The organism is Pedobacter roseus, from assembly GCF_014395225.1.
Lineage (GTDB): Bacteria > Bacteroidota > Bacteroidia > Sphingobacteriales > Sphingobacteriaceae > Pedobacter > Pedobacter roseus.
The window spans coordinates 749,729-865,071 of sequence record NZ_CP060723.1 but is presented as its reverse complement, the minus strand read 5'-3'; the positions used below and the strand labels follow the sequence as shown (position 1 = coordinate 865,071).

The following is a 115,343-nucleotide window of genomic DNA, read 5'->3' as shown; positions in this document are numbered from 1 at the left end:
CCCAAACGGCATAAAACTCGAAAGGCGGAGCAATTTTGTTTTTTACATCTTCTGTAACATTCGAACCGCTTTGTTTAAAAGCTGATTTAAATAATAATGGGTTTACACCTGCGGAAACTGAGTTTTTCTCTAAGAAAGTTACTGCACCGGGATTGTAAAATACAGAAGCCTCATCTAAAGCCAATGCAGAACCTGCACCTGCCATACCAATTTGTTTCTGACCTTGTAAATTAACCTGGAAACCCTGCCCCAAAACCCAAAGTGGGGCAGAAAGTAATACGCTCAATAAAATTTTTTTCATTTATAAATGGTTATATCACAAATATATACTATGCTAACATAGTAAGCAAATATTTGTTTGTAAGAATTTTATGCGTTTTAGGCTTGAGCAGTTGGCCCACCGAAACCCATCGGAAAAGGTGGTTCTTCCTGTGCTTTAATCCGGCCGTTTACCGCCTCGAACTTCTGAATATTGTCTTCTAACGCTGACAATAAGCGTTTTGCATGTTCAGGTGTTAAAATAATTCTTGATTTTACTTTTGCTTTCGGTATTCCGGGCATTACACGAATAAAATCCAATACAAATTCGGTATTAGAGTGGGTAATAATGGCCAGGTTAGAAAAAATTCCTTCTGCAATTTCTTCTGATAACTCTATGTTTAGCTGATTTTCGTTTTGTTGTTCTTCCATAATAGTTCAAAAATAAAAAATTCCGCTGCTTAATGGCGGAATTAAAAATATAAAGTGCTAAATAAATAAACCCGAGCTGCAAACCGTTTCTTTACTTCTCCAAAAAATCAAGTTCAGCAATTGCCAGGGTCTTTTTATTTCCTGCAATAGTCGTTGCCTTTAACTGTACGTACCTTGTTGAAATTACACTCTTAAAATAATAGGTTCTTGGAGTGGGGTCATTAATCAGGTTACCAAATCCAAAAGTTTCAACATCTTTCCAGTTTTTACCGTCATTACTGGTTTGTAATACTCCCTTTTCTAACATTCCTCCGGCAAAATCGGCAGGTGGTGTATAAATAAAGCCTGTTAAATTATGGATATTGCCCATATCAACTGCCAGTTGAAGTTGGCCATCATCATTTGATAACCAATAAGTTTCTTTTTTTGCATCAATAGCCATGGCAGCATTATGATTTGATTTTTCGCTATCATTATTAAATGATTTCCAACCCGTTTTTACGATACCAAACATTTCGCTGGCTACTGGTCCTTTTTCTTTATTGGTGATGGCAATTGCTTTTATTTCCCCTTTGGTAATCTGTACCGGTGCGCTGTATTTCTTTGCTGAAGCATTGGGCGTACTTCCATCGGTGGTATAATAAATTTCAATTCCTTTATTAAGGTTGGCCGTAGCATTTTCACCATGCGGTTTCCAACCAAATTCATGTGTTTTTGGCGAAATGGTGGTTAAACCTTTTATGTCCCTTGCAAACTGCAATTGCGGTGGACGGGTGCGATAGTAATGTGCCGATATAGTAGCAATGGCTGGATTAGCCCTCGAGGATAAAACCGTTAAACGAAGCTTTGAGGTGGTTACCTCAGGGAAACGTAAAATGCGTTTATAGCCAATATTTGTTGCTTCAGCAATTTTTTGCCATTTGTTATCAATCCATGCTTCAACCTGATGTTGCTCTACCCTTTCACTATAATCGGCAATTGCTTCCTGCAAAACAATCCTGTTTATGGTGATGGGCTTAGTAATACTTATTTCTATGCTTTTTTGTTTATTATTCAACAATTGAAAGGTGCTGATATTCTGATCTAATATTGCTTTTGGTCCATTTGCATCAGCAAATAAATTTTTACTATAAGTTTCGCTGATCCGCTTACCCACTTCAGTGAGTACACTTACATCTTCATCAGAAAATTTTCCGTTACGGTTTGGCGGGATATTGAGTAAAAATGTAGAGTTCCCCCCTACCGAGCGTTCAAAAATATCAAAAACATCATCAGCACTGCGTACTTTCTGTTTTTCATCGTCACGGTAAAACCAGCCCTCTCTTATTGATGTATTGGTTTCTGCCTGTTGATAATGTAAGTATTTGGCCTTGTAAAGTTGATCATCACTGCCTAAATCTTTTGCCGTCAGATCGGGGAAATGTGCTGCTGTATCAGGATTTTCGCTAAAAGGCAGCACGTTCCATTCAGTATCGCGTGTACCACCCGCTTCGTTTCCACACCAACGGATATCTTCTTTACCAAAAATTACGGCTTTTGGTGCCAGGGTATGAATGAGTTTTTTCCAGGCCTGATAATTGTATTTCTGACCACCTTTGGTTTTAGGATGTGCACCATCAAACCATACTTCATCAACGGGACCGTATTCAGTTAAAAGTTCAAATAACTGGTTCAGAAAATATTCGTTATAATCGTCAACTTCGAACTTAAATTTAGTTTGATTAGCAAAAGGGCGTCCAGTTACTTCGCGTGGAATGGTCCTGGTGGTTGTTTTACTCAGATTGCCATACAAGCCTGCAGGGTTTTCCATTTGATATAAATCTGCCGGAGATAAATAAATACCTAGTTTTAGTCCAAACTTTTTACAAGATGCGGATAGATTTTTAAGGATATCGCCTTTACCATTTTCAAAGTTTGAAGACATGATGCCATGTTTGGTATACCTGCTTTGCCACAGTACAAAACCATCGTGGTGTTTTACGGTAATGATTACCATTTTCATTCCTGCCGATTTCATGCTCTGGCACCATTGATCGGTATGCAGTTCTTTTAAATCAAAAATCTTTGGGTCTTCTTTTCCATTACCCCACTCCATCCTTGTAAAGGTATTTGGTCCAATATGTATAAATGCAATAAATTCATTTTTTAATGCACTTAACTGATTGGAAGTGGGTACTACATGGCTTGCTTTGGCAATGATGGTGGCTTTACTATCGCCAGGCGTAACCGCAATGGTATTCTGCAATTTTAAGTTACTTTGCGCTACTGCTGTGGCAATAAATGACACCATTAAAACCGATGTAAAAATTAATTTTCTCATTAAGTTGTTTTGTACCTAAAATTACGGCTTGATTACAGCTGAACCATAAAGTATTTTGGCTGTTTATTAAGGTAAATTATCAAAAATCGCTTTTAAGATCACTTATTTTTAAGCAATAAAATTTTTCGGATCACTTTTTCATAAGCATCTGCATATTGCATCATACCAAAATCGTTCGGATGAGTACCATCAATCGTACTATTATCGTTAAAGCCGATTTCTTTTGCTGTTAGGATATAGAGCTCTTTAATTCCTGATTGCTGCAATTTTTGATAGGTATTATTTAAAATCCCGGAGGTCCAGATGTATCTTCCTGTTAATTCGCTATCTAAATTAACCTGTGGTAAACCAGAGCTATGCTCAACCAGCAAAATAGGCGTATTTGGATGCTTTGTTTTTAAACTTTGTACAGCGCTGGTGATGCGTTTTTCAATTTCTGAAGCAGTATAAACTTTTTGGTCGTGTAGATTAGGCTGGCAATCGAGTACAAAAAGCCTGGCATCGGTTTGATTCATTAAATCAATCAATGGGCTTTCTAAGCGGCCATTACCTGAAAAGCCTAAATTTACCACTGGTAGGTTTAATTTCCTGCCCAAAATATTGAGCCAGGCCATTCCTGGCCTGCTTGCACTGGCTCCCTGCATAATAGAGGTCCCGTAAAATACTAAAGGTTTTTTTTCATTGGCTTCTTCTACCTTAAATTCATCATTTACACCCACTCCTATTTTTAACCATTTTGGCATGTTGTAAAGCGGCAGATACAAGCGGAATTTCTTGATTTTTACTGCCGCATCAAAATTTGCATAGCTATAAGTAACCGTATCTCTAAAGCTGTATGCGGCTTTTACCCAATGCCAGTTATTCTGCATATCCTGTGCATATAAATCTAGGCCGCTTACCCCCAGGGTTGGCATGTTATCTAAACTTTTGCCTCCTTTGAGCTGATATTTTACCACAATTTTCTGTGCCGTGGTTTTAAAGTCAAGGTATTCGCCTGCTGTATGTTTAGCCAAATCCCAAACTTCTTTCCGTACCAACTGCTCTGCGGCTGAGGGTAAACGGTTATAGTAATTTGCGCTGTCGGTATTTTGCCAGGCCTTACCTTTTAATGAAGCATTAACACCAGCTTGTGGGTTAAACCATTTCACATCACCTTGCGCATAGCTGGCTTTACAGTATAGCAAAGCAATAAATAATCCGGGCAAAATAACATTTAACCTCATCTCTTATTTATTTAATAGCGGTTTAACACGTTGTAACATTTCATCAGCAGTAACAGTGGATAAGGATTTAATATTAAAATTTTCGAGTGCTTCATTTAACTCGGCAAGTGCTGCTGAATTTTTATTTTTGCTATAAAGCAACTTTAACTGATTAATTTTCTCGAAATCCTGCGCGCCTTCGATCATTTTCTCAAACCTCACAGATGTTAACGGACCCGGATAAACCATATAAGTATCGCCAGCGGGCCAGGCAGTAAAACGGGTATCGGTTAATGGATTTTTTGTCCAGCTGTTATAGGCCCAGCGTAAATAACCATCCATATTTTTATTGGCGGTGTACCAGCCCATCCATACCTGTTCTGCCGGAGAAGAAAAACTGAAAGCATTTGGATAGGGTTCGGTGCAACAGGTGTACCAGGTACTGGTTTTACCTTCTGCATTACGTTTTTTTAGTACATCAGCCGGAAATTCCCATTTGGATGCGATGCAATAATTATCGATATCTTGCTCAATTTCCTGGTGATATTCTCCTGCCAGGGCTAATTTCCAATCTTTATCGACACTTTTTAATAGCTTGATTACGGCTTGCATGGCTTTCATCGGACGTTCGTCCATAGCAATATAGGTCTTCTGGAACCAGTTTTTTGATTTTAAATGTTTCGTAAAATCGGTAAGCATTATTTTCCAAAAGGCATCATAGGCAGGTGTTCCGATAGCTTCGGTAAAAACTGCCTCTTTTTGTGCAGCCTCATCCCAATAACTGAAAGCAATTTTCCAGGGTACCATGCTATAACAATTGATTCGCTGATTGATGCCGGTGGTCAATACAAAGGCAATATATTTATCAAACAGGCTATAATCATAAGTCCAGGTACCATCCTTTTTCTTCGTCCATTTAATTAAACTTGGGTAATCATCATAAGTTTGATGCCCCCAGGGTTCATTTACAATACTCGCAGTAATGGTTTTCTGTCCGGCATTGGCCAACATCTCGTAATAAGGCTTCATTAAGGCAAAATGTTCATCGCTCCACAACTTTACCTGATGCGTATGGGCGATAGCCGCCGGATGTTGCCATAAATCTAAGTCGTATTTCCATTGTGCCGGTGCAGGCAAAGTTTTATCGAGCACCTGAATCTTAATCGGCAGATCATATTCCTTTTCAGCTTTAATTTTGACCGTTCCTGAATAAACCCCTGCTTTCGTAGCCGTAGGAATTTTTATACTCAACCAAACCGGCTGGGTACTCCTTGCATTAACGGCAATGTTATTTGTTTTGGTATCAATGAGGTCGGCCACATAAGATGAATCAAAATCTGAAGCTTTGCGGTAGCCACAGCCATCTTTAAACTCATCTGTAATGACATATTTGATTATGCCTACGGTAATATTTTCTTTTTTAATGTCGTTGCCTTTTTGATCTTTGAGATCAGACAATTGTATACTTAAGTTTGCAACATTATTGTTTGCCCATAGTAACAACTGGGTGTGTATTTTTTCGCCTTTCCAGGCCGAGGCATTCCATGTATTTTGAACTGAAACTTCTGGAGGTACTTCTTTCGCAAACCTTACATTACTGCTGGTGAAGCTAACATTTAACCCTTTAGTGGTGTTTTCCCATTGTTTGTTTAGGGTTTCGCTGCTTGGTCGTTTTGGTTTTTGAAGAGCCAAACTTACATCCTGGGCTGCACTTGTTAAACCTAAGCCCATCATTAATATCACTGATAAAAACTTCATAAACCTAAGTTAATGAAACCGATCAGAATAAGATTAAGCAATTGAAAAGCTGCGCTTACGCAAACGTTTGACGGATTGTAACGATATGGATAGATAAAAATAAGGATTGCTAATCTGAGCAGATAAATAATTAGGCAAACTAAATTACCATTAGTCCCTTATTTTTTTATGAACATTAAAATAATGCCAACAGTAACTGCAATTTGGCCGATCCAAAAAATAAACATCCATTTTATAATATCAGCTTTAGTATTAGCTAATGCTTCTTTTGTATTAGCTATATCCTCCTTTGTTGCTAAGATTTCCTTTTTGTTATCTAATTCAGTTCTTACTTCTTCTTTAACAAAAGAAACTAACTGCTCAGCCTCTTGCTCTCCGAGTTTAGCCTTTAGAATTTGGAAAAGTTGAATTTCTGTAACACTCATGAATATAAATTTACATAAAAATACAAAATTTAAGGCAAAAAAAATCCCGATGTTTCACATCGGGATTAAAATTACTATTAGATTAAAATCTAAGCTTCAACTTCTTCTTGTTTCGAAGCCAATAATTTATCGTATTCTTCCTGAGAACCAACGATGATTCTTTCGTAACCACGTACACCAGTACCTGAAGGGATTAAGTGACCTACGATCACGTTTTCTTTCAAGCCTAACATATTATCGCGTTTACCTGCAATTGCTGCCTCATTTAATACTTTCGTAGTTTCCTGGAACGAAGCCGCAGAAATGAACGATTTAGTACCTAATGATGCACGTGTAATACCTTGTAAGATAGAACTTGCAGTTGCTGGTCTTGCATCTCTAACCGTGATCTGTTTTAAATCTTTACGTTTTAACTGAGAATTTTCGTCTCTTAATTTACGTAACGAAACAATCTGACCTGGTTTGATTTCTGTAGAATCACCTGCATCTTCAACAACTTTCTTGTCGTACATTGCATCGTTCTCATCGGCAAAATCCCAACGGTCAACAGCATTGTTTTCTAAGAAAATAGTATCACCCGGATCTTCAATGTGAACTTTCTGCATCATCTGGTGAACAATTACCTCGAAGTGCTTATCGTTAATTTTTACACCTTGTAAACGGTAAACTTCTTGAATACCATTTACTAAGTATTCCTGAACAGCTGCAGGGCCTTTAATTGATAAGATATCAGCAGGAGAAATTGAACCATCTGATAAAGGCATACCCGCCTTCACAAAGTCATTATCCTGTACAAGGATATGTTTAGACAATGGAACAAGGTATTTTTTAACTTCACCATCTTTTGATTCGATTGTGATCTCACGGTTACCACGTTTAACGCCACCTAAAGTTACCACACCATCAATCTCAGTTACTACCGCTGGGTTAGATGGATTACGTGCTTCAAATAATTCCGTTACACGAGGTAAACCACCCGTAATATCCCTGGTTTTACCAGTTGCACGAGGAATCTTAGCGATAATCTGTCCAGTTTGGATAGTTTCACCTTCATCAACTGAAACGTGGGCTCCTACCGGAATGTTATAACCTTTGATGAATTCACCTTTCTTATCAACAATCTGAACTGAAGGGTTTTTCGTTTTATCGCGTGTATCGATAATTACTTTTTCACGGTGACCAGTTTGCTCATCTGATTCTTCACGGAAGGTAACACCTTCAATAATGGCATCAAATTGTGCTTTACCGGCAAATTCTGATAGAATAACCGCGTTGTACGGATCCCATGAACAGATTTTATCACCTTTTGAAAGTTTATCGCCTTCTTTTACGAATAAGAATGCACCGTAAGGAATGTTGTTGGTTACAATGATACGTCCGGTTCCTGGTTCAACAATTTTGAACTCACCTGAACGACCTAATACTACCTGAACTGTTCCTTCTTCTGTTTGTGTATCAACAGTACGAATATTTTCGAATTCGATTACACCGTCAAACTTAGCTACAATGTTTGATTCTGCAGCAATGTTTGATGCAGTACCACCCACGTGGAAAGTACGAAGTGTTAACTGTGTACCCGGCTCACCGATTGATTGTGCTGCAATTACACCAACTGCCTCACCTCTTTGAACGCGTTTACCAGATGCTAAGTTACGACCGTAACATAGTGCACAAACACCACGTTTGTTCTCGCAAGTTAATACCGAACGAATTTCGATACCTTCTAACGGAGACTCTTCGATCAGTTTAGCAACTTCTTCGTTAATATCTTCACCAGCACTTACTAATAATGTGTTATCCAAAGGATTGTAAACATCATGTAATGAAGTACGGCCTAAAATCCTGTCGTATAATGGCTCAACAATATCTTCCTGATCTTTTAACGCAGTTGTGTACATACCTCTTAAAGTACCACAATCAACAGAGTTAACAATCATATCTTGTGCAACATCATGTAAACGACGGGTTAAGTAACCCGCATCAGCTGTTTTTAACGCCGTATCTGCCAAACCTTTACGCGCACCGTGAGTAGAGATAAAGTACTCTAATACCGATAAACCTTCTTTAAAGTTTGATAAGATCGGGTTTTCAATGATATCACCACCTGAACCGGATTTTTGAGGTTTTGCCATCAAACCACGCATACCGCAAAGCTGACGAATCTGCTCTTTGGATCCACGTGCTCCAGAATCAAGCATCATATACACCGAGTTAAAACCTTGGTTATCGCTTGATAACTGGTTCATTACGAATGTAGTTAACCTGTTATTGATACGTGTCCAGATATCGATGATTTGGTTGTAACGCTCGTTGTTGGTAATGAAACCCATGTTATAGTTGTTTCTTACCTCTTCAACTTCGTTAGCAGCCTGCTCTAATAAAGTATGTTTCTCAACCGGAATGTTAACGTCTTGTAAGTTGAACGATAAACCTCCCTGAAATGCCATACGGAAACCTAATTCTTTGATATCATCCAAGAATTGAGAAGAACGTGCCATACCAGTCATTTTAACTACCTCACCGATAATATCTCTTAACGATTTTTTAGTTAATAACTCGTTGATGTAACCAACTTCTTCAGGAACCATTTGGTTAAACAATACCCTACCAACAGTAGTTTCAGTTAATTTATTAACGATAGAACCGTCATTTTGCTTAACATTTACCCTTACTTTGATAAAAGCATGAAGATCTAATTCTTTCTCGTTATAAGCAATGATTACTTCTTCCGGAGAATAGAAATTTGAATCTTGTCCTTTTACAACCCTTGTTTCATCAGTTCTACGGCCTTTAGTAATGTAATAAAGACCCAAAACCATATCCTGAGATGGTACTGTAATTGGCGTACCGTTTGCAGGGTTTAAGATGTTGTGTGCAGCCAACATTAATACCTGGGCTTCCAAAATTGCTGCGTTACCTAGTGGTAAGTGGACAGCCATCTGGTCACCATCAAAATCGGCGTTGAATGCGGTACAAACTAATGGGTGTAACTGGATTGCTTTTCCTTCAATTAATTTCGGCTGGAAAGCCTGAATACCTAGCCTGTGTAGTGTAGGTGCACGGTTTAATAATACCGGGTGACCTTTTAGTACATTTTCTAAGATATCCCAAACTAACGGATCTTTTCTATCAACAATTTTCTTAGCAGATTTAACTGTTTTTACTACACCACGCTCAATCATTTTACGAATGATAAATGGTTTGTAAAGCTCAGCAGCCATATCTTTAGGAATACCGCACTCGTGTAATTTAAGGCTTGGCCCTACAACAATTACCGAACGAGCTGAATAATCCACACGTTTACCCAATAAGTTCTGACGGAAACGACCTTGTTTACCTTTCAGGATATCTGAAAGTGATTTCAAAGCACGGTTACCTTCAGTTTTTACCGCGTTAACTTTACGTGAGTTATCAAATAACGAATCTACAGCTTCCTGCAACATACGTTTCTCGTTACGTAAAATTACCTCTGGTGCTTTAATCTCGATCAAACGTTTTAAACGGTTGTTACGGATAATTACACGACGGTATAAATCATTTAAATCGGAAGTAGCGAAACGGCCACCTTCTAATGGAACCAACGGACGTAATTCTGGTGGAATAACCGGAACGATTTTAACAATCATCCACTCAGGGCGATTCTCGATACGTGTATTGGCACCACGGAAAGCTTCAACAACCTGAAGACGTTTTAAAGCCTCATTTTTACGTTGTTGAGAAGTTTCGTTAGCAGCCTGGTGACGTAGATCGTAAGATAAAGTATCTAAGTCAATACGTTTTAATAAATCTTCTAATGCTTCAGCACCCATTTTGGCGATGAATTTATTAGGATCTTTATCGTCTAAATATTGATTTTCTTTAGGTAATTTATCTAAGATATCTAAATATTCTTCCTCTGTTAAGAAGTCCATATAGTTGATACCTTCTTCAGCCATTAAACCTGACTGAATAACTACGTAACGCTCATAATAGATAATTAAATCAAGTTTTTTAGTAGGTAAACCTAATAAATAACCGATTTTGTTTGGTAAAGAGCGGAAATACCAGATGTGTGCAACAGGAACCACTAAAGCAATGTGTCCCATACGCTCACGACGTACTTTTTTCTCCGTTACTTCAACACCACAACGGTCGCAAACAATACCTTTATAACGGATACGTTTGTATTTACCGCAATGACATTCGTAATCTTTTACCGGACCAAAAATACGCTCACAGAACAAACCATCACGCTCAGGTTTGTAAGTACGGTAGTTAATGGTTTCTGGTTTCAACACCTCACCGCTTGAGCGTTCCAAAATAATTTCCGGAGACGATAAGCTGATCGTGATGGATGTGAAATTGCTTTTTAATTTATTATCCTTTTTGTAAGACATATCTCTTTCTTTAATGATCGAAGGATTGAGTGATTGAATGATTGAATGAAAGTTACCCATCATTCACTCATTCACTCATTCTTTCATTCAATTAGTCTAACGTAATATCTAAACCTAAACCGCGTAACTCATGTACCAATACGTTAAACGATTCTGGCACACCTGGAGTTGGTAGGTTTTCACCTTTAACAATGGCTTCGTAAGTTTTGGCCCTTCCGATCACATCATCCGATTTAACGGTTAAGATCTCCTGAAGGATATTAGCTGCACCGAATGCCTCTAATGCCCAAACCTCCATCTCACCAAAACGCTGACCACCGAACTGGGCTTTACCACCCAATGGCTGTTGTGTAATTAATGAGTATGGTCCGATTGAACGGGCGTGCATCTTATCATCAACCATGTGACCTAGTTTCAGCATGTAAATAATACCTACTGTTGTAGTCTGATCGAAACGCTCACCTGTTAAACCATTGTATAAGTAGGTTTTTCCTGAAGCAGGAACACCGGCTTTAGCAATCCATTCTTCCACTTCATCATGAGTAGCACCATCAAAAATCGGGGTTGCAAATTTAACACCCAACTCCTGGCCTGCCCAAGCTAAAATGGTTTCGTAGATCTGGCCAAGGTTCATACGTGAAGGTACACCCAGTGGGTTCAACACGATATCAACCGGGCTACCATCAGCTAAGAAAGGCATATCTTCATCACGTACAATACGTGCAACAATACCTTTGTTACCGTGGCGACCCGCCATTTTATCACCTACTTTTAATTTACGTTTTTTAGCAACATAAACTTTTGCCATCTGTACAATTCCCGATGGAAGCTCATCACCTACACTAATCGCGAATTTATCACGTTTGTAAGCACCAAGTTCTTCGTTAACACGGATACCGTAGTTGTGAAGCAACATTTTAATCAACTCGTTTTTATCATCATCAGTAGTCCATTTGTTAGGGCTGATGTGGTTATAATCAAGTTCTGCTAAAATTTTCTGCGTAAATTTAGCGCCCTTAGCAACCAATAATTCTTTGTAAATGTTAAATACACCCTGAGATGTTTTTCCGTTTACGATAGTGAATAATTTGTCTACTAATTCTGCTTTTAATTTCTCAGTGATATTGTTATATCCTTTGTCTAATTTCTCAATTGCCGATTTTTCTTCAGCTTTTGTAGTTTTCTTAGCACGGCTGAATAATTTAGTATCGATTACCACACCCTGGATTGAAGGAGGAGTTTTTAAAGACGCATCTTTAACATCACCTGCTTTATCACCAAAAATTGCACGTAGTAATTTCTCTTCCGGTGAAGGATCAGATTCTCCTTTCGGAGTGATCTTACCAATTAAAATATCACCTTCTTTTACATCAGCACCAATACGGATAATACCATTTTCATCAAGGTCTTTAGTAGCCTCTTCAGAAACGTTAGGGATATCTGGTGTTAATTCCTCTTCTCCACGTTTAGTATCACGTACTTCTAATTCAAACTCTTCAATATGCAATGAAGTGAAAACGTCATCACGAACAATACGCTCGTTGATTACAATCGCATCCTCAAAGTTGAAACCTTGCCAAGGCATGAAAGCCACTTTCAGGTTTCTACCTAATGCCAATTCACCGTTTTGAGTTGCATAACCTTCGCAAAGAACTTGTCCTTTAGTAACTTTCTGACCTTTTCTTACAATTGGCTTTAAGTTGATACAAGTATTCTGGTTGGTTTTTTTGAACTTAATTAAACGATAAGTTTTGCTGTCACCTTCAAATGAAACTAAACGATCATCTTCGTTACGTTCGTATTTAATAGTGATTTCGTTCGCATCTACATATTCTACAATACCATCACCTTCTGCATTGATCAAAGTTCTTGAGTCACGTGCAACGCGACCTTCCAAACCTGTACCAACAATTGGTGCTTCAGGACGTAATAAAGGCACGGCCTGACGTTGCATGTTTGATCCCATCAAAGCCCTGTTCGCATCATCATGTTCTAAGAACGGAATCAACGAAGCAGCAATTGAAGTAATCTGGTTAGGCGCAACGTCCATTAAGTCTAATTTCTCAGGCTCAATAATCGGGAAGTCACCTTCATAACGTGCTTTAACGCGTGGTGTAGTAAAGTTACCTTTATCGTCATACTCTGCATTGGCCTGAGCGATGGTTTTACCATCTTCATCCTCAGCAGATAAATAAATAACGTCTGAATCTACAACTACTTTACCTTCTTCAACACGTTTGTATGGTGTTTCAATGAAACCTAAATTGTTGATTTTTGCATGCACACAAAGTGATGAAATCAAACCAATATTCGGTCCCTCAGGAGTTTCAATAGTACATAAACGACCATAGTGGGTATAGTGAACGTCACGTACCTCGAAACCGGCACGCTCACGTGATAAACCACCTGGACCTAAAGCCGATAAACGGCGTTTGTGAGTAATCTCTGCCAATGGATTCGTTTGATCCATGAACTGAGATAACTGGTTGGTACCAAAGAACGAGTTGATAACAGAAGACAACGTACGGGCGTTGATCAAATCAGTTGGTGTAAACACCTCGTTATCGCGAATGTTCATACGCTCACGGATAGTTCTGGCCATACGGGCTAAACCTACACCGAACTGAGCATACAATTGCTCACCTACCGTACGTACACGACGGTTAGACAAGTGATCGATATCATCTACTTCTTCTTTTGAGTTGATCAATTTGATCAGGTATTTCACAATCGCAATAATATCTGCTTTTGTTAATACTTTAACCTCATCAGGGGTATTCATTTTCAATTTACGGTTGATGCGGTAACGACCAACATCACCTAAATCGTAACGTTTATCCGAGAAGAACAAACGGTCAATGATACCACGTGCAGTTTCCTCATCAGGTGGTTCTGCATTACGCAAAGCACGGTAGATGTTTTCAACAGCCTCTTTTTCAGAGTTTGATGTATCTTTCTGTAATGTATTATATATAATGGTATAATCAGCCTGACTTGCGCCATCTTCTTTTGATAAGATGATGCTTTTTACGCCAGCTTCGATAACCATATCAATGTGTTCGTCTTCTAAAACGGTTTCTCTTTCAAGAATCACTTCATTACGGTCGATTGAAACTACCTCACCAGTATCTTCATCAACAAAATCTTCAACCCATTTTTTCAATACCCTTGCAGCCAGTTTACGACCGATGTATTTCTTTAAACCTGATTTGCTAACTTTTACTTCATCAGCAAGATCAAAAAGTTCCAAGATATCTTTATCAGAATCGTAACCGATAGCACGTAATAAAGTGGTAACCGGGAATTTTTTCTTACGATCGATATAAGCATACATCACGTTATTAACGTCTGTAGCAAACTCGATCCATGAACCTTTGAAAGGAATAACACGTGCTGAATACAATTTGGTTCCGTTAGTGTGACGGCTTTGGCCGAAGAACACTCCTGGAGAACGGTGTAATTGCGAAACGATAACACGTTCTGCTCCGTTGATAACAAATGTACCTTTTGGTGTCATATACGGGATAGTACCTAAGTACACATCCTGGATAATGGTTTCAAAATCTTCATGTTCTACATCATTACAAGAAAGCTTAAGCTTTGCTTTTAATGGAACATTGTAGGTTAATCCACGCTCAATACACTCGTGTATATCATAACGTGGCGGATCAACAAAATAATCAAGAAACTCTAATACGAAGATATTTCTTGAATCTGTTATTGGAAAGTTTTCAGCAAACACTTTAAACAAACCCTCGCTTGAGCGATCGTCTGATGTGGTATCTATCTGGAAAAATTCTCTGAATGATTGCAATTGCACATCCAGAAAATCCGGATAGTCTATAATGTGCTTACTAGTTGCAAAATTTACTCTTTGTTCGACTGTCTTTGCCAATGGACTAAAAGATTTTAGTTTAAGAATAAACTATTTGTTTGGTTTCGTTTCCAAGCATGCTCATTAACCAAACAAAATGAGATGTTTATAAACAGGTAAAGACACCGACATTTTCAGTCGGTGTCTAATACATTTTTAGCTTAGCTAAGTTAAGTGATTACTTAATCTCAACTACTGCTCCAGCTTCTTCTAATTGTTTTTTAAGAGCTTCTGCTTCGTCTTTAGTAACACCAGCTTTTAATTCTTTTGGTGCTCCGTCAACTAAGTCTTTTGCTTCTTTCAAACCAAGGCCAGTTAAGTCTTTAACAAGTTTCACAACTGCTAATTTAGCGCCACCAGCTTCTTTCAAGATTACATCAAATGATGTTTTTTCTGCAGCAGCAGCAGGTGCATCACCACCAGCAGCAGGACCAGCAACTACAGCAGCAGCTGCAGGCTCGATACCATACTCGTCTTTTAAGATTTGAGCTAATTCGTTAACTTCTTTAACGGTTAAGTTTACTAATTGCTCAGCAAACGATTTTAAATCTGCCATTTTATTAAGATTTTAAAAATTTACGTAAAAATAATTTTGTTTTATTGCGAACTTAAGGTGTTCGTTAACCTTCTCTCTCTTGTAGAGTTTTAACAATTCCTGCAATTTTGCCTCCGCTTGATTTAAGCGCAGATATAACATTCTTAGCTGGTGATTGTAATAATCCAACGATATCTCCGATAAGCTCTTCTCTTGATTTCAAGCTTACTAAGTTATTCAATTGGTCATCGCCAACGTATACTGATGAATCTATAAATGCTGCTTTAAGCAATGGTTTATCAGATGTTCTTCTCAAAGCTTTAATCAACTTAGCCGGAGCGTTTGCTGTTTTTGAGAATAATAATGATGATGAACCTTTAAGGGCTTCGTATATCTCAGAAGCATCGCCATCTAAACCTTCAATCGCTTTGCGGATTAAAGAGTTTTTAGCAACTTTCATGATGATATCACCTTCAAAACATTTGCGACGGATGTTATTAATCTGCTCAACAGAAAGGCTAGAGGTATCAGCAATGTAAAAATTGCCATACTCTTGCATTTGTCCTTGTAGTTCTAAAACTACTTCGTTTTTTTCTTCTCTGTTCATGATTAAATCCCCGCTACTGATTTTGTTTCAATTGCAATTCCAGGACTCATTGTAGAAGACACGTGAATGCTTTTAAAATAAGTTCCTTTAGCAGCAGATGGCTTTAATTTAGAAATTACCTGAATGATTTCAAGTGCATTCTCATAAATTTTATCTGCTGGGAATGATACTTTTCCTATCGAGGCGTGTATGATACCCGTTTTGTCTACTTTAAAATCAATCTTACCTGCTTTAACCTCTGTTACAGCTTTACCAACTTCGTTGGTTACTGTACCAGATTTTGGGTTAGGCATTAAGTTCCTTGGACCTAAAACACGGCCCAATTTACCTACCTTAGCCATACAAGCTGGTGTAGTGATAATAATGTCTACATCGGTCCAACCACCTTCAATTTTAGCTACATACTCGTCTAAACCTACGAAGTCTGCGCCAGCTGCTCTTGCTTCTTCTTCCTTATCAGGAGTTACCAAAGCTAAAACACGTACAGTTTTACCTGTTCCGTGTGGTAAAGTAGCAATACCACGTACCATTTGATTCGCTTTACGCGGATCAACACCTAAAGATACATCAATATCAACTGATGCATCGAATTTAGTGGTAGTGATTTCTTTTACCAAAGCAGCAGCAGCCTGTAAAGTATAAGCTTTACCAGCTTCTATCTTAGCATGTGCCTTTTTTTGATTTTTAGTTAATTTCGCCACTGTTGTAAACTGTTTTTTAATTAATTGTTCCAGGGTGCGTCACCAGAAACGGTGATTCCCATACTGCGTGCTGTACCAGCAACCATACTCATTGCAGATTCGATCGTAAATGCATTTAAATCAGGCATTTTATCTTCAGCAATAACTTTAATCTGGTCCCAGGTCACCGATCCAACTTTTTTACGGTTAGGCTCAGCAGAACCACTCTGTAATTTAGTAGCATCTTTTAACTGGATAGCTACCGGAGGGGTTTTGATGATGAAATCGAATGACTTATCAGCATAAACAGTAATTACAACTGGCAATACTTTACCTGCTTTATCTTGGGTACGAGCGTTGTACTGTTTGCAAAACTCCATAATGTTCACCCCTTTAGCACCTAATGCAGGTCCTACTGGTGGCGATGGATTTGCCGCTCCGCCTTTGATCTGTAATTTGATCATTGCACTGACTTCTTTTGCCATTTTGTGTTTTTTGTTTATTTAAAACTCAATGTTAAATATTGGAAGCATGTAACATTTAAATTCCTTAGGGCTCCTATAAAGCTTAAAGGACTGCAAAGATATGGATTAACTTACAGTAAAACAATAGTATCGACAAAAATTAATTATTAATTTTTGAGATCTTGTTGAACGATAATCCATATTGAAAGATAAGTTAAGAACTTATTGATATTTAACGGATAGCAGGCTTGGGTTATTGTTTATATCTTATAAAGATTAGAAATAGCAGCAAATAAGATGTTCATGTTATTTTATAACATTGGTGGTTTAATCACTTTTTTAGGTTGTTTTACAAGTGGCGTGGTCAATATATATTTCTTCAAATCTACAGCTTGCTGAAAATTAAATCGCACCGAATCTCCATCTTGATTAAAATAGTCATTTGGTAAATCGTATGTTGAAGGATAAATTGTAAAATCGGTAATTCCCGTATTGATTTTGTACGTTATTTTTGTGGTGATTCGTCCAAAAAAATAAGCATTTGGCTCTCTTGGCGTTAAATTTGTCCAATAGTTAATAATGTCTTTTTGTTTATCAATCTTATTGATATACCACTTGTCATAATCCAAAAATAAATCAAATGGAATTAGTGTTGTGGTATCGGTTATGGTTTCCTTCCTGATAGAATCCATAAATTTTTTAGTATAAGGCTTATCAAAAAGATTTAACTGAAATTTATTGGAGAACCGGTTATATTGAGGGAAATATTTATGCTCAGCAAGCAAACTAAAGGCCTGTCCAAATACTTCGTTATGGGCAAACTGTAAATACATGTTGTTAATTTTGACCACAGGTTCAAATTCGTAATACCTATTATCCTTATCATCTAAAAGGTACTTTTCTAACTCACTTATATCTTTTAATTTATAATTAACTATAGTATTAGTATCTTTCACCTTGAAAAAGGCAAGTTTATCCTTGCCTGGGAAAACATAAAATGTAAATATAAAATCCGCATTTTCTCCTTTATATTCTCTTCTGATGTTGTCAGTTTTATATCTAATATTTAGTATATAAGCTATTTTCCCCTTATGGTCACTTGTTTTAAAAAAAGTATAGCCTACCACATTACTTTTAGCATAATCCAAATTCAGTATTACAAACTTATTTTTATCATGATATTCGCTTTGGGCAAATGCATTAATAAACATTAGATTTAAAAAACAGAAAAGCTGTAATTTTCTTACTTGGTTGATATTCATCCTTTATTTTATTTAAATGGTTACAATAAAACTGGGGATGATTTTTTGGGAATCTGTGTTAAACAAATTTCTTAAAACAATATACAAATAAATTTAATTACAAAGTATACCTAAAAAATTGGCACAAAAAAAGCCCCGAATAACTTCGGGGCTTTCTAAATATTTTAAGAATTTATTACTCTTTTTCTACCTGCATGTAGTTAAGTTCAAGCGGGGTTTTACGTCCGAAGATTTTAACCATTACTTTCAGTTTTTTCTTCTCTTCGTTTACCTCTTCGATAATACCTGAGAAACCGTTGAAAGGTCCGTCCATTACTTTAATGCCTTCGCCAACATAATAAGGAACATTCATGGTTTCACCCTGTTCGCTCATTTCATCAACCACACCTAAAATGCGGTTAACTTCTGCCTGGCGCATCGGGATCGGGTTACCAGCTTTATCGCCTAAGAAACCGATAACACTGTTAATGCCTTTAATAATGTGCTCTAACTCTCCATCTAATGTAGCTTCGATTAAAACATAACCAGGATAAAAGTTACGTTCTTTGGCAATTTTTTTACCATCTTTCATTTGGTAGTATTTTTCCATAGGGATTAACACCTGCGGAACCAAATGAGAGAAACCTAAACGGCTGATCTCAGCATCAATGTACTGCTTTACCTTCTTCTCTTTACCGCTAACAGCTCTTACAACGTACCACTTTAGATCGCTCATTAGAAAAAATTAATTAGAAAGTGATTTATAAAAAGTATCCAATACAAATGTAGATCCTTTATCCATTGCAAAAATTACCAATGCAATAATCAGGGAAGCTACTAAAACAAGAATTGCAGAACTTTGAAGTTCGCCCCAAGTAGGCCAGGTAACCTTATTGGTCATTTCATCGTACGATTCTTTTATAAACTCAACTACTTTAGCCATATCAAATTATTGAAAGAGTGAATGAGTAAATGAGTGAATGATATTATCTGAAAGCTAGGCTTCAAATTCAATCATTCACTCATTCTGATACTCAATCATTATGTTAAGCACGGGAACAAGGATTCGAACCCTGATCAAAGGTTTTGGAGACCTCTATTCTACCGTTGAACTATTCCCGTGTGTATAAAAAAGAGCTAGCCTAAACCAGCTCTTTTTATATTGTTATAGCTTAAATTAAGCTAAGATTTCAGTTACCTGACCAGCACCTACTGTTCTACCACCCTCACGGATAGCGAAACGTAGACCTTTTTCCATTGCAATCGCGTTAATTAATTTAACTGTGATTGTAACGTTATCACCTGGCATTACCATTTCAGTACCTTCAGCTAGTGAGATTTCACCAGTTACGTCTGTAGTACGGAAATAGAACTGAGGACGATATTTGTTGAAGAATGGAGTGTGACGACCACCTTCTGCTTTTGATAATACATAGATCTCAGCTTTGAAATCAGTGTGAGGAGTTACTGAACCTGGTTTACAGATTACCATACCACGACGGATATCAGTTTTCTCAATACCACGTAACAATAAACCTACGTTATCACCAGCTTCACCATAATCTAAGATCTTACGGAACATCTCAACACCAGTTACTGTAGATTTTAAGTTCTCAGCACCCATACCTAAGATTTCAACCGGATCTCCAGAGTTGATTACACCACGCTCAATACGACCAGTTGCTACAGTACCACGACCAGTGATCGAGAATACATCTTCAACAGGCATTAAGAATGGAAGTTCAGTTAAACGTGGAGGAATTGGAATGTAGCTATCAACAGCATCCATTAATTCCATAATTTTTGCTACCCATTTAGCATCTCCGTTCAAACCACCTAAAGCAGAACCTTGAATAACAGGAATATCATCACCAGGGAAATCGTAGAACGATAATAATTCACGAACTTCCATTTCTACTAATTCTAATAATTCAGGATCATCAACCATATCCACTTTGTTCATGAATACAACCAATGAAGGTACACCAACCTGACGAGCCAATAAGATGTGCTCACGAGTTTGTGGCATTGGACCATCAGTAGCAGCAACAACGATAATAGCACCATCCATTTGAGCCGCACCTGTAACCATGTTTTTAACATAATCCGCGTGACCTGGACAATCTACGTGTGCGTAGTGACGGTTTGCAGTTGAATACTCAACGTGCGCAGTATTAATAGTAATACCTCTTTCTTTTTCCTCAGGAGCTGAGTCAATTGAATCGAATGAACGTGCCTCAGATAAACCTGCATCAGCTAAAACTTTTGTAATAGCTGCTGTTAAAGTTGTTTTACCGTGATCGACGTGACCGATTGTACCGATGTTTAAGTGCGGTTTACTACGGTCAAATTTTTCTTTTGCCATTTTATTTATAACTAATTAGTAGGTTAACTTTTTATTAATTTTATTTATTGTTTTGATGCAATGCAACACAAAAAACCTTGTCTACCCTGCATATTAAACAGATTTAACAAAGCTTTATTATCCTGAGCCAACTATGGGAATTGAACCCATGACCTCTTCCTTACCAAGGAAGTGCTCTACCGCTGAGCTAAGTCGGCTTTTTAGTTTCCAGTTCCAGCCTTTTGTTTTAACTAAATTAAAACCGCAACCAATAACTGCCCACTTTTCTAATTTTATTGGAGCGGAAGACGAGGTTCGAACTCGCGACCTATAGCTTGGAAGGCTATCGCTCTACCAACTGAGCTACTTCCGCTTTTAAAAACTAGTGATTGATTAAATGAAAGAATGAGAGATTTATTCTATCATTAAAACATTTGGTCGTTCATTTAAAGTGTGGGGAGAGAAGGATTCGAACCTTCGAAATCTTGCGATAACAGAGTTACAGTCTGTCCCATTTGGCCGCTCTGGAATCTCCCCATTTTTTACTTCAAAATGCTAACACTTTAAAATAAAAAGAGCCTCCTATCGGAATCGAACCAATGACCTACTGATTACAAGTCAGTTGCTCTACCAGCTGAGCTAAGGAGGCTTTAAATTTTGTGCAATGATACGAAAAATCTTCATTTTTCATACTATTAACGTGTTTTTTTAAAACTTTTATCTTTTTAAAGAACAACCCTTTTATTCTTGGCTTAACACCGTTTCCGAAAGGGAATGCAAATATACACACTTATATTTCACTTCAAAATAAATTTGAAAAAAAATAGTGAAGTTATTTTAATTAGCTGCCATTATACCTATGAAGGAGCTTAATAATCAATCTCTTAAAATCGAATATTTTTTTTCATTTTTTTATCTCAATTACCTTTAAAAACAGCATCAGGATTACCAATAACAAGAAGCGATCGAAAATAACACCTGAATTAATTTTAAGAAAAATTAAAATTTACGCAACAAGCGTGATTTTTTCGGCAAGAATTAGTTGAAAAATTAAATTGATTTATAAAAAATAACAGGAAATTAAATAAAACGGCATTAATGTGGAGCATAAATTTCATCCTATAAGTTAAATTTATTCGAGGTGCGGGAAGAAATTAAAATAAAAAGGGGCGGAACAATTAATTGTCCCGCCCCTTTTGCATTTATATGTTTATGCTTTTATTAATAGTCAGCAGCTTCGCTTTCGCTTAAAATTGCTTTATGCTCACTTAATTTTGCACGCGTTTTATCTTTATGTTTAGTGATCTGTTTCCTTAATGATTCGATGGCCAGATCTGTGGCTTCTTCAAATGATTTACATTGTTCTTTAGCAAACAGGGTACCTCCCGGCACAATAAGTTTTATCTCACTGATCTTATTGGCTTCGTCCTCTACGTTCTCTAACTTTAAATACACTTCGCCGCTAATGATCTGGTCAAAAAACTGATCAAGCTTGTTTGCTTTCTTCTGTATAAAATCTAACAACTTACTGTCTGCACTGAAGTGGATTGATTGAACTCCGATTTTCATTTTTCCTCCTTTTTTTACGCCTTTGGATGGGCTTGTTTATAAATTGTTTTTAATCTTTCGATTGAATTGTGCGTGTAAACCTGGGTTGCCGCTAAACTGGCATGCCCCAAAAGTTCTTTAATCGCATTTAAATCTGCTCCTGCATTTAGCAGGCTTGTGGCATAGCTATGCCGCAACACGTGGGGACTTTTCTTTTCATTGGTTGATACATGGTTTAGGTATGAGGTAACAATACGGTATATCAATTTGGGATATGCCGCTGCACCTGTATTTGTAACGATTAATATAAGTAAATTGTTATTAAAGTTTTGCAACTTTTTTAACTCGATGTAGGTATTTACCTGATTGATAAGCTGTTTATTTATAGGAATAATCCGTTCTTTATTTCTTTTACCCAATACTTTTATCGTTCCTGAATAAACATCGATGTCGGTATCCTTTAATTGCAACAGTTCAGTTAAACGCATGCCGGTTCCAAACAGCAGTTCGATTACCAGATGATCGCGAACGGAGGGGAAACTTTCGTTAAAATACTGTTCCGAATCCAATAAATGATCCATTTTCTGTGCATCAACAAACACAGGAAGCCTTTTAGGGATTTTAGGTGCCTTAATTAAAGCACTGGGGTTTTGATCGATCTTTCCTGAACGGTGTAAAAACTTATAAAAACTTCTTAAAGCAGAGATTTTTCTGTTAATGGTATTTTCTGAATTATCCTTTTCCATCAGCTCCACCAGGTAACTGCGCAAGTGGGTATGTTTTACTTCAAGAAAATCCAGTTCTAATGCCTTAATAAATTCTTCAAACTGATCTAAATCGGTCTGATAAGAAGTGACGGTGTGCTGAGAATAGCGCTTCTCGTGAGTTAAATAGGTGATAAAGCTTTTTAGCAACATTCAATATCTTTTTACGGGGCATTGATATGAAGTTACAAATTGTTTTGATATAAAGAAATCATTAATTAATTGTTTATTGTAAAGTTTTGGATGGCCCAAAAACAAAAAAAGCCCTTAGAAAAATCTAAGGGCTTTAATATAGTTATATAGTGAACAACTATGAAGTTGTATCTAGATTCATATTCTGAATGTAAACAGCATGTTTAATTTCAGTACGGCGAGCAACGGATTTTTTCTCGTATGCTTGGCGACTACGTAGTTCTCTCAATACACCAGTTTTTTCAAACTTTTTCTTGAAACGTTTAAGGGCTTTATCTAATGATTCGCCGTCTTTAATGTTGATAATGATCATAACGCTGAAATACCTCCTCTCGTGGTTTTTAAATTTTCCCGTGTTAACGGGCTGCAAATGTAAGCAAAATATTGAAAACGAGAAAGATTTATAAAAAGATTTTTTATTTAAATCATTAATTGAACTTATGTGTTGTTTAGCTAAATTTATATATACATAATCATATATGACAACAGGTAAAAAAGTAGGTTCAATTATCGCAGTTATAGTTGTTATCGCATTAATCGCAATTTGTTATTACCGTTATTTTTTTGTTTTTGGCGAAGGTGTTAAAGCAGGAGAGCTAAACTATGTAGTAAAAAAAGGCTACGTATTTAAAACTTATGAAGGCAAATTAATCCAGAGCGGAATAAAATCACGACAAACAGGCACACTGCAGAACAACGAATTTGAATTTTCTATCGCTAACGATGAGATTGCTGAAAAAATGATGGCCAACAGTGGTAAGTTTTTCGAATTACACTATAAAGAATATAAACATACCCTACCATGGCGCGGATTTAGCGTTTATGTGGTGGATAGTATTTTAACTACGAAAGATTTACCGCAGTAGGGTTTAGGGTTTAGGGTTTAGGGTTTAGGGTTTAGGGTTTAGGGTTTAGGGTTTAGGGTTTAGGGTAAATTCTTATTTAAAAGATTTGTTTTAAAACCTTACACCATAAACCTTTCGCCTTCTAACCTTTGTTCGGTACCTTAGCGCCTTCCTTTCTTGCTTCGGATAATCCGATGGCTATAGCCTGTTTTCTGGAAGTTACCTTTTTGCCAGAGCCGCTTTTAAGTTTGCCCTCTTTCATTTCGTCAATGGTTTCTTCTACCTTTTCACCAGCCTTTTCTGAATACTTTGCCATATTTTAAGTTCATTAGTTCATTGGTCATTGGTCATTGGTCATTGGTCATTGGTTTAAGAATGGTTAATCGGTTAATTGTTTAAACCGGTTAACTGCTCCAAACGCCAGACGCCGAGCGCCAAACAAATTTTAGTCTTTAGTAAAAACAATTATTTCAGCTGCATGGTTTTGAAAATTCTAAGCAAAAAAAATCCGGAGGCATTTAAACCGTCCGGATTACTCATAATATATTTGGTTTGTTGTTTCTGTGTTGACCAGGCTTTAGTCTTTTAGCTTAAGCTAATATTTCTCTGGCAATTACAATTTTCTGGATTTCGGATGTACCCTCGCCTATTGTACATAATTTACTGTCGCGGTAAAATTTCTCTACGGGGAAATCTTTGGTATATCCATATCCGCCAAATATCTGAACGGCTTCTGTGGCTACCTTTACCGATACTTCTGAGGCAAAATATTTAGCCATGGCCGACTCTTTTGTCATTGGCAAATGCCTGTTCTTTAAATCGGCTGCCTGACGGATCAATAACTCTGCCGCTTCAATTTCAGTTGCCATATCAGCCAATTTAAAACTGATGGCCTGAAAACTTGAAATCGGCTGGCCAAATTGCTGACGTTGTTTCGAATAAGCGACTGCAGCATCAAAGGCACCTTTTGCAATACCTAAAGCCAACGCTGCAATAGAAATCCTTCCGCCATCTAAAACTTTCATGGCTTGTTTAAAGCCTTCGCCAACATTGCCTAATAAGTTAGCTTTTGGTACACGGCAGTTATCAAAAATCATTTCTGTAGTTTCTGATGCACGCATGCCCAATTTATTTTCTTTTTTTCCTGCGGTAAAACCTGGTGTACCGCGCTCTACCACAATGGCCGAAATCCCTTTCGAACTTCCCTGCTCCCCTGTTCTCACCATCACAACTGCAATATCGCCGCTTTTACCGTGGGTAATCCAGTTTTTTGCACCGTTTATAATATAATCATCACCATCTTCAACAGCTGTAGTCATCATGCGCAAGGCGTCCGAACCAGTATTTGCTTCAGTTAAACCCCAGGCACCAATCCATTGGGCCGTTGCCAGCTTAGGTAACCATCTTTGTTTTTGCTCTTCGTTGGCAAAGGCTAAAATGTGGCCTGTACATAAAGAATTGTGTGCGGCTAATGATAAACCGATTGAACCACAAACACGGGCTACTTCTACAATAACATCAACATATTCCTGGTAACCTAAACCCGAACCGCCATATTCTTCTGGTACCAATACGCCCATTAAGCCTAGCTCTCCCAATTGCTTAAAAAGCTCTACCGGAAAATGCTGTGCTTCATCCCATTCCATAATATTTGGACGAATGTTTTTCTCTGCAAAATCGCGGACCATGGCCTTTACATTCTGCTGAGTTTCTGTTTCTGAAAAATCGAAGCTTACGCTCATTAAATTTTATATTTTAAGTTAGTTCGAGGCAATTATAATCAATTATTTCATAGTTAGTTATCAATAATTATTTGCCCAATTACAGAATGAAATGGTATTTGGTTCAATTAGTTTATGGATTAATTTTAAAGCCTGCAATTGATTGAGAAAGTTTTTTATATTTTTTTTCAAAAAAATCTGTTTACAATTAGGAAGGTGGTAATTTTTGATTAATATGGTGGAAATTCCACGAAACGTTCCTATGGAACGAAACGCAATAACCTGGGGTTATCTGCTACCGGGGAATCATCCACGTGGGAGGGCAAACATTCATAATTCTGAAAGCAAGATTGTTATCCGAGTCGGTGTACGACGCAGCAGAGAAATCTGTATACAGTGTTTACTGTCTAAAAAGAAATATAGGGTGCAATTTTATCGATCACCTGCTGGTTTAAAATGGCTATCTTTTTCAGATCAGCTATATTTGAATAGTTGCCATGTTGTTTGCGGTATTGAATAATGGCGTTAATCTGTTTATAAGAAAGGTATGGGTTCCGTTTTAAATCATCAAAAACCGCAGTATTGATATTGATTGTTTTTAAAGGGACATTACTGATCGAAATCTGATCTTTAATTTCAGTGTACTTAACAGAATCTAAACCATAAACTTCCATTAATTGTTCTTTTTTATAAAAACCACCTAAACGCTCACGGTATTTAATGATCCTTTTCGCAAAAGCAGCACCGATTCCTTTTATTTCATCAAGTTTAGCAGAATCAGCCTGATTAATATCCACAATTACAGGCGCTTTTTTAACATATTCTTTCTTTTCGAAAGGGATATATTTTTTTGAGGTATTTAGCTCTCTGTCTGCGATTTTCACATAGGGCAAAATCTTTTTATACATCTCCGGAGAAATCGTGTACATTTTCTGAAGATCCTGAGGTTTATAAAATTTCCCGCCTTTACTGGTATAATTAATAATCGCTTTTGCCTGTTTTGGCGATAAACCTAAAGTCTGCCAGCCATCAGCATCCAGCGTATTTGGATCGAAATTAAAAAGCCTGGCTGTTTTTCCAGGAGAGTAATTTTCAATCCGGTCTCGGAGATTACTGGCATATTTTTCATCTGCAACCGTTATTTTTTGGATCTGCGTTAAAAGACTTGGGTCATCTTTTTCTATTGGGCGGGTATAACCATATATAATAGGTATAGCCTTAAGCACCACAATAATCAATATCAGCAGCAACAATCCGTTGAACTCACCTTTACTAAAACCAAAATATTTATTCAGCCAAATTCTCATTGATGCGATATGACATGTGTATTATAAATATAAATCTTATTTTTGGGATTGCAAAACTGAGCAGGTTTTGCCTATCAACAACCTAAGAATTTTATATGAAGATTATAACAACGTCTGAATTTGCTAAAGCAACGAAGATAGATAAGCTAGGTGTACCGGGTTTGGCAGGTTTGATGATGGAGATCATGAAACTGAATGACATTAATGACGTATTCGCTCAAAATCAACACTTTAAGGGCTTAGAGTTTGTAGATAAAATATTGGAAACCATTGGTGTTTCGATCGAATTTGATGATGACGATTTAAACAGTATCCCTAAAACGGGTCCGTTTATTGCCATTGCAAACCACCCTTATGGTGGTGTAGAAGGTTTGGCATTGGTTAAACTTTTATGTACGGTTAGGCCGGATGCAAAGGTGATGGTAAACTTCATCCTTAAAAAAATACCTAACCTTGATGAGTTTTTTGTTGCGGTTAATCCTTTCGAAAATGTTCAGCACTCATCAAGTATCAGTGGTTTAAAAACAACTTTCGATCTGCTTAGAAATGGAACACCGATCGGTATTTTTCCGGCCGGAGAGGTTTCTACCTTTAAACTGGATGCCCAGCAGGTAACCGACAGGATGTGGCACCCGGTGGTTGGAAAACTGATTGCAAAAGCAAAAGTACCAGTGGTACCAATCTATTTCCATGGCAATAATGGTGTTTTCTTTAATATTTTGAGTTTTATACACCCAACTCTACGTACCGCAAAACTCCCATCTGAGTTTTTAAATAAACATGGCCGCACAATCAAGGTAAGGATCGGCAAGCCGATTGCAATTTCCGAAATCTCTCACATGAACAGCAGTAATAAGTTAATGGACTTTTTAAGGGCCCGTACTTATGCTTTAGGTGTTGGACTGGATACGGAGAAAAAACTTTTCAATCCCTTGAATTTATTCAAGATTAAAAAGAAGCCGGTTGAGGTGATTGAAGAAACTTCGAGAGTTTTAATTAAAGAAGAAGTAGAAAAATTAGAAGATTTTAAAGTTTGGACGGAGAAAAACTATGAAGTTTATATCGTACCAACACTAAAAATTCCAAATATTTTAAGAGAAATTGGTCGTTTACGCGAAATTACTTTCCGCGAGGTTGGTGAGGGAACGAATAAAAAAATCGATCTCGACAATTACGACATTTATTACAACCATTTATTTATCTGGGATAGGGATTTAGAAAATATAGTGGGTGCTTACCGCATTGGTAAAGGTGATGAGATTTTAGAAAGTATGGGCCGCCGTGGTTTCTACCTTTCGGAGCTTTTTAAAATGAAAGATCAGTTTTACCCAATGTTGAGACAAGGGATTGAGCTGGGCAGATCGTGGATTAGAAAAGAATACCAGGGTAAACCACTTCCGTTGTTCCTGCTTTGGAAAGGGATTTTAAAATACCTGATCGATAACCCGCAGTACCGTTACATGTTCGGGCCGGTAAGTATCAGCAACAATTTTTCGAAATTTAGCAAGGCTTTAATTGTTGATTACATTACCAAAAACCATTTCGATTACGAGATGGCGAAATACGTTAAACCCAGAAACAAATTTAAAGCCGATTTATTACCTATCTCAACTGATACCCTTGTTGATAGCAGCGAATCGTTTAAAGATTTAGACAGTATTATTGGCGATATCGAAAATTCACACATTAAAATCCCGGTGTTGTTAAGGCAGTACATGAACCTGAATGCGAAGATTATCTCTTTCAACATCGATCCTAAGTTTTCAGATTGTTTAGATGGTTTCTTAGTGGTAGATACACACAACATTCCACCAGAAATGTTGGAAAAACTTGGCAAGAACCTATAATTAAATCAATAAAAAAACCCAGACATCCATCTGGGTTTTTTATTATCAACTAACCTAAACTTTATAAATACTAACCAAATATTTATGCCACAAAAGTATAGCTAGCTTGTTAAATTGGTATTAATGAAATGTTATTTATAGAATTTCTTAAGCCCCAATTTCTTAACCAATAAATAGCGTTTTGTTCATATTATTCCATTATCTTTAGGTACTCTGTATGAGCTATGACAAACATCCCAATTATAAAAAACAGGATGTTTCCCCTCTCTTATATTTAGCTCAAATAAAAATCATTTATCGAATTGTTTTCGTGATGAAATCAATTTTGAATTAAAATTTATGACAGTCATTTCTAAAGAAAATTTCTCAAAAGCAACGGGGATCTGTAATGTTCCCATCCCTGGTCTGGCCGCTTTTTTAATGCGTTTTTTGAAGATTAATGATTTTAACGGAATTATTAAAGACGCGGATACTTTAGAAGGTGAAAAATTTGCCAACCATATACTGAATGTCTTGGGGGTTACGATTGAGATCAGTGCTGAAGACCATGCAAATATCCCAAAAGATGGTGCATTTATTGCTATTGCCAATCATCCTTATGGTGCGATTGAATCATTGGCTTTACTAAGTACTCTAGCCAATCAGCGACCCGATACGATGTTTATGGGGAATTTTTTATTAAAGAAGATCCCAAACCTCGAGAAATGCATTATTGCGGTAAATCCTTTCGAAAAAGTTCAGGATGCTTCCAGCATCAGCGGATTAAAAACGACATTAAAACTTTTAAAAGATGGTAGTCCTGTAGCAATTTTTCCGGCAGGTGAAGTTTCTTCCTATAAATTCAGGAAAAACCAGATCACAGACCGTGAGTGGCATCCGGTAGTAGGAAAAATTATCTCTAAAGCCAATGTACCCATCTTGCCAGTATATTTTCATGGCAACAACGGTATCTTTTTTAGCCTGTTGAAATTCATCCACCCTTCCTTGCAAACGGCAAAACTGATTTCAGAACTGTTTAACAAAAACGGTCATAGGTTGAAAATCAGCATTGGAAAACCCATCATCTTGAATGAAATTACCTGTAAAGATTGCAATACATCGTTATTAAAATATTTAAGAACAACTCTTTATGCCCTAAAATAAATCATGTTTAGCTAGTTCATGTTAATTTCTTATTAAGTAACCACCCATCTGTTCACATAAAGAAATTGTTGATTTTATGTTAATAATAAGTAAATTTAATGTAATCAATTATGAGGTGGTTTGAAAAGAAGGATTTACATATATACATTATTTCTATGCATGATGGCTATCGGTACCATCGCAAAGGGACAGAACTATTCTTTCGATTTTTATAACGGAACCTTCAATTTCAGCACAGATTCTGCATTTAACATCCACGTATCCAAAACAGCTAATGCAGCAGAAGTTTCTAAATTTTATGCTGAAATATCGGCGGGAAATTATGATCCGTTGATTTCTTCACTTAAAAAATACCAGGAGCAATATCGTTTAAACGATTGGATTTATTACCAGCTCATCCGTAAAACGGCAGAGCAGATCAGTCCAAAGGCTGATAATTATTTCCGTTATACTTTATATAAATGGTTTTTGCTCAGCAAATGCGGCTATGATGCGAGGTTAGCGGTGGGCAACGATCAGGTTATCTTTTACGTTAGGAATGAGGAGAACATCAATGATATTCCATTTTTCATGATCGATGGCAAAAAATATATGTGCCTTAATTACCATGATTATGGAAAACTATTTAAAAAAGCAGATGCTTATATCCCGGTTAATATTTCAATACCCGAAGCCAAAAACGCTTTTTCTTACAAAGTAACGCGCATGCCGGATTTTAAACCGGAAAGTTATGAAGAGAAAGACGTGGAATTTAGTTATCGTCAGAAAATATATCATTTTAAGCTGAAAGTGAATGAAGATGTGCAAACGATTTTTAAGAATTATCCGGGTGTAGATTTCGAGAGTTATTTTAATATTCCCTTAAGCCGCGAAACGTACAGCTCGTTAATTCCTATTTTAAAGAATAATTTAAAAGAAATGGACCAAAAGAAAGGGGTTGATTATTTGATGCGTTTTACCCGTTATGCTTTTCTTTACGAAAATGATGAACAGAATTTTGGTGCTGAAAAAAGACTCTCGCCGGAGCAAACGCTGTTAAATAAATATAGCGACTGCGATGACCGGGCAGCTTTATTTTTCTATCTGGTAAAAGAAATTTACAACTTGCCCATGGTGGCCCTGCTCTACCCTACCCATTTAACCATGGCTGTACAGTTTGATAAGCCAGTAGGTGAGTTTATTGTATATAACGGTAAAAAATATTCTTTTTGCGAACCCACACCTCAAAAGGAAAATTTAAGAATCGGCCAGGTTTCTTCGAGCCTTAAAAATATTAAATTTGAGGTTGTATATGCATACGAGCCTCTTAAACGATAATATCTATCATTTACAGGTTAACTTAATGTTAATTAATTGTTTAATAAATGTTATCTTATTAAAAACAAGCTGAACCAATGGCTATTTGCAGTACTTTTATTTTTTAACTGATGTTTAAAACTTAAAAGATATCCTTATGTCTGCAGTAATTTATACCATTTTAAAAGAGTTTTTTGTTGAGGCAAACGGCAACGCCATAAAGGCGAGGATTATGTCGCCAATTCACGACGACAAAGTTTTTGTTTTCCAGATCAGTTCTTTTTATAAAAGCAAAACCGATGCCGATGCCTACGAACCTGCATCAACATTCACTTCATACGCCAATGCCGAGCGACATTTACTTCAATATCTGGAAGGCTTTCAAAATACATTAGATCTGGGCGGAGCTATTGCACCAGGCCATCGTTTCTAGGTGTTTTCTTTGTCGTCTTTTTCCGGAGGGAGTTCGGATTGGATAACCTCTTCTTCAAATTCTTTTTTATCCTTTTGGTTTCTTTTGATAAGATAACCTACTAAAATAACGACCAAAACTATAACTCCGATCAATATTGGATCATTCATATTTGCTGGATTAAAATATAACCGACCTTATTTAAACTAAGTTATGGGAAATATTTTGCATGTTAAGCACATGACTAAGTGTTAACATAATCATAATATTAATTTAACTTTAGGATTCTTTATCTTTGAAAATACCCATAAGTTTTAGATGAAAAAGAATAAATCCAAGTCGAAGAATCATTCGACAAGCAAAAAACTACGTAAAGAATTAGAATCGAAATTAGCCCTTGCATTTAACGAAGTTATTGTACAATACGGCAAAGCAAAAAAAACAGATAAGGTAATCGAGAAGTTTGCAAAGCAATTAACTAAAAAAGTTACTTTCGCTATTCAAGATGATTCTTTAGCTCCATTTACAAAAGAAGAAAAACCAACGCCTGCGGCTCCAAAAGTAAAAGCAGCTGTAACAAAGAAAGCAAAAGTAGCAGTTAAGGAAGAAGTTGAAACAAAATAAAAAATTCCATAAAAAAAGGTCTCGATTGAAGAAATCGAGACCTTTTTTTATATTAGTTTAATCTAAGGATTATTTTACTGCTCCCGGAGTTGTATAAGCTAAAGATTGAGGATCAAAATGAGCCCAACCAGCAGCCCAGTTTTCAGAACCAAATGCACCTTTAAAAGCTACACTTGTAAATCCAGTGGATAGTTTAGCATTGGTAAATGCCGCGCCTGATGCTGCAGCAGAACTTGCTACAACTGTAAAGTTTGGAACTCCTACTCTTGCTGTTGCAACTAAATCTGCAGAATATTTGTAAGGATCAGTTAAAATGCTTCCAGCTAATGCAGCACCATCGAATGTATTTACTACTGTTAACAATGGAGTAATTATACCTAAAGCAGTTGCATTCGATGCTTTAATCTGATTGCTTTTACTGTTGCTGTTATAAATTAAGTTGTTAGCAAAAACAGATGCACCCGTTGAAAGATTACTTGAAGCTGCATTTCCACCTGCTGGTAATGCATCATCATAGAAAACACCTTCTGTATAACCAACGATTATAGAATTAAATAAGCTCATAGCTGAGTTACGACGAATTTGTGCACCATGTTGGAAGTTAGCATTAATACTGCTACCTCCTGAACCTACTGGGCCCAATATTGTCATATTTGAAAAAACAGCAGAAGTTTTAGGAGCATTTGAACTTCCTGCAGCGTCATTATCTGATTCGAATCCATTTGATCCTGAAACATCGGCAGTTACTGCTAAACGTTGTGCTAAACCAAACTGAACTTTACCAGAGAAACCATTATCAGTATCAAAATCATCATCCCATGAATCGATTGCCAATAAGTGAGAACAGTTTACAGCACCACCAAACCACTCGAAAGCGTCATCACCAGAACGGTAAACTTCAACATAATCAACAACGGTACCAGAACCAACTGAACCAAAAGTTAAACCATTAATTTCGTTATCAGGGCTTAAAGCAATACCTGCATATTCAATACGTACATATTTGATTACACCTGAATTATCTGCATTATCTGTACCACCATGTTTACCTTTATCAGTAGCATCAGAAATACCTTCGATAGCTACAGAAGTACCAACGTTATTTACTGCTTTACCTAATACAATAACACCTCCCCAATCGCCTTCTTTACGTGCACCTGCGGCAACACTAGAAGTAAATACAATAGGCTTATCTACTGTACCTGTAGCGTTGATTTTAGCACCTCTTGTAATAATCAAAGCTCCCTTAGTTGCTTTATCACCTTTGATAATTGTACCTGGTTGAATAGTTAAAGTAGCATTATTCGTAACAAAAACATTTCCTTTTAAAAGATAAATTTTATCTGCGCTCCATGTTATGCTTGCAGTAAGATCACCAGAAACCTCAACAGTATTAGCTGCTACTGGCGGGTTAATCTCTTCATCAACAGTGTTCTTTGAACAACTTGCTAAGAAAACCAATACGCTCATTGCGCAAATTAATAATTGTTTTTTCATGTTATTTTTTTGTTTTACTTTTTTTTAAAATTATTATCTAAATGTAATTGGGGAGTTAACTAACCTTTAAGGTATTGTTAACTATTTAAGTTTACTGGTATTAGAAAGTGTAAGAAAATGACAATGAATAATTGCCTCCCGGTTTATAGCTAGAAATTGTCTCGTCTGTTGTTGTGCTATCAAACTTCTTGTTTAAATCTCTATCATAATATTGAGTAATACGCTTATTCAATATATCTCCTGCGTTGAATTTAATTTCTCCTTTGTTTTTAATAACTTTTAATGCCAATTGCAAATCGAGTACATCTCTTGGCACATCCCAGATCTCAGGGAATAAAGCACCTCCAGCTACGATCAATCTACGTCCAACTCTATTATATAATGCATTGAAACTCAATTTATCATCTAAGAAACTATGCTGTAATCCTGCATTAATAATGTAAGGAGCTTGTCCAACCATGGGCCTATCGGTATTCAATAGGTTAATACCACTATTTGCTACTTTTACCTTCGATTTGATGAAAGATAAATTGGTATAAAAAGTGGTATTCTTTAAGAAATCTGTTTTTGAAATAAAGTCTAAACTTTTACGGAACTCAAATTCAACACCGTAAACATTTACCTCATCAGTATTAATGTAAGTCACAATCCTGCTGGATCCAGAATCCTGGTTATAAGATTCAATTGCGTTATGGAATTTTTTATAGAATCCTGATACAGAAATGACCTGACCTGCCTGAGGATAAAATTCAAAACGGATATCACCATTATCTATTTTTGATTCCTTTAAATTCGGATTACCTTGTTGTAATGATAACAACTCATAATCATAAATAGAAGTAGAAGATAGTTCTCTAAATTCAGGACGAGCCAAAGTACGGTAATATGATGCCCTTAAGTTTACCTTTGGGGTTAAGCTATAGGTATAGTTTGCAGATGGTAAAAAATCAACATAATTATCATCAACAGAAGTTTGAGGTGAAGGATTTTTTGCATCCAATACCACATTAAATTGTTCAACTCTTAAGCCCCATACCAATCTAGATTTTTCACCAAATTTGTTATCTAACATTAGGTAACCGGCATTAGTCATTGAATGAGCATCATAAGAATCTGCGTCAGCAGAAATATCAGACAAGTAATATGCACCACTATTAATGGCGTCAGCACCATAAAGCGTACTCAACGATCTCCTGGCAATTTCATCAGCATTAGCTGCACCAGTGTTAGCAACTAAGCCAACGAATCTAGCGTCGAAAGATCTATTACGATAGATTGAGCTTAAACCAGTTTTAAAAGTAGCTAGCTGCCCCAACATTTTAAATGGCAAAGTATAATTTGCGCCTCCACTGTAGTTGTTTTCATTTAACTTTGAAAACAAAGTAGAGTTTTCTTTACTTAAAGTACCAGTACTTGCTACATATACATAATCAGCCGAACCGATATCTGATGGATTTCTTTGATAAGATACTTTCTTTTGGTCGGGTTGATCATTTAAAATATTAGCATAACTTACAGACCAATTGATTTTAGAATTATTTTCACCTAATGCATGATTACCTTCGATAGTAGATTTGAACAAAGATTTCTGCATTAAATCAAAAGCAAAATACTTCGTATCGCGATTTCTATCCTTATTGAATCCATTTCTCTCTAAATATGAATCATCATAGTTTCTATTATATATATTTTTGAAAGTGATCTTACTTTTCCCGTAGGTATAAGCAAAATTTGCCAATGCACCCAAGCTAGTTGAAAACCTATAAATATTATCATGATAATCAACATTCACATAATCACGAATTACATCATTGTTTATTGTTTGCGAATTTCTATATGTTAGTGCAAATAAAGATCCAAACCTATTAGCGCTATTTTTAAAGCTTTTAACTCTACCTAACGTGAATTGATAATTCTGAGTAGGCAATGCCGTGTTACTATACACATTCCAGTTTCTAGGTAATGATTTCATACCCGCCGCTTGCTCAGTAGGCGTTAAGCCATTATTGAATTTATTTCTTGAAGGGAAATTATTTGGCAGGGCTCTATCTCCATTATCAAACGCAAGATAATCAGTAAAGTTTCTTGCTCCACTTTTGAAATCCTTAAAAGTAGATTCTGTATTATAACCAGCACCAACTCCTAAACTTATAAAGTTACTATCAGGAATATCTTTAGTTAAAATTTGAATCGAACCACCTGTAAAATCTGCAGGCAAATCTGGAGTGGCAGTTTTGCTGATAATCAAGTTATCAACTAAGTTTGAAGGTACAATATCGAATGAGAAAGCTTTACGATTTGGCTCAGTACTTGGAAGTGATCCACCATCAAGCGACGCATTATTATATCTATCGCTTAAGCCTCTTATTACAACAAACTTATTGTCTTGAACAGTCGCACCGCTTACCCGCTTTAAAACGTCAGAAGTATTTCTATCGGGAGATTTTTTAATTTGATCGCTAGATACGCCATCAGAAATAACGGCACTATTTTTCTGCTTGGCATAAAGTGAATTTATCGATTCTTGTTTAAAGCTAGCCTTAATAACGACCTCACCAAGATTTTGACCTCCAGCTTCATTAAGCACCACATTTAAACTGGTAACTGATGGCGATTTAACCTCAATAGCGGATACTTCTTTAGTTTGGTAACCTACATACGAAAACTCAAGTGTATATTGGCCATTGGACATAGCCTGTAGCAAATATTTTCCATCAACATCAGTTGATACACCTTTGGTAGTACCTTTAATTTTAACCGTTACACCAATTAAGGTTTCACCCGTTTTTTTATCAGTAACTGTTCCAGAAATTTTTCCAGTTTGTGCATATGATAATATGCTGATCATTAAAGCGAACACAGTAAGTGCCGCGATTCTAAAAGAGTTTAGTAATTCCAATTTGCCTTTATTTGATAAAGGCAAAAGTATTACCACAGTGTTAACTGCAAGTTAGGTATTAATTAATGTTACTTTACCTTAAGGTTAATTAAAGATTAAGCACTTTTATAAGTTAGTATCTAATACCCGTCTTTTTGCAAATGAAGTGCAATAACCAGATGGGGCCGATTAACAGGAATTTAACATCATCTAAAAATGATGGCTTCTTTCCTTCTATTTTATGTCCGATAAACTGACCGACCCACGCCGCTACAAATATCCCCGCATAAATGGCATAAGCAGTTCCGCTGCCCAAGCCAACTGCCTGTTCTATTTTCACGATAATGTAACTCATTAAACCCACAACCCAGATCATTAAAAAAAATAATACAGGCGATAAGGTAAAATAATAATATAAGCTAAAGGCCAAAAGAAACGATGCCCAGTTAAAGAAACCATTATAACTTCCTAAAAACCCAATATGCGGAAATGGAATCTGCCAGATGAGTCCCAATAAACTAAATACGATTAACGGCACACAAATCCAGTGTACCAGTTTGTTAGTATGGTTTTGGTGACTTTCGGCATACTTATCGAAAAGTATATCTACCGGACGTTTTGGCTCGATTTGGATGGTTTGCTTGCTCATTAATGTAAAAATAAAAAAAAGCGATGGAATATCCATCGCTTTATATTTTGTTTCGCTATTTCGTTTCGTGAGGACACGAACCGAGGCTAGTGCATGTAATCACAAAATCATTGTAATCACCTTCCTTATTTAGCAAAGGCTACAGAACGGGTTTCCCTGATTACGGTAACCTTAATCTGACCAGGGTAAGTCATTTCTGTTTGAATACGGGTAGAAATATCAGCAGCTAAAAGTTCTGCCTGTGCATCGGTAATGCGCTCGCTTTCTACAATTACACGTAACTCTCTACCTGCCTGGATAGCGAAAGTTTTCTCAACACCTGGGTAAGATAAAGCCAATTCTTCCAGATCTTTCAAACGTTTGATGTAACTTTCTACCACCTCACGGCGTGCACCTGGGCGGGCACCAGAAATCGCATCGCAAGCCTGAATAATCGGTGAGATCATTGAAGTCATCTCGATTTCATCGTGGTGGGCTCCAATTGCATTACAAATTTCAGGATGTTCTTTATATTTTTCTGCCAGTTGCATCCCTAAGATTGCGTGTGGCAATTCTGGGTTATCATCAGGTACTTTACCTATATCATGCAATAAACCTGCACGTTTGGCCATTTTAGCATTTAAACCCAATTCTGCCGCCATTGTAGCACAGAAATTGGCTACCTCACGAGAGTGATGTAAAAGGTTTTGACCATAAGATGAACGGTAACGCATACGGCCAACCATACGGATCAGCTCAGGGTGCAAACCGTGAATACCTAAATCGATTACGGTGCGCTCACCAATTTCTACGATCTCATCTTCGATCTGTTTTTTGGTTTTCGCTACAATCTCTTCGATACGGGCCGGGTGGATACGTCCGTCGGTAACTAAACGGTGTAATGCTAAACGGGCAATTTCTCTTCTTACCGGATCGAAACCAGATAAAATAATCGCTTCAGGAGTATCGTCAACAATAATTTCGATACCGGTTGCGGCTTCTAAAGCACGGATATTTCTACCCTCTCTACCAATAACACGACCTTTAATCTCATCGCTTTCGATATGGAAAATAGATACAGAATTCTCGATAGCAGCTTCGGTAGCGGTACGTTGAATGGTTTGAATAACCACTTTTTTAGCTTCCTTGCTTGCAGTAAGTTTTGCTTCGTCAACAATGTCCTTAATCTGGATCATGGCCTGTGTACGGGCAACTTCCTTCAGGTTTTCTACCAATTGGTTTTTAGCTTCTTCGGCCGATAAACCTGCGATGGTTTCTAATTGGGTTAAATGTTGATTTTTTAGCACTTCTACCTCTTCCTGCTTCTTAATGGCAATTTCGGTTTGCTTTTCGAGCTGGCTCTTTTGTTTATCAAGCTCCTGCTCTTTTTTATTGAAGTTTTCCATGCGCTGGTTCACCGATTGCTCTTTCTGCTTCATGGTGTTTTCGCGCTGGTTAATGTTATTATTCTTGGCATTTACTTCTTGCTCATGCTCAGCTTTTAATTGTAAAAATTTCTCTTTGGCTTCTAAAAGTTTGTTCTTTTTTAAAATTTCGGCATTATTTTCAGCGTCTTTTAAAATCTTTTTCACCTTGTTCTGTGCAGCAACTTCCTGCTGTTTAAGCAAGTTACGCAGGAGGAATCTTCCTACCACTACTCCGATAGCTATACCTGCTATTACAGCAAATACGTATCCTAATATTTCAACTATTTCCATTTTGTTTTTTAAGTAAAAAAAAACCGCAACTAATCTTTAAAGTCTCATACATTTTAAACCTCAACTAAGCATAATTAGGGTTTAAGCCATTTTCAGGTGCAAAGCAGATGAAATACGCCCTCTTAACCCTATAGATATTGAAGTGTTAAGTTTTATAAAATTTGAAACTCAAAAACTAGCTGCGGCTATATTTTTGTGCTAATATCGTGTTCTGTCATACCAGCGATGGAACAGGGTGTATAGAGCGAAGTGTTTAATACGCTAAACCCGGGATTATCCCCAAAGATCCTTCATTACATCCGATAACTATCGGATCTGGATGACAAAAAAAATATAAAGAACGAACCTTATTTTGAAAAGAAATTATTGAGTAAAACATCCAATTCTTCAACTTTATCGGCAACAGCAGTATCCTGGTTTTGTACTTTGTTTTCTGTTCTCAATACGGCGGTTGCATAATGCAATACTGCCATAGAAAGAAGGTCCTGCTTATCTCTAACCGCATAATTATCCTGATAATCTTTTATGCGCTCGTTGATCATTTTTGCTGCCCGTCTCACAATTTCTTCCTCTTCCATATTCACCTTTAAAGGATAAATACGGTCGGAAATGGTTATTTTAATCGAGATTTCTCCCATTTGTTTAGCTTAGTTTCTGATTTTTTCGCATCATTATTTCTTTAACAATGCGATACTTTTATCAATCTCCCGCACAAAATCGTTAATTTTTTGCTTAATGTCAAGCGATTTTTCGCTTGTTCCCTCTATACTTTTGGCCAATTTTGTAACCCTGAGTTTTTCATCAAGTTCCACATTTTTGCCCTTAGCCGTATCGAGCGCGACTTTTAACGATTGATTTTCAAGCTTTAATAAATCATTTTCTTCCTGTAGCGCATTACATAACTCAATTACCTGAGTCGTTTTTTGTAATACCTTATCTAATTGATCTGCAACAGAAGTCATGAATTTATTTCTAAAAATACGAATTTATATTTTATTTCCTAATTTCTGCACCAGCTTGTGCCGTTAAATTCGCGATTAACTTCTGCATGGTATTTTCGATCTGCTTATCCGTCAGGGTTTGTTCTTCATCCTGTAAAATAAAATTCAGGGCATAAGATTTTTTACCTTCAGGCAGTTTATCACCCACGTACACATCAAAAACGCCTACTTCTTTAATCAGTTTTTTATCGGTTTTGAAGGCAATGCCTTTCAAGGTATCGAAAGTTACCGCCTGATCGATCAATAAAGAAAGATCGCGACGTACCGCAGGGTATTTAGAAATTTCCTTGTTAACAATCTTGTTTTTCTTCACGATATCCAATAAAGTAGCCCAATCGAAATCGGCATAAAATACTTCCGCATTTACATCAGCCACTTTACGGTCGGCTTTTGAAACCGCACCAAAGCTTACCAAAGTTTTATCTCCGCGGAAATATTTAATGCCATAAGCAAAGTTCTCGTCGCTTATCGCATCGCTTTGGTAGCTTGCAATCCCTAAACGTGAAATAACCGCATCAACAGCTGATTTTAAGTTGTAAAAAGTTGCTGGTTTTGCATTGTGGTTCCACTGCTCGCTTTGTTTAGTCCCCGAAACCAATAATAACAGCCTCGAACGTTCCACATACTTTTCGTTAATTAAGTGATAGGTTTTACCAAATTCGTAAAACTTCACATCTGCATTTTTACGGTTCTGGTTGTAAGCAACACTTTCTAATGCAGGCATCAATAAATTTTGGCGCATTACATTTAAATCGCTGCTTAACGGATTTAGAATGAATACCGCTTCATCTAATTTTTTCGAGTAAGCCGATTTGGTTAAAGAGTTGCACATAATTTCAGCATAGCCGTTTGAAGTAAGCATACCTGCAATTACATTATGTGTATTCTCCTTTTCGGGCTTAATGCTATATGAAAGCGACGCATTTACCTTTGAAGGTATTTCTATATTATTATAACCATAAATACGCAATACCTCTTCAGTAATATCGCACTCGCGGGTAACATCAACCTTAAATGAAGGTACTCTTAAAGCCAAAGTATCATCAGAGGTATTGGTTGCAGAAATACCCAAAGCGGTAATAATGTGTTTGATTTCGGCCGAAGGAATATTTGCACCAATTAATTTATTGATGTTGGTATAGCTCACCTCGAACTCAAACGGTTTGATATGGCTTGGGTAAATATCAGAAACTGATGAAGAAATTTCTCCGCCAGCCAGTTCTTTAATCAATAAAGCAGCATATTTTAAAGCGGTAACGGTAATTTCAGGATCGGTACCACGCTCGTAACGGAAAGATGCATCGGTTTTTAAACCATGTCTTTTCGAAGTTTTACGAACAGAAACGGAATTGAAATAAGCACTTTCCAGGAAAATATTTTTGGTTTTGGCATCAACACCTGAAGATTTTCCACCAAAAACACCTGCGATACACATTGGTGCTTCGGCACTACAGATCATTAAATCATCTGCACTTAATTTACGCTCTACATCATCAAGGGTTACAAAAGGTGTTCCTTCAGCAACCTTTTTCACAATTACTTTGCCACCGGTAATTTTATCGGCATCAAAAGCATGTAGCGGCTGACCTAAGCCATGAAGTACATAATTGGTAATATCGACTACATTATTAATGGGGCGTAAACCGATTACTTTTAATTTATCTTTTAACCAGTCTGGCGATTCTTGTACGGTAACACCCGAAATGGTAACACTGGTGTAACGCGGGCAGGCAGCCAAATCTTCTACTTCTACGGGAATAATAAGATTCTCGTTATCGGTTTTGAAAGCAGAAAGATCAGGCATTTCATATTCACTTCTGAAATAAGCAGCCAAATCTCTCGCCACACCTAAATGAGAAGCGGCATCGGCACGGTTTGGCGTTAATCCGATTTCGAAAACAAAATCATCGTCCATTTTGAAATGGTCTTTTGCACGGATACCCACTTCGGTATCTTCAGCAAGGATCATAATGCCATCGTGTGATTTGCCTAAACCAATTTCATCTTCGGCGCAGATCATTCCCTGCGAAAGTTCTCCCCTGATTTTTGATTCTTTAATTTTAAAAGGTTCACCTTCTAAAGGATATACGGTTGTGCCTACGATAGCCACCACCACTTTTTGGCCAGCGCCTACATTTGGTGCACCGCAAACAATCTGAAGATTTTCTTTACCGCCAACATTAACGGTGGTAATACGCAAGCGATCGGCATTAGGATGTTGAACACAGGTTAAAACTTCGCCGATAACCAAACCCTCAAGGCCGCCCGCTACAGGCTGCACCTTTTCTACACTTTCTACTTCCAAACCTACATTGGTAAGGATTAACGAAAGCTCCTGAGGTGTTTTATCGATCTGTACGAATTGTTTTAACCAGTTATATGATATTTTCATTTATTGAGATTTGAGATTCCGGACATTAGATTTGAGACTTAAGGAATCTAAAATCCTGATTCAAGAATTATAAAATGCAAAGATATTATTTAAAGGTCAAAGGAGAAAGTTAAATTATTGAGTTTTGAGATTCCGGACATGAGATTTGAGACTTACCAACGCTAACCCTGGCTCAAACACAAAATATAAATCACTAATGGCCAATATTCAGATTGGATAGAATGACCGCGCATGCCCCTGCCCCTATTACCACCATGATCACTGAGGCAATAACCAATTTAAGACCTGACTTAACGGGCTGGTTTTTTGCCGCTTTTACGACGATCTGAATGATGCCAATTACAAACAGCAGTACAGCGGCCACCCAATATATTATAAAAAGTCCCATTAACTTAAACTAAGCATTTAACTGTTGGCAAGCAATACGGCGCAGGCACCAAAACCAATTACAACCATAATTACTGAAATAATGATCAATTTCAATCCGGATTTTACGGGCTCGTTTCTTGATGATTTAATAATAATCTGAATAATCCCCACCACAAAAAGTACGATTGCAGTAAGACAATAAATTACAAATAAGCCGAATAAACCACCCATATTAGTTCATATTTAATTTTTCTCTGATCAGATCTATTTTATTGTCGCGGTAAAAAATGTTCATGGTTTCGAAGGGTACCATTTTATATTTATCGCTTACAATGTGTACGCAAGATTTTTTAACTGCACGCACATCAAAATCAAGCGGATCCATGAAATTCATGATGATAATCCGAAATAAATTATCATAGCTTAAACTATCCGATTTTACCCTTGGTAAACAGCACATCAGTTCGCCAAAGGTATCTTCGGCACAATCAACCGAAACACCTGTGCTGAACAAATTGAGCATGTGCTCTTTCAGTTTTTCATCATGTTCAAAAACGATGGTATTTTTTGAATTATTGAGCAAATCTTCCGGATTGATCAAATGCGTCATTGGTATAACCTCATCACCGATTTTTAAGGCATAAGCCATGCACAGTGCATCGGGATTACAGGGAACGGGAATTAAATCCTGAGGGGTAAAGGTTGGGTACTGCTCATAAATTTTTCTGCGCACTTCGGTTAGGGTAATCCTCCCCTGCTGATCGTTATAATCGTCGTTCCGCCCGGCAACCTGCGTAGGTTGAAAAGTAACACCCCGAACACATTTCTGCTTGAGGGCATAATCTAAAATATCGCCAATTTCATGGTCGTTTAAGCCATTTTGCAAAGTAACTACCAAAGTAGTAGATACATTAAACTGATTTAAATGATCAATGGCCTTTCTTCTCACCTCGGTAAGGTCTTCGCCCCTAAGCTTGGTTAATACTTCGGGACTGAAACTATCAAACTGCAGGTAAATTTCAAAATCGGGCATATAACTGGCCAACTTCTCTACAAATTTGATGTCTTTGGCAATCCTGATACCATTCGTATTTACCATTAAATGTTTAATGGGTTTTGTTTTGGCAAGATCTAAAATCTTAAAAAATTCGGGATGGACCGTCGGCTCCCCACCTGAGAGCTGAACCACATCAGGCTCCCCCTCGTTGGCTACCACAACATCCATCATGCGTTCTATTTCTTCCAAAGTTCTGTGCCTGCCATAACTTGGAGATGACATGGCGTAACAGGTAGGACAGGCCAGGTTACAGCGATCGGTAACTTCTATAACCGTTAAACACGAGTGCTGTTCGTGATCGGTACACAAACCACAATCGTAGGGGCAGCCGTAATGCACTTTGGTATTAAACTTAAGCGGCATTTCCGATTGCTTGTTATAATTCCGGATCTGTTTGTAATATTCTACATCATCGGCAATCATCACTTTACTATCACCGTGCGTTCTGCAGTTTTTCAACATAAACACTTTGGCATCCTGAAAAACAATTTTCGCATCGCAAAGCTGTAAACATTCCGGACAAAGGCTTTTGGTATAATCGTAGTATATATAATCTCTGGTATTGGCCATAGTGTTTACTTTTTAACAGCTATCTTTTTAGAAATCCTGATGATGAATCTATAATAATAAATAAAAATAAACAATGCAGACCAATGAATACTGCTTAAATTTAAAAATAATGAATGGTAAGGCTTAATAAATTCGATCAAAAAGCGAAATAAGAAATACAATACCATAAAAAGTTTAAAGCGGTCACCGTTAATCAGCTCTTTATGCTTTAAGCTGTTAAAAAGAAAAATCAAAAGTACGAGGTAAACTATTTCATAAAGCATAATGGGGTGCCGGGGTATACCATCACCCAAATCCATCCCAGTAAAAAGATGGGTGGGAATGCCATAAGTCGGCTCATCAATCCCCATAGAAAAGCAGCCGATGCGTCCAATAATCAGCGCCACTAAAATGGGGATTACATAAATATCGCCAGAGGCAACCTTTACACCAATTATCTTTTTTATTAATTCTACGCCAAATAACCCTCCAAGCAGTCCGCCAATAATGGTTTTACTTTGATATAAAATTGAAAACGTAAGGTGATTGATTACTTCAGGAGTTTCCAGCACAGCTACCACCCGCGAGCCTATCAATGCTCCTAACATGGCACCCAACATAATCCACAGCCTGTTTTCGTCGGAAATCTGATCTACGATGCCTTTTTTATAATAGTAATAAAGCCTTACACCTATTATAAATGCGAGGGTTTCGAAAATATAATGATAGTGATATTGTGCGCCAAAAAATTCGAACTGAAATGGAAAGACTGACAGGGTTTTTAGTAGCATTTATTGAAAGAAAAGTCTGCAAAAAACTGGCAGGTGATCAGAATAATACCTTTTATCCTTACTATCGGTTAAAACGGCAAACTTTTGTACTTTAAAACCTTTGTTTACAAAAACATAATCGATGCGGTCTTTCAGGTCGCTATCGAAATGAAAACCATTAAAAGTACCTGCAGGGCCATAAGGTGCTTCTACGGAAACTTCTTTTGCATCTGTAAGAAAAGATTTAATGGTTGCAATGGCTTCTGTTTCGGGCGTTACATTTAAATCGCCGGTAAAAACAACAGGCAACGTTGGTGCAATCTGCTGGATTTTCTGTTTCAACAATTTAGCCGATTCAATTCTCGCCTGAACGCCGATATGATCATAATGGGTATTAAATACGATAAATTCTTTTTTGTTCAGTTTGTCATACAGTTTTATCCAGCTGCAAACCCGGTTTAAAGCTGCATCCCATCCTTTTGAAGGCACATCGGGTGTTTGCGACAACCAAAAAGTTCCTCCGTCTTTTTTGGTAAACCTGTCTTTATCAAAATATACGGCAGAAAATTCGCCTTTTCTTTTGCCATCATCGCGACCAACACCTACTACATCGAAATTGGAATTTTCAAGCAGTGCATCAAATTGCTCGGGCAAAGCCTCCTGTACACAAAGAATATCGGCATCATGAAATTTCACCAGGGCTTTAACATTATCTTTCCGGTTCGGCCAGGCATTTACACCATCTGAGGCAACATTTAAACGGATATTGTAAGTAATGATATTAATGGGCATGGCTGCTTTTTGAGCAAAAGCAAAAACAGTTAATAAAAGAAAAACAGGGATAATTTTTAAACTATTCATATTACAAATACATTTTTTTCCGGGATTACGGAAGATTATAAATTATAAATTTAAGCTGCGAGGATACTAAATTAAGGTTAATTGTATTTTAACAATGAAATATCTTTTAAATTAAATCTTCATCCTTGTAACTGTAATATCGGTTATTGGCAAAAATAACATGGTCTACCACAAAAAGTGTAAGCAGATTGCCAGAAGCCACCATATCCCTGGTGAGTTTATCATCGCTTTCGCTTGGCTTTAAACTTCCTGAAGGATGATTATGCGCCAGAACAATATTTGCCGCATTATTCTCCAGAGCCGTTTTAAAAATAATTTTCGGATCGGCTATGGTACCCGCCTGTCCACCTTTACTGATCAGGAATTTCCCAATAATTCGGTTAGACCTGTTGAGCAACAGGATCCAGAATTCTTCGTGGTTGAGGTTGGCAAAGGTATGATGCATGTACCTGTAAACATCACCAGAGGTAGTGATTTGAGTAACATCTTCTTCAGCGGTTTCTTTCCGTCGCAGGCCGAGTTCCAGAGCAGCCATGATGGTGAGGGCTTTGGCTTCGCCTATGCCTTTAAACCTCGAAAGATCCTGGATAGACGCTTTGCCCAAACGGGTTAAACTGTTATCGTAAAAAGCCAGAATCCTTTTACTGAGGTCGACAACAGTTTCGGTTTTACTTCCTGAACCAATTAAAATTGCGATGAGTTCAGCATCAGTTAAATGCCTTCTGCCATGCAACAAAAGTTTTTCACGCGGGCGGTCTTCTTCAGCCCACAGTTTAACGCCTAGTTTCTGTTCGTATTGTTCCATTTTTTTCGACAAAAAAAAGGCATCCCAACTTTTGGTTGGGATGCCTTTGCTAATATCGTAAAAAAATTGGCTTATTTTAAACCGTTAACGAATTTCGTTAATTTCGATTTATTGTTTGCCGCTTTGTTTTTGTGGATAACATTCTTTTTAGCTAAACGATCTAACATAGAGATTACTTTAGGCAATAAATCAGATGCAGATTTTTTATCTTCTGCAGCACGTAATCTTTTAATAAAGGTACGTGTAGTTTTTGCCTGATATCTGTTACGTAAACGTTTTGTTGCGTTTGCTCTAATTCTTTTTAATGAAGATTTATGATTTGCCATTTCTATTTAGCCTTTTATTTTTCTTATTCGTTTCCTATAATTCGGGTTGCAAATATAGGATTAATGTTTTTAAATTACAAAACACTTTTAACTTTTTTTTAATTAAAATTTAACCCCGTTTCCGAACTGCAAAAATACATTAAAATTCTTCATTAATAATACTTTAACTTAATTGAATAAAATTTCTTTTCGATTAAGAAAACAGCCCTAAAAACACTATTTTTGGACAAAACGATTTTTGAGTGAAAAAACGAATAGCCATCTTTGCATCAGGTTCTGGTTCTAATGCCCAAAAACTGATGGAGCATTTTAAAAGAAGTAACGAAATTGAAATTTCTTTGGTGTTAACCAATAACGCCGAGGCTTATGTATTACAAAGAGCTGATAACTTCGAAATCCCTACCCATATTTTCGACAAAAACGAATTCTACAAAACCGATGAGGTTGTGGATCTGCTCAAAAATCTTGAAATCGATTTTATTGTACTGGCAGGCTTCCTTTGGTTAATTCCTAAAAGCCTGATCCACGCCTACCCTGGCCGGATTGTAAATATCCACCCTGCTATTCTCCCTAAGTTTGGCGGAAAGGGCATGTACGGCGATCATGTGCACAATGCGGTGATGGCTGCCGGTGAAACCGAAGGCGGTATCACGATCCATTATGTAGATGAAAACTATGATGAAGGTGAATACATTTACCAGGCCCGCTACAGAATTGATAAAAACGACAACCTGGAGATGGTAAAATTTAAAGGTCAGCAGTTAGAGCACCAGCATTATCCACGGATAGTAGAAACGATTGTTAAAAAGATAAAAAAGTAATATTAGGATTACGTGCTATTCGATTTTAAAAATTTCAGGATCCGTTTTAGCGCACAGCAACATTAGAGTATCACCAACCTGTAAAGAAGAGTTTGTGTTGATCACTTCCTGCATCCAGATTTTATTGTTTAACTTATAGGTAAATATAGCGTAAGGCGTTTGACTATTTCTATTCCTTTGTATATATAATTTCGTCACAATCCCCTCTGCGGGCACACCATATTTTGCCAGTTGTTTTTCCATAAAAGACTCATGCATCTTAAAAACAAAAATCGCAACCGGACCTCCAACACATAATACAAAAAGGAACGATTTAAATTTATACCATCGTTTACTATCGTCCAACCATAAATTACTTAAATAAAACAAGGCCAATATAGCTGAAATGCCTAGCAATATTACGCTGTTAAACCCGAAATAACGATGAGAATGGTAAATCCCGATGTAACAACATATAAGAAGGAACATGATGGTTATATAGGTCCACTTTTTTCTACGATTTGATTGATACATTGCTTCTGTTAACCCTAGTTATCAATTAGTACTTATTATATGATGCGGGCTAAAATAATAAAATTCGAAATACCTCTACCATCAATTTAAAATTAGCTGGCAACTTCCAGGCAAACAAAAAAAGATAAAGGCCTGCTTTACATAAGCACTATCAGCATATTTGAGACCTGAAAATCCTTTTGAAAAAGAAAAAATGCCTGGTAAAGAAAAATATCTAAATAATTTCATTTTTATTGGTTTCACCACCTAAATAAATTCCCCTGTTTTTACTACCTTTGCGGCTCAAAATTTTCAGTAGAATGAGTCAATCCATTAAAATCAAAAACGCTTTAATCTCAGTATATTATAAAGATGGTTTGGAGCCATTGGTAAAATTGTTAGCCGCGCAAGGTGTACAGTTATTTTCTACCGGTGGAACAGAACAATTTATTAAAGATTTAAATCTTCCGGTTACAGCGGTTGAAGATTTAACCGGTTACCCTTCTATTTTGGGCGGACGTGTTAAAACCTTACACCCAAAAGTATTCGGTGGAATTTTAAACCGCAGAGCGTTAGCAGGCGACCAGGAGCAGATTGCTGAATATGAGATCCCTGAAATTGATTTGGTGATTGTTGATTTATACCCTTTTGAAGAAACCGTAAAAGCAGGTGGAACACCGGAAGAAATTATCGAAAAAATCGATATCGGTGGTATTTCCCTAATCCGTGCTGCCGCGAAAAACTTTAACGATGTAGTAATTATTGCTTCTAAAAATGACTACCCTACTTTACAGGCACAGTTAGAAGCGCAAAATGGCGAAACTACTTTGGCACAGCGTAAATCGTTTGCTAAAACAGCTTTCCATACTTCTTCGCACTACGATACTGCAATTTTTAACTATTTTAATACAGAAGAACCACTTGATGTTTTTAAACAGAGTGTAACTGAAGCCAAAACGCTACGTTATGGCGAAAACCCTCACCAGGGTGGTGTATTTTATGGCGATTTAGATGCCATGTTTACCAAACTGAACGGTAAGGAGCTTTCGTATAATAACCTGGTTGATGTGGATGCAGCCGTTGCTTTGATCGACGAATTTGAAGATCCGACTTTTGCGATCTTAAAACATACAAATGCCTGCGGTATTGCTTCACGTCCGACCGTTAAACAAGCCTGGGTTGATGCTTTAGCATGCGACCCTGTTTCTGCTTTCGGTGGTGTATTGATTACCAATGTGGAAGTTAATCTTGAAACAGCAGAAGAAATTAACAACCTGTTTTTTGAAGTATTAATTGCACCTTCTTACCAGCCAGAAGCAGTAGAATTGTTCAGTAAAAAGAAAAACCGCGTGATTTTGCAACGTAATGAGGTTGAATTGAGCAAAAAACAATTTAAAACCTTATTAAATGGTGTAATTGAGCAGGATAAAGATTTAATTATCGAAGGTCCGGAGCAAATGACTACCGTTACCGATAAAGCACCAACCGAACAAGAACTGAAAGACTTATTCTTCGCCAATAAAATTGTAAAACATACCAAATCTAACACCATTGTTTTGGTTAAAGATGATGTACTGATTGCAAGCGGTGTTGGACAAACTTCACGTGTTGATGCGTTAAGACAAGCGATTGAAAAAGCTGCTTCTTTTGGTTTCAGCGTTAAAGGTGCTGCCATGGCTTCTGATGCTTTCTTCCCTTTCCCTGATTGTGTGGAAATTGCTGCCGAAGCCGGAATTACTGCGGTGTTACAACCAGGTGGATCGATTAAAGATGCTGATTCTGTAGCAAAAGCAAACGAAAAAGGTATTGCAATGGTAACTACCGGGGTAAGACACTTTAAACACTAAAAAGGTATAAGGTTGAGGGTTTAAAGGCTGAAGGTTTTACATCATGCCTTACAATAACGATAGTTTAAACCCAACAATTACCGCTTTTTATTTTCTGAATATTTTAATTGCCTTAAAAACAATTCAATAACTGAAGAAAATAAAACTTAAAACAATAAAAAAGCTATTTTTACATTAGGAATAGTATAGATTTGACAAAATAAAGAAAACATACCTTATACATGGGATTATTTAACTGGTTTACGCAAGAAGTTGCCATCGATTTAGGCACTGCGAATACCCTGATTATACATAACGACAAAGTAGTTGTAGATGAGCCATCTATCGTTGCTTTTGATCGTACTACAAACAAAGTCATTGCTATAGGTCGTCAGGCAATGCAAATGGAGGGTAAAACCCACGATAATATTAAAACCGTTCGTCCACTAAAGGATGGAGTAATTGCCGATTTCAACGCCGCTGAGGCGATGATTAAGGGTATGATCCGTATGCTTAATGGCGGTAAAGGATGGATGTTCCCTTCTTTACGTATGGTAATCTGTATTCCTTCTGGTATTACAGAGGTAGAAAAACGTGCTGTGCGCGACTCTGCAGAGATTGCAGGCGCAAAAGAAGTTTACTTAATACACGAGCCAATGGCAGCTGCTGTAGGTATTGGTATTGATGTTGAAGAACCGATGGGCAACATGATTATCGATATAGGTGGTGGTACCACTGAAATTGCGGTTATCGCTTTATCTGGTATTGTTTGTGATCAATCGATCCGCGTGGCCGGAGATAACTTCGACTCTGATATCGTTAACTACATTCGCCGTCAGCATAATATTATGATCGGTGACCGTACTGCTGAGAAAATCAAGATCGAAGTGGGTGCAGCTTTACCTGAATTACAGGATGCTCCTGCTGATTTTGCTGTTCAGGGCCGTGATTTAATGACGGGTGTTCCAAAACAGATCACCGTTTCTTATACCGAAATTGCACACTGTTTAGATAAATCGATCTCTAAAATTGAAGAAGCGATTTTAAAAGCTTTAGAGATTACCCCACCAGAACTTTCTGCTGATATTTACCAAACCGGTATTTATTTAACAGGTGGTGGTGCGTTGTTAAGAGGTTTGGATAAACGTGTGGCTGCAAAAACAAAATTGCCTGTTCACGTTGCAGAAGATCCACTTCGTGCGGTAGTGCGCGGAACCGGAATCGCCCTTAAAAACATTGGCGGATATAAATTCTTAATGCAATAACCTAGATTTGAGATATGAGATGTGAGATTTGTGACTAATTATCCAAACTCACATCTTATATCTTACATCTCATATCTCATGAGCAATGCGTAACCTTTGGATTTTCATCAGCAGATACAACGCATTTTTCCTGTTTATCATTTTTTTTACCATTGGGCTTTACCTAACGGTGAAGAACAACTCCTATCAGCGTAGCGTAACCTTAAACTCTACCAATGAGGTAGTGGGTACGGCTTACGAGAGGTTAAATGTTTTTAAGCGCTATTTAAACCTTGGAATGGTAAACGATAGCCTTGCTGCAGAAAATGCCAAGCTTAAAAGTAAGCTATTAAGCTTAACCACTGTTGATACCGCTAAAGATGTTAAGGTTGTTGACACCCTCACCAATCAGGATTACACTTACCTTGCCGCTAAAGTGATTAAAAACTCCATCACTTTGCGTAATAACATCATGACGATTAATAAAGGGAGCGTTGACGGCATTAAAGCCGGAATGGCCGTTATTGCACCGCAAAAAGGTGTGGTTGGCTTTATCCGCGATGTTTCTGAACACCTGGCAACCATCCAATCGCTATTACATAAAGACACCAAAATAAGTGTGACTTTGAAAAAGAATAACGCTTTGGGCTCACTGGTTTGGGGCGATGGCAATTTCGACGTTAAAAAGGCATTTATCAAGGAAGTACCCAACCACATTAAAATGTATGTGGGCGATACGGTAGTGACGTCTGGTTTTGCATCATTTCCGAAAGGAATTTTGGTGGGCAGGATCAGCAAGCCAAATGTAGCCACCAATGATAATTTCTTATCAGGCGAGTTGAATTTATTTACAGATTTTAGCACATTGCAATATGTATATGTGGTTAAATATAAAAAGGCTGAAGAGCAAAAAGCTTTAGAAGGCATCGCTAAACCGAATGAATAGTAGAATCATAATTGTAAATGTGATCAGGTGGTTTTTGCTACTTTTTGTGCAGATATTCCTGCTCAAGAATATGGGTTTTTACGACCTTTCTACGCCATTTATCTACGTATTATTTTTACTCCTGCTCCCTTTTGGTATTCCCAATATCGTATTGTATTTATTGGCTTTTGTAACCGGATTAACCCTCGATGCCTTTTATGATACCATGGGCGTACATGCTACGGCCTGTGTGGTACTGGCTTTTGTAAGGATTTCTTTTATTTCGATCAGTTTAAACCGCGACGCAATTGACGACCCCGAACCTTCTTTAAGTTATATGGGTTTTCAATGGTTTTCACTTTATGCTTTTCTTTGCGTTATTGCACACCACCTGGTGCTGTTCTTTTTAGAAACATTTAAGCTAACCGAAATTGGTTATACCTTAATGAGATGCGGTTTAAGTTGTATCTTTACACTGCTTATTATTTTATTGGTAGAGTTTATATTCTATAGAAGAACACCACGTTAATGGATCAGTTATTTAACCGAAAATATATCGTTCAAGGATTATTTATTGTAATCGCCCTGATTTTGCTGGGGAAGTTATTTTATATCCAGATCATTAGCGATAAGGCCTTCAGTTCTGCTGAAAGTAACGTGTTGCGTAAAATTTATAAATACCCTGCCCGTGGTGCCATCCTCGACCGGAACATGAAAGTAATTGTGCAGAACGAACCCGTGTACGATTTAATGGTTACCCCAAACGAAGTTAAACCCTTCGATACCCTTGGACTGGCCAATGCTTTAGAAATTACAGTTGAGGATGTGCGTAAAAAACTGAAAAAAGCAAGGGCACAATCTTCTTATCAGTCTACATTTTTCGAAAGGCAGATTTCTGTACAGAGTTACGCCCGTTTACAGGAAATTATGTACCGTTTTCCGGGTTTCAGGACGCAGGACAGAACGATCAGGCATTATCCTGATAGCGTTGCCGGACAACTTTTTGGTTATGTTAAAGAAGTGAGTCCGGATGATATTGAAAAATCGGAAGGTTATTATAAACCGGGCGATTTTATCGGAAAAAGTGGCCTTGAACGTTCTTATGAAGATTTTTTAAGGGGCGAAAAAGGGGTGATCAATACTTTGTACGATGCTAAAAATATTGCCCAGGGGAGTTATGCCAATGGGAAATATGATGTAAATGCCGTATCGGGAGATCGTTTAATTTCTTCTATAGACATCAGGATTCAACGTCTTGGCGAAGAATTGATGAAAAATAAAGTTGGTGCCATTGTTGCCATCGAACCTTCAACCGGAGAGATCCTGGCTTTTGTAAGTAGCCCGGGATATGATCCCAACCAATTTGTGGGTAAAGATTGGGGCAAAAACTACATGAGTTTGATTGCTAATCCTTACCGTCCGCAGATTGTAAGGCCTATTGCAGGACAATATTCTCCCGGATCATCGTTTAAACCTGTAGATGCTTTGGTAGCATTGCAGGATGGCGCAATTGATCCAAATACTACGTTTTTCTGTCCGGGCTATTACATGGCCGGAAACCATAAAGTAAAATGCGAGCACGTTGATGGTACCATCAACATGCAACGCGGTATTGCCCGTTCTTGCAACACCTATTTCTGCCATGTTTTTCAGAGCATCATTACCAAAAACGGCATGAAAAATCAACGCCAAACCTATGCCAACTGGCATGAGCAGATTTCTAAATGGGGTTTTGGTCAGAAATTGGGAATCGATATGCCTTTCGAAAAAAAGGGGATATTTTATCAGGGAGACCATTATGATAAAATTTATGGCAAACGCTGGGGATACACCACTGTAATTTCGCAGGCCATTGGTCAGGGAGAAATTACCTCTACCCCGTTGCAAATGGCAAACGTTATGGCGGCAATTGCCAACCGGGGCTATTATTTAAAGCCTCACTTAATTAAAGGTATCGGTGATAAAAATGTTGTTAAAAAAGAATATGTAGTTAAAAACTATGTAGGTGTAGATGAGAAATATTTCCCGATCGTAATTGACGGGATGCGCGATGCGGTAAACAGTCCGTGGGGAACAGCAAAAGAATCTCAGATACCCAATATTTTGATGTGTGGCAAAACCGGAACGGTACAAAACCCACATGGCAAAAACCACTCGGTTTTTATCGGTTTTGCACCAATGGATAACCCTAAAATTGCCATTGCAGTAATAGTAGAAAATGGTGGTTTTGGAGGTTCGTATGCAGCACCGATATCGAGTTTCATGGTAGAAAAATACCTAACGGATACCATTAAGCCACGTTCGAATGGCTATACCGTAAAAGCATTCTCCGAAACCAATCTTTTACCTGCTTTAATCGACAAAACAAAAAAGGTTAAATTAACCAAACTGGATAGTTTAAATCTTAAAAAAGCCGATTCACTTAAAAGGGTTAAAGACAGCTTAAAAATAAAACCGGCAATATTAAAACAAACTGTTGCTACCAAACCGAAAGTAAATCAACCCATTGTAAACCAAAAACCTGTAACCAATAAATAGAAGATGCAGCAACAGGGAAACCGTTTCTTTTTTAATGTAGATTGGATTACTGTTCTAATCTATATTGCTTTATGCGCAGTTGGTTTTATCAATGTTTATGCTTCTATCTACAATCCGGATAAAGCAGCAGGATTTGATTTTGCGAGCAGTTACGGTAAACAGTTGATTTATGTAATTACCGGGCTGATATTGGGTTTATCCATCTTATTGTTCGATGGAAGATTATTTAACGTATTTGCGCCCTTTATTTACGGTGCTACCCTCTTTTTACTCGTTGTGGTATTATTTGTTGGCCGAAATGTAGGAGGAAACCAGGCCTGGATCCCTATTGGTTCCTTTAGGCTGCAACCTTCAGAATTTGCCAAATTTGGTACGGCCTTGCTCCTGGCGAGGTATGTAAGCACGTTTAACCCCAAATTCAGGGATTTTAAATCAATTGTAATTGCCGGGCTTATTGTACTGGCCCCACTTTTATTAATCATGTTACAACCCGATACAGGTTCTGCATTGGTGTTCCTAGCCTTTATGTTCCCTTTATACCGTGAGGGTTTATCAGGTTATTTTCTTTTAATTTTCTTAGGAATGATTGTACTTTTTGTTGCCGATTTCCTGGTGCCAACTTATGTATTAATCCTTATCCTCACTACTATTGGCGGACTTTTCATTTATAATAACAGGAGGAAACAAAAAATCATCATCTCTACCGTACTGGTAACGATGATTGCCATTGCTTATCTTTTTGTGGTTAAAATTGCGTACGAGAAAGTTTTAGCGCCACATCAGCGTAGTCGTATCGAATTAATGTTGGGCCTTAAAGCCGATAACAAAGGTGCGGGTTATAATGTAATCCAATCGCAAATTGCCATTGGTTCGGGGCAGGCAACCGGTCGTGGTTTTTTACAGGGTACCCAAACTAAATATGGTTACGTACCCGCCCAAAGTACCGATTTTATCTTCTCTACCATTGGTGAAGAATGGGGTTTTATGGGATGTTCAGTTGTAATCGGCTTATACATGTTCCTCTTGCTTCGGTTAATCAACCTGGCAGAACGGCAGCGATCTACCTTCTCGAGGGTTTACGGTTATAGTGTAGCCTGTATCCTGTTTTTTCACGTATTTATCAATATCGGGATGACGATCGGGATTATTCCGGTAATAGGGATTCCACTACCATTCATCAGCTATGGCGGATCGTCATTATGGAGTTTTACAATCCTGCTGTTTATCTTTTTAAAGCTGGATTCTAACCGGATGGGGTTTATTTAAAAGTCGGGAGTCCGGAGTCTTTAGTCCAGAGTCGATATTTAGCGTAAAAGCATAGAGATTCGTCCTCCTGAATTCATTTCAGGATCTTAATAATATTGGTACAAAGATTTATTATTTAAGGCATTACAAATGCCAATCTCGATCATCATCGTTACAAACGAGGATGATGAACGATAGCTTGCAAAAAGTCATCATTTCAACCCCTTTGGAGAAATTTTTGAACTATCCAATGAGCATAGTACAAAGATTTCTCCATTTCGTTGCACTTCAGTCGAAATGACGATCCTATAAGAAATGTTTAACGCTATCCGCCAAACCCTTATCGCCCTCCGTTCTACTTACTAAACCTTCTATTTAACAGCTCGTAAAACTGATCTACAGTAGCCTGTTTGCTTGCCCAGTTATTTTTTGCTGCATAATTGTGCTGAAGGTAGCTATCTGCAGCCTCAAAGCTGTTCATCCTGTTGATGATATCAATCACTTCAGAATAGGCCAGATTATAGCCGTTAAAAAGCTCCCTGATAAACAGTAATTTTTCATTTAAACTGATTGCCTGTTTTAAATCAGCAATCGGAGCTTTAACAGGTTCATTATTCTGGCTGTTTGTTTTGGCCAATAAGTCGTTTAAACTTGGAGCCGGCTGAGAAGCTGTGGGCTGTGGAGTTGGTTTTACAGGAACAGCTTCAGGAGTAAATAGCGGACGCTCCTGCTCAACTGGAGGCGAAATAATAGGATCATCAAATTTTACATCCCTAAGCGCTTCTATGGGCTGACTTGCAACGGTAACCGGTTCTTCTTTTTTTACTTCAGCAATTGGCTCTTCAGGTTTAACTTCTACTACAGGTTCCGCTTGAGTAATTATTTGCGGTTCTTCTTCTTCGTGCGGAATTAAAAAAGGTTCAGGGCCAATTTCATCATCTTCAGCAGGCAAAACATCTTCTTGTGGAGCTAATGCTTCTTTTTCGTGTATCCTTTTTTTCTGTGCTAAAATTTCGGCCTCTTCTTTACTTAACGGACGGTCGAAAATTTCTTCTACAGATCCGATAGCTATCGGATTTGCTTCGTAATCAAACTGTGCATTTTCATCGTGGTTACCCAATACAAATTCAAAAGTATGGTCGTCCTGATCAGGTTTGAAAAAATCCTGATTTAAAATTGTTTCAGCCTTTTCTTCTTCAATTACCTCATCATCCCATTTTTCCTGTTCAGGCTTAACGTCAATACGTTCATCCTCTTCCTCAGCGGTCGCTATTTCTTCCAATTCCTGAGGTGCAAAGCTTTCGCTTTCGGCTGTAGCGATATTTTCAGCTTCTGGTAAAATGATTGTATTCTGTTCAGCCAACAAAACATGATTTCCAGCCTGAGGAGCTTTATCCTCTACTGCCGTATTCAGTTTTTTGACGATATTAACATGATCGGAAAGAAAATGGGCATTGGCCAGGAAAAGCTCCAGCTCCAAATCGTTTAATTGTTGAGGATTTTGAGCTAGGAACTGATATTGCTCATTTAATTCTGTTAAAATATTGCCGATTTTTCTGAAAATATCCTGTTGGTTCATCATAAAGTTAAAACGAATTTTTTAGCGATTTATGTTGGTAACTATGTGTCCAAAAATAACACATAATTCTCATATTTGTTCGGTTTAAAAATTATAGAGCGAACATAGGGGAATAAAAAATCGGGCATGTTATTTAGCGAACAAAATTTTAGGAGAAGAGGCGAATTTTCGGGAAGTATAGAAGTGGTATGTGGCTCTATGTTTTCTGGTAAAACCGAAGAGTTGATCAGAAGGTTAAAAAGAGCGCAGATTGCTAAATTGAATGTCGAAATTTTTAAACCCCGCACCGATACCCGTTACCACGAAACCGCAGTGGTATCGCACGATCTGAATTCAATCAATTCTACCCCGGTTGATAGTGCATCAGCTATTTTATTGTTGGGCACCAATACGCAAGTTGTAGGGATAGATGAGGCACAGTTTTTCGACGATGAATTGCCTGATGTTTGTAACAAACTGGCCCTTAGGGGTATCCGTGTGATTGTAGCAGGATTGGATATGGATTTTACAGGCAAACCTTTCGGTCCGATGCCGGCTTTGATGGCCATTGCCGAACATGTAACCAAAGTAAATGCTGTTTGTGTTTGCTGTGGCAACCCGGCACTTTACAGCTACCGTACCGCTGCTGATGAAGCGACTGTTTTATTGGGCGAAAAGGAAAGTTATGAACCACGGTGCAGGGCCTGTTATAATTTGGGTAAAGGATAGTTAGTTGGTTCATTAGTTAATTGGTAAATGCGTATTCTTTTTCTGAAGCGCAGTATCCGTGCTAAAATTAAAGTTTGTTCCCGTGTTTCGCGGTACGCTTCGGTCTTCGTACCTCAACCCTGCAGGGTACCTGCTGCACCCGGGGCTAGGTGGCAAAGCTATGCCTGTGAATTGAGAAACAAAATCCTCCTTTATTTTAATAATTGTCTGAAGTAAATTTAGCTGATATTTGTATCGTGAATATAAAAAACAATATCGTTTCTATTTTAGGTTGCGGCTGGTTTGGATTGGCTTTGGCCAAAAAGCTGATTAGTTTGAATTATGCTGTTAAAGGTTCAACAACCAGTCAGGAGAAATTAGCCATACTTCAGGCTGAAAATATACAACCTTATTTAATCAATTTTACTGCAGATGCAATTGTAGCCGGGGAAGCGTTTTTTGAAGCGGACACCTTATTTATCTGTATTCCACCAAAGCGGAATTCTACTGAGCTTCATGATTATCCCCAAAAGATCAAATCAATTTTAGCAGCTGCGAAAGATAAATCGAAAAATGTGGTGCTGATTAGCTCAACCAGTGTTTATGCAGATGAAAATAAAGCGGTAAATGAAAGCAGTGAAACCAATCCAGACACCGATTCGGGAAGAATTGTTTTAGCTGCAGAGCAGCTTTTTAAAGTATTATATCCTGAAAATTGCACAGTAATCCGCTTTGCAGGTTTAATTGGCCCCGACCGTAACCCTGGAAGATTTTTTGCCGGAAAAAGCAATGTACCGAATGGCCTGGCTCCTGTAAATTTGATCCATCAAACCGATGCGGTAGGTATTGCGGTTAAAATATTAGAGAAACAAGCCTTTGGCAGAACTTACAATGCCTGTGCTCCAAATCATCCTGCAAAAATGGACTTTTACACCAATGCGGCTAAATCTACCGGCCTTGCTGAGCCCAACTTTATTGCAGAAAAGAAGGATTGGAAAATTGTAGAAAGTTTGAATGTGCCTGAATTTCTGGGTTATGAGTTTGAGGTAGGGATTTAGTTATTTACCTTATTGTGAGTTGCATTGATTAGCCGCATCGTCATTCCCAACTTGATTGGGAATCTTAAAGCTTATTGCATTACGATTCCCACCTGCGTGGGAATGACGAACAATTTTTGAATCTACTTTTGGCACGATGGTAATGTCTTCATGAAATAATAGCGAACATTTAACTCAACAACCCCAATAATTCTTTCTTGGTCATGTTTTTAAACAAACTTCCGTCAGTCTGGATCAGATCTTTAACCAGATCCTTTTTAGTAGCCTGTAGTTTCATAATTTTTTCTTCGATGGTATCAGGGCAGATTAAACGCACCGCCATTACATTTTTATGCTGACCGATTCGATACGCCCGATCTATGGCCTGGTTTTCTACCGCAGGATTCCACCATGGATCTACGAGATAAACATAATCAGCTTCCGTTAAGTTGAGTCCCGTTCCACCTGCTTTTAAACTGATCAGAAAAACAGGGATGTCGGCATTCTGCTGAAAAGAGGTGACCACTTCTTCTCTTTTGCGCGTTTGCCCCGTAAGGTATTCATACCTGATTCCCCGGTTTTGCAATTGCTTTTTAATGAGATCAAGCATGGTCACAAATTGAGAAAAAACCAGTATTTTATGATTACCGGCCTTACTTTCAATCTGTTCCATCAGCACATCAATTTTTGAGGAAGCTTGTAAATAAGATTTTCCATCGGCCAATAAGGCGGCTGAATTACAGATCTGCCTTAAGGTGGTGATGCTTTTGAGTACATGCATTGAGCTTTTAGGCAGGTCATCTTCCTGTTTACCTAAAATAAAATCCTGGATTTCCTTTTTATTGGCTTCGTAAACCTCGCGTTGCTCCTCTCCCATTTCACAGTACAATACAATTTCAGTTTTATCAGGAAGTTCTTTAGCCACCTGTTCTTTATTCCTGCGGAGAATAAACGGCCTGATTTTTTTCTGCAATTCTTCAGCCCTCCGGCTATCCTTAAACTGATCGATTGGGGTAGAATATAAATCAGCAAACTGTTGTTTACTGCCGAAGAGCCCCGGACAAGCAAAAGACAGCTGTCCATACAGATCGAAAGTATTGTTTTCGATCGGTGTACCCGTCATCACCACTTTATTCCGCGATTGCAACATGCGAACGGCCTTATATCGCTGCGAATCTGGATTCTTGATCAACTGCGATTCATCTAAAAAGATATAATTAAAGCGGTAATCTTTTAAAAAGCGAATATCCGACAACAATGTGCCGTAAGAGGTTAAAATGATTTCATAATCATCAAAAGTATCAGTGGTTTTGGTGCGTTCGCCAGCATAAATGGTTTTCACCTTTATGGAGGGAGCAAATTTCTCTACTTCTGCTTTCCAGTTAAAGATTAATGAAGCCGGAACCACCACGAGGTTGGTATTGTGCTCTACTTTTTCACGCTGCGATAAAATGAAAGCCAAAATCTGTATGGTTTTACCCAATCCCATATCATCGGCCAGGCAGGCGCCAAAATTAAAATCATCCAGAAAGTTAAGCCAGTTTAAACCGTCTTTCTGGTAGTGGCGCAAAGTTGCGGTTAAACCTTTTGGTACTTCCACCTCCTGAATTGAATCAGTGCCTTCAAATTTTTGCTTGTACAGCTTCAATTCATTCTTTACTTCCCCATCCAGCAAAGCATCTTCATAAAGTTCGTTTATGGAAGCAAATTTAATTTTTGGGGTAATAATGGCTTCTTCGGTAAGTTCTCCTGCGCTAAAATAAGCCGCAAATTTTTCGATCCACTCATCTGGCAGTATCCCTTGTGTACCGTCGTCAAGCGTAACGAACTTGCTTTTGTTCCTGATTGATTTATGCAGGAGTTTCAGTGCAACCTGTTGTTTGCCGAATTTCACTTTTACTTTGGTCTCAAACCAATCAGTTCCACTCAATACCTCGATATTGATTTTAGCCTGAAATTCGCTCAGTTTATTATTTTTAAGCTGATTGAAGCCTAAAATATGAATGCCTTTATTCCGCCAAACTTCAAAAGCTTCGAGAAACCAGGCTGCTTCCAAAAACCGTTTTCGATGAAGATAAAATGAATCATAACTATTTTGCTCAAACAGGAAATCATTTTCCATCTGCTCATAAAAGTAGGGATGCGACCTGATTACATTCGAAATAAACTGAAGTTCGGCCTGCTCATCACGGGCAAGTTTAAAAATATTTCCCAGTTTATCCTTCGCCTGGATCTGTTTTTTAGACAACACAGGTATCTCCAAGTTCCCATAACGCATTACGGGTGTAAGGAGGATATAATCTTCAGATTCTGAAAGGTAGATCAGTTGCTCATTTTCGAGATCGAAACCTTTTTCTTCAATCTGACTTTTGGTAGCCGGTTTTAAATATGAATAATCGACATGAATGCTGCCTTCTAAAGGAACCAGAATTGTTTTTTGAAACTCCGGATACTTTGTTTTGTGCAGGATTAAGCGGTTACTCTGCTTTTGAAAAAAACCAATTACACGTAGAAAATCTAGTCTACCGATCAAATAAAGCTGATCTTTTAGTTTAACAAAATATTGATGTACCAATACCAGGTTATCCAGCTCGTAAGATTTGCCTTCAATAATCAACCGACCGGTGATTTCATAATAATCATCACGCTGGTTTACTGAAAGCCGTAAATCTACCTCCAGTAAATGCACATTAACCGCCGTAATGGTTGAGGCCTGAATTGCGGATGACTGTTTACTATCCTGCAGGTAAAATGAGATTCGCTGAGGATTTTTTACAATTGCCCTTAGAGCCTCTATCTCCGCATCATTCTGATCGGCATTGTAATTCTGCTGAAAAGTGGTAATGCCACTATAAAATTTCACCAGATCATGATCGTCGGTTTTAAAAAGCAGGTCATTTGGATTAACGCTTTTAATGGGATTTTTAACCTTGCCGCTTTTAGTGGTTTCAGCTTCGAATAATTCTACCACTAAATTGTTGTAATAGCGGTGTTGGCCCAATACCAGAATCATTTTAGCCTTGTCACTTTTGGACTGCAGTTTTACTTTAGCATTTGCTGGCGGCAATAAAAGTTCCTGTAAATTTTGCTGGGCTTCTTTATTAAATGGTTGCAGGGCATCCATTTTTGGGCGAATATCTAACTGACCGTTTTCGTACCGGAGGTTGAACAAAAGATCGAAATCATTTTCCTTTTCCAATCCGTAATCGACCGCAATTTTGGCCAGCTTTTGCCTGCGGAGATTAGCATCAAAGAAAATCAGTAATTCCTGACGTTGAAGAATATTGTACAAAACCCGAGCCTGATGTTCGCAGAGTTTATTTTTTGGCGCAGCACAACGACAAGAAAGTTTTACCGAATTATCATTTTGCTGCAGCTGAACAATTGGAAAGGCTAATCCAGATGCTTCATCGCTAAAAGCGGCATAATCAATCTCTATCTGCTCCGGAAAAAGCTGGTAAAAGCCTTTAACATCGGTATGAATCAATCCGCTTAAATGTTTAAGAATAACAACCTGACTCAGATCTTTCAGGTTAAAATCCTTTAAAATATAATCGTAAGGATGTTGTTCTGAAAGCTGCTGCGCTGTTACCTGTTCACTCATTTAAACTAAAATAGGGTATTTCGTTTTATAAACTCACGTTTAGGTTTAAGTGGCCACCTAACCCAACTTTAATAATCCTCATTAAAGTTGAAAGTCTAATATCGCTTGCATTATTCTCAATTCTAGAAATGTAGGTTTTTGTAGTACCGCATTTTTCGGCAAGTTGCTCTTGTGTCATGCCTTTTTCTTTCCGGAGTTCTTGTAGCATTGCACCGAGTTTAAAACTCTCAAATTCCTGTTCGTAATTTTCTCTACTTTCTGTACCTCGCTTACCGTATTCGGTATCCAAATGAACGGCAAATGATGTCAATTTATTCTTTTTCTTTTCCATCGAAATATTTCTTTTTAAGTTTCTCCGCTAATTCGATTTCATTTTTTGGAGTTTTTTGGCTTTTCTTCTGAAATCCATTTACCAGGATGATCAGTTGACCTTTATCGAAAAAACTAAACACCCTGAAAATATCAGAACCAACTTCAACCCTAATCTCAAAAAGCCCTGTAGATCCTGTAATGTGCTTAAAATATTTTTCAGGGATTTTTTCAAGCGTAGCGATTAGTTGTAATGTCCAATTGAATTTTTTCTTTACGTTAGGCTTAAGCTTTTCGTAAAAATCCAAATAATACTCTTCAAAGTAGAAAATGTCCCTGATAAATTCTTCGTTAATTAACCAAATTTAAGCCAATACAAAGTTAGCTAATTAGATAACAAACTCCAATGTTTTGGTTAAAATAAGTTATAGTGATTTAGGAAGATTCAAATAAAAAGAATCAAGCTAACTATAGACTTTATAGATTCGCTACTACATTGCACCACGCTGCTATTAACAAATTACAATAAAAAAGTCGTCATTGCGAGGCCCGAAGCAATCTTAAAGCGCACGCTGGTCACGATCGTTGTAAGATTGCTTCGTCGGCTGAAAAAGCCTTCTCGCAATGACGAATTTGGTTTTTGTTACAACGATTTACGCAAGTTCAAATAGAAAGGAACTTCGATTTTTTCGGTTTTTCCATTGAGAACAAACTCCGCTGCCTGTGCACCTAGTTTGCTAAAATCAGTAGAAATAGTCGTTATTCCATCTAAAATAATTCTTTTCAACGGGGTTTCATTATAAGATATTACGCCAACATCTACACCAATTTTAAGTTTTTGAGCAATTAAACGTTCAATCAGCATCACCAGATCGTCTTCCATCAGGTTAATATACACTTCACCAGGACTAATTTCTTCATCTTTGATATTGTGGATCACTTTATGGTCGAAAGCATACTGCTGGCAAAACCTGTAAAAACCCGTTAATATCTCGTGTGGGAAATAACTATTTTTTGGAAAGATAATTTTTAGGGTACGGTAATGAGAAAGCCGGTCTAAAGCCTGTTCCAGGGCCGCATAAATGTCCTGTGCGAAATTTTCATACGCCGCAGCATAATCTCCTGTAATCCCGGGCAGCAATTTATCAAGGATCACCAGTTTCTCTTTTGGAATGGTATTGATAATTTCGTGGGCATTTTCGCCCCCTTCTAAAAAGTGTGGAATGATCACAAAGTGCGAATAATCATCACGTTTGGCCACTATCATCTTCTTGAACAGCGCAAAATCATTGTTGTAGATATAAAAATCTATCGCCGCACGTTCGCCGATGGTTTTGGTAAAGGAATCGTAAATGATTTTTTTGTGTGTACTGAGCTTATTAAAAAGCAAACAGACCTTTAATTTTCTCGAAAAATCGGTATTTACGATAAAATAACCCTTACCAGGTACAGAATCAACCACCCCCAGTTTCCGAAGGTTACGGTAACCTTTTTCGGCGGTATCCCTCGACATTTCCAAACTGAAACTCAACTCGTTTATGGATGGCAACAAACTATTTTTAAGAAGTTTACCACTTTCAATAGCGGCCAAAATTGCATTGGTTAACTGCTTGTATTTTGGCGTTGATGAATACTCATCAACTTTTATGTAGGGGATTAAATCTTCTGGTTTCAAAACGGTTACATTGGTATGGAGAATTCGAATATAGGTAAATTCCTAAAAATCTAAGCTACGCTGAATGGCAGAATAATATTTTAACTGGATCATGTCCGTTGGCGCCGGATTTTCATTCCAGGCATCATTTATGGCCAGTGCGGTACCAATGGCTGTAGCCTGCGAAACAGATGACGCATAAACCTCAATATCGGGAATTGAAGTAGCCAGCAGATGCATATAAATGGCATTTTTACCAAAACCACCGTCCACAAAAATTCGTCTCACACCAGCATTTAAAATCAATTTTAATGAATAAATCTGCTGCTTGATCAGGTCGAAGATCAATTGGTGATAGGCTTCTTCAGCAGTTTGAAAGATATTCAGGTCGCGGTCCGGAAAAGCCGAACTTGCAGAAAAACCCTGCTGTTCCTGTTGATTTTCGGGGATTTTATTCGCCAGTTTCAAAATCATTGATGGATTAAACTTCAGGTGTTTAAACAGGTAAGCTGCGCGATCGAAATGTTCGGCGATTCGTTTAAGCTGTACTTCATGCTCGTAACCTGCAAAAATGCGTGAAGCCTTAACAGCCTTGCCTTTATAATGCATGTAACACAAACAATCCTGTTTAAGCTCTTCGGCAGTTAAGGGCTGCTGGTTAAATGGGTTTAAACTGATGCACCAGGTACCGGTAGAAATAAGCACAAATGGGGTATTAAAGTTCGCCAGGTAAGGGATTAGTGCCGCAGAACTATCGTGCAGTCCAACACCTACGTTTAACGTGTTCCCTTCAAAATTGGTGGTTAAGCTTGAATCTGCCGGGGTAAACTCACCAAATTTCTCCCCTATTTTTTCTGCCAAAACCCAATCGTGGTATTTGTTTTTATTGAAATCCCAAAGCTGGGTATGACAGCCAATACTGGTAATATCGGCCACTGCTTTACCTGAGATTAAATAGCTTAAATATTGTGGCAAATGTAAGGCCCATTTTACCTTTTGGAATATTTCGGGTTTTTCATTTTTCAGGCGGTAGAGTTGCATGCCCGAATTTAAACTGCCCAAAATTGGTGAGGCCGTTTCCAATGAAATCTTCTCCTCACCTCCGTATTTCGCATAAAAAGCTTTTTTAAGCTCCTCCGGATATTCTTTTAAATAATTATAAAGTGGTGTTAAAGGCTCCCCATTTTCATCCAGGTACACAAAGCTGGCACCATAAGTAGAAAAATTAATGGCTTTAACATCAAATTCTTTTAACTGCAAAACCTGATGCAGGGAATCGTAAACTGAAGAACGCAGGCTTTCGAGGTTTTCGCAAGGCTCGCCATCTTCATCAACCGTTTCTACAAAACGCGCAGAACGTTCGTAAACAATCTGGTAGTTTTCATCTATCAGAAAGAGTTTTTTATTCGTTTTCCCAACATCAAATATGGCAATAACAGGTTTTGGCATTTTATTCTCCTATTTATAAACCTGTGGCAACAGTATTTCCGCGGTGATTAACTAAATTATTTCTTACTTCTAAACCGCGGTATAAAGCGATCGGTGATAAAGCAGCACCTGCTCTTAACCTGGCCTCAGCTACTAAAGCCCTTAAATCGCTACGGAAAGTATGTTGTAAAATCTCCTGTGCTTTGGCTACATCATTATTGTCTTGTGCTTCGTTCAAGGCTTTTCTATCCACTAATAAAGCTTGTGCATAAGCAATCATTATCGCTTCAACGGATTGTAATAAATCCTCTAAAGGATCTTTCACATTGTGTGAAGCGTCGATCATCCAGCCTAAATCTTTTGCGTGGTTCATGCCTTTTGCATCCATTCCTTCTACCAGCTCGTTAAAGATCAGGAACAACTGGTAAGGCTTGATGCTTCCTGCAGTTAAATCATCATCGCCATATTTAGAATCGTTGAAGTGGAAACCACCTAATTTTCCTTCCATTAGCAATAAAGCTACAATCTGCTCAATGTTTGCATTTGGTAAGTGGTGACCTAAATCAACTAAAGTATAAGCTTTTTTACCCAATTTGCTCGCGTACAATAACGATTGTCCCCAATCGCCAACCGTAGTTGAATAAAAATTAGGTTCGAAGGCTTTGTACTCCACAAATATTTTCCAGTTTTCAGGCAAGGCTGAATAAATTTCCTGCAAACTCTGTAAAGTATTTTCGAAAGCTTTACGGAAATTAAGCTGACCTGGGAAACAAGAACCATCGGCAAGCCATACCGTTAAAGCATCCGATCCCAATGCAATACCGTGTTTAATTACTTCGATGTTATGCTCAATGGCTTGTTTGCGGATGTCTTTATTTACATTCTGCAATGAACCGAATTTATAGCTATGCGCTGATCCTTTCTGATCCTGAAAGGTATTGGAGTTCATGGCATCGAACTTTAAACCATAGCTGGAGGCTAAAGTTTTTAAAGCTTCTGCATTTTGAGGGATGTCCCATGGAATGTGCAGCGAAATGGCACCACTTGCACCATTAAGGGCATGCAATAAACCTACATCTTCAATTTTTTCTTCAATGGTACGTGGCTCACCACCGGTAATGGCAAAACGGCCAAAACGTGTACCGCCAGTGCCCAATGCCCAGCTTGGAATAGCAATCTGAAAATCGACCAGTTTCTTGATTACGCTTTCCAGATCAACGTGTGACCAATCTTCTTTTAAAAAAGCAAGTTTGCGTTGATGTGAAGTTAAAAGGGAGTCGTTATGTTTTTCTATTTGGTTCTGCTCGATATTCATGAGGATATTTGGTTTTATTATTTTAAAAGTCATTTTCGGTCTGTGCAAGGCACAGACCGGTTAAACAACTTACTAAAACTGAATTTAAAATTCTGTTTGCCATGGTCTGTGTAGCACAGACCAATGTTTTTTTGCAACGGATTTACACAGATAAACACGGATTTTGTATCTGTGTTCATCCTTTTTATCTGTGGTTAATATTATTTAATCCTGATACCGTGGTCTGTGTCCCCACAGACCACTAATCTATTTTTTTTAGCCACGGATTTACACAGATAAACACAGATTTTTATATCTATGTGCATCCTTTTTATCTGTGGTTAATATTATTTAATCCGTTTTACTCTTATCGCCATGGCCTGTGTCCCCACTGACCACTAATTTAATTATCTGTTTCAGTCTGTGAAGACACAGACCGAGGATTTGTGTTATCTTACAAATGCCATGGCTACTCCGCCGTCAACATTTAAAACATTTCCGGTTGATTTGTGCAACAAGCCACCCACAAAGGCGAAACAGGCATTGGCAATATCATCTGGTAATATGATCTGGTTCAACAAAGTACGTTTTGCGTAATAAGCCGGTAACTCTGCAACAGTAACGCCGTAAGCTTTTGCACGGCCTTCGGCCCATCCGCCTGCCCAGATATTGCTATCGCTGATTACCGCATCTGGATTAACTACGTTTACACGGATATTATCGGCACCCAGTTCGGCAGCGTTTAATCTGCTTAAATGTAACTGAGCCGCTTTTGCACTGCCATAACCAGCATTATTTGGTCCGCTTACCAGGGCATTCTTACTTACAATATTAATGATATCGCCACCAATATCCTGCTTTTGCATCGTATTTGTTGCAGCCTGGGTAATAAAAAACTGACCTTTTACCAAAACATCATATAATAAATCCCAATCCTTTTCGGTATGATCGGCAATGGTTTTAGAGATTGATAAACCTGCATTGTTTACCACGATATCTACCCCGCCAAAAGCCAGGGCAGCCGAATCGAAAGCGGCTTTAATATCTGCTTCGCTGGTTACATTCAAAATAGCGGTACTGTAAGAATCTTTACCAAACTGACCTGCAAATTCTTTGCCTGCTTCTTCCAAACGCTCGGCGTTCATGTCGTTTAAAATCACCACACCGCCTTCGGCAACAAACTTTTTGGCAATTGCTTTACCGATACCACCGGCGCTGCCTGTAATCAGGGCAATTTTACCAGTTAATGGTTTTGGTTTAGGCATACGTTGTAATTTCGCTTCTTCCAATAACCAATATTCGATGTTAAACGCTTCCTGGTGAGGTAATGAAGTATATTCAGAAACCGCTTCAGCGCCTTTCATTACATTAATGGCATTGATGTAGAATTCTGCTGCAACCCTTGCCGTTTGCTTATCTTTAGAGAAAGTAAACATACCGATACCAGGATACAAAATCACCACTGGGTTGGTATCACGGATAGCCGGACTATTTGGATGTTTACAAGCTTCGTAATAAGCGGTGTACATTGCCCTATAATCTTCAAAGGCTGGTGCTAAAGTTTCTTTTAGCGCTTTAACATCTGATAAATCGGCATTACTTTCTAGTGTTAAAACCAGCGGACTGATTTTAGTTCTTAAAAAGTGATCAGGACAGCTCGTTCCCATTGGCGCAAGGCGATCGAGATCGTTAGAATTGATAAATTCCAATACACGGCTATCATCGGTAAAATGACCGATCATGTGTTGTTTAGAAGAACATAAACCACGTAAAACAGGTGCTATTGCAGCGGCTTGTTTTTTACGCTGATCTGCAGCTGCACTTTCTATTTTCTGTCCGCCAAAAACCGGACCTTTTTTACCATAATTCTGGTTCAGGTAATCAGAACAGATTTCGATTACTTCTAAAGTGTTCAGGTAACTTTCGTAAGCGGTATCGCCCCAGGTAAACAAACCATGCGAACCCAGCATAATGCCACGGATGCCCGGATTTTCATCTAAACACTGTTTTAACTGAAGTCCAAGTTCGAAACCTGGTTTTTTCCATTCCACCCAGCCGATTGTACCTCCGAATAACTCTTCGGTAATTTTTTTACCGTCTTTAGCCGCAGCAATGGCAATCGCCGCATCAGGGTGCAGGTGATCGATATGCGCAAATGGCAGGAAACCATGTAAAGGCGTATCAATTGATGGTGCTTTAGAGCTTAAATCGAAAATGCAGTGGTTAAAGAGTTCAACCATTTCATCTTCATGCTCTACTCCACGGTAAATATTTTTCAGACTACGTAAACGGTCAACATATAATGCAGCAAGTCCACTTTTCTTTAAGGTGCCTAAATCGCCACCCGAACCTTTTACCCACATTACTTCGGTTTCCAAACCGGTAAGCGGATCTTTTTCCAATACTTTGCACGAGGTATTGCCACCTCCATAATTGGTTAAGCGTAAATCTGCACCCAATAAATTAGAGCGATAAATTAAGAGGGCTACTTCATCACCAGCCAGTTTTGCGGCTTCCTCTTCATCCCATAGATAGCTTACGTGCTTATAACTTTTCGTATCGATTGACATTCTTATATTCTATTTAAATTTTTTATTTATTAACCTTTTATTGAATTACCATAACCTACAATGAGTACCGAAACGATGATGGTTAGAATACCCGCCAAAACAGTAAATAAGGTCTTTTTGGATACCCCTTTCCACTCTTTTAAAACAAGCCCCCATACATTGGCGATCAAAATGATAAAAGCCATGTGTAAGATCCACGAACTGGCACCGTTGCCCATTTTACTTTCACCCATACCATAAAAAAAGAACTGCAAAAACCAGGTGGTACCTGCCAGTGCAGAAAAAATATAGTTTTTTAACAGTGGCGTTTTTGCATTGGTATAATCGCCAAATGTTTTATTGCGTGCATTAAGCACCATACACCAGATAAAATTGGTAGTTAAACCACCCCAAAGTACAATGATATAGGTAACGTTATTCTGGAATAGGAAATTTCCATTTTCTGCAGGATTTGCAGCTTTCCAGATGGCGTTTGCAGCATCGGCCATAGGTTTTCCGGCTTCGATACCAAAATTGAAACAGGCACTTAATACGCCCGAAACAATCCCCACAAACAACCCAAGACCGAATTTGAATTCTGTTTTTACCTCCATTCCATGTGGGTCAGTAACACCAGTTTTCATTTCCTTTTCTTTCATCATACCTGCTTTACCACAGATGATAATCCCAAAAACGCATACCAGAAGCCCCAGTAATACCATGCGGCCCCAATCGGTGTGCAAAAACATGCTAAAAGTATCTTTACCTGCCTGAGGAAAAAAATCGAAATAAATGGATGGCAGGATTGATCCCAATACCATACACAGTCCTAAAATGATACTGCTACCCAATGATACACCCAGGTAACGAACACCTAAACCGTAGGTTAAACCACCAATGCCCCAAAGGATACCAAAGAAATAGGTAAGCCATAAAATACCACCATTGGTACTGCTGATAATGGCACCAAAATTAGGAACGGTTAAAAAAGCAGCAAGGGGCGGAACAATTAACCAGGAGAATATCCCACCAACAATCCAATAGCTTTCCCAGGCCCAGCCTTTAACTTTTTTGTATGGAATGTAGAAACTTCCGGAAGCGAAACCACCGAAGAAATGAAAAATTACACCTAAAATTGCTTGCATGCTCTAATTTAATATTTGGTTGCCCTAAAATAGAATTTGCATCAACTTTAACTGTTATGCACTGTTATGGATCAGAGATGGAAGACGTAAAATGGATGATGGAATTAGATAAGTCCGGAGACAGAAGTTGGAAATTGTAGTGTAGAAAACAGATAGCAGCCCTTTGTTGGAGTGTCAAATGTTACCATCTGACGTCAAGCGAATAGAATTGGCATTGTCAACTTTAATGGCAAATGGGCTAGAAAGTTGACAACGCTTTCTATGGAAATTATATCGATTCATTTTTTGTTTGACCACCTAAGACACCTGAAGACACGTAAGGTATCTGGGTGGTGATTTTTAGATGCAGATTTCTCCACTACGGCCGAAATGACGATACTTCTATTTAGATTCAGCCACACAATCTCCTACCTACATTAGTCCGCAGTGACTATTTTTAGAGGGATCCTGAACAGAATTACTTTGAAACCTTCCCACCATGGGTGGCATCAAATCAAAGTTACTTTGAAACCTTCCCACCATAGGTGGCGACCAATCAAAGTTACTTTGAAACCTTCCCACCATGGGTGGCGACCAATCAAAGTTACTTTGAAACCTTCCCACCATGGGAGGCTACAAATCATATAAAATTTCAAAAATTAGCTTAAGGCTTGTACGTTTTCTATGATATCGCCTATTACATCAGCAGATTTGAGGATTTTATAATGCCCTACCTCTTCGTATGCTTTTGCGTTTATTGCAGGGTATTTATCTAAAAATTCTTTTAGAAACGGATATGGAGAAATGTGATCTGCGGGATCGAAAGCCAGGAAATGATCAATGCCAGGATTTAGCTGATATAGTTCAGTTAGGTTAAAATGACTTGCTGAAACGGGGAACTCTTTTGCAAAATTTTCAAAGAAAATATCCTGGTGTTTTGCTCCAATACTTACCGAATCCAAACTCTGCTCAAAATTCTCTTTCAAACGGATCAAAGGGGCAATGCTGATCAGCAGACCGGGAGTGATTCCTAATTCCTGTATCGCAATTACATTGGCCATGCCGCCCAGCGAATGTCCGATTAATGCATCTGGCTGTGCGTAATTTAAAGCAATAGCTTTTACCGAATCGGCATACAACATCAGGTTCGAAAACTCAGAGATCGAACTTCCATTACCAGGTGCATCAAAAGCAATGATCTCCAGATCTTCTATTTTCCGGAGTTCAACAATCAGTTCGTAAAAGTCTAAAGCTTTTGAAGCCCATCCATGCGTAAGCAGCACTTTCTTCTTTCCATTACCCCAACTGAAACAATTGATAGCGACCTCTGCATTGGTAAAATAGGTATCAAAAACAGGCAAGCTAAATTGTTTTGAAGCGGCAATAAGCTGTTCATGGTGCAGGCGCAAAGGCATTTTGGGTGAGTAAAAAATAAACTCACGCATTAAAGCTGCATCAGGAGCCGCCTGTGTTAATTTCAGCTCGTTTGCAATCTGTTTTAATCTTTTCAATTCGAGCTTATTTATGGGTTAAACCAAATGTGACTTTAGATCTGCAGGAGAATAATTGATCGATTTTAACGTTTTGTCGTCAGATTTTCTGAACACCAAAAACAGTCCGTCGATTTCCTTGTAATAAGATTCGGTCTGGTCTTTATCTAAATAAAACTGGATCGTTTGTTCAGCTTCTTCTACCGTTTTACAGGCTTTGCTCATATTAGAGCGGTGAACTTCATCAAATAAGGTCTTAAATTTTCCACCTAAGCCAAACTCATGGATGGCTCCGGCTAAAACATACTGCAGATCGCAAAGCGCATCGGCCACTTCTACCAGGTCATCATTTTCTACTGCTTCCTGTAATTCTTTTAATTCTTCAGCCAAAAGCGAGATGCGCAGATTAGCCCTTTGTTTTGAAGGAATAACCGGATTTTCGAGAATAGGATGTTTAAAGGTAGTGTGAAATTCTGCAACCTGATTTAGTGAATTGGTTTCTTGTACGGCCATTTTTTGATTTTAATCTTTAAGCAGCAAACTTAAAAAAATCGGGAGAAATATTGGGGAGAATTTATTCACAAGGTTGGTTAATCGGTTAGCTGTCCCGTGGTAATTGTTAAATTGTTAAATTGTTAGATTGTTAAATTGTTAACTGCAAATTGCCAACTGAAAATATTGGTTAATCGGTTAATTGTTGAAACTGGTTAACTGAAGAGAATGGTTAATCGGTTAGCTATCCCGTGGTAATTGCTAAATTGTTAAATTGTTAACTGCAAATTGCCAACTGAAGAGAATGGTTAATCGGTTAATTGTTGAAACTGGTTAAATGAAAGATGAATCCCAGCAATTGAACAATCTAACAATTCAACAATGTTGAAACTGGTTAACTGAAAGATGAATCTCAGCAATTGAACAATCTAACAATTCAACAATGTTGAAACTGGTTAACTGAAATATTAATCCCATCAATTGAACAATCTAACAATTCAACAACATTTAATTATTCCTCAATTAACCAGTTAACCGATTTAAACAATTAACCAAAAATTAACCATTCTTCTTCCCTTCCCTCACCACTTTGAAAAACTCTTCTTTATACGTTTCACCGATTGGAATAGCCTGATCATTGATAAAAACGGTATTTCCATCGATCATTTTAATTTTTTCGAGTGAGATGATATATGATTTATGGATGCGGTAAAAGGGCGGTTGTGGCAGTTCTGTTTCCAGCTCACGTAACGATTGATAGGTAATGATCCGCTGTGTAGCCGTATACACCGAAACGTAGTTTTTCAGTCCTTCAACATAAAGGATCTGTTCATAATTAACCTTGATAAATTTATTCTTGGTATCGCCTTTAATGAAAATAAAATCATTCCCCTGGGCAGGCTTTTGCACAATTACTCCCTGTTGAACTGGCGCCACAGGCGCTAAAATCTGCCGGGCCTTGGTAGCTGCTTTGTAAAAACGTTCGTAAGAAATTGGTTTAAGGAGATAATCGACCACATCGAGATCAAAACCTTCTAAAGCATATTCGGGATAGGCTGTGGTAAGAATCACTTTACATTTACCTCCACAGATTTTCAAAAACTGAATTCCGGTCAGTTCAGGCATCTGAATATCCAAAAACACCAGGTCTACCTTACCTTCCTGCACCAGGTTAAGTGCCTCAAAGGCATTGGTTGTAGTGCCAACTAATTCTAAAAATGGGGTTTTATTAATAAAGGCAGCAATAATATCTGAGGCGTAAGATTCATCATCAACAGCAAGGCAACGGATCATAGTAGGGTTAGGGTTTGGCGGTTAGGGATTAGCGTTTGGCGAATTAAAATATTTCAACTGTCCAAATTATCCATTACAGATTTAAAATCAAAGTGCTTTTATAGGTATTGCCATTGTTCGATATCAACAGCTCATGCCTGTCAGGATAAATGAGATCTAACCTACGGTGAATATTTATCATCCCAATACCGCTCGAATGGTCTTTTTGTGCATGACTAATTTTATTACTCACCTCAAAACTTAAACGTTTGTTCTGCACTTTCAGTTTAATGCGAACGGGTTGCGCTTCATCATTCACCACGCCATGTTTAAAAGCATTTTCGACAAATGGAATCAATATAAGTGACGCTATTTTTTGATCACTGATGCCTTCGGTTACAAAATCGACATAAAATTTTGGCTCGAAACGCATTTTAAAAAGCGCTACATAACTTTCAAGGTACTCTACTTCTTTATCTAAACTCACCTTTCCATCCGGACTATCGTTCAAAGTATAACGCATCAGGTCGGAGAGACGTAAAACGGCATTGGCTAGTTTATCAGAAACCGGAATAGCCAGTGAGTACACATAGTTTAAGGTGTTGTATAAAAAGTGCGGGTTTATCTGCGATTTAAGGAATGAAAGTTCGGCCTTTACCACTTCTTCTTTGAGTTTGCGGTTAACCTGCTCGGATTTAAAACTCTGCTCGATACCATAAACTGCAGCTGGCACCACAATAAAAGCAATACTCCAATAGATGTTATCAGATATATAGCCCCAGGCGGTAACCCCATCACCATAGTTATGAAAACCAAACCATTTTAAATAAAGTACTTCTTCTATTAAATACCTGAGAGCGGTAAATACCGCCATGGTAAACAAAATGCCCCCTATTAACTGCGGTATTTTATTCTTTTGCAAAAACTGCGGGTAAACCCACAAGTAGCAGATATAAAACTCTACCAATTGTATAAAATTCATAGAGACATTAAAAGCAACCTTGGTAAATGTGGTTCCCGAAATTAAGGCACCTCCATAGAAATAACCTAACACAAGCAGCCAGCAAAGAATATGGATGGAAATGGTTTTTATTGTTTTCATGCCCTAAAACTATACAAAGCTTTTTTAACGGCCTATTTTCTTATGCCAAACCGGTAAATAATTATCCCAACCTATCCTTTTTAAGGATCAACACCATTTATACCCAAAAAACGCATTGGGATAATATTTTAATGGGTTGGGATTATATAATTTTTAGGCTGAGGCAGGCTTTTCATCTTTGAAACGTCAATTAAAACAAACATAAAATGAACCGCTTAATAAAACCTGCCATTTTTTTCTTTTTCTTTTTGGGTATGAAAACCGTTTTTGCTCAAAACACCAAAATATCCGGAACGGTTACCGATAAAAGCAATAAAGCACTTGATTATGCTTCTGTAGCGCTGATCCACCTGCCCGATTCTGCTTCGGTTGCCCTACAGGCTACTAACCAACAGGGGTTGTATGAATTTAGCCAGGTTAAACCGGGTCGATATATAATTAAAGCGCTGATGATGGGCTATGATAAAAACCAATCGGCCATATTTGAAGTGAAAGATGCTGCTGTTAAAATCGCGGCAATTGTATTAACTGATCGTTCACAAAACCTTAAGGAGGTGAATATTACCTCTAAAATGCCGGTTATTGATCAAAAAGCCGACCGGGTAGTGGTCAATGTAGAGCAAATGAATACGGCAGGCGATAATGCACTGGAAGTGATCAGCAGGTCGCCGGGTGTAAAACTGGACAAAGACGACAACATTGTGCTTAAAGGTAAAAAAGGCATTAATGTAATGATTGATGGTAAATTGAGTTACATGACGGGTATGGAATTAACCACTTACTTAAAATCGTTACCAGGATCGGTATTAAGCAAAATAGAACTGATTTCTAACCCACCTTCCTCTTTTGATGCAGCTGGAACGGCCGGGATCATCAATATTAAACTGAAAAGAAACAAAATGCAGGGCTTTAATGGCAACATGAACCTTGGCGGAGGCTATGGCCGTTATGAGAAAGCTTTTGGCGGCACTAACCTTAATTACAATATCGGTAAAGTGAGTACTTATCTGCGCTTAAATGCAGGTCACTATAACTCCTACAACAGGTTAACCCTGAACAGAACTATTGGCGATGAGCAATATAATCAGCTCAACTTCTGGCACCCGGTTACCAACAGCTTAAATTACTCTACAGGTGCAGATTATTTTATCAATGATAAAAACACCTTAGGCGTTATGGTGAAAGGTTATACTGCTCCTGAAGAAACCAAGGTAAACAGCAACTCGGTAAATTATAATGCTGCCGGGGCAAAAATGGGCGGAACGAGCATGTACAATCCGCAGAGCAATACGGAGAAAAACCATGCTTTAAACCTTAACTACCGGTTAAAAACAGATACTTTGGGTGGAGAACTGGGAATTGATGCGGATTATGTGCGTTACGACAATAGCAGAAACGAAACTTTTACCAACAATTACCTGGATGCAAACGATCAGCTGATCGGCAATCCGATCGATCTGCGTAATAATGGCATGGGCAAGGTATCGATCTATTCGATCAAGGCCGATTATACCCTGAACTTTAATAAAACACTAAAAATGGAAACCGGCTGGAAAAGCAGCTGGGTAAAATCGCAGAGCGATGTGCGTTTCGATTCGCTGAAAACCGCTGGCTGGATTAACGATCCACGGAGAACCAACGAATTTTTGTATAACGAAAACATTAACGCAGGTTACGTCTCATTAGATCAGAGTTTCAAAAATTTACAGATCAAAGCAGGTTTACGTGCCGAACAGACTTTAGGCGACGGTAGCTCATCGGGCACCAATACGTTGATTGAAAGAAAATACTGGAAGCTTTTCCCAACACTTTTTGTTTCTTATAAAATCGATTCGAACAATTTAGTTACGGGAGCTTACCGCAAAAGCATAAATCGTCCATCGTACAGCAGTTTAAATCCATTTACCTTTTATACCGATCCATACACTGCCTTACAGGGGAATCCACTTTTACAACCTTCGTATGCCAATAGTTTTGAATTTAATTATTCGTTAAAAAACTTTAGGGTACTTACGTTGAGCTACTCTGTAGGAAACGAATCGATATCTGAAGTGATTTACCAGAACAATACCACTAAAGAAAGTATCTCGAGACCTGAAAACCTAAACCGCACAGTGAGTTTTTATGCGGCAACAGGAAGCCCCTTTGATGTAACTAAATGGTGGAATAACAATACCGAAGTTTCTGCAGCTTATAACCGCACTACATCGCCGGTACAGGGCGCAGGTTATAATGCTTCTTCATGGAGCTGGTCTTTCAGTACCGATAATACCATTACTTTACCCAAAAACTACAGCCTTTCTTTATATGGGTATTACGAATCGCCTTCTGTTTCGGGTTTATTCCATGCCCTGGAAAGTTACCAGATTAACATAGGCGCTAAAAAAACATTCTGGAAAAAGAATGCCACACTGGCTTTTAAGGTAAACGATGTTTTTAATACCAATAAATTCAGGGCAAACCTGGCTTACAACAACATTAACACCTTTTGGCAAAACGAATGGGAAAGCCGCAGGGTAAACCTAAGTTTCAATTATAAATTCGGGAACATGAAAATCAAAACTGCCCGCAGCAGAAGAACAGGAACAAGTGAAGAAGAGAACAGGGTTGGGAAGAATTAGAATGAGATAAGTTTGGCAATGGCGTCATTCCCGCGCAGGCGGGAATCTTAAAGCGTTTTGCATTAAGATTCCCAATCGGGTTGGGAATGACGACCGCTCCAAATATCCTAAAGCTTAATTTTCACAAAATACAATCGGTTTCTATCAACCGAATTGGTTAAAGGCAAAATTTTCTGGGCAAAACCACTTGCACCGTTATCTACCACACCAAAATCATCATCGTTAGAAATCACCAGAATATTACCTGGCAACAAGGCTAAACCTTCTGCTTTATCGTGTGGGTAAACAGATGGAAGATCTTTTAAAAGGTCTAAAACAACCGTTTTGCTTACCGGTGTAATGCCTGCTCCGCTTAAGCCTGCTGCGTTGTTCAATTCTTCGACCGTTTTACCACCATAAAGTTTACCCGTTGTGCCGTTGTTCGAATCAGAAATATCGGTAGCGCCGCTGATGTCGATTTTGAAAACTTTTTTAAATGTGGCCGGGTTGCTTGCTGCACCTCCATACAAACCATCGCGCTCGATGGTTAAAAAAGTAGTACTATTTACGGCAACAATATCACTCACACCTGTAAGGCTTACATTATCCATTAAATAAGCATATTGTTTGGTTGCACCTGTAGCAATATCAAAAGTGAGGATTCTTAATACAACCGAATTGGTTACTGCACTTTTTGAAGGATTGTACATTGGCGATTGCATCATACCCACCAAAGTTTTTCCGTCAGGAGTAATGGCCAGGCCTTCCATACCGCGGTTTGCTCTTCTATTGGCAAATACAGCCGGAATTTTGCGTCCGCCGGTTCCTGTTCCAAATGGGTTAATGCGTTCGATGGTTTTTCCTGTTGCATCAACGTGTACAATGTGCGGTCCGTATTCATCGCTGATCCAGAACGATCCGTCGGCAGCCCTAACCAAACCTTCTGAGTCGATGCCATCAGCGCTTGGCGTAATTACCTGTCCGTTTAAGTCGTAAGCAATTTCTCCAGAAGCGCCCATTCCCGCAGGATTAGGTAATCCGTTTAATTTACCACCTGAGGCATTTTTTAGTTCGATGGTTTGCTCAAGCACTAATTTACCATCTTTTAATCTGAATTTTCCGATCTGCGGATCAAAATCAGGCTTTCCGATGATGATGGAATTGGCCAGCTGCCCGGCAACATTCGATCCCCTATCCGTCATCATGTAAAAAACATCCGGCGAATTGGGATCAGCAGCTACAGCCGAACCGAAACCACCGTTATATACTTTTACGCCTGCAGTTGTGGTAAAAAGTACCGAAGGGTCAGAAACTTCGGCCATGGCCGGATAAGTAAATTCTGCTGGTGTTTCGTCGTGGTTCTTTTTGCACGATACCATACCGATAGATGCGGCGGCTATCAGGGTGAGTAGATCTCTTTTCATTTATTCTTTTTTGAACAAAGCAAGGATCTAAATATGAAGGCAATGTTAAGGGAATAACAAGAATAGTTTTCCCACCAGGTTAGACAATCGTAAAAAGTAATTGTTATTGTAATTGCTTTCGACCATTAAGAAGTTAAGGGCATTAAGAGGTTGTTAGTAAATTCAAATGCGGGCGTCATTCCCAACCCGGATTGGGAATCTTAATGCCATTACTATGCCTTATTTGCATTAAGATCCCCGTCTGCACGGGGATGACGAATCTTGAAAATTTCCATCATTTAATAATTCACATATTTTTCTTCAAAACTCCCATCCTCATACAAATCGATAATACCATACCCTGGTGCGGTTTCTCTTCTGTTCCCCTCCCACCAGGCGCCTGATACAGCACCATTACAGAGGTAAGTAACGCCGTTGTACACCACTTTATCGCGCATGTGCAAATGGCCGCTTAAGCACAATTTAACATTGGGGTGCTGGTAAAAAAGGTTGATGATCTTTGCTGTATCGGTATGCATGTCGCCACCCAGCATGGTCCATTTGTTTACAATATCATCTTCTATCATTAACAGGGCGGTAAGAATTGGAATGTGCGACATTACCATGATTGGCATTGTTTTACTGGTGCCTTCCAATTCGATTTTTAGCCAATTTAACTGTTCATCGCCCAATTTACCGATGTACCAGGTATTATCGATATCAAGGTGGGTACTATCCAATACAATAATTTTCCAGCCGTTTTGTACCAAGCTGTAATAAGGTTTAACCAGTTGCAATTTATCCATGGCATATTTTTTACCATAATAAACATCGCCTTTGCTAGCTTCGTTCCACCAGATATCGTGGTTACCCAAACAATAACGCACCGGGATACTACATTCGTTTTTCATGGTTTCCTGCACCAGTTTCCATTGACCGTTAATGGTATCAATATTCTCTTTGTTCATATCGAAAACGATGTCTCCACCGTTTAAAATCAGGTCTACTTTTGGCGATTGTGCCTGTAAGTGATGCAAACACCTGACAAATCTGGCCGGAGCATTAAATTGGTTCTTCAGGTGAACATCAGTAATGTGCGCCACCCTTAAAACAGGCTTTTTCTCCTCCGTTAACGAAACTTTTGATAAGGTTGGCAGCAAAAACAGGCCACCGATATTTTTAAGTGCAGATCTTCTTTCCATCAGGTTTTCTCTATTGGTTTCAAAATTAGCATTGCAATGTTGTGTTAACATTAAGAAAAAGCAGCGCTGCATTATACAGGCACCGCTACAGAGATTGTTTGGTTTATTAAATTTATTGAGCTTTTACAGAGCGATAAGCTTTGATGATTTTGTGAAAAATCTGGTTATTAGGATAAACCCCACGGAAATTTTGAGAACCAGGGCCATAAGCAAAAACCGGAACCATAATGCCCGTATGATCGTTGGTGCTAAATTCGCCCCTTACCATGCCTTTTTCGGCGGCACCATCTAAAAGGGTTAATCCACCTGTTTCATGATCGGCAGTTACGATCACCAGTGTTTCGCCATCCTGATCGGCAAAACGCAGCGCTTCAGCAATGGTGCGGTCGAAATCGTGTAATTCGGTAACGAGATAAGGCAAATCGTTGGCATGGCCACCGTAATCAATCTGTGCACCTTCAGTCATGATAAAGAAACCAGGTTTATTTTTAGATAAGACCTGAATGGTATGCAATAACGATTTTTTCAGCATATCGCCACGGCCCTTTATTGCAGGTCGGGTAGCCGAATCATCCAGTAATACCAGTTGCTTGCCTGCATTTTGCTTTTCAAAATCAGCTAAACTGTTTGTTACCTGAAAGCCTTTGGCTTTAAGTTCTGACAAAAGGTTGTTGTTCTTATTCTGCTCGAAAGCTTTACGGTTAGAACCGACTAAAACTTCGGCTTTGCTGCTTAACAGATCATTCGCAATTGCTCCGTTGTAAGAGCGGTCGAGCTGATGGGCATAGAATACTGCCGGTGTTGCATCGGTTAAATCGCCTGAACTGATGATGCCACTTTTTACGCCGAAAGCGGCCAAAGTATCAACCAGATTGGTTTTGTTCTGGTCATCAGGTCCCATACCAATATAACGGTTATTGGTTTTATAACCCATTGCCATGGCACTACCGCCCGCAGCCGAATCGGTATTTCCGGCATCAGCCGCAGCTGTTTCTGAAAAACCAACGTTGCGGAACTTCGCCATATTGAGGTCGCCATGGTTGGCAATCAGTCCGGCGTGGATCGCAGCCAGTCCCATTCCATCACCGATTAACAAAATAACGTTTTTAGGCGCTTTATTTTGTCCGTCGGTTTTATATGTTGGAGTATAAGGCGTGTAAGGTGTTGGATTGGTATAACTGAGTTTATCCTGATGAAGATAAAAATCCTTCAGTTTGGTCGGTTTATCAGTATTAATCCAGTCAACACCAAGCCTTTCGAGTACAATCCAGGTGTTCGGACTATCCTGTGTGGCCCAAAACCTGAAAGGTTTTCCTTTTTGGTGCGCATTGTTAATCGCAGCCCTCATTTTTACCTCGTCGGTTTTGGTCGGGTTTCCCTTTCCATTCCATACGGTATGGTTTTTCAAATCATCACTGATCATCGCCACCCTGGTTAATTGCGCATCGCTATAAATGGTTGTCGGCCTGCCATCAAATGATAATTGCTCATCATAATTTTTAAAATCTGCAGGAACAGGCATATCGCCACTAACCACTACTTTTATGGCATTGGCATTCTTTTTTGCATCGAAAACCTCGGAATAAGCCTCGAGTTCTTTCAGCAATACCGGAAGTACATGTTTGTAATCTTCCTTTACATCAACCACCAATTGCAGTTTTAAAGCCGCATTGGTGTAAGGATGGTTTCCTTTTGCTTTAAAAAACCGGGCAAGCGGATCGAGGTATATTTTTTTAAGTGTAAAACCCGGCCTGATTTCTGAAGCCTCATGTGCTACATATAGTTCTCCGTCTTTTAAAAAAACATCAGCTTCAATGGATCCCATTTCTGCATAATAAGCAGTTAAAAGGGGGATTTCCTGCTTATAATCGTTATGACTGTGCCCACGGTTTGCATTCAGTTTTACCTGGGCAGATGCACTTTGCAGCCCCAGCACAAAGGCCAGCACTGCAAAGTTTATCCTTAATTTTTTTACCATCCTGGATTTTGTTTAATTACACCCGCACTGTTATCAATTTCTCTTTGTGGCACTGCCCAAACATCGTGTACCTGCGGATTGAAAGTTCTTGCCGGCCAGATTACACTTCCATCAAAATCGTGTAACGGTTTTGCATAAGTAGCCTGCGCATCGCCCCATCTTACCAGATCGCGGTGACGGTCGGCCCATTCGCCTGCCAGTTCATTGCGGCGTTCGCGCTTAAGGTCGTCGATGGTCATTCCTGTTTTCGTACCCAAGGCTGCGCGTACCCTGATTTTATTCAGTTCGGTATCGCCGGCACCTGCACCACTTAAATTAATGGCTGCTTCTGCTTTAATCAGCAATACTTCTGCATAACGCATTAATGGCACATTTAAATCAGTTGTTCCGTTATCACCGTTAGGGTTAACATGCGTTGGAATTGGGTTAGCGTAAGAAAAAGGCTCCATGTATTTTTTAAACTGGTAGTTTGAAGTTGCCCCGGCATCTTTGGTAAAGCTACGCTCGGCACCAAAGAACATAAATTTATCGCCAGGTTTTAAAATGGTAGCTTCCCTGCGTTGATCGCCCGTTTCATAAGAATCGTAAAGTTCTTTGGTTGGCAGGTAATAACCCCACCCGTTATAAATACCCCAGGCTTTGTTGGTTAACATTACGCCCGGAAGTTTACTTCCCAGCCGGTACCGCCGCCACTTGGCGTACAAACTACCGACCAAATATACTCTTTAGACCAGTTATTTGAGGCTTTAAAAACATCGGCAAAACCAGTATTAACCAAATCATGCTGACCAGAACTAATCACCATATCGGCATATTTTGCAGCGTTGGCATAATCCTTTTTATACAGGTACACTTTAGATAAATAAGCCCAGGCCGCAGTTTTATGTGCTTTACCATAATCTGCAGCTTTCATCGCCGAAAACAACGGAAGGTTATCAGCTGCTTTTAATAAAAGTGAAATGATGTAATCGTAATTTTCATTTACATTTTTTGCACGGGCAACTGGCTGAGAAGCATCGGTCTCCGGAGTAACAATTGGCACACCTGCTTTATCATTTCCATAGTTTGCTGCCAGTTGGAAATACACCAAACCGGCATTAAAGTAAGCATCACCGATGATCTGTTTCTTTAAACTTTCATCCATATTGATCTTTGGCACATTGATAATGATATCGTTGGCGCGTTTGATAATAGCATAACGCATGCTCCACTGTGTTTCGGTATAGCCACCGCCCACATAGGTACGGTTAAAGTTTTTAATGTTATCAGCCTCCGGCTTATTACGGCCGGTAACCATATCATCGCTGGCGTTAATAAACCAGAACATCCCACGACCGTAAAAATCTTCAGCATTGTAGTTTTCGTACATCCCGCCTTCGGCTTTTAACGCGTCTTCTTTTGTTTTCCAGAAATTTTGTGCTGATGGAGAACCCTCAGGTACGATATCAAGTTCTTTTGTGCATGAAGAAAAAACAGCAAGTGCTGCAAATGCTATATATTTAAAATTCTTTTTCATTGTTGTTGTGATTATAGATTTACACTTAAACCAAGGATAAAACTTCGTGCCTGCGGATAACGACCAACATCCACTCCGTTGTTGTCCATTCCGATCTCCGGATCAAAGCCTGAATATTTAGTAATGGTAAAAAGGTTGTTTGCTGTGGCATAAATTCTTACTCCTCCGGTTTTTAATTTACTGGCGATAGATTTTGGCAAACTGTAACCCAGGGTTACATTACGGATGCGCAGGTAAGAACCATCTTCTACATAAAAATCAGAAGCTGCAAAGTTTCCGTTGGCATCGCTGGTCGAAATAATCGGCACTTTGCCTCCTGGATTTTCCGGCGACCAGGCGTCAAGAATACCGACCAGTTTGTTATAAGATGGCCCACTAGCACTATAGGTAGTACGTTTTACCGCATTAAATAATTTATTACCCTGTACACCTTGCGCAAAAATATTGAAGTCGAAATTTTTATAACTTGCATTAAAGCTCAATCCATAAGAGAAGTCAGGGTAAGCACTTCCGGCGAAATAACGGTCTTTACTATCAATTGATCCATCACCATTGATATCTACAAATTTAAAATCGCCTGCTTTTGCATTCGGCTGAATCTTGGTTCCTTTCGCATTTTTGTAGTTATCAGCTTCTGCCTGACTCTGGAAAATACCATCAGTTTTCAACACATAATAGCTGTATAGCGATTGCCCAACCCTATTGGTAAGGGGAGCAACCTCATTCCGGAAATTGGTAGACACAACCTGGTTTTCTATACCTGGTATAAGTTCTTCTATTTTGTTGTTTATTTTAGTTAAAGTAGCGTTTACCGAGTAAGTGAAAGCTGCATTTTTATCACTGTTGTAAGTTAACCCTAACTCAATGCCTTTATCTTTTACCTTACCTGCATTAATAATTTGAGTATTTAAACCTGCCGTTCCGGGCAATGTTCTGGTTAGGATCATTTTATCGATTTCTTTGATAAAATAATCTGCAGAAAGATTTATCCGTCCCAGTACTGCTACATCAACACCAACGTTGGTTTGTTTTGATTCTGCCCATGCGATATTAGGATTGGCCAAAACGTTTTGTACATAACCATTCTGCAAAGTAGGTGTTTGCCCAAAATAACTTTGCGTAGGCGTTAATAATGGATTAACCGCATCGGTAGTTAGTGAAGCTAAATTACCCAAAAAGCCATAACTGCCCCTTAATTTCAGTTCATTTAACCAACTTACATCTTTAAGAAAATCTTCTTTGCTCATCACCCATCCAACTGAAGCCGAACCATAATTCCTGGTCCTGTTATTTTTGGTGAGTAACGATGATCCATCACGACGACCGATTAACGATACCAGATATTTTTCGCGATAGTTGTAGTTCGCCCTCAGAAACAATGAAGAAAGCGCCTGTGCAACATAAGTGCTCGAAGAAGGCTGTATAACTGTGGCATTCATTAAATACCTGTACTGTGGAGATTCATCATCAAAACCAGATCCCGATGCAAATAAACTTCTGTATTGTGTTTTTTGAAACGAATAACCGCCTGTAACATCGAGCTGATGGTTGCCAAAGGTGGTTTTGTAATTTATTACCTGCTCTGTTAGGAAATCATTATTACGGTTACTACTTTCCTGCAAACTATTGCTTAATACTGGTTTTCCTACCTCAGGTCTTTTAGGGGTAAAGCTTTTAAATGAAGCATCTGTTTTGGTGATGCTTAAGTTAGACCTAAAGGTTAAACCTTTGGCGAGTTTAATATTGGCGTAAGGATTAATTACCAGCACATTTATTGGGTTACTGATATCGATACGCTTCAACTCAGCAACAGGGTTAACAATATCTCCATAATCTCCGGGATATGGGCCTGGCAAACCGGCAAAACTGCCATCGGCATTATAAGCTGTACCATTTGTTGGGTAATAAATTGCAGAAAGTAAAGCACCTGTATAATCGCTGCTGGTGTTGGCACCGTTTCCGTTGGTGCTGCTATACGATAGGTTTTCGCCAACCTTTAACCAATTGGTAACCTCGTGTTCGGTATTAATCCTGAAATTGTAACGTTTGGTTTTGGTATTTAATACAATACCTTCCGCATTACGGTAGTTGAAACTTAGGTAATAATTCGATTTCTCGCTACCGCCGTTTATAGCAGCATTGTAATCCTGTAATAACCCATCTCTAAACACTTCATCCATCCAGTTGGTGCGCGTAATCTGTCCGTCAGGGTATTTTGCGGCATCAAAGGATGGCAAAATCGTAGTTCCCCCATTTTTGGCCGCTGTTGCTGCCACCTGCGAACGTTGCTGTGCATTTAGGGATTCTAGTTTTTTCCATGCGCTCTGTTGCCCAACTTTAGCATCAAAACTGATCTGCATTTTGCCGCTTTTGCCTTTTTTGGTGGTAATTAATATTACACCTCCCGAAGCTCTCGCTCCATAAATCGCTGCCGATCCATCTTTTAGCACCGAAATGGATTCGATATCGTTAGGGTTAAGCTGTGGCGTACCTGAAAAAATTGATCCGTCGATTACGTACAGCACACTTTCTCCATTAAGACCGCCTGAGCCGCGGATATTGATGCGTGGTGCAGAAGTTGGATCGCCACCTTCATTGGTTACAATTACACCAGGGGCTTTTCCAGCTAGTACCTCACCCACGCTGTTTAACGAACGCGAAGAAAGTTTATCCATCCCCACAATGCTGATTGCCCCGGTTAAGGTTTCTTTTTTCTGCGTTCCGTAACCCACAACCACTACATCAGCAAGCATGGAACGTTCTTCTTTTAAAACCATATTAATCACCTGGTTCTCGCCTACTTTTGCTTCTTTGGTCTGATAACCGATCATCGAGAAGGAAAGCACGGCATCGGCACCCACTTCAATGCGGTAAGCACCGTTGCCATCGGTAATGGTACCACTTTGTGTGCCCAATACTTTTACCGAAACGCCCGGAAGTACCAAGCCCGTAGTGTCTTTAACTATCCCTGTAATAACGCGGTCTGGTTTGTTCATTACGGCATTGTTTAAAATTACATATCCGCCTTTTTCCAGAACCTGCAAACCAAGTCTGTCTAAAAGTGATCTTACCGGCTCTGTGGTGAAATCGCCACTTACAAACATATTTTTTTGTTGTAACTGATCGGGGTTGTACACAAAACTAAGTCCGGTACGGGATTCTATTTCTTTGATGATCTCGGTCATCTTACGGCCTTTATTTATCGTAATGCTAACCGTAGTTTTCTCTAACTTTTGCGCCATACCTGCAGAAGCAAGGATAGAACTGCAAAAAATGCAGAGGATTGTAAATGTTAAACATGAGTATTTCATGATCTTATAAAGAGCTGGTGTCCTCTTAGCGGAGGTTGTTTTCATTGCTTAATTTGTTTGATTTTATTTTTTGTAAAGCTTTAATTATGCTGACCTTAAGGCCAGAAAGAAAGATTGCGGCGACCAGTCTGACCGGTACCGTAGATAACTTCTATATCATATCCTTATCTCATTTGTATATATTAAATGTTTTATGATTTTTTGATCCGTTAAACTTGAGGTGATGCAGACTGCAGATGATATCCAGAATCTCTTCGGGCGATTGTTTGCTACTGAAAGAAGCAGTAGTTTTAAGTTTAGCCAAAGTGCTGTCGCTCAGCACAATTTTAATGCTGTAGGCATATTGGAGTTTGTTAATAACCTGATCGAGCGTTGCGCCATCAAAAGCGAATTCAATAAAAGCCACAGGTTTAATTTTGCGGATGGCAGCACGCCCGGCACTTTTATCATAAGTTAAAAACTCATCCTTTACCAGTGTACCCAGGTTGCCTTTTTGATTGCTCACCGCAACTTTACCCGTTACTACAGCAACTTCGAGCTGCTTACTGGCCTGGTAAGATTTAACCTTGAAAGAAGTTCCCAAAACTTTAATATCGATGCCGGAAGTAGTATGTACCGTAAATGGTCGTTTTTCCTGATGGGCAATATCAAAAAAAGCTTCACCCTCTTTTAGTGCTATCTGGCGACTGTTTGATGCAAATACTTTAGGATAGCTCAATTTCGCAGCCGGGCCAAGCAATACCACCGAACCATCAGATAAGGTAATGCGCTTCTGTTCTGTTGCTCCGGTAATTACAGTAACCTGATTTTCGACAGATTTAACCGGACGGTTGATTTTCCATACCGTTAGTCCGATGGTAAACACAATCAGCACCGCAGCGGCTACCTTATAAAAAGTTTGAAGCTTTAGTATCTTATTGTGCTTAGGTTTTTCGTTCATCGCCGCCTTTAGCTGAACAAACATTTGTGCTCCTATCGCAGCTTTTTGATCGGCAGGTACAACCACATCTTTTGCCTCGAGTGTGGCATACCACTCTTCAACTTTTTTTTGTTCTTCGGGACTAGCCTGCTGATCGAGATATTTCTGCAGCAGCTCCTTTGCCTGTTTTTCTGTCATTTAAATACATGTCAGTTCAAAAGCAAAGAGGTACTAACCAAAAATGTTATCTATAGATTAACTTTATGTTAAGCCGATTAAAGTGGCAATTAACAGGATGTAGGAAAGACTTTTTTTGAGTAATTTTAAAGCAGCAGAAATCTGGTTTTTCACCGTTTGGACAGAAATATCCAGCTCAGAAGCAATTTCTTTGATGGATTTTTCCTGCTTTCTGCTCATGGAGAAAACCTGCTGCATTTTTTCTGGCAAGAGTGCAATGGCGGCATCTACTTCGAGGTGGAGTTCCTTTAACAGGAGTTTATCATCTGCAGCAGCGCTGTGTTGCTCATCCATCAATGCCGTAAGTGCAGGTTGGTGCTGCTCTTTAAGACTGCCCGACCTGAAATAATTGATCACTTTATATTTTACAGCACCATGCAGATAAGCGCCAAGGCTTCCGGAAAGGTTAATCGTTTTATGGTTTTCCCAAAGTGAAATGAAAATCTCCTGGGTAATATCCTGTGCTAGGGCTTCATCACCTGTTTTTCTTAGTGCAGCATCAAAAATACCCTCCCAATAAATCTGGTAGATTTCTTCCATTGCCTGATGGCTTCCGCGCTGTAAAGATGAAAGTAAAGTTTCGCTCAAAGGATGCCGATTTTTCGCAGCAAAGCTAGCAGTCCAATATTCCCTTAATATTAATAAATCTTAAAGAGTAGATGACAAGTAACGTGATTGATGGAAAATGTAAGATGGAAAACAGACGCGATTCCGCGCGCATCAGCGATATCTGAGAGAAAATTAGGCGATCTGTTTCCCGCAGATTTAAGAAGATTGCCTCAGAACTTAACTGCAAGCACGTTGTGTCCTTCTGTGAACGCTTTGGTTAATAATGGAAAATGTAAGATGGAAAAACGGACGCGATTCTGCGCGCATCAGCGATATCTGCGAAAAAATTACGTGATCTGTTTCCCGCAGATTTAAGAGGATTGCTTCAGAACTTAACTGCAAGCACGCTGTGTCTCTCTGTGAACGCTTTGGTTAATGATGGAAAATGTAAGATGGAAAACGGACGCGATTCTGCGTTAATCAGCAATATCTGCGGGAACAAAAAAAAATCGTCATCTCGACTCCGTTTCACCCGATAGCTATCGGGTCCGCTCGAAATGACGACAAATTGGTTAATTGTATCAGTAATGAAGACTTATCTTTTAATCAAACAGCCCCGCAAAAATTTTATTAGAATGCAATTTTGCCTGATGATCATAAATATGTGAAGTGCTCATAATCTCATTAACACCATAAGTATTAACAAAAGCGGTTAAATTTTCTTTAATGGTTTCTCCACTTCCTATAAAAGAATAATACAACATCTGTTCTACCGCCTCTTTTTCCATACGGTCCCAATACTGATTAATATCATCTATCGCGGGTTTTAACAACTCCCTTTTGCCCGTAATTACACCCAAGAACATGCGTTTCACCGAACTCGATAAACGTTCTGCTTCTTCATCGGTATCGGCAGCCACCACATTTACACAAGCCATTACATAAGGCTCTTTCAAAAATGCCGATGGTTTAAAGTTATTCCGGTAAATGGAAATGGCCTGTTCGAAATAAGTTGGTGCGAAATGACTTGCAAAAGCATAAGGCAATCCTTTCTCTGCCGCTAAACGGGCGCTATCGGTACTAGAGCCTAAAACCCAGATCGGAATATCCAGTCCTTCACCCGGAATAGCCCTTACACTTGCCCGGCTATTGGAAGCCGAAAAAAGCTGTTGCAACTTTTCTATATCCTTTGGAAAGTGATGTGCTGCATTAAAATTTTCACCACGGATGGCCATTGCCGTAACCTGATCGGTGCCCGGTGCCCTGCCCAAGCCCAAATCTATACGGTTAGGGTAAAGTGAAGCCAAAGTACCAAATTGCTCTGCCACAATTAAAGGCGCATGATTGGGCAACATAATACCACCAGAACCTACACGGATGCTTTTTGTGCCACCAGCAATATAACCAATGAGTATAGCAGTAGCGGAACTGGCCACACCAGCCATATTATGATGCTCTGCAAACCAATAACGGGTATAACCTAAATCTTCAGATTGCTGGGCTAAATCCAGACTTGTTTTGAAGGTATCAGCTGCGGTATAACCGTCTAAAACAGTTGCGAGATCGAGTACAGAATAAGGTATATTTTTTAATGAATGATCAGCCATAAAATAAAGGGATAAAATCTATGCTACAAAAATATCCTTATTCGTGCCAAGTTTGGATGACTACAGTTGATATGACGTTTAAGCTACACTAAACTTACGTTGCGATTAAATTTCATTTTCCAATCGGCTACAATACTAGTAACATCCAAACATTACAGGCGAAATGTCCTGAATTACCCAATGGAGCTGAAAGTTTTCTAAATCCTGCTTTTTCATACATAGAAATAGCCGTGGTAAGTTCGGGGAACGATTCTAAGTACACCTCGTTATAGCCAAAGTGTTGTGCGGATTCGATGCTTTTTTCCATTAATAACTTACCAATACCCTTTCCCCGCGATGCTGCAGAGGTGTATAGTTTTACGAGTTCTACACAGCCATCAGGCAAGCCTTCGGTTGGATAAATGCCGCAGCCGCCAATAATCTCTGCGTTTTCTTCTGCAAGCCAGTAAGCCGATCCCGTATGCTCAAAAAGTGTAGATAAATCATCAGTTGTTGGGTCGGTGTAAACCGTACCGGGTTTGTCGATCTTAAATTCCCTTAAAATCGTTCTGATCATCTCTGCTGTTGCTTTATTATCTGCTGCTGTTATCTTTCTAACGGTGACGGCCATATCATTTATGTCTATTGTAAAGGTAAAAAATGAGACAGCTGCTTTATAAAAAATAACAAACAAAATGCCCTTAAAATTGATTTATTATAATAAACAGATTTATACTATGGAAAACAAGCAAGAAAAAACACCAAAGGAAAATACAGGTAACCATCCAAAACCTAATGATGATGTACAACTGGACATAGAAACGGTAACACCTTCAACAGAAAAAGAAGTTAAGACTGAAGATCATGTCGAAGAAAATAAAAGTGAGCATACCAAAGGAGACGTTGACGACGAAAAAGATAAAGGTGGAGATCATCAGGATGGAATAGAAACTGTTACACCATAACACTGAGTTAATTTTAGTTAAAGCAACCGCACAGCTGAAATAGTTTTAGTATTTTGGCGTTATGATTAACATGAAAAACATACTAATGATTTGCCTGCTTACCATTACAACTATATTTGGTTGTGGTATAAACAAACAGGCGCAACAGATAAAGGCACTCGAAAATTGCACTTATAAAATTACCAATGTACAAAATATCTCTATTGCAGGCACAGACGTAAAAAAACTAATGGATCAGCAGAGTTTTAGCTTAACCAGTTTACCAGGTGTGGCTTTGGGCTTATTAAGGAAAGATATCCCGTTAAGGGCTAATCTGAACTTAGAAATCACCAATCCATCAAGCAGTTTGGCCGCCATCAATCAGTTCGAATATAAGATTTTGGTAAATAATACCGATTTAGCAGAAGGTTTGGTTAACCAGAATGTAAGCATTGCGCAGGGTCAAACCGTAACCGTTCCTGTACAACTGGTGAGCAATATTTACGGACTAATATCAAACGGAAATGTTTTTAATGACATTATTAAAGCCGCTCAAAAAGGATCTTCTTCTAAAGATGAAAAACTGGGATTATTAACCATTAAAATAAAACCAACCTTTATGCTGGGCAATACACCGGTTAAATACCCGGGTTATATTACCATCAATAAAGACATTAGCAGTAAAATATTATTGTAATAATTTCTTAAAATCAGGATTAAATGTAAAATCCTGCTTAAGAACCAAGTATTTACAATCTCCAATAAACCAGGAAGCCCGATCAGCATATTTTACTGATCGGGCTTCTTTATTTAATATATTTATTAAAACTTTCTACCTGGAGTCATCACCATGCCCTTAAATCCATTCTGATCCAAACGCTCGTCAACCAGTTTCTGTTCCGCACTCGACAATTTTGCCGCTGTAGGCACCTTTGAGGTACTTAAACTTGACGTTTTTGCCGCCGGAATTACAAAAGTGCCCGATTTTGCGTAAGCCAATGCATAGGCCAGCAGCGTTTCTGTTTCATCTCCAAAGGCTTTCGTTAAATCCTCCTCCGATTGTTTATCAACAGTTAAACCTGAATAATAACCACCTACACCCTTTTGATTTTTAGTTTCAAATTCGGGAATATACATGTCCACTTTATCAATCCTGATTGGAAAAAAACCAACCGGCTTGCCATAAGTAGTAGTACCGATCAGCTTTACATCCATTACTGGTATTAAGCTGTTAATGGTGAGCTCACTTGCCGATGCTGTTGATCCGCTAACCAGAAAATAAATCCTGCTTAATGCCAATGAACCCGATTTAGCAAATTTTTCAATATTATCTGAAGCAGTAGGCGTATAATCTAAATCGGCATAAGTAGCATATTTTCCGTTTACTCCAGAGGTATAGGTTTGTAGTTTTCCGGCATCATCCAGCAGTGGCTGATGCGCCAATACCGAAGCCTTCCGTTGCGCGGTAGTAATCGATTGTAAATAACTGTTATAATAAGAGGTAAACATGGTATTGCCGGTTTGTGCTGCCGGAGCGGCCAGGTTGATAATCTGTGTTGCTGTAGATACATAACCACCGCCATTGTAACGTAAATCAACAACCAGTTCGGTTACCCCTTGTGTAGCAAAATTAGAGAAAGCCGCATTTAAAGCTGCAGAAGCATTATTAGTGAAACTGTTAAAAACAATATAACCTACCTTTTTGGCCCCAACAGTATAAACATTGGTAAATAAAATAGGATTAACGGTATAAACAGTGCTGACTATGACAGCCGTTTTCGGATTGCCGTTAATATCATTAAAAGCCAGGGTTACACTTGGATTGGTTCCAAAAATGGCGCTGTTTAAAAAATCAATATTGGTGCTGTTATAGGTTAAATTTGTTCTACCGTTTACACTGGTTACCCGGCAGCCGCGTGTTAAACCCTGCTGTGCGGCAGGCGAATTAGGGTAAACATATTTCACCCTTAAATCTTCGGTGGTATTGTACCTTACCGAAAACCCATAATCGTTAGCCGAGCCATTAACATCAGCCTTTAAAGCGCCTGTTTTTCCTGTGGTAGCAGCAGTGTAATCAAAAAATGAATATTTTGGATCGGTAGAATTACTTACATATTCGTAAGGTTTACCGGTTGATGGATCAGTAGAATACTGCGTTAGGGCATAAAGTTCCGCTTCATTGGAGCTAAATCCACGCGGATTAAACGCCGCGTAAGTCGGTAAAGAAGTATTCCAGTAATACAGTTCTTTAGCATATAAAAAGATCGAATCCTTGGTCAGTTCTGTACGTGTTCCGCTGGGTGTGGTTGGTGTAACCGGTTCATCGGGCGTAACGCTGCTTTTTTTACAGGCCGAAACTATTCCCAAAGTTAAAACACCCAGCACTATCAGGTGGGTAAGTCTGTTATTTCTCATAGGTTTTTTGTCGCATTATGTTTTATATATACGTGTTGGCTGACGATTAAGTTGTCCGCAAATAAACTTTATTCACCAATCAACTCAATTTAAATCAAAATATTGCACGCACAGGCAGATGTACCGTCCAACTACGTAAATCTATCGATTAAATTGCTTTATTTTAAGATAATTATGTTAAATAATGCTAAAAATAATTTTTCTGTCTGCCCCCTAAAATTGTCGCCTTTGCACCGTATTCAATAGCTGCTTAGTTTGCAAATTTGTTATTATAAATTTCAGACGATGAGCATTACCGAAGTAAATACATTCATGGATCAATTAGATCATCCTTTAAAAAAGAAATGGAAAAAGTAATTGCCATTATTACTACTGCCAGCCCGAAAATTGAAAGTGGTATTAAATGGGGAGGTCCAAGTTTTAAATTTAAGGAAGATATGGCTACAATAAATCCGAAAATTAAAAACTATGTAGTGGTTGTTTTCCATAAAGCTTCATTATTAAACGATGATTTCGGTTTTTTGGAAGAACAGACTAAAGGAAAAGCTTATGCTAAATTTTACAACATGGCAGATGTAGATCAGCATGCCGATGGATTAAAAAAGGCCGTTAACGCCTGGATAAAGCTAATGGAGAATTAAAAAAACCAAATCATAAAATCAAAAATCATGAAAAAGATTGAATTTAAAATCACCATTGATGCCTCAGCAGCAAAAGTATGGGATGTACTTTTTGGTTTAAAAAGCTATCCTAAATGGACTGCTGTTTTTGCGGAAGGTTCGCAGGTAAAAACCGATTGGAAAAAAGGAAGCAAAGCAGTTTTTCATGATGGCAAAGGAGATGGAATGATTGCAGTGATCAATGAAAATATTCCCAGCCAATATATGTCCATCAAACACATTGGTCAAATAATGGATGGCAAGGAAACCCTACACGATTGGGGCGAATCGCTGGAGAATTATACCTTAACTGAAAAAGATGGTAAAACGGACCTGCTGATCGACATGGACATTACTGAAGAATGGCTTGACTATTTCGAAAAAACCTGGCCAAAAGCCCTGGATAAAGTAAAGGAGATAGCAGAAAATCCTGATGAGCATGTGGAAACTTAACTAAGTTTCTTTGAGAATACAAAAAGCCTCTCATCAGGATTTTTTATTGATCTTAAAGTTTAAGAAGTCATTAACCGGGCAACTCTTTCCGTCCAGATCTTTTTATATTCTATTTTAAATGTTGCGGGCAAAAAGGATCTGTTTATCAAACTGAATACTAGATCTGTTTTAGCCGTAAATTTATTAATCACCCTTTCAAATACCTTAGTTCCGATTCCAAGCGACCTTGCCAGGTTTTCAAAATCTCTTAATTTAAGATTTGTTTTACGGCCACTTAAAAGCAGGGCCATTTCTTCTTTGTCGGCAGGAAATACCAATGTACTATTGATCAGATCATAAGCAGGAGAAAGATTGATTTCATTACCCGAATAAAGAATAGAAAAATTTTTCATGTGCATATCATTGTTACCACTTAAAAAAGAGAAAACAAGAATTTCAAAATAATTATAAATGTCTAATCCCTTATTGGTACAATATAGATCGATTAATTTACCACAGCGTTCGTAAGAACTATCATATTTCTGTTCTGTTTGAAAACCACTAAGCTGACAAAAGTCTTCCATGTGTACTTTTATTTTCCCGATCCTATCAAACCGTTTAGCTATATAAGCCCAAGTACCATCTGATACTGGTATCAGTGCATGTTTACAGGTATTTATTTTGAATAGATCAGCCAGGTGCATCGTTAAGTCTTCTACCTCAGGCATAAACGCAATTGCCGCATTTTGGGGTTTTAAGATGTATTTTCCCAAAAGTCCAACTATAGTTAACCTTTTACTTTTACCTACATTTTCAATATCAAGCGACAATTTAGGCTGAACCCCAGTAACTGCAATTCTTTTATTAACGGTTTCGTTTGCTAAGTCATCAAGCAGTTGCTGATCGAGTTTTAATTCCGGTAACTCATCCGTACCAAAGATTTTTTTACAACAGGACGCATGATAACCCTGTGTTTCTTCCACAATTTTATAGCAAAAAAAGCAATTAGCCATTTTCTTCCTCCACTGGCAATACCGTTACTGCCCCTATAGTATCTCTACAAAGTGTAATCAATAATTCGAACCGGTCTGTTCCCTTAATTTTCCAATGCTTGGTCGCAAAATTTAAAAGCCAGCCTTCTGGTATCAAACCATCAAAAAAAGAAAAAAGCACACGGCTGTTGTAAGGATATTTGCTTAAAGGCAAAGTTTGACTTATCGGTTTTGAATCACTACTTTTCAGGTAGGTTTTATCGTAGGCGTAGCTATAACCCTGATCATTCCTTTCCAGATACCCCGCTAGCCGTTCTCCGTAAAAAACCCTGGCCTTATTCGCCATCCCCTGCTCCTTTATCTATAACGCCTAACTGTTTGCCGAACATGCTCAATACATCGTTTACCTTATCCAGTTGAACAGTCGTTTTACCTCTCTCTAATTCTCGGAGAAAACGAATTCCAACCCCAGCTTTAAACGCCAGATCTTCTTGTGATAATCCTTTTTTCTTTCTTGATGCTTTTATAAACATTACTATTGGATCCATATTATAATACCCTTTCGGGTACAATATACAAAATAAATAATATTTTTATACCCTTTAGGGTACAATTAAACCTAAAAACAATATAAATATAACCGTTCGGGTACAAAATTCTATATACCTGATTATGCTGCGAAGGAAAAGCCTGTTAACCAAAAAAGCCTCTCATTTCTGAAAGGCTTTTGGAAGTGGTGCCACCTGGATTCGAACCAGGGACACAAGGATTTTCAGTCCTTTGCTCTACCGACTGAGCTATGGCACCATCCGTTTGGGATTGCAAATGTAGTGTTCTTTTTCTCAATTCCAAAAAAGCATTTCAGTTTTTTTCGTCAAAATAGTACCTTAAAACCTCATCTTTTTGATAAGCAAGAAGATGCAGGTAAAAAATATTTTAAATTTTATTTAATATCGGATTTAACAAAGAGGCAGAACTGAAATGCGTTCAGTTGACTGAGGGAATTAAAAAACAAAAATAATGGGACTAACATTATTTATCGAAAAGCTGAATAATTTCAATAAAAAGACCATAAAACCAAAAAAGCCTCTCATTTCTGAAAGGCTTTTGGAAGTGGTGCCACCTGGATTCGAACCAGGGACACAAGGATTTTCAGTCCTTTGCTCTACCGACTGAGCTATGGCACCATCCGTTTGGGATTGCAAATGTAGTGTTCTTTTTTCAAAAGCAAAACTTTTTTTCAAATATTTCAGCGCCACTCTGATTATCAATTAATTAATTTTTCATCAATCCATAAATTAACCTTAATTCTTGCTTAGAATGAGTACAAACAAACAATTTTATTATTTTTTTTATGCATGCATAGTAAATTTTAAATATTAATATCCTAATTTAGCGTAAACAATCTAATATTGCATGGTGGCACAGATCCTCTTTCTAGTACTTACACTTGCAGCAATTGCGCTGTTTACAGTTAACCTGCGTAAAATAATTCGCAATATCCGGTTAGGAAAAGCGGTCGATCGCAAAGATCAGCCCCAAAAGAGATTAATGACCATGCTCCGCGTAGCATTTGGTCAATCCAAAATGGTGGTCCGTCCTATCCCGGCTTTTTTGCATTTTTTCGTTTATATCGGCTTTGTGATCATCAACATCGAAGTACTCGAAATTATGATCGATGGATTATTCGGCACCCACCGTATTTTTAACGGTTTAGGAGGACTTTATAATTTTCTGATTGGTTCTTTCGAAATCCTGGCCTTTACCGTTTGGGTTTCCTGCGCCATTTTCCTGGTCCGCAGAAATATCCTTAAGCTTAAACGCTTCAGTGGTGTAGAGATGAAAAGCTGGCCAAAATCAGATGCCAATTATATCCTGATTACCGAAATTTTATTAATGAGTGCTTTTCTGCTCATGAATGCAGCAGATGCTAAACTCCAGTTGTTAGGCGCGAGCCATTATGTTAATGCAGGTGCTTTTCCGGTGAGCCAGTATTTAATGAACATCCTTCCTTCAACCGAAAGTGCATTGGTTATAGTGGAGCGAAGCTGCTGGTGGTTCCATATTATCGGAATTCTGGCTTTTTTAAACTACCTGCCTTATTCAAAACATTTTCACATTCTTTTTGCCTTTCCAAACACTTATTTCTCCAACCTGGAGCCTAAGGGCGAATTTACCAACATGGCTTCGGTTACCAATGAGGTAAAAGCGATGCTTGATCCTTCATTTGTTCCGGCTGAAACCGAACCTGGTAAATTTGGCGCAAAAGATGTGACCGATTTAAGCTGGGTAAACCTGATGAATGCCTATACCTGCACCGAATGTGGACGTTGTACTTCGGTATGTCCGGCAAATATTACAGGTAAACTGCTGTCGCCACGGAAAATCATGATGGATACCCGCGACCGCATTACCGAGGTGGGGCAAAACATTGATAAACACGGCGCAGAACATCAGGATGGAAAAGCTTTATTAGACGATTATATCACCAGGGAAGAAATTTGGGCCTGTACCAGCTGTAATGCCTGCGTAGAAGCCTGCCCTGTAAATATCGATCCTTTACAGATTATCATGGAATTACGCCGTTTTGCTGTAATGGAAGAATCGCAGGCCCCGGGAAGCATTAATGCGATGCTGGGAAATATAGAAAATAACCAGGCACCCTGGAAATACTCGCCAGCCGATCGTTTTAACTGGGCAGAAGGTTCTTAGTCTTTAGTCACGAGTCGTAAGTCCTAAGTCGGACGACTTGAAAACAATTGAGCAATTCAACAATACAATTAACCAGTTAAACGATTTAAACGATTAACCAACAACATCGATAAAAATGGAATTTAAAGTCCCTACAATGGCCGAACTAATGGCCGCAGGTGAAGAACCGGAAATATTATTTTGGGTTGGATGTGCAGGAAGTTACGATGAAAGGGCACAGAAAATCACCCGCGACATCTGCAAAATCTTACATCATGTAGGTATAAAATATGCGGTATTGGGAACCGAAGAAAGCTGTACCGGCGATCCGGCCAAGCGTGCTGGGAATGAGTTTCTTTTCCAGATGCAGGCCATGACCAATATCGAAGTTTTGAATGCTTACAACATTAAAAAAATCGTAACCGGCTGTCCGCATTGTTTCAATACCATTAAAAACGAATATCCGGGTTTGGGCGGCACTTACGAGGTTATCCATCATACCCAATTAATCCAGGACTTGATTAATGAGGGTAAGTTAAAAGCTGAAGGTGGCGAGAGTTTTAAAGGCAAAAAAATCACTTATCACGATCCTTGTTATTTAGGCCGCGGAAACGGAATTTACGAAGCCCCAAGAAAAGCATTGGAGGTTTTAGATGCCCAGCTGGTAGAAATGAAACGCTGCAAAAGCAATGGCTTATGCTGCGGCGCTGGCGGTGCACAGATGTTTAAAGAACCTGAAAAAGGAAATAAAGACATCAATGTTGAGCGTATTGATGAGGCACTTGAAACCAACCCACAGGTAATTGCAGCGGGCTGTCCATTCTGTATGACAATGCTGAGCGATGGCATTAAATTAAAAGATAAAGAGCAGGAAGTAAAGGTGCTGGATATTGCAGAAATTACAGCAAGGGCAAACGGACTTTAGTAGTTTTTTTAAAAAAAATATAAATGGCCTGAGTATCATAATTATACTCAGGCCATTTTTTTTTATTTTATCTTCTACACCGCATCAGATAAGGAAGTAAAGGTAAAATCCCTGATCCTTAAAGGTGGCAGCAGGTAGTTTGCTTCAGATTCGGCACTTACCGTCCGCTCCGTTATCCCAATTTCATCTAAATTATTTAACATAATGATCGGACTTTCATTAAAACGGAAATTCTTCACCGGAAATTTAATTTCACCATTTTCGATATAAAAAGTACCGTCCCTTGTTAAACCCGTTAGCAACAGTGTTTGCGGGTCAACCGTACGGATATACCACAAGCGGGTTACTAAAATGCCCTTTTCGGTTCCTTTGATCAATTCTTCCAGACTTTTGGTTCCACCCTGCATAATCATACCGCCCGGTGTGGGTATAGGTTTAATTCCGGTTTTTTGCGCCCAATACCTTGAGCTATACAGATTTTTAACCACACCTTTTTCTACCCAGTTTATCTTTTGCTGCGGCCTGCCATCACCAGACCATGTAGCAGTGGGCAATTCGGGATTCCATGGATCAGAGTAAATATTGACGCGTTCATCTACCAGTTGCTCCCCAACCTTGGTTTTACCACCGGTTTTGCTCATAAAACTCCTGCCTTCATCAGCCTGCCTGGCATCGAGCGAATAGAATAAGTTTTCGAGCATTACAGCTACCGCAGTTGGCTCTAAAATAACGGTGTATTTTCCAGGTTCTATTGCTTTGGCCGTTAACGATGACATTGCTTTTTTTGCAGCAATAGCTGTATCGGCTTTTGCATTAAGTTTACTAAAATCATTATATCCCCTTGTGGCATAACCCGAGCCTTTACCATCGTCGGTTCTAACGGTAATATTAAAAGCCACATCAGTTGAGGTATTGTAAGCAAATAAGCCCTTACTGTTCATCATTGCCGAACAACCCACGCTGTTAGACAAGAAACCTGCAGCATTCAATTTTGCATCCATAGCCTCTTTTAAACTGGCCTGTACCGCATCTGCCCTATCTTTTGGCGTAACGGCTGCAGTAGCTGGAGAAAAGGTTGGAGATTCAGCTCCGTATTCCTGTGGACCGAGAAAAGGCATAAATTCAGGATTTTCTGGCGCCAGCTGTGCAAGTTCTTCTGCCCTGCGTACTACTTTTTCTAAAGAAGCATCGTCAAATTCATTTATGGTAGCGGTGCCCAGTTTTTTTCCGAAGGCAGAACTCACTACAAGGCTGTTAGAACTGATCCCACCACTGGTAGAAACCGCGTTTCTGGCATACCTTAAGTTTCCACTATCCGAGCAATTTAAGTTTACTTCGCATTGTTCTGCTTTTGAGTAAGCAAGTACTTTAGTTAAAAGTGCCTTTGCTTCTGCTTTTGTTAAGATTGGCATAATTTCTATCAGATTTTTCTAGCGGTATTGATCACATTAACTTTATTAAAACGTGCAGTTGCCGATCCATGCGATACAGCACTTACCTGGCCCGGCTGCCCCTTGCCATCAAAAAACGAACCGCCTAAACGGTAGTCGCTTTCATCGCAGATGGCTGCGCACGAATTCCAGAACTCCTGGGTATTGGCCTGATAGGCAACATCCTTAAGCATACCTATAATTTTACCATCTTTGATTTCGTAATAGAGCTGACCTCCGAACTGAAAATTGTAACGCTGCTGATCAATAGAGAATGATCCATCACCCACGATGTAAATTCCTTTTTCTACATTTTTGATCTGGTCGGCTATACTGAGTTTGGCTTTACCCGGCTGTAAGGAAATGTTGGCCATACGCTGAAACTGAACACTGCTCCAGTTATCGGCATAACAGCAGCCCTGAGAGCTTTTTAGTCCTAAAATATGTGCCTGATCCCTGATGGCCTGATAATTTACCAATATACCATCTTTAATTACATCCCATTTTCCACATTTAACGCCTTCATCATCATAACCCACAGCGCCTAACGAGCCTACCTCTGTTTTATCGGCCGTAATATTTACTTCTTTGCTACCGTAATTGAATTTTTTAGACTCCCATTTATCCAAAGTAAGGAAGCTTGTACCTGCGTAATTGGCCTCATAACCCAATACACGGTCGAGCTCTGTAGGGTGCCCGCATGATTCGTGTATGGTTAACCACAAGTGCGAAGGATCTAACACCAGGTCATACTTACCAGGCTCTACCGTTTTGGCTTTCATTTTTTCGCCTACCTGTCTGGCAGCCTGTTTAGCATCCTCAAGCATATCGTACCTGCCTTTATAAAGCGTACCCGATGCCGTTTGTATTTTATCCTGCGGTCTGGCGTCCAGGTATTCGTAGCCCTTGCCCGTAGGTGCACTTAATGCATTCCTGGTTTCGAACTTGCCTGTTGCCTTATCAATTTTGGTGATAAAAAACGTTGGCCATATCCTGTGAATATCCTGATCGATATAAGAGCCATCGGTAGAAGCAAAATATTTTTGCTCATTAACGGCAAACAGAATGGAGTTAATGTAGTCTGCCCCGCCTTTCATGGCTGCATCGTTTACAGCAAGCAACAGGTCTACTTTTTCCTTTACCGGTACTTCAAATGTATTTTTCTCAATGGGTGCCTTCCAGCTTACTTCTCCGTATCCTTTTTGAGGGGCCAGCTGTACGGGTTCGCGTAATAAACGGGCATTTTCTTTGGCAATGGTTACGGCCAGTTCTGCGGCCTTAGCAATGCTATCTTTGTCCATTTTATCTGTGGCAGCGAAACCCCAGCTCCCATTAGCAATTACCCTGATGCCAATGCCATAAGATTCCGTATTTACAATATTCTGAACCTTATCTTCGCGGGTAACCACATATTGGTTGAGGTACCTGCCCACGCGCACATCGGTATAGGTTGCACCTTTTGACCGCGCTGCATTCAGGGCTACATCAGACATAATTTTCTTTGCAGCAGGATCGACATAGGTTAGCGCCTGCTCGGGGGAAATCTCTTTCCCGAAAACTGGAATGGCAGGAAGCATGGCCGCAGCAGCACCTACACCAGTTAAATAAATAAAGTTTCTACGTTTCAAGATGAGATTGTTTAAAATACGACTTAAGATAAGTGTTTTAACCCAATCCCCAAAATTTTAGTTATCCAGTATAACACTGAATATGAAACAGATGTTATTGTTCCTGCGCTTTAACAGGCTGGGGCTGGGCGCATATTTTTTCGAGGTTATCCCTAATCTGGTTTAAATCTTCAGCCTCCATATTTTTTACCGGGATGATGATCTGCGTGGCCATCGAGTCTACATCTCCTCCCCTATCTTTATATGTCTGCACAATTACATCGTCACCTTTGGTATGGATATATAATTTACCCGCATTGGTAGTTCCATAATAATCCATATCTTTAAATTTAGCCAGCTTAAATGCGAAATACTCTGTTTTACCGTTATTAAAATAACGCTTGTAACGGCAAAAGCCATTGTTGGTAACATTTAGTTCATAACGCTTTACCTGGCCATTTTCCTGACTGGAATCGTAATGATCGGTAAAAGATTTTTGCAGATAACCTGCATACTGTTCGAGGGTTTCGGGATCGGAAAAAGCGTATAAAAACACACAAAAAGCCGAAACAAGGGATATTTTCAAGCAGAGTGTAAACTTTTTCATCAGGTTAGCGTTTTTAATGCAGCAAATTAATTAAAATCATAAATTTGTATATGAGTTTTTCTCCACAATCAAGAGTTTGGATATACCAAAGTGATCGCAAGTTTACTTCTAACGAAGAAAATGAGATCCTGAACAAATTAGCTAGTTTTACCAACCAGTGGAAAGCACACGGAAACGAACTGCTGGCAAAAGCAGAAATCCGTTATGGCTTTTTTATTATCCTTACTGTTGATGAAAGCCAGGCCGGCGTAACCGGATGCTCTATCGATAGTTCTGTGCGGTTGATTAAGGAAATTGAACAGGAATATCATGTCGATCTTTTTAACCGCTTTAATATGGCCTACAAAGTAAATGGAGAAGTGGTGGTCAACAGTAAAGAAGATTTCGAAACCCTGGTAAATATTAAACAGATCACTCCGGAAACCATTGTATTTAACAACATGGTTCAAAATTTGGCTGAACTGGAAACCAAATGGGAAGTTCCTTTTCAAAATAGCTGGCACTCTACCGTTTTTGCCCATTTATTATAAGCATTATGTTTATTGTAGATCTTAAATATATTGTTCCATTGGAAGAACTGGACGGGCACATGGAGGCGCACGTTCAGTACCTTAAAAAATATTACGAACAGAACGTTTTTGTTGCCTCTGGCAGAAAAGTGCCACGTACCGGCGGAATTATTTTAGCACTGGCCAAGGATGAGGAATCCTTAAAGAAAATACTGATGGAAGACCCTTTTTACAAACACCGCCTCGCCGATTTCACCATCACGCATTTCTTAACTTCACAATACCATCCCGACCTCGAATTACTTTTAAAATAAATAATTTTTAAAAAGCTACCTCACCTAATACTGATATTTTTCTTTACTAATCAAACAATTAGCCTTTAAAAAACATTATATTGGTTAAATCAAATAATGTGTATGAAGCGCTGGCTCAAAATCTCTTTAAAAATCGTATCGGTTTTAGTTGTCCTGATTATATTAACCTGGCTGGCGGGTGCATTTTACATTAGCCGAAATAAGAAAGAAGTGCTGGCTTCTATCCTCTCGCAACTGAACAAAAATTTAAACGGGCAGATTACGGCTACCAGCATGGAGCCAACGCTTCTTAAAAGCTTTCCGGGTGTTTCTGTATCGCTAAATGGCGTTTTATTAAGGGATAGCCTATGGGCGCAGCATAAACACGATCTGTTAAAGGCGCAGGATATCGACGTATCATTAAACGTGCTATCGCTTATTGTAGGTAATATCAATATTAAACAGATAGCCATAAATAATGCCTCCATCTATATATACACTGATTCTACAGGATATAGCAATACCAGTATTTTTAAGAGCAAACCCAAAACCGATAAAAAATCATCACCAAAATCGTCCGCGCTGGAGGTAAAGAAAATAGATTTCAATAAAGTGAGTTTGATACTCGATAACAAAAAGAGGTTTAAACTTTTCAACTTTGATATCGATCAGATCCAGGGCAGAATGGAATACCCGGATAGCGGCTGGACGGGCAAAATAAAATTAAAAACCAAGGTAAACAATTTCGCTTTTAATACCCGGAAGGGAAGCTTTTTAAAAGACAAAACCCTGGATGGAACCTTACTGGCACATTATAGCCGTGATTTGGATGCGGTAATTTTAAAACCTGAAGTTTTAAATATTGGTGGTCATCCTTTTAAAATAGGCGCAAAAATAGACCTGGCTAAATCTGCTTTTGCCATTAGCATTGCCGTTGATGATATTTTATTCAGGGATGTAGCCTTACTGCTATCGCCTAATATTTCATCTAAACTCTTAAAGTTTGGTATCGAAAAACCAATCGACATCCGAGGGAACATCATCGATGATGGATCAGGAAAATACGGTGATCCTTTGATCAAAGTAGGCATTAAAGTGCGTGACAATATCGTTTCTATTCCGGCAGGTAAATTAACGGCCTGTAACTTTGACGGATCTTTCACCAACCGGGATACCGCTGGCGGTATTATTGGTGATGAGAATTCTTCCATCAAATTTCATAAACTCACCGCCAAATACTTCAACGCACCGCTTAAAATAGACACTTTTACGGTAAATAACCTCGCCCGGCCAATTGCGACGGGATTGGTTACTTCGCAATTTCCTTTATCCAACTTAAATAATTCTTTAGGTACAAATGATTTCGAATTTAAAAACGGAACGGCTAATCTAAGGTTGTATTGCCAGGCCGATATCGATAATTTCAGATTCACCAAACCAGTAGTTTCAGGCAAAATACAGATTGCAGATGCCGATATCCTATATATTCCCAGAAAACTTCATTTAGTAAAAAGTGCTTTAAACATTAACTTTAACCAGAATGATTTATCCATCCAGAACGGGCACTTCCAACTGGGTAAAAGCGAGCTGAATGTAAGCTGCAGCATTGCCAATTTTGCCAATTTATATTATACCGCGCCTGATAAAATACTGGTGAATTTAAAAATGTCGAGCCCACAGCTTTATTTAAAGGAATTTTTACCCTTTTTAGGTCCGAGGTCAAGCAACAAGCCTAAACCAAGCGGAAATAAACGCGTGGTTTCTAAAGAATTGAGTAATGTACTCGAACTTTCTAAAATGAACATCCGCTTAACAGTTGATAAAGCCATTTACGATAATTTTACCGCCAACAACCTTGATGCAGATATTTCATTACGTGGAGGTGGTATATTTTTTAATAAAATCAGTGTAGCCCACGCAGGAGGGCAACTATCGCTAGATGGGAACATTATGCAGGAAGCTGCTTCAAACAGCTTTAAAATCAATTCGAAAATTAGCCATGTTAGCGTTAAAGATTTCTTTTACTCTTTCGATAATTTCGGACAGAAAACCATTACCAACAAAAATTTAAAAGGTTATCTTTCTTCGCTGGTCAACATTTCGGGACGCATATCACACACCGGAAAAATTCTTCCACGATCAATAAATGGCAAAGTGGTATTTAACCTGAACAATGCCGCCCTTGTTAATTTTGACCCAATGGTAAAAGTTGGAAAATTTGCCTTCGCAAACCGGAACTTATCAAACGTAGAAATCAAAAACCTGGATGGAACGCTAAATATCAGAGGGGATAAAGTCGAAATCAGCCCAATGCAGATAAATTCTAGTGCTTTAAACTTTAATGTTAAAGGCACCTATGCTTTGGGTACCGGTACAAATGTGGCCATGGATATTCCTTTAAGAAATCCTAAAGGCGACGAAAACCTGACTAAGGCAGAAAAAAGAGAAGCCCGTATGCGAGGCATTGTACTCCATTTAAAAGCCGTAGATGACGAAAAAGGCGGGATTAAGATTAGGTGGAACAAAGATCACGATTAATAGACGGAAAATGTAAGATGGATGATGGAAGGAAACTGTGCTTCCATTAGCCATTTCACATTAAACATCTTACATTAAAAATCCAACGGTCCCAACCTGTTCATATTTCTTAAAATCAGATATTGGCGGTGCCTGATGTAAGGTGTGGCGTTTTTAGGCGTCCATCTTCTTGGATTTGGGAAGCAGGAGGCAATCAAAGCAGCCTGTTTCTTGGTTAATTTAGTACAAGATTTACCATAATACTCCTGCGAAGCGGCTTCTGCACCATAAATGCCGTCGCCCATTTCAATTACATTTAAATACACCTCTAAAATTCTTTCTTTGCTCCAGAAGAGCTCAATCAAAAGTGTAAAATAAGCCTCAAAACCTTTCCTGATCCATGACCGCCCTGGCCACAAAAAAACATTTTTCGCGGTCTGTTGTGAAATCGTACTTCCACCCTTTACTTTCTTTCCTTTAGCGTTGCTGGCAAAAGCTTTTTCAATGGCTTTCATATCAAAGCCGATATGCTTTAAAAAGAGCTGATCTTCAGCCGATACTGCTGCCCTTTTCATATTATCAGACATATCATCAAACTTCACCCATTTTTTCTCCGTTTTAAAAGGCTTGCCATCAGCTTTACGCTCAATATTGCGTAACACCATTAAAAGTGTGATTGGAGGATTAATAAACCGCAATGCAATAACCCAAAACACAGAAACCAGCAAAAAATATAAAAATACCTTTGTTGCAATATTGGTGATCTTTTTTAAAAGTGGATGTTTTGCTTTGCTTTTTGTTCTGGTTGTCCGGGTTTTTGCCATGCGCCAAAGTTAATTAAAGGGATGGAAGATGTGAAATCTTACATGGAAAATGGATGATGGGAATCACCAATGATAAAATAATTACCAATAATCAATTTTCAATAACAAATAGTAATCGTCCAGAAATATGTCGCTAAATCTTAATGTCCTTAACTCCTTAATGGTCAAAAAGTGTAAAACGTAAAATGGATGATGGAAAATTATGATTTTTTGGTATCAAAAAACAGAATGTAAATTAATGCTCCTTCATTTTTATATCTTAGTTTTATGATAAGACTGATTTTCGCCCTTGTATTATCCTTCTGCTTCATTGCATGCAGAAATCCAAAACCAATGGAACAACAAAAGGTTCCCCCAACAGCTTCAGTAATCAACAATAAATTACCCAATTCTAATAAAATAGATATTGTTTATAACCCACTCACCATTAAAATAGATGGCACTGATAGTATCCGAATAAAAAGAGTATATTTTGATAGTAAGGATTACGATCGTTACCACGAGGCGATATTTCTTAACGGCAAGCAAATTTATTTAGATACCACACATTACTTTATTTACGAAAGTAAATACAACAGGGTTATTAAAAGCAAAGGCAAGTTGCTGCTATTTTTGGAAAACGATGGAAGCCCTAATTTCAATTACATTACTGCTTACTCGATTACCAAAGATAACAAAGTAACATTTATTGCAGACTGTGTATATAACGACAAAAATCAGGGAGGCGGGCCAGCTCCATTTACCGACATTGATCACGACGGGTTTCTCGAATACGGTGGTTTCGACCTTACTGAGGTTCCTGAGCATCCCGATTCTATTTACTATAACCCATCCGAATTTTATGAAATCAGAAATGGTATGGTCAAATTCGATAGTTTACTCGCAATAAAAGCAGATATAAAGGAAAATGGAATACACTTATCTAACTTTATGGACAATAGCGGTAATTGCTGTAAAATTATTAAGAAGCCTAAGCGATAAATAAAATTTATGATTGACCAATTAAAGAACTAACACAGATACCGGAAATCAACTTTAACCAAATGAAAAAACTAAGCTATCTACTTTTCGCCCTAACTTTATGGGGCTGTAGCACCACCAAAAACATCAATAACAATTCAGAAAAGTGGGTTACACTTTTTAACGGAAAAGATATTAAAGATTGGAATGTAAAAATCCATCACCATGATTATAATGTGAATTATGGAAACACTTTCAGGGTGGTTGATGGTATAATACAGGTACGTTATGATCAATATGGCGATTTTAATGATCAGTTTGGCCATCTTTATTACAAAACACCTTTTTCTTATTATCGCCTCAAACTGAAATACCGCTTTGTTGGCGAACTGCAAAAAGGTGCTCCAAGTTACACGCTGCGCAATAGCGGTGTAATGTTCCATTCGCAAGACCCTAAAACGATGCCAAAAGAGCAGGATTGGCCAATTTCTATCGAGATGCAGCTTTTGGGTGGCTTAAGCGACGGCAGGCCGCGGCCAACGGGTAACATGTGTTCTCCGGGTACAGATATTTTCTATCAGGGAAAGCTATATGATGGTCATTGTTTAGATTCTAAATCAAAAACATACGATGGTGACCAATGGGTATCTGCTGAACTGATTGTAATGGGCGACTCACTGGTTACGCACATCATCAACGGCGATACGGTTTTACAATATAGTAAACCACAGATTGGTGGCGGAGTAGCCAACCGCTACGATCCTAAAATCAAAATTGACGGTAAAGCACTTACAGCAGGATTTATCGCTTTGCAAAGTGAAGGTCAGCCCGTAGATTTTAAAGATATCCAGATCATGGAACTGCCAGATCACAACAAGAAAAAATCAAAATAAACATTTTTCGATATCATACGTTACAAGAACATGAAAGTTGCATTAATTACAGGAGGAAGTAAAGGAATCGGTTTCGGTATTGCCGAGGCCCTTTTAAAAGACGGTTATAAAGTTGCCATTACGAGCAGAACAATAGATAGCGCAAACCAGGCCGCCTCCAACCTGGTGGCTTATGGAGATGTACTGGCCATTGAAGCCAATGTTGCAGATTTTAATTCTCAACAGGAAGCCATTAACCTGATTATCGAAAAATGGGGACAATTGGATGTACTGATTGCCAATGCAGGCGTTGGACATTTCGCACCGATCGATGAATTGAGCGTTGATTTATGGAAAGAAACGATAGATACCAATTTAACAGGTGTTTTTTACAGCATTAAAGCATCGGTAAATGAAATTAAAAAGAGCAAAGGACATATTTTTACCATTTCGAGTTTGGCAGGCACCAACTTTTTTGCAGGAGGCTCTGCCTATAACGCGAGTAAATTTGGTTTAACAGGATTTACACAATCGGTAATGCTCGATTTAAGAAAATATGGCGTAAAAGTGAGTACCATTATGCCAGGTTCGGTAGCGAGCCATTTTAACGATCACCAACCGGATAACGAAAGCGACGCCTGGAAAATCCAGCCGGAAGATATGGGAAAACTGATTGTTGATTTACTGGCCATGCCAGCAAGAACACTACCAAGCAAAGTAGAAATCAGACCAACAACGCCGAAAGGATAGTAAGGATGGAAGATGTGAGATGGATAAAGGAAGATGGGCTAACCCAATTTCATTATCCATCTATACCTTTGGAAGATCAATAATGATTTCCCAGAGATTATCCGAATTTAATGCATCAGAAACTATTCTGAGTTACAAAATATTATCAATAAAACAACATGACCTGACTTTGTTACAATATTTATCAGAATATGCCCTGACTTTGTTACAAAGTTTTAGTATATTTGGGCTGACTTTGTTACAATATCACTGAAAATGACATTTAAACGATCCATTGAAAACAGTTTAATTCAATGGAAAAACAGCAAAAACAGGAAACCTCTAATCATCCGAGGGGCACGTCAAGTTGGAAAGACAACGCTGATAAAAGATTTTGCAAAAAGCTATCCTACTGCTATTTTTCTAAATCTGGAGAAATCTGCACATCGTCAGTATTTTGATGATTTTGACGACGTACAAAGCATTATTGAAGCGCTGTTCCTGGGCCATGACCTTCAATCAGATAAAATAAACGAAACACTACTATTTATTGACGAAATCCAGGAAAGTGCAAAAGCAATCCAAATGCTAAGGTACTTTTATGAAGAAATTCCCGAATTACATGTGATCAGTGCCGGCTCGCTTTTAGAGTTTATACTGCAAAAGGTAGCAAGTTTTCCGGTTGGCAGGGTTGAATTTTTATATCTGTATCCTTTAAATTTTCAAGAATACCTTCAGGCTAATCAAAAAAATGATTTATTAAAGTATCTGCTTCAAACTCCGGTAAAAAATGTTGCACACAAATTATTGTTAAAAGCTTTTCATCGGTATGCAATTATCGGAGGTATGCCAGAGGTAGTTAAAACCGACATAGAAGAGCACAGCCTCTCCGATTTGCCGATTGTTTATGAAAGCATTTGGGCAACCTATAAAAACGACATCGAGAAATACACCCAAAACGATACAGCAAGAAGAACAATCAATCATATTATAGGCAGTGCCCACCTTTTCCTCGATAAGCGTGTAGTATTTCAAGGCTTTGGCAATTCGAACTATAAATCGAGAGAGGTTGGCGAAGCTTTTAGGATATTGGACGATGCAAAAATTATCAGGTTAATATACCCATCTACCGATACCGAAGTGCCAATTATTCCTGATTTAAAAAAATCACCCAGGCTACAATTTTTAGACACAGGATTAATCAACTACTCCTTGGGTATACAGGGCGAAATGCTCGCGCTTGATGATTTGAGCACGGCTTATAAAGGTGCGGTTATACCACATCTATTAACCCAGGAATTGATCTCGACAGAGCATATATCCTCACATAAGCCTAATTTTTGGGTAAGGGATAAAAAACAGTCTGATGCAGAAGTTGATTTAATTTATGCTTATAAAAAAATAGTAATACCAATAGAAATCAAATCAGGCAGTACAGGAAGCTTAAGATCACTTCATCAATTTATAGATGCATCAGCGCATCCTTTTGCCATTAGGGTATATGGTGGTGAATTTAAATTAGAAAAAACAATTACTCCAACTGGCAAGCCATATCTCTTGCTAAATCTTCCGTACTATCTGGGAACGCGCATAGCAGAATATGCTGAATGGTTAATAAATCAGTCTCTGTAAATCACAACATCATCCATCGTACCTTATCCATTTTCCATAAAAAAAGTCCCGATTTTCATCGGGACTTTTTATTGATTCTTTAAAGAATGCTTATTCAGCAATTACTTCGAAAGGAACCTGAACTTTAACTTCTTTGTGTAAGTTTAAGTTAGCAACATATTCGCCAACAAATTTAGGTTCAGTTTCGAAAGTGATACGACGACGGTCAACATCAAAGCCTTGCGCTTTTAATGCTTCAGCAATCTGGATGGTGTTAACCGCTCCAAAGATTTTTCCGCTTTCGCCAGCTTTAGCACCGATTGAAAGTTTAACATCAGTTAAACGCTCAGCAACACCTTCAGCATCTTTCTTAATTTTATCTTGTTTAAAAGCAGCTTGCTTTAAATTTTCAGCTAAAACTTTTTTAGCAGAAGAAGTAGCTAATGCTCCAAATCCTTGAGGGATTAAATAGTTACGGCCATAACCTGGCTTTACTGTAACTACATCATCTTTCTCACCAAGGCCTTTAATATCTTGTTTTAAAATAATTTCCATATCTCTAGCCTCCTATTTTAATTGATCAGCAACGAAAGGTAACAAACCGATATGACGGGCACGTTTAACTGCCTGAGCCACTTTACGTTGGAATTTTAACGAAGTACCAGTTAAACGGCGTGGTAATAATTTACCTTGATCGTTAATAAATTTCAACAAGAAATTTGCATCCTTGTAATCGATGTATTTAATTCCGTTTTTCTTGAAACGGCAATATTTTTTACGGTTATCCTCTACTTTAGGGGCAGTTACGTATTGAATTTGTTCTCTTGCCATTACGCTGCAACCTCCTTAGTTTTTTTGTTAAAAGCACCACTACGCTTTTTCTCATTGTAAGCAATTGCGTGTTTGTCTAAACGGATAGTTAAGAAACGTAACACACGCTCATCGCGTTTTAATTCAAGCTCTAATTTTGCGATCAAATCTCCTGAAGCTTTATATTCAGTTAAGCTGAAGAATCCGTTTGATTTTTTATCAATTGGATACGCTAATTTTCTCAAACCCCAATTATCTTCCTGGATAATTTCGGCACTGTTGTCAGTAAGAACTGCTTTAAATTTGGCTAATGCCTCTTTTGCAGCCTCTTCTGATAACAACGGGGTTAGAACGATAACAGTTTCGTACTGATTCATTGTTATTAATTAAGTTTTTAATTTTTTAATCCCGAGGTATATTACGGGGATGCAAAAGTAACAATATTTTTCTTTAAATCAAAGGATTAGTTACATTTTATAATGTGAGATGGGAAAGGTGAAATGGAAGATGGGTGTTTGAAAATGGAAGATGGAAAACGGATGATGGAAATTGAAAACTTTGGATATCACATTATCCGTCTTACCTCATCCATCTTACATAAAAAAAGGGGAATTATCTATCAAGACAATCCCCCTATATCAATTAGCTGTTGTTGTTAGTAAGTTTGTATCGTTTTAACGAAAGACTCATCTTTAAATTTAACCACGAAAGTTAACTCTCTTGAATCCGTTTTGCTAATATTGAATTTTTTAGTCAACTGCTCTTTATCTTTGAAAACCTCGTTGTAAACTTCATCATTGTATTCGTTGTATACTTTAACTTCGATTGGGCTTTTATCTAAATTTTCAAGGTTAAGCGTAACTACCTGATCTTTTTGAGTATAAACAGGTTTAAAGATGTTAGAGATTTTTGGTTCAGAAACAATAGCCTCACCATCTTTAATGGTCACGGTATATTTAGCCAGTTTTAAATCAGACTCTACTTTAAGTACATATTTTCCATCAGGAAGTGCATTTAAATCATAAACCTTGCTTGAGAATGCTGTAGCGTGAATGTTTTCTTCAAACAAAACCTCATCACCTGAACCCAGGAGTGATAAATTCACATTTTCTGCTTTGTCAGCAGTAAAACGGATATATTTTTCTTTTTCGCCTCTTACCTTTAATGTAAAATCATCATCGTTAGCGTGAACACCCGTAGCAGTAAAAAATAACGCTGCCATTAAACCGATTTTTAAGAACTTTTTCATAACCAATATTTTTAAAGAGTTAATCATTATATGATGGTACTAAGGTAAGAAGGTAATTTGCGTATAGTTAGTTGCATATTTTCCACTTTCTATGCTATATTACCCCAATTCAACAGCGATTCTATCAAAAGTTATAATAAAGCATATTTTTTATGTAAATTAGAAACATAATTCAGCAAATAATGAAACCAAGTTTCGAGGTTGTCGAACCCTCTTTCGGGAGTTCGTTCTATTATTCAAAATATGTAGAAAATGCCAATAATATGGCGCATCTCTGGCATTACCACCCGGAAATCGAAATGGTATTTGTAAATGGCGGCGCCGGCAAAAGGCAGATCGGCAGTCACGTTTCTTATTATACCGATGGCGATCTGATCCTGATCGGCAGCAACCTGCCCCATTGCGGTTTTACTGATACCAACACCGGGAACAAAAACGAAACGGTAATCCAGATGAAGCCGGATTTTTTGGGCAGTACTTTTTTAGGTCTGCAGGAAATTAAAGGTATCCACGAATTATTTGATAAGGCGAAAGATGGGATCGCTTTTGGCAGCGAAACCATGAATTTGGTCGGCGACAGGATAGAAATGATGGATGATCAGGCGCCTTTTGAGAGGCTTTTAACTTTATTGAGTGTTTTAAAGGAACTCGAACTGGCCAACGATTATAAAATTTTAAATGCTGATGGTTTTTCGATGGAAATGGAGGTGCAGGATAACGATCGCATCAATATGATTTTCAACTATGTGAAAGATCATTTCCAGGAACAGATCAGTTTACAACATGTCGCAGAAATGTCGAGTATGACGGTTCCTTCATTTTGCCGTTATTTTAAAAAAATCACCAAGAAAACCTTTACTCATTTTGTCAACGAATACCGTGTGGTACATGCTTCCAAACTTTTGGCCGAAAAACCAATCAGCATCGCCAATATCTCTTACGAAAGCGGTTTTAACAATTTTAGCCATTTTAATAAATTATTTAAGGAATTTACGGGTAAAAGCGCTTCGGAATACAGACATGAATTGAAGGCTATTATAAAATAATTGCCTATTTGATTAAGAAATGAGTGTATTCTATATAGTCAGCCTTTTCTCTTCTCGGTCCTTCAACAACGAAAACAAAAGATTTTTTATCAATACTCACCAATCTACATGGATTAACAAGCCCCGTATTTAGTTCAAATCT

Annotated in this window: 103 protein-coding genes and 7 tRNA genes (2 of these 110 running past the window's edge); 30 read left to right on the top strand and 80 right to left on the bottom strand. The window is 38.4% G+C overall.

The window, feature by feature from the left end; translation table 11 throughout:
* From H9L23_RS03860 to rpsU, 24 genes are all read right to left on the bottom strand, one after another.
* A protein-coding gene (locus H9L23_RS03860; protein ID WP_187593740.1) for an OmpP1/FadL family transporter crosses the window boundary here: on the bottom strand, positions 1 to 301 show its 5' portion. It extends 923 nt beyond the left edge of the window; the window shows 301 of its 1,224 coding nt (coding positions 1–301); its start codon is at positions 299 to 301; its stop codon lies off the left edge, out of view.
* Between the two features lie 77 nt (positions 302 to 378).
* Positions 379 to 690, bottom strand: a complete 312-nt coding sequence (locus H9L23_RS03855) for a DUF3467 domain-containing protein (RefSeq protein WP_025143251.1) — start codon at positions 688 to 690, stop codon at positions 379 to 381.
* A gap of 91 nt (positions 691 to 781) precedes the next feature.
* Positions 782 to 3,010, bottom strand: a complete 2,229-nt coding sequence (locus H9L23_RS03850; RefSeq protein ID WP_187593739.1) for an alpha-L-fucosidase — start codon at positions 3,008 to 3,010, stop codon at positions 782 to 784.
* Between the two features lie 98 nt (positions 3,011 to 3,108).
* Entirely contained in the window at positions 3,109 to 4,233 is a 1,125-nt protein-coding gene (locus H9L23_RS03845) for an SGNH/GDSL hydrolase family protein (RefSeq protein ID WP_187593738.1), read from the bottom strand.
* A gap of 3 nt (positions 4,234 to 4,236) precedes the next feature.
* A complete protein-coding gene (locus H9L23_RS03840; RefSeq protein WP_187593737.1) occupies positions 4,237 to 5,970 on the bottom strand; it encodes a DUF4091 domain-containing protein in 1,734 nt (577 codons plus the stop codon).
* Positions 5,971 to 6,128: 158 nt separating this feature from the next.
* Positions 6,129 to 6,395, bottom strand: a complete 267-nt coding sequence (locus tag H9L23_RS03835) for a hypothetical protein (RefSeq protein ID WP_029279309.1) — start codon at positions 6,393 to 6,395, stop codon at positions 6,129 to 6,131.
* A gap of 89 nt (positions 6,396 to 6,484) precedes the next feature.
* Positions 6,485 to 10,771, bottom strand: coding sequence for a DNA-directed RNA polymerase subunit beta' (rpoC, locus tag H9L23_RS03830; RefSeq protein ID WP_187593736.1), 4,287 nt, complete (start codon positions 10,769 to 10,771; stop codon positions 6,485 to 6,487).
* Positions 10,772 to 10,862: 91 nt separating this feature from the next.
* Positions 10,863 to 14,666: a DNA-directed RNA polymerase subunit beta gene (gene rpoB / locus H9L23_RS03825; protein WP_187593735.1), complete on the bottom strand. Its 3,804-nt coding sequence runs from the start codon at positions 14,664 to 14,666 to the stop codon at positions 10,863 to 10,865.
* Between the two features lie 157 nt (positions 14,667 to 14,823).
* Positions 14,824 to 15,201: a 50S ribosomal protein L7/L12 gene (gene rplL / locus H9L23_RS03820; RefSeq protein ID WP_029279312.1), complete on the bottom strand. Its 378-nt coding sequence runs from the start codon at positions 15,199 to 15,201 to the stop codon at positions 14,824 to 14,826.
* Positions 15,202 to 15,265: 64 nt separating this feature from the next.
* Positions 15,266 to 15,787 carry a 50S ribosomal protein L10 gene (gene rplJ / locus H9L23_RS03815; protein WP_108200815.1) on the bottom strand — a complete coding sequence of 174 codons (522 nt, stop codon included), beginning with the start codon at positions 15,785 to 15,787 and terminating at the stop codon, positions 15,266 to 15,268.
* Positions 15,788 to 15,789: 2 nt separating this feature from the next.
* Positions 15,790 to 16,488: a 50S ribosomal protein L1 gene (rplA, locus tag H9L23_RS03810; RefSeq protein WP_187593734.1), complete on the bottom strand. Its 699-nt coding sequence runs from the start codon at positions 16,486 to 16,488 to the stop codon at positions 15,790 to 15,792.
* Positions 16,489 to 16,508: 20 nt separating this feature from the next.
* On the bottom strand, positions 16,509 to 16,952 hold the full coding sequence (gene rplK, locus H9L23_RS03805; RefSeq protein ID WP_010601094.1) for a 50S ribosomal protein L11: 444 nt from the start codon (positions 16,950 to 16,952) through the stop codon (positions 16,509 to 16,511).
* Between the two features lie 290 nt (positions 16,953 to 17,242).
* Positions 17,243 to 18,193 carry a hypothetical protein gene (locus H9L23_RS03800; protein WP_187593733.1) on the bottom strand — a complete coding sequence of 317 codons (951 nt, stop codon included), beginning with the start codon at positions 18,191 to 18,193 and terminating at the stop codon, positions 17,243 to 17,245.
* A gap of 175 nt (positions 18,194 to 18,368) precedes the next feature.
* On the bottom strand, positions 18,369 to 18,908 hold the full coding sequence (gene nusG / locus H9L23_RS03795) for a transcription termination/antitermination protein NusG (RefSeq protein ID WP_025143263.1): 540 nt from the start codon (positions 18,906 to 18,908) through the stop codon (positions 18,369 to 18,371).
* A 9-nt stretch (positions 18,909 to 18,917) separates the two neighbouring features.
* Positions 18,918 to 19,115, bottom strand: coding sequence for a preprotein translocase subunit SecE (secE, locus tag H9L23_RS03790; protein WP_025143264.1), 198 nt, complete (start codon positions 19,113 to 19,115; stop codon positions 18,918 to 18,920).
* Between the two features lie 108 nt (positions 19,116 to 19,223).
* Positions 19,224 to 19,294 (bottom strand) — tRNA-Trp (locus H9L23_RS03785).
* 55 nt (positions 19,295 to 19,349) lie between these two features.
* A complete protein-coding gene (gene tuf, locus H9L23_RS03780) occupies positions 19,350 to 20,537 on the bottom strand; it encodes an elongation factor Tu (RefSeq protein ID WP_187593732.1) in 1,188 nt (395 codons plus the stop codon).
* A gap of 125 nt (positions 20,538 to 20,662) precedes the next feature.
* Positions 20,663 to 20,734 (bottom strand) — tRNA-Thr (locus H9L23_RS03775).
* A gap of 79 nt (positions 20,735 to 20,813) precedes the next feature.
* Positions 20,814 to 20,889: transfer RNA gene (locus tag H9L23_RS03770), tRNA-Gly, on the bottom strand.
* Positions 20,890 to 20,970: 81 nt separating this feature from the next.
* Positions 20,971 to 21,053 (bottom strand) — tRNA-Tyr (locus H9L23_RS03765).
* A 39-nt stretch (positions 21,054 to 21,092) separates the two neighbouring features.
* Positions 21,093 to 21,165 (bottom strand) — tRNA-Thr (locus tag H9L23_RS03760).
* A 572-nt stretch (positions 21,166 to 21,737) separates the two neighbouring features.
* Positions 21,738 to 22,085, bottom strand: a complete 348-nt coding sequence (hpf, locus tag H9L23_RS03755; protein ID WP_025143266.1) for a ribosome hibernation-promoting factor, HPF/YfiA family — start codon at positions 22,083 to 22,085, stop codon at positions 21,738 to 21,740.
* 14 nt (positions 22,086 to 22,099) lie between these two features.
* Positions 22,100 to 22,981 carry a tyrosine-type recombinase/integrase gene (locus H9L23_RS03750; RefSeq protein WP_187593731.1) on the bottom strand — a complete coding sequence of 294 codons (882 nt, stop codon included), beginning with the start codon at positions 22,979 to 22,981 and terminating at the stop codon, positions 22,100 to 22,102.
* A gap of 157 nt (positions 22,982 to 23,138) precedes the next feature.
* On the bottom strand, positions 23,139 to 23,333 hold the full coding sequence (rpsU, locus tag H9L23_RS03745; RefSeq protein WP_025143268.1) for a 30S ribosomal protein S21: 195 nt from the start codon (positions 23,331 to 23,333) through the stop codon (positions 23,139 to 23,141).
* Positions 23,334 to 23,499: 166 nt separating this feature from the next.
* Here rpsU and H9L23_RS03740 point away from each other — a divergent pair, with 166 nt between their 5' ends.
* Positions 23,500 to 23,886 (top strand): hypothetical protein, encoded by a 387-nt coding sequence (locus H9L23_RS03740; RefSeq protein WP_187593730.1) that lies wholly within the window; start codon positions 23,500 to 23,502, stop codon positions 23,884 to 23,886.
* Positions 23,887 to 24,007: 121 nt separating this feature from the next.
* Here H9L23_RS03740 and H9L23_RS03735 read toward each other — a convergent pair whose 3' ends face one another.
* The 3 genes from H9L23_RS03735 to H9L23_RS03725 all read right to left on the bottom strand — a co-directional run bounded on the left by H9L23_RS03735 (position 24,008) and on the right by H9L23_RS03725 (position 26,893).
* Positions 24,008 to 24,181, bottom strand: coding sequence for a DUF6496 domain-containing protein (locus tag H9L23_RS03735; RefSeq protein WP_187593729.1), 174 nt, complete (start codon positions 24,179 to 24,181; stop codon positions 24,008 to 24,010).
* A gap of 274 nt (positions 24,182 to 24,455) precedes the next feature.
* Entirely contained in the window at positions 24,456 to 25,607 is a 1,152-nt protein-coding gene (locus tag H9L23_RS03730) for an acyl-CoA dehydrogenase family protein (protein ID WP_187593728.1), read from the bottom strand.
* A gap of 386 nt (positions 25,608 to 25,993) precedes the next feature.
* Positions 25,994 to 26,893 (bottom strand): ComEA family DNA-binding protein, encoded by a 900-nt coding sequence (locus tag H9L23_RS03725; protein ID WP_187593727.1) that lies wholly within the window; start codon positions 26,891 to 26,893, stop codon positions 25,994 to 25,996.
* 95 nt (positions 26,894 to 26,988) lie between these two features.
* Between H9L23_RS03725 and H9L23_RS03720 the strand changes: the two genes are divergently transcribed.
* From H9L23_RS03720 to H9L23_RS03705, 4 genes are all read left to right on the top strand, one after another.
* Positions 26,989 to 28,740 carry a lysophospholipid acyltransferase family protein gene (locus tag H9L23_RS03720; RefSeq protein ID WP_025143272.1) on the top strand — a complete coding sequence of 584 codons (1,752 nt, stop codon included), beginning with the start codon at positions 26,989 to 26,991 and terminating at the stop codon, positions 28,738 to 28,740.
* Between the two features lie 339 nt (positions 28,741 to 29,079).
* Positions 29,080 to 29,883: a lysophospholipid acyltransferase family protein gene (locus tag H9L23_RS03715; protein ID WP_187593726.1), complete on the top strand. Its 804-nt coding sequence runs from the start codon at positions 29,080 to 29,082 to the stop codon at positions 29,881 to 29,883.
* Positions 29,884 to 30,042: 159 nt separating this feature from the next.
* Complete coding sequence (locus tag H9L23_RS03710) at positions 30,043 to 31,200, top strand: hypothetical protein (RefSeq protein ID WP_187593725.1); 1,158 nt, start codon at positions 30,043 to 30,045, stop codon at positions 31,198 to 31,200.
* A 136-nt stretch (positions 31,201 to 31,336) separates the two neighbouring features.
* A complete protein-coding gene (locus H9L23_RS03705) occupies positions 31,337 to 31,612 on the top strand; it encodes a hypothetical protein (protein WP_187593724.1) in 276 nt (91 codons plus the stop codon).
* On the opposite strand, the gene H9L23_RS03700 is transcribed toward H9L23_RS03705, so the two are convergent.
* Positions 31,609 to 31,761, bottom strand: coding sequence for a hypothetical protein (locus tag H9L23_RS03700; protein WP_187593723.1), 153 nt, complete (start codon positions 31,759 to 31,761; stop codon positions 31,609 to 31,611). The two genes, H9L23_RS03705 and H9L23_RS03700, sit on opposite strands and share 4 nt — an antisense overlap.
* Before the next feature lie 148 nt (positions 31,762 to 31,909).
* Between H9L23_RS03700 and H9L23_RS03695 the strand changes: the two genes are divergently transcribed.
* The gene (locus H9L23_RS03695) at positions 31,910 to 32,215 is read left to right on the top strand and encodes a hypothetical protein (RefSeq protein WP_187593722.1); all 306 of its coding nucleotides are present in this window, start codon (positions 31,910 to 31,912) and stop codon (positions 32,213 to 32,215) included.
* A 69-nt stretch (positions 32,216 to 32,284) separates the two neighbouring features.
* Here H9L23_RS03695 and H9L23_RS03690 read toward each other — a convergent pair whose 3' ends face one another.
* The 13 genes from H9L23_RS03690 to rpsT form a co-directional block, all read right to left on the bottom strand.
* Positions 32,285 to 33,712, bottom strand: a complete 1,428-nt coding sequence (locus H9L23_RS03690) for a hypothetical protein (RefSeq protein WP_187593721.1) — start codon at positions 33,710 to 33,712, stop codon at positions 32,285 to 32,287.
* Between the two features lie 100 nt (positions 33,713 to 33,812).
* The gene (locus H9L23_RS03685) at positions 33,813 to 36,560 is read right to left on the bottom strand and encodes a TonB-dependent receptor (RefSeq protein ID WP_187593720.1); all 2,748 of its coding nucleotides are present in this window, start codon (positions 36,558 to 36,560) and stop codon (positions 33,813 to 33,815) included.
* A 163-nt stretch (positions 36,561 to 36,723) separates the two neighbouring features.
* Complete coding sequence (locus H9L23_RS03680; protein ID WP_187593719.1) at positions 36,724 to 37,239, bottom strand: Mpo1 family 2-hydroxy fatty acid dioxygenase; 516 nt, start codon at positions 37,237 to 37,239, stop codon at positions 36,724 to 36,726.
* 125 nt (positions 37,240 to 37,364) lie between these two features.
* Positions 37,365 to 38,936 (bottom strand): ribonuclease Y, encoded by a 1,572-nt coding sequence (gene rny / locus H9L23_RS03675; protein ID WP_187593718.1) that lies wholly within the window; start codon positions 38,934 to 38,936, stop codon positions 37,365 to 37,367.
* A 347-nt stretch (positions 38,937 to 39,283) separates the two neighbouring features.
* Positions 39,284 to 39,574 (bottom strand): cell division protein ZapA, encoded by a 291-nt coding sequence (locus tag H9L23_RS03670; RefSeq protein WP_025143281.1) that lies wholly within the window; start codon positions 39,572 to 39,574, stop codon positions 39,284 to 39,286.
* A gap of 33 nt (positions 39,575 to 39,607) precedes the next feature.
* Entirely contained in the window at positions 39,608 to 39,898 is a 291-nt protein-coding gene (locus H9L23_RS03665; RefSeq protein ID WP_187593717.1) for a hypothetical protein, read from the bottom strand.
* A 31-nt stretch (positions 39,899 to 39,929) separates the two neighbouring features.
* Positions 39,930 to 42,329, bottom strand: coding sequence for a phenylalanine--tRNA ligase subunit beta (gene pheT, locus H9L23_RS03660; RefSeq protein WP_187593716.1), 2,400 nt, complete (start codon positions 42,327 to 42,329; stop codon positions 39,930 to 39,932).
* Between the two features lie 405 nt (positions 42,330 to 42,734).
* Positions 42,735 to 42,929 carry a hypothetical protein gene (locus H9L23_RS03655; protein WP_025143285.1) on the bottom strand — a complete coding sequence of 65 codons (195 nt, stop codon included), beginning with the start codon at positions 42,927 to 42,929 and terminating at the stop codon, positions 42,735 to 42,737.
* A gap of 1 nt (position 42,930) precedes the next feature.
* Positions 42,931 to 44,325 carry a radical SAM protein gene (locus H9L23_RS03650; RefSeq protein WP_187593715.1) on the bottom strand — a complete coding sequence of 465 codons (1,395 nt, stop codon included), beginning with the start codon at positions 44,323 to 44,325 and terminating at the stop codon, positions 42,931 to 42,933.
* Between the two features lie 5 nt (positions 44,326 to 44,330).
* A complete protein-coding gene (locus tag H9L23_RS03645; protein ID WP_187593714.1) occupies positions 44,331 to 45,095 on the bottom strand; it encodes a prolipoprotein diacylglyceryl transferase in 765 nt (254 codons plus the stop codon).
* The gene (locus H9L23_RS03640) at positions 45,096 to 45,935 is read right to left on the bottom strand and encodes an endonuclease/exonuclease/phosphatase family protein (RefSeq protein ID WP_187593713.1); all 840 of its coding nucleotides are present in this window, start codon (positions 45,933 to 45,935) and stop codon (positions 45,096 to 45,098) included. It abuts the gene before it with no gap.
* A gap of 106 nt (positions 45,936 to 46,041) precedes the next feature.
* On the bottom strand, positions 46,042 to 46,740 hold the full coding sequence (gene radC, locus H9L23_RS03635; protein WP_187593712.1) for a RadC family protein: 699 nt from the start codon (positions 46,738 to 46,740) through the stop codon (positions 46,042 to 46,044).
* A 71-nt stretch (positions 46,741 to 46,811) separates the two neighbouring features.
* Complete coding sequence (gene rpsT / locus H9L23_RS03630; protein ID WP_187593711.1) at positions 46,812 to 47,066, bottom strand: 30S ribosomal protein S20; 255 nt, start codon at positions 47,064 to 47,066, stop codon at positions 46,812 to 46,814.
* A gap of 242 nt (positions 47,067 to 47,308) precedes the next feature.
* Here rpsT and purN point away from each other — a divergent pair, with 242 nt between their 5' ends.
* The gene (gene purN, locus H9L23_RS03625) at positions 47,309 to 47,887 is read left to right on the top strand and encodes a phosphoribosylglycinamide formyltransferase (RefSeq protein ID WP_187593710.1); all 579 of its coding nucleotides are present in this window, start codon (positions 47,309 to 47,311) and stop codon (positions 47,885 to 47,887) included.
* Between the two features lie 15 nt (positions 47,888 to 47,902).
* Here purN and H9L23_RS03620 read toward each other — a convergent pair whose 3' ends face one another.
* The gene (locus H9L23_RS03620; protein WP_187593709.1) at positions 47,903 to 48,130 is read right to left on the bottom strand and encodes a hypothetical protein; all 228 of its coding nucleotides are present in this window, start codon (positions 48,128 to 48,130) and stop codon (positions 47,903 to 47,905) included.
* Positions 48,131 to 48,699: 569 nt separating this feature from the next.
* Between H9L23_RS03620 and purH the strand changes: the two genes are divergently transcribed.
* The 6 genes from purH (at position 48,700) to rodA (ending at position 56,178) form a co-directional block, all read left to right on the top strand.
* Positions 48,700 to 50,226: a bifunctional phosphoribosylaminoimidazolecarboxamide formyltransferase/IMP cyclohydrolase gene (gene purH, locus H9L23_RS03615; protein WP_187593708.1), complete on the top strand. Its 1,527-nt coding sequence runs from the start codon at positions 48,700 to 48,702 to the stop codon at positions 50,224 to 50,226.
* 221 nt (positions 50,227 to 50,447) lie between these two features.
* Complete coding sequence (locus H9L23_RS03610; RefSeq protein ID WP_010601761.1) at positions 50,448 to 51,470, top strand: rod shape-determining protein; 1,023 nt, start codon at positions 50,448 to 50,450, stop codon at positions 51,468 to 51,470.
* Positions 51,471 to 51,555: 85 nt separating this feature from the next.
* Positions 51,556 to 52,395, top strand: a complete 840-nt coding sequence (mreC, locus tag H9L23_RS03605) for a rod shape-determining protein MreC (protein WP_187593707.1) — start codon at positions 51,556 to 51,558, stop codon at positions 52,393 to 52,395.
* Positions 52,388 to 52,903: a rod shape-determining protein MreD gene (locus tag H9L23_RS03600; RefSeq protein WP_187593706.1), complete on the top strand. Its 516-nt coding sequence runs from the start codon at positions 52,388 to 52,390 to the stop codon at positions 52,901 to 52,903. The genes mreC and H9L23_RS03600 overlap by 8 nt, the downstream gene beginning before the upstream one ends.
* Complete coding sequence (mrdA, locus tag H9L23_RS03595) at positions 52,903 to 54,912, top strand: penicillin-binding protein 2 (RefSeq protein WP_187593705.1); 2,010 nt, start codon at positions 52,903 to 52,905, stop codon at positions 54,910 to 54,912. The genes H9L23_RS03600 and mrdA overlap by 1 nt, the downstream gene beginning before the upstream one ends.
* A 3-nt stretch (positions 54,913 to 54,915) precedes the next feature.
* Positions 54,916 to 56,178 carry a rod shape-determining protein RodA gene (rodA, locus tag H9L23_RS03590; RefSeq protein WP_187593704.1) on the top strand — a complete coding sequence of 421 codons (1,263 nt, stop codon included), beginning with the start codon at positions 54,916 to 54,918 and terminating at the stop codon, positions 56,176 to 56,178.
* 334 nt (positions 56,179 to 56,512) lie between these two features.
* Here rodA and H9L23_RS03585 read toward each other — a convergent pair whose 3' ends face one another.
* The gene (locus tag H9L23_RS03585; RefSeq protein WP_187593703.1) at positions 56,513 to 57,739 is read right to left on the bottom strand and encodes a hypothetical protein; all 1,227 of its coding nucleotides are present in this window, start codon (positions 57,737 to 57,739) and stop codon (positions 56,513 to 56,515) included.
* Positions 57,740 to 57,862: 123 nt separating this feature from the next.
* Between H9L23_RS03585 and H9L23_RS03580 the strand changes: the two genes are divergently transcribed.
* Both H9L23_RS03580 and H9L23_RS03575 read left to right on the top strand, forming a co-directional pair.
* The gene (locus H9L23_RS03580) at positions 57,863 to 58,444 is read left to right on the top strand and encodes a thymidine kinase (protein ID WP_025146756.1); all 582 of its coding nucleotides are present in this window, start codon (positions 57,863 to 57,865) and stop codon (positions 58,442 to 58,444) included.
* 203 nt (positions 58,445 to 58,647) lie between these two features.
* Positions 58,648 to 59,481: an SDR family oxidoreductase gene (locus H9L23_RS03575; protein WP_187593702.1), complete on the top strand. Its 834-nt coding sequence runs from the start codon at positions 58,648 to 58,650 to the stop codon at positions 59,479 to 59,481.
* Between the two features lie 169 nt (positions 59,482 to 59,650).
* Here H9L23_RS03575 and H9L23_RS03570 read toward each other — a convergent pair whose 3' ends face one another.
* The 12 genes from H9L23_RS03570 to H9L23_RS03515 form a co-directional block, all read right to left on the bottom strand.
* The gene (locus tag H9L23_RS03570) at positions 59,651 to 63,064 is read right to left on the bottom strand and encodes a DEAD/DEAH box helicase (RefSeq protein ID WP_187593701.1); all 3,414 of its coding nucleotides are present in this window, start codon (positions 63,062 to 63,064) and stop codon (positions 59,651 to 59,653) included.
* A gap of 25 nt (positions 63,065 to 63,089) precedes the next feature.
* A complete protein-coding gene (locus H9L23_RS03565) occupies positions 63,090 to 63,395 on the bottom strand; it encodes a helix-turn-helix domain-containing protein (RefSeq protein ID WP_187593700.1) in 306 nt (101 codons plus the stop codon).
* Entirely contained in the window at positions 63,376 to 63,681 is a 306-nt protein-coding gene (locus H9L23_RS03560; protein WP_246474841.1) for a type II toxin-antitoxin system RelE/ParE family toxin, read from the bottom strand. Before H9L23_RS03560 ends, H9L23_RS03565 begins: the two co-directional genes overlap by 20 nt.
* A 335-nt stretch (positions 63,682 to 64,016) precedes the next feature.
* Positions 64,017 to 65,048, bottom strand: coding sequence for a GntR family transcriptional regulator (locus H9L23_RS03555; RefSeq protein WP_187593699.1), 1,032 nt, complete (start codon positions 65,046 to 65,048; stop codon positions 64,017 to 64,019).
* Between the two features lie 42 nt (positions 65,049 to 65,090).
* Complete coding sequence (locus H9L23_RS03550; RefSeq protein WP_187593698.1) at positions 65,091 to 66,476, bottom strand: FGGY-family carbohydrate kinase; 1,386 nt, start codon at positions 66,474 to 66,476, stop codon at positions 65,091 to 65,093.
* Between the two features lie 13 nt (positions 66,477 to 66,489).
* The gene (locus tag H9L23_RS03545) at positions 66,490 to 67,770 is read right to left on the bottom strand and encodes a sugar isomerase (protein ID WP_187593697.1); all 1,281 of its coding nucleotides are present in this window, start codon (positions 67,768 to 67,770) and stop codon (positions 66,490 to 66,492) included.
* 428 nt (positions 67,771 to 68,198) lie between these two features.
* On the bottom strand, positions 68,199 to 70,319 hold the full coding sequence (locus H9L23_RS03540) for a bifunctional aldolase/short-chain dehydrogenase (protein ID WP_187593696.1): 2,121 nt from the start codon (positions 70,317 to 70,319) through the stop codon (positions 68,199 to 68,201).
* A 29-nt stretch (positions 70,320 to 70,348) separates the two neighbouring features.
* A complete protein-coding gene (rhaT, locus tag H9L23_RS03535; RefSeq protein ID WP_187593695.1) occupies positions 70,349 to 71,443 on the bottom strand; it encodes an L-rhamnose/proton symporter RhaT in 1,095 nt (364 codons plus the stop codon).
* A gap of 638 nt (positions 71,444 to 72,081) precedes the next feature.
* Positions 72,082 to 72,933: an alpha/beta fold hydrolase gene (locus tag H9L23_RS03530; RefSeq protein ID WP_187593694.1), complete on the bottom strand. Its 852-nt coding sequence runs from the start codon at positions 72,931 to 72,933 to the stop codon at positions 72,082 to 72,084.
* Positions 72,934 to 72,951: 18 nt separating this feature from the next.
* Positions 72,952 to 73,425: a pyrophosphohydrolase domain-containing protein gene (locus H9L23_RS03525; protein WP_025144629.1), complete on the bottom strand. Its 474-nt coding sequence runs from the start codon at positions 73,423 to 73,425 to the stop codon at positions 72,952 to 72,954.
* A gap of 537 nt (positions 73,426 to 73,962) precedes the next feature.
* A complete protein-coding gene (locus H9L23_RS03520; RefSeq protein WP_187593693.1) occupies positions 73,963 to 74,697 on the bottom strand; it encodes a LytR/AlgR family response regulator transcription factor in 735 nt (244 codons plus the stop codon).
* Between the two features lie 73 nt (positions 74,698 to 74,770).
* Complete coding sequence (locus tag H9L23_RS03515; protein WP_187593692.1) at positions 74,771 to 75,778, bottom strand: sensor histidine kinase; 1,008 nt, start codon at positions 75,776 to 75,778, stop codon at positions 74,771 to 74,773.
* Between the two features lie 206 nt (positions 75,779 to 75,984).
* Between H9L23_RS03515 and H9L23_RS03510 the strand changes: the two genes are divergently transcribed.
* Complete coding sequence (locus H9L23_RS03510) at positions 75,985 to 78,399, top strand: outer membrane beta-barrel family protein (RefSeq protein WP_187593691.1); 2,415 nt, start codon at positions 75,985 to 75,987, stop codon at positions 78,397 to 78,399.
* A gap of 107 nt (positions 78,400 to 78,506) precedes the next feature.
* On the opposite strand, the gene H9L23_RS03505 is transcribed toward H9L23_RS03510, so the two are convergent.
* From H9L23_RS03505 to H9L23_RS03465, 10 genes are all read right to left on the bottom strand, one after another.
* A complete protein-coding gene (locus H9L23_RS03505) occupies positions 78,507 to 79,802 on the bottom strand; it encodes an esterase-like activity of phytase family protein (protein WP_187593690.1) in 1,296 nt (431 codons plus the stop codon).
* Positions 79,803 to 80,080: 278 nt separating this feature from the next.
* Positions 80,081 to 80,983, bottom strand: a complete 903-nt coding sequence (locus tag H9L23_RS03500) for a metallophosphoesterase family protein (protein ID WP_187593689.1) — start codon at positions 80,981 to 80,983, stop codon at positions 80,081 to 80,083.
* A gap of 112 nt (positions 80,984 to 81,095) precedes the next feature.
* Positions 81,096 to 82,961: an alkaline phosphatase gene (locus H9L23_RS03495; protein WP_246474840.1), complete on the bottom strand. Its 1,866-nt coding sequence runs from the start codon at positions 82,959 to 82,961 to the stop codon at positions 81,096 to 81,098.
* The gene (locus tag H9L23_RS26510; protein WP_246474839.1) at positions 82,955 to 83,614 is read right to left on the bottom strand and encodes a RagB/SusD family nutrient uptake outer membrane protein; all 660 of its coding nucleotides are present in this window, start codon (positions 83,612 to 83,614) and stop codon (positions 82,955 to 82,957) included. The genes H9L23_RS03495 and H9L23_RS26510 overlap by 7 nt, the downstream gene beginning before the upstream one ends.
* Complete coding sequence (locus H9L23_RS26505) at positions 83,614 to 84,477, bottom strand: RagB/SusD family nutrient uptake outer membrane protein (protein WP_246474838.1); 864 nt, start codon at positions 84,475 to 84,477, stop codon at positions 83,614 to 83,616. Before H9L23_RS26505 ends, H9L23_RS26510 begins: the two co-directional genes overlap by 1 nt.
* A gap of 11 nt (positions 84,478 to 84,488) precedes the next feature.
* On the bottom strand, positions 84,489 to 87,833 hold the full coding sequence (locus H9L23_RS03485; RefSeq protein WP_246474837.1) for a SusC/RagA family TonB-linked outer membrane protein: 3,345 nt from the start codon (positions 87,831 to 87,833) through the stop codon (positions 84,489 to 84,491).
* Between the two features lie 124 nt (positions 87,834 to 87,957).
* The gene (locus tag H9L23_RS03480) at positions 87,958 to 88,905 is read right to left on the bottom strand and encodes a FecR family protein (RefSeq protein ID WP_187593688.1); all 948 of its coding nucleotides are present in this window, start codon (positions 88,903 to 88,905) and stop codon (positions 87,958 to 87,960) included.
* A 63-nt stretch (positions 88,906 to 88,968) separates the two neighbouring features.
* Positions 88,969 to 89,532 carry an RNA polymerase sigma factor gene (locus H9L23_RS03475; RefSeq protein ID WP_187593687.1) on the bottom strand — a complete coding sequence of 188 codons (564 nt, stop codon included), beginning with the start codon at positions 89,530 to 89,532 and terminating at the stop codon, positions 88,969 to 88,971.
* A gap of 563 nt (positions 89,533 to 90,095) precedes the next feature.
* Positions 90,096 to 91,100: an LLM class flavin-dependent oxidoreductase gene (locus H9L23_RS03470; RefSeq protein ID WP_187593686.1), complete on the bottom strand. Its 1,005-nt coding sequence runs from the start codon at positions 91,098 to 91,100 to the stop codon at positions 90,096 to 90,098.
* A 127-nt stretch (positions 91,101 to 91,227) separates the two neighbouring features.
* The gene (locus H9L23_RS03465; RefSeq protein WP_187593685.1) at positions 91,228 to 91,710 is read right to left on the bottom strand and encodes a GNAT family N-acetyltransferase; all 483 of its coding nucleotides are present in this window, start codon (positions 91,708 to 91,710) and stop codon (positions 91,228 to 91,230) included.
* A 106-nt stretch (positions 91,711 to 91,816) separates the two neighbouring features.
* Between H9L23_RS03465 and H9L23_RS03460 the strand changes: the two genes are divergently transcribed.
* Positions 91,817 to 92,044, top strand: a complete 228-nt coding sequence (locus H9L23_RS03460) for a hypothetical protein (protein WP_187593684.1) — start codon at positions 91,817 to 91,819, stop codon at positions 92,042 to 92,044.
* A 70-nt stretch (positions 92,045 to 92,114) separates the two neighbouring features.
* Complete coding sequence (locus H9L23_RS03455) at positions 92,115 to 92,720, top strand: hypothetical protein (protein ID WP_187593683.1); 606 nt, start codon at positions 92,115 to 92,117, stop codon at positions 92,718 to 92,720.
* A 125-nt stretch (positions 92,721 to 92,845) separates the two neighbouring features.
* Here the strand turns inward: H9L23_RS03455 and H9L23_RS03450 are convergent, their stop codons facing one another.
* The gene (locus tag H9L23_RS03450) at positions 92,846 to 94,438 is read right to left on the bottom strand and encodes a S41 family peptidase (protein ID WP_187593682.1); all 1,593 of its coding nucleotides are present in this window, start codon (positions 94,436 to 94,438) and stop codon (positions 92,846 to 92,848) included.
* Positions 94,439 to 94,782: 344 nt separating this feature from the next.
* Here H9L23_RS03450 and H9L23_RS03445 point away from each other — a divergent pair, with 344 nt between their 5' ends.
* Both H9L23_RS03445 and H9L23_RS03440 read left to right on the top strand, forming a co-directional pair.
* Positions 94,783 to 95,079, top strand: a complete 297-nt coding sequence (locus H9L23_RS03445; RefSeq protein ID WP_187593681.1) for a DUF1801 domain-containing protein — start codon at positions 94,783 to 94,785, stop codon at positions 95,077 to 95,079.
* A 27-nt stretch (positions 95,080 to 95,106) separates the two neighbouring features.
* Complete coding sequence (locus H9L23_RS03440) at positions 95,107 to 95,550, top strand: SRPBCC domain-containing protein (protein ID WP_187593680.1); 444 nt, start codon at positions 95,107 to 95,109, stop codon at positions 95,548 to 95,550.
* A 59-nt stretch (positions 95,551 to 95,609) separates the two neighbouring features.
* On the opposite strand, the gene H9L23_RS03435 is transcribed toward H9L23_RS03440, so the two are convergent.
* From H9L23_RS03435 to H9L23_RS03415, 5 genes are all read right to left on the bottom strand, one after another.
* Positions 95,610 to 96,512: a HipA domain-containing protein gene (locus H9L23_RS03435; RefSeq protein ID WP_246474836.1), complete on the bottom strand. Its 903-nt coding sequence runs from the start codon at positions 96,510 to 96,512 to the stop codon at positions 95,610 to 95,612.
* A 22-nt stretch (positions 96,513 to 96,534) separates the two neighbouring features.
* On the bottom strand, positions 96,535 to 96,867 hold the full coding sequence (locus tag H9L23_RS03430) for a HipA N-terminal domain-containing protein (RefSeq protein ID WP_187593678.1): 333 nt from the start codon (positions 96,865 to 96,867) through the stop codon (positions 96,535 to 96,537).
* On the bottom strand, positions 96,857 to 97,069 hold the full coding sequence (locus H9L23_RS03425) for a helix-turn-helix transcriptional regulator (RefSeq protein WP_187593677.1): 213 nt from the start codon (positions 97,067 to 97,069) through the stop codon (positions 96,857 to 96,859). The genes H9L23_RS03430 and H9L23_RS03425 overlap by 11 nt, the downstream gene beginning before the upstream one ends.
* A gap of 186 nt (positions 97,070 to 97,255) precedes the next feature.
* Positions 97,256 to 97,328, bottom strand: a tRNA-Phe gene (locus tag H9L23_RS03420).
* Positions 97,329 to 97,635: 307 nt separating this feature from the next.
* Positions 97,636 to 97,708: transfer RNA gene (locus H9L23_RS03415), tRNA-Phe, on the bottom strand.
* Between the two features lie 229 nt (positions 97,709 to 97,937).
* Here H9L23_RS03415 and H9L23_RS03410 point away from each other — a divergent pair.
* Together H9L23_RS03410 and H9L23_RS03405 are read left to right on the top strand one after the other, a co-directional pair.
* Positions 97,938 to 99,233 carry a (Fe-S)-binding protein gene (locus H9L23_RS03410; protein WP_187593676.1) on the top strand — a complete coding sequence of 432 codons (1,296 nt, stop codon included), beginning with the start codon at positions 97,938 to 97,940 and terminating at the stop codon, positions 99,231 to 99,233.
* A gap of 115 nt (positions 99,234 to 99,348) precedes the next feature.
* Positions 99,349 to 100,137 (top strand): (Fe-S)-binding protein, encoded by a 789-nt coding sequence (locus tag H9L23_RS03405; protein WP_025144610.1) that lies wholly within the window; start codon positions 99,349 to 99,351, stop codon positions 100,135 to 100,137.
* A gap of 74 nt (positions 100,138 to 100,211) precedes the next feature.
* On the opposite strand, the gene H9L23_RS03400 is transcribed toward H9L23_RS03405, so the two are convergent.
* From H9L23_RS03400 to H9L23_RS03390, 3 genes are all read right to left on the bottom strand, one after another.
* Positions 100,212 to 101,549: a TldD/PmbA family protein gene (locus tag H9L23_RS03400; protein WP_223191036.1), complete on the bottom strand. Its 1,338-nt coding sequence runs from the start codon at positions 101,547 to 101,549 to the stop codon at positions 100,212 to 100,214.
* Between the two features lie 8 nt (positions 101,550 to 101,557).
* The gene (locus H9L23_RS03395; RefSeq protein WP_187593675.1) at positions 101,558 to 103,195 is read right to left on the bottom strand and encodes a TldD/PmbA family protein; all 1,638 of its coding nucleotides are present in this window, start codon (positions 103,193 to 103,195) and stop codon (positions 101,558 to 101,560) included.
* A gap of 94 nt (positions 103,196 to 103,289) precedes the next feature.
* Positions 103,290 to 103,781 carry a hypothetical protein gene (locus H9L23_RS03390; RefSeq protein ID WP_187593674.1) on the bottom strand — a complete coding sequence of 164 codons (492 nt, stop codon included), beginning with the start codon at positions 103,779 to 103,781 and terminating at the stop codon, positions 103,290 to 103,292.
* Between the two features lie 50 nt (positions 103,782 to 103,831).
* On the opposite strand from H9L23_RS03390, the gene H9L23_RS03385 reads away from it, so the two are divergent.
* From H9L23_RS03385 to H9L23_RS03375, 3 genes are all read left to right on the top strand, one after another.
* Complete coding sequence (locus tag H9L23_RS03385) at positions 103,832 to 104,311, top strand: ABC transporter ATPase (RefSeq protein ID WP_187593673.1); 480 nt, start codon at positions 103,832 to 103,834, stop codon at positions 104,309 to 104,311.
* A 5-nt stretch (positions 104,312 to 104,316) separates the two neighbouring features.
* Entirely contained in the window at positions 104,317 to 104,604 is a 288-nt protein-coding gene (locus H9L23_RS03380) for a YciI family protein (protein WP_187593672.1), read from the top strand.
* Between the two features lie 102 nt (positions 104,605 to 104,706).
* On the top strand, positions 104,707 to 107,121 hold the full coding sequence (locus tag H9L23_RS03375; protein WP_187593671.1) for an AsmA family protein: 2,415 nt from the start codon (positions 104,707 to 104,709) through the stop codon (positions 107,119 to 107,121).
* Between the two features lie 74 nt (positions 107,122 to 107,195).
* On the opposite strand, the gene mtgA is transcribed toward H9L23_RS03375, so the two are convergent.
* Positions 107,196 to 107,924, bottom strand: a complete 729-nt coding sequence (mtgA, locus tag H9L23_RS03370; protein ID WP_113948056.1) for a monofunctional biosynthetic peptidoglycan transglycosylase — start codon at positions 107,922 to 107,924, stop codon at positions 107,196 to 107,198.
* Between the two features lie 333 nt (positions 107,925 to 108,257).
* Between mtgA and H9L23_RS03365 the strand changes: the two genes are divergently transcribed.
* The 4 genes from H9L23_RS03365 to H9L23_RS03350 all read left to right on the top strand — a co-directional run bounded on the left by H9L23_RS03365 (position 108,258) and on the right by H9L23_RS03350 (position 112,117).
* Positions 108,258 to 108,905, top strand: coding sequence for a hypothetical protein (locus H9L23_RS03365; protein WP_187593670.1), 648 nt, complete (start codon positions 108,258 to 108,260; stop codon positions 108,903 to 108,905).
* 62 nt (positions 108,906 to 108,967) lie between these two features.
* A complete protein-coding gene (locus H9L23_RS03360; protein ID WP_187593669.1) occupies positions 108,968 to 109,777 on the top strand; it encodes a 3-keto-disaccharide hydrolase in 810 nt (269 codons plus the stop codon).
* 30 nt (positions 109,778 to 109,807) lie between these two features.
* Entirely contained in the window at positions 109,808 to 110,506 is a 699-nt protein-coding gene (locus H9L23_RS03355; protein WP_187593668.1) for an SDR family oxidoreductase, read from the top strand.
* A gap of 255 nt (positions 110,507 to 110,761) precedes the next feature.
* Positions 110,762 to 112,117 carry an ATP-binding protein gene (locus tag H9L23_RS03350; protein ID WP_187593667.1) on the top strand — a complete coding sequence of 452 codons (1,356 nt, stop codon included), beginning with the start codon at positions 110,762 to 110,764 and terminating at the stop codon, positions 112,115 to 112,117.
* A gap of 90 nt (positions 112,118 to 112,207) precedes the next feature.
* Here the strand turns inward: H9L23_RS03350 and rplI are convergent, their stop codons facing one another.
* From rplI to H9L23_RS03330, 4 genes are all read right to left on the bottom strand, one after another.
* Positions 112,208 to 112,651 carry a 50S ribosomal protein L9 gene (gene rplI / locus H9L23_RS03345; protein ID WP_025144599.1) on the bottom strand — a complete coding sequence of 148 codons (444 nt, stop codon included), beginning with the start codon at positions 112,649 to 112,651 and terminating at the stop codon, positions 112,208 to 112,210.
* Between the two features lie 12 nt (positions 112,652 to 112,663).
* Entirely contained in the window at positions 112,664 to 112,927 is a 264-nt protein-coding gene (gene rpsR / locus H9L23_RS03340) for a 30S ribosomal protein S18 (protein WP_010599582.1), read from the bottom strand.
* Positions 112,927 to 113,283, bottom strand: coding sequence for a 30S ribosomal protein S6 (gene rpsF, locus H9L23_RS03335; RefSeq protein WP_187593666.1), 357 nt, complete (start codon positions 113,281 to 113,283; stop codon positions 112,927 to 112,929). Before rpsF ends, rpsR begins: the two co-directional genes overlap by 1 nt.
* Before the next feature lie 278 nt (positions 113,284 to 113,561).
* Complete coding sequence (locus H9L23_RS03330) at positions 113,562 to 114,155, bottom strand: hypothetical protein (RefSeq protein WP_187593665.1); 594 nt, start codon at positions 114,153 to 114,155, stop codon at positions 113,562 to 113,564.
* A gap of 182 nt (positions 114,156 to 114,337) precedes the next feature.
* On the opposite strand from H9L23_RS03330, the gene H9L23_RS03325 reads away from it, so the two are divergent.
* Entirely contained in the window at positions 114,338 to 115,201 is an 864-nt protein-coding gene (locus tag H9L23_RS03325) for an AraC family transcriptional regulator (RefSeq protein ID WP_187593664.1), read from the top strand.
* 4 nt (positions 115,202 to 115,205) lie between these two features.
* Here the strand turns inward: H9L23_RS03325 and H9L23_RS03320 are convergent, their stop codons facing one another.
* Positions 115,206 to 115,343, bottom strand: partial view of a hypothetical protein gene (locus H9L23_RS03320; RefSeq protein WP_187593663.1) — the 3' end only. 279 nt of this gene lie beyond the right edge of the window; only the last 138 of its 417 coding nucleotides appear in the window; the start codon falls outside the window, past its right edge; its stop codon occupies positions 115,206 to 115,208.

Bases quoted from the DNA above. Each gene is read 5' to 3' on its own strand.
- H9L23_RS03855 (WP_025143251.1), bottom strand. From the start codon at position 690: ATGGAAGAACAACAAAACGAAAATCAGCTAAACATAGAGTTATCAGAA.
- H9L23_RS03850 (WP_187593739.1), bottom strand. From the start codon at position 3,010: ATGAGAAAATTAATTTTTACATCGGTTTTAATGGTGTCATTTATTGCC.
- H9L23_RS03845 (WP_187593738.1), bottom strand. From the start codon at position 4,233: ATGAGGTTAAATGTTATTTTGCCCGGATTATTTATTGCTTTGCTATAC.
- H9L23_RS03840 (WP_187593737.1), bottom strand. From the start codon at position 5,970: ATGAAGTTTTTATCAGTGATATTAATGATGGGCTTAGGTTTAACAAGT.
- H9L23_RS03835 (WP_029279309.1), bottom strand. From the start codon at position 6,395: ATGAGTGTTACAGAAATTCAACTTTTCCAAATTCTAAAGGCTAAACTC.
- rpoC (WP_187593736.1), bottom strand. From the start codon at position 10,771: ATGTCTTACAAAAAGGATAATAAATTAAAAAGCAATTTCACATCCATC.
- rplL (WP_029279312.1), bottom strand. From the start codon at position 15,201: ATGGCAGATTTAAAATCGTTTGCTGAGCAATTAGTAAACTTAACCGTT.
- rplJ (WP_108200815.1), bottom strand. From the start codon at position 15,787: ATGAACAGAGAAGAAAAAAACGAAGTAGTTTTAGAACTACAAGGACAA.
- rplK (WP_010601094.1), bottom strand. From the start codon at position 16,952: ATGGCAAAAGAAGTCAGTGCAATGATCAAATTACAGATCAAAGGCGGA.
- H9L23_RS03800 (WP_187593733.1), bottom strand. From the start codon at position 18,193: ATGAATATCAACCAAGTAAGAAAATTACAGCTTTTCTGTTTTTTAAAT.
- nusG (WP_025143263.1), bottom strand. From the start codon at position 18,908: ATGAGCGATCTAAAGTGGTACGTTGTAAGAGCTGTTAGCGGTAAAGAG.
- secE (WP_025143264.1), bottom strand. From the start codon at position 19,115: ATGGCTAAAGTAGTTGAGTTTATAAAAGAATCGTACGATGAAATGACC.
- tuf (WP_187593732.1), bottom strand. From the start codon at position 20,537: ATGGCAAAAGAAAAATTTGACCGTAGTAAACCGCACTTAAACATCGGT.
- hpf (WP_025143266.1), bottom strand. From the start codon at position 22,085: ATGAAAATCGGAGTTCAATCAATCCACTTCAGTGCAGACAGTAAGTTG.
- H9L23_RS03750 (WP_187593731.1), bottom strand. From the start codon at position 22,981: ATGTTGCTAAAAAGCTTTATCACCTATTTAACTCACGAGAAGCGCTAT.
- rpsU (WP_025143268.1), bottom strand. From the start codon at position 23,333: ATGATCATTATCAACATTAAAGACGGCGAATCATTAGATAAAGCCCTT.
- H9L23_RS03740 (WP_187593730.1), top strand. From the start codon at position 23,500: ATGACAACAGGTAAAAAAGTAGGTTCAATTATCGCAGTTATAGTTGTT.
- H9L23_RS03735 (WP_187593729.1), bottom strand. From the start codon at position 24,181: ATGGCAAAGTATTCAGAAAAGGCTGGTGAAAAGGTAGAAGAAACCATT.
- H9L23_RS03730 (WP_187593728.1), bottom strand. From the start codon at position 25,607: ATGAGCGTAAGCTTCGATTTTTCAGAAACAGAAACTCAGCAGAATGTA.
- H9L23_RS03725 (WP_187593727.1), bottom strand. From the start codon at position 26,893: ATGAGAATTTGGCTGAATAAATATTTTGGTTTTAGTAAAGGTGAGTTC.
- H9L23_RS03720 (WP_025143272.1), top strand. From the start codon at position 26,989: ATGAAGATTATAACAACGTCTGAATTTGCTAAAGCAACGAAGATAGAT.
- H9L23_RS03715 (WP_187593726.1), top strand. From the start codon at position 29,080: ATGACAGTCATTTCTAAAGAAAATTTCTCAAAAGCAACGGGGATCTGT.
- H9L23_RS03710 (WP_187593725.1), top strand. From the start codon at position 30,043: ATGATGGCTATCGGTACCATCGCAAAGGGACAGAACTATTCTTTCGAT.
- H9L23_RS03705 (WP_187593724.1), top strand. From the start codon at position 31,337: ATGTCTGCAGTAATTTATACCATTTTAAAAGAGTTTTTTGTTGAGGCA.
- H9L23_RS03700 (WP_187593723.1), bottom strand. From the start codon at position 31,761: ATGAATGATCCAATATTGATCGGAGTTATAGTTTTGGTCGTTATTTTA.
- H9L23_RS03695 (WP_187593722.1), top strand. From the start codon at position 31,910: ATGAAAAAGAATAAATCCAAGTCGAAGAATCATTCGACAAGCAAAAAA.
- H9L23_RS03690 (WP_187593721.1), bottom strand. From the start codon at position 33,712: ATGAAAAAACAATTATTAATTTGCGCAATGAGCGTATTGGTTTTCTTA.
- H9L23_RS03685 (WP_187593720.1), bottom strand. From the start codon at position 36,560: ATGATCAGCATATTATCATATGCACAAACTGGAAAAATTTCTGGAACA.
- H9L23_RS03680 (WP_187593719.1), bottom strand. From the start codon at position 37,239: ATGAGCAAGCAAACCATCCAAATCGAGCCAAAACGTCCGGTAGATATA.
- rny (WP_187593718.1), bottom strand. From the start codon at position 38,936: ATGGAAATAGTTGAAATATTAGGATACGTATTTGCTGTAATAGCAGGT.
- H9L23_RS03670 (WP_025143281.1), bottom strand. From the start codon at position 39,574: ATGGGAGAAATCTCGATTAAAATAACCATTTCCGACCGTATTTATCCT.
- H9L23_RS03665 (WP_187593717.1), bottom strand. From the start codon at position 39,898: ATGACTTCTGTTGCAGATCAATTAGATAAGGTATTACAAAAAACGACT.
- pheT (WP_187593716.1), bottom strand. From the start codon at position 42,329: ATGAAAATATCATATAACTGGTTAAAACAATTCGTACAGATCGATAAA.
- H9L23_RS03655 (WP_025143285.1), bottom strand. From the start codon at position 42,929: ATGGGTGGTTTATTCGGCTTATTTGTAATTTATTGTCTTACTGCAATC.
- H9L23_RS03650 (WP_187593715.1), bottom strand. From the start codon at position 44,325: ATGGCCAATACCAGAGATTATATATACTACGATTATACCAAAAGCCTT.
- H9L23_RS03645 (WP_187593714.1), bottom strand. From the start codon at position 45,095: ATGCTACTAAAAACCCTGTCAGTCTTTCCATTTCAGTTCGAATTTTTT.
- H9L23_RS03640 (WP_187593713.1), bottom strand. From the start codon at position 45,935: ATGAATAGTTTAAAAATTATCCCTGTTTTTCTTTTATTAACTGTTTTT.
- radC (WP_187593712.1), bottom strand. From the start codon at position 46,740: ATGGAACAATACGAACAGAAACTAGGCGTTAAACTGTGGGCTGAAGAA.
- rpsT (WP_187593711.1), bottom strand. From the start codon at position 47,066: ATGGCAAATCATAAATCTTCATTAAAAAGAATTAGAGCAAACGCAACA.
- H9L23_RS03620 (WP_187593709.1), bottom strand. From the start codon at position 48,130: ATGGAAAAACAACTGGCAAAATATGGTGTGCCCGCAGAGGGGATTGTG.
- purH (WP_187593708.1), top strand. From the start codon at position 48,700: ATGAGTCAATCCATTAAAATCAAAAACGCTTTAATCTCAGTATATTAT.
- H9L23_RS03610 (WP_010601761.1), top strand. From the start codon at position 50,448: ATGGGATTATTTAACTGGTTTACGCAAGAAGTTGCCATCGATTTAGGC.
- mreC (WP_187593707.1), top strand. From the start codon at position 51,556: ATGCGTAACCTTTGGATTTTCATCAGCAGATACAACGCATTTTTCCTG.
- H9L23_RS03600 (WP_187593706.1), top strand. From the start codon at position 52,388: ATGAATAGTAGAATCATAATTGTAAATGTGATCAGGTGGTTTTTGCTA.
- mrdA (WP_187593705.1), top strand. From the start codon at position 52,903: ATGGATCAGTTATTTAACCGAAAATATATCGTTCAAGGATTATTTATT.
- rodA (WP_187593704.1), top strand. From the start codon at position 54,916: ATGCAGCAACAGGGAAACCGTTTCTTTTTTAATGTAGATTGGATTACT.
- H9L23_RS03585 (WP_187593703.1), bottom strand. From the start codon at position 57,739: ATGATGAACCAACAGGATATTTTCAGAAAAATCGGCAATATTTTAACA.
- H9L23_RS03580 (WP_025146756.1), top strand. From the start codon at position 57,863: ATGTTATTTAGCGAACAAAATTTTAGGAGAAGAGGCGAATTTTCGGGA.
- H9L23_RS03570 (WP_187593701.1), bottom strand. From the start codon at position 63,064: ATGAGTGAACAGGTAACAGCGCAGCAGCTTTCAGAACAACATCCTTAC.
- H9L23_RS03565 (WP_187593700.1), bottom strand. From the start codon at position 63,395: ATGGAAAAGAAAAAGAATAAATTGACATCATTTGCCGTTCATTTGGAT.
- H9L23_RS03550 (WP_187593698.1), bottom strand. From the start codon at position 66,476: ATGCCAAAACCTGTTATTGCCATATTTGATGTTGGGAAAACGAATAAA.
- H9L23_RS03545 (WP_187593697.1), bottom strand. From the start codon at position 67,770: ATGAATATCGAGCAGAACCAAATAGAAAAACATAACGACTCCCTTTTA.
- H9L23_RS03540 (WP_187593696.1), bottom strand. From the start codon at position 70,319: ATGTCAATCGATACGAAAAGTTATAAGCACGTAAGCTATCTATGGGAT.
- rhaT (WP_187593695.1), bottom strand. From the start codon at position 71,443: ATGCAAGCAATTTTAGGTGTAATTTTTCATTTCTTCGGTGGTTTCGCT.
- H9L23_RS03525 (WP_025144629.1), bottom strand. From the start codon at position 73,425: ATGGCCGTACAAGAAACCAATTCACTAAATCAGGTTGCAGAATTTCAC.
- H9L23_RS03520 (WP_187593693.1), bottom strand. From the start codon at position 74,697: ATGATCCGTTGCCTTGCTGTTGATGATGAATCTTACGCCTCAGATATT.
- H9L23_RS03515 (WP_187593692.1), bottom strand. From the start codon at position 75,778: ATGAAAACAATAAAAACCATTTCCATCCATATTCTTTGCTGGCTGCTT.
- H9L23_RS03510 (WP_187593691.1), top strand. From the start codon at position 75,985: ATGAACCGCTTAATAAAACCTGCCATTTTTTTCTTTTTCTTTTTGGGT.
- H9L23_RS03505 (WP_187593690.1), bottom strand. From the start codon at position 79,802: ATGAAAAGAGATCTACTCACCCTGATAGCCGCCGCATCTATCGGTATG.
- H9L23_RS03500 (WP_187593689.1), bottom strand. From the start codon at position 80,983: ATGGAAAGAAGATCTGCACTTAAAAATATCGGTGGCCTGTTTTTGCTG.
- H9L23_RS03495 (WP_246474840.1), bottom strand. From the start codon at position 82,961: ATGGTAAAAAAATTAAGGATAAACTTTGCAGTGCTGGCCTTTGTGCTG.
- H9L23_RS26510 (WP_246474839.1), bottom strand. From the start codon at position 83,614: ATGTTAACCAACAAAGCCTGGGGTATTTATAACGGGTGGGGTTATTAC.
- H9L23_RS26505 (WP_246474838.1), bottom strand. From the start codon at position 84,477: ATGAAAAAGAATTTTAAATATATAGCATTTGCAGCACTTGCTGTTTTT.
- H9L23_RS03485 (WP_246474837.1), bottom strand. From the start codon at position 87,833: ATGAAAACAACCTCCGCTAAGAGGACACCAGCTCTTTATAAGATCATG.
- H9L23_RS03480 (WP_187593688.1), bottom strand. From the start codon at position 88,905: ATGACAGAAAAACAGGCAAAGGAGCTGCTGCAGAAATATCTCGATCAG.
- H9L23_RS03470 (WP_187593686.1), bottom strand. From the start codon at position 91,100: ATGGCTGATCATTCATTAAAAAATATACCTTATTCTGTACTCGATCTC.
- H9L23_RS03465 (WP_187593685.1), bottom strand. From the start codon at position 91,710: ATGGCCGTCACCGTTAGAAAGATAACAGCAGCAGATAATAAAGCAACA.
- H9L23_RS03460 (WP_187593684.1), top strand. From the start codon at position 91,817: ATGGAAAACAAGCAAGAAAAAACACCAAAGGAAAATACAGGTAACCAT.
- H9L23_RS03455 (WP_187593683.1), top strand. From the start codon at position 92,115: ATGAAAAACATACTAATGATTTGCCTGCTTACCATTACAACTATATTT.
- H9L23_RS03450 (WP_187593682.1), bottom strand. From the start codon at position 94,438: ATGAGAAATAACAGACTTACCCACCTGATAGTGCTGGGTGTTTTAACT.
- H9L23_RS03445 (WP_187593681.1), top strand. From the start codon at position 94,783: ATGGAAAAAGTAATTGCCATTATTACTACTGCCAGCCCGAAAATTGAA.
- H9L23_RS03440 (WP_187593680.1), top strand. From the start codon at position 95,107: ATGAAAAAGATTGAATTTAAAATCACCATTGATGCCTCAGCAGCAAAA.
- H9L23_RS03430 (WP_187593678.1), bottom strand. From the start codon at position 96,867: ATGGCGAATAAGGCCAGGGTTTTTTACGGAGAACGGCTAGCGGGGTAT.
- H9L23_RS03425 (WP_187593677.1), bottom strand. From the start codon at position 97,069: ATGGATCCAATAGTAATGTTTATAAAAGCATCAAGAAAGAAAAAAGGA.
- H9L23_RS03410 (WP_187593676.1), top strand. From the start codon at position 97,938: ATGGTGGCACAGATCCTCTTTCTAGTACTTACACTTGCAGCAATTGCG.
- H9L23_RS03405 (WP_025144610.1), top strand. From the start codon at position 99,349: ATGGAATTTAAAGTCCCTACAATGGCCGAACTAATGGCCGCAGGTGAA.
- H9L23_RS03400 (WP_223191036.1), bottom strand. From the start codon at position 101,549: ATGCCAATCTTAACAAAAGCAGAAGCAAAGGCACTTTTAACTAAAGTA.
- H9L23_RS03390 (WP_187593674.1), bottom strand. From the start codon at position 103,781: ATGAAAAAGTTTACACTCTGCTTGAAAATATCCCTTGTTTCGGCTTTT.
- H9L23_RS03385 (WP_187593673.1), top strand. From the start codon at position 103,832: ATGAGTTTTTCTCCACAATCAAGAGTTTGGATATACCAAAGTGATCGC.
- H9L23_RS03380 (WP_187593672.1), top strand. From the start codon at position 104,317: ATGTTTATTGTAGATCTTAAATATATTGTTCCATTGGAAGAACTGGAC.
- H9L23_RS03375 (WP_187593671.1), top strand. From the start codon at position 104,707: ATGAAGCGCTGGCTCAAAATCTCTTTAAAAATCGTATCGGTTTTAGTT.
- mtgA (WP_113948056.1), bottom strand. From the start codon at position 107,924: ATGGCAAAAACCCGGACAACCAGAACAAAAAGCAAAGCAAAACATCCA.
- H9L23_RS03365 (WP_187593670.1), top strand. From the start codon at position 108,258: ATGGAACAACAAAAGGTTCCCCCAACAGCTTCAGTAATCAACAATAAA.
- H9L23_RS03360 (WP_187593669.1), top strand. From the start codon at position 108,968: ATGAAAAAACTAAGCTATCTACTTTTCGCCCTAACTTTATGGGGCTGT.
- H9L23_RS03355 (WP_187593668.1), top strand. From the start codon at position 109,808: ATGAAAGTTGCATTAATTACAGGAGGAAGTAAAGGAATCGGTTTCGGT.
- H9L23_RS03350 (WP_187593667.1), top strand. From the start codon at position 110,762: ATGACATTTAAACGATCCATTGAAAACAGTTTAATTCAATGGAAAAAC.
- rplI (WP_025144599.1), bottom strand. From the start codon at position 112,651: ATGGAAATTATTTTAAAACAAGATATTAAAGGCCTTGGTGAGAAAGAT.
- rpsR (WP_010599582.1), bottom strand. From the start codon at position 112,927: ATGGCAAGAGAACAAATTCAATACGTAACTGCCCCTAAAGTAGAGGAT.
- rpsF (WP_187593666.1), bottom strand. From the start codon at position 113,283: ATGAATCAGTACGAAACTGTTATCGTTCTAACCCCGTTGTTATCAGAA.
- H9L23_RS03330 (WP_187593665.1), bottom strand. From the start codon at position 114,155: ATGAAAAAGTTCTTAAAAATCGGTTTAATGGCAGCGTTATTTTTTACT.
- H9L23_RS03325 (WP_187593664.1), top strand. From the start codon at position 114,338: ATGAAACCAAGTTTCGAGGTTGTCGAACCCTCTTTCGGGAGTTCGTTC.